Source organism: Polaribacter aquimarinus, from assembly GCF_003129485.1.
Taxonomy (GTDB): Bacteria; Bacteroidota; Bacteroidia; order Flavobacteriales; family Flavobacteriaceae; genus Polaribacter; species Polaribacter aquimarinus.
In genome coordinates this window covers 115,343-230,685 of record NZ_QFFG01000005.1, presented here as the reverse complement: position 1 = coordinate 230,685, position 115,343 = coordinate 115,343, and the positions used below count along the sequence as shown (strand labels likewise).

At 30.1% G+C, this 115,343-nt stretch carries 99 protein-coding genes, 1 tRNA gene and 1 riboswitch (2 of these 101 running past the window's edge); of the genes, 47 read left to right on the top strand and 53 right to left on the bottom strand.

The genetic code is table 11. The features are described 5' to 3' along the window. The 9 genes from DIS07_RS12130 to DIS07_RS12090 form a co-directional block, all read right to left on the bottom strand. Nucleotides 1-1,130: the 5' portion of a HEPN domain-containing protein gene (locus tag DIS07_RS12130; protein ID WP_109405583.1), read on the bottom strand. It extends 973 nt beyond the left edge of the window; 1,130 of the gene's 2,103 nt are visible here — the first part of the coding sequence; the start codon lies at nucleotides 1,128-1,130; its stop codon lies beyond the left edge, outside the window. 156 nt (nucleotides 1,131-1,286) lie between these two features. Beyond that, nucleotides 1,287-2,534 carry a sulfate adenylyltransferase subunit 1 gene (locus tag DIS07_RS12125; protein ID WP_109405582.1) on the bottom strand — a complete coding sequence of 416 codons (1,248 nt, stop codon included), beginning with the start codon at nucleotides 2,532-2,534 and terminating at the stop codon, nucleotides 1,287-1,289. Between the two features lie 25 nt (nucleotides 2,535-2,559). Continuing rightward, nucleotides 2,560-3,465, bottom strand: coding sequence for a sulfate adenylyltransferase subunit CysD (gene cysD / locus DIS07_RS12120; RefSeq protein WP_109405524.1), 906 nt, complete (start codon nucleotides 3,463-3,465; stop codon nucleotides 2,560-2,562). A 13-nt stretch (nucleotides 3,466-3,478) separates the two neighbouring features. Further along, nucleotides 3,479-4,093 (bottom strand): phosphoadenosine phosphosulfate reductase domain-containing protein, encoded by a 615-nt coding sequence (locus DIS07_RS12115; RefSeq protein WP_109405523.1) that lies wholly within the window; start codon nucleotides 4,091-4,093, stop codon nucleotides 3,479-3,481. After that, a complete protein-coding gene (locus DIS07_RS12110) occupies nucleotides 4,093-4,356 on the bottom strand; it encodes a DUF2061 domain-containing protein (protein ID WP_109405522.1) in 264 nt (87 codons plus the stop codon). Before DIS07_RS12110 ends, DIS07_RS12115 begins: the two co-directional genes overlap by 1 nt. Nucleotides 4,357-4,580: 224 nt before the next feature. Further along, nucleotides 4,581-4,994 (bottom strand): RrF2 family transcriptional regulator, encoded by a 414-nt coding sequence (locus tag DIS07_RS12105; protein WP_109405521.1) that lies wholly within the window; start codon nucleotides 4,992-4,994, stop codon nucleotides 4,581-4,583. Nucleotides 4,995-5,021: 27 nt separating this feature from the next. Then, nucleotides 5,022-6,197: an O-succinylhomoserine sulfhydrylase gene (locus DIS07_RS12100; protein WP_109405520.1), complete on the bottom strand. Its 1,176-nt coding sequence runs from the start codon at nucleotides 6,195-6,197 to the stop codon at nucleotides 5,022-5,024. A gap of 77 nt (nucleotides 6,198-6,274) precedes the next feature. After that, the gene (gene thrA / locus DIS07_RS12095; RefSeq protein WP_109405519.1) at nucleotides 6,275-9,676 is read right to left on the bottom strand and encodes a bifunctional aspartate kinase/homoserine dehydrogenase I; all 3,402 of its coding nucleotides are present in this window, start codon (nucleotides 9,674-9,676) and stop codon (nucleotides 6,275-6,277) included. Between the two features lie 101 nt (nucleotides 9,677-9,777). Further along, complete coding sequence (locus DIS07_RS12090; protein ID WP_109405518.1) at nucleotides 9,778-11,052, bottom strand: O-acetylhomoserine aminocarboxypropyltransferase/cysteine synthase family protein; 1,275 nt, start codon at nucleotides 11,050-11,052, stop codon at nucleotides 9,778-9,780. 122 nt (nucleotides 11,053-11,174) lie between these two features. After that, nucleotides 11,175-11,283: riboswitch (SAM riboswitch) on the bottom strand. Between the two features lie 374 nt (nucleotides 11,284-11,657). Here DIS07_RS12090 and metK point away from each other — a divergent pair. From metK to DIS07_RS15225, 3 genes are all read left to right on the top strand, one after another. Next, nucleotides 11,658-12,914 (top strand): methionine adenosyltransferase, encoded by a 1,257-nt coding sequence (gene metK / locus DIS07_RS12085; RefSeq protein ID WP_109405517.1) that lies wholly within the window; start codon nucleotides 11,658-11,660, stop codon nucleotides 12,912-12,914. Between the two features lie 157 nt (nucleotides 12,915-13,071). Beyond that, nucleotides 13,072-15,564: a zinc-dependent metalloprotease gene (locus tag DIS07_RS12080; protein ID WP_109405516.1), complete on the top strand. Its 2,493-nt coding sequence runs from the start codon at nucleotides 13,072-13,074 to the stop codon at nucleotides 15,562-15,564. Nucleotides 15,565-15,962: 398 nt separating this feature from the next. Next, nucleotides 15,963-16,088 carry a hypothetical protein gene (locus tag DIS07_RS15225; protein WP_262503148.1) on the top strand — a complete coding sequence of 42 codons (126 nt, stop codon included), beginning with the start codon at nucleotides 15,963-15,965 and terminating at the stop codon, nucleotides 16,086-16,088. Between the two features lie 22 nt (nucleotides 16,089-16,110). Here the strand turns inward: DIS07_RS15225 and DIS07_RS12075 are convergent, their stop codons facing one another. Continuing rightward, the gene (locus DIS07_RS12075) at nucleotides 16,111-17,751 is read right to left on the bottom strand and encodes a mechanosensitive ion channel family protein (RefSeq protein WP_109405515.1); all 1,641 of its coding nucleotides are present in this window, start codon (nucleotides 17,749-17,751) and stop codon (nucleotides 16,111-16,113) included. Between the two features lie 92 nt (nucleotides 17,752-17,843). On the opposite strand from DIS07_RS12075, the gene DIS07_RS12070 reads away from it, so the two are divergent. Together DIS07_RS12070 and DIS07_RS12065 are read left to right on the top strand one after the other, a co-directional pair. After that, complete coding sequence (locus tag DIS07_RS12070) at nucleotides 17,844-18,236, top strand: Spy/CpxP family protein refolding chaperone (RefSeq protein ID WP_109405514.1); 393 nt, start codon at nucleotides 17,844-17,846, stop codon at nucleotides 18,234-18,236. Nucleotides 18,237-18,402: 166 nt separating this feature from the next. Then, nucleotides 18,403-18,876, top strand: coding sequence for a hypothetical protein (locus tag DIS07_RS12065; protein WP_109405513.1), 474 nt, complete (start codon nucleotides 18,403-18,405; stop codon nucleotides 18,874-18,876). 63 nt (nucleotides 18,877-18,939) lie between these two features. Here DIS07_RS12065 and DIS07_RS12060 read toward each other — a convergent pair whose 3' ends face one another. From DIS07_RS12060 to DIS07_RS12040, 5 genes are read right to left on the bottom strand one after another with little or no spacing between them, the layout of a single operon-like run. Then, nucleotides 18,940-19,455: a gamma carbonic anhydrase family protein gene (locus tag DIS07_RS12060; protein ID WP_109405512.1), complete on the bottom strand. Its 516-nt coding sequence runs from the start codon at nucleotides 19,453-19,455 to the stop codon at nucleotides 18,940-18,942. A gap of 6 nt (nucleotides 19,456-19,461) precedes the next feature. Then, nucleotides 19,462-20,193 carry a LytR/AlgR family response regulator transcription factor gene (locus tag DIS07_RS12055; RefSeq protein WP_109405511.1) on the bottom strand — a complete coding sequence of 244 codons (732 nt, stop codon included), beginning with the start codon at nucleotides 20,191-20,193 and terminating at the stop codon, nucleotides 19,462-19,464. A 2-nt stretch (nucleotides 20,194-20,195) separates the two neighbouring features. After that, nucleotides 20,196-20,753 carry a hypothetical protein gene (locus DIS07_RS12050; RefSeq protein ID WP_109405510.1) on the bottom strand — a complete coding sequence of 186 codons (558 nt, stop codon included), beginning with the start codon at nucleotides 20,751-20,753 and terminating at the stop codon, nucleotides 20,196-20,198. Nucleotides 20,754-20,755: 2 nt separating this feature from the next. Further along, complete coding sequence (locus DIS07_RS12045; RefSeq protein ID WP_109405509.1) at nucleotides 20,756-22,945, bottom strand: tetratricopeptide repeat-containing sensor histidine kinase; 2,190 nt, start codon at nucleotides 22,943-22,945, stop codon at nucleotides 20,756-20,758. Beyond that, nucleotides 22,945-23,667: a carboxypeptidase-like regulatory domain-containing protein gene (locus DIS07_RS12040; protein ID WP_109405508.1), complete on the bottom strand. Its 723-nt coding sequence runs from the start codon at nucleotides 23,665-23,667 to the stop codon at nucleotides 22,945-22,947. Before DIS07_RS12040 ends, DIS07_RS12045 begins: the two co-directional genes overlap by 1 nt. 255 nt (nucleotides 23,668-23,922) lie before the next feature. On the opposite strand from DIS07_RS12040, the gene DIS07_RS12035 reads away from it, so the two are divergent. Then, nucleotides 23,923-25,044, top strand: a complete 1,122-nt coding sequence (locus tag DIS07_RS12035; RefSeq protein WP_109405507.1) for a vWA domain-containing protein — start codon at nucleotides 23,923-23,925, stop codon at nucleotides 25,042-25,044. A gap of 40 nt (nucleotides 25,045-25,084) precedes the next feature. Here the strand turns inward: DIS07_RS12035 and DIS07_RS12030 are convergent, their stop codons facing one another. Then, entirely contained in the window at nucleotides 25,085-25,924 is an 840-nt protein-coding gene (locus DIS07_RS12030) for a glucosaminidase domain-containing protein (protein ID WP_109405506.1), read from the bottom strand. Further along, on the bottom strand, nucleotides 25,921-26,877 hold the full coding sequence (locus DIS07_RS12025; protein ID WP_109405505.1) for a 1-aminocyclopropane-1-carboxylate deaminase/D-cysteine desulfhydrase: 957 nt from the start codon (nucleotides 26,875-26,877) through the stop codon (nucleotides 25,921-25,923). The genes DIS07_RS12030 and DIS07_RS12025 overlap by 4 nt, the downstream gene beginning before the upstream one ends. Nucleotides 26,878-26,991: 114 nt before the next feature. Here DIS07_RS12025 and DIS07_RS12020 point away from each other — a divergent pair, with 114 nt between their 5' ends. Continuing rightward, the gene (locus DIS07_RS12020) at nucleotides 26,992-27,486 is read left to right on the top strand and encodes a hypothetical protein (protein WP_181374593.1); all 495 of its coding nucleotides are present in this window, start codon (nucleotides 26,992-26,994) and stop codon (nucleotides 27,484-27,486) included. A gap of 130 nt (nucleotides 27,487-27,616) precedes the next feature. Here DIS07_RS12020 and DIS07_RS12015 read toward each other — a convergent pair whose 3' ends face one another. Next, nucleotides 27,617-29,533, bottom strand: a complete 1,917-nt coding sequence (locus tag DIS07_RS12015) for an ABC-F family ATP-binding cassette domain-containing protein (RefSeq protein ID WP_109405503.1) — start codon at nucleotides 29,531-29,533, stop codon at nucleotides 27,617-27,619. A 75-nt stretch (nucleotides 29,534-29,608) separates the two neighbouring features. Here DIS07_RS12015 and DIS07_RS12010 point away from each other — a divergent pair, with 75 nt between their 5' ends. Continuing rightward, the gene (locus DIS07_RS12010; protein ID WP_109405502.1) at nucleotides 29,609-30,001 is read left to right on the top strand and encodes a DUF983 domain-containing protein; all 393 of its coding nucleotides are present in this window, start codon (nucleotides 29,609-29,611) and stop codon (nucleotides 29,999-30,001) included. Here DIS07_RS12010 and DIS07_RS12005 read toward each other — a convergent pair. The 7 genes from DIS07_RS12005 to topA form a co-directional block, all read right to left on the bottom strand. Continuing rightward, nucleotides 29,985-31,025: an NAD(P)/FAD-dependent oxidoreductase gene (locus DIS07_RS12005; RefSeq protein WP_109405501.1), complete on the bottom strand. Its 1,041-nt coding sequence runs from the start codon at nucleotides 31,023-31,025 to the stop codon at nucleotides 29,985-29,987. The genes DIS07_RS12010 and DIS07_RS12005 overlap by 17 nt on opposite strands. Before the next feature lie 78 nt (nucleotides 31,026-31,103). Beyond that, nucleotides 31,104-31,958: a type IX secretion system ring subunit PorN/GldN gene (porN, locus tag DIS07_RS12000; protein WP_109405500.1), complete on the bottom strand. Its 855-nt coding sequence runs from the start codon at nucleotides 31,956-31,958 to the stop codon at nucleotides 31,104-31,106. A gap of 10 nt (nucleotides 31,959-31,968) precedes the next feature. Next, on the bottom strand, nucleotides 31,969-33,513 hold the full coding sequence (porM, locus tag DIS07_RS11995; protein ID WP_109405499.1) for a type IX secretion system motor protein PorM/GldM: 1,545 nt from the start codon (nucleotides 33,511-33,513) through the stop codon (nucleotides 31,969-31,971). 45 nt (nucleotides 33,514-33,558) lie between these two features. Then, entirely contained in the window at nucleotides 33,559-34,188 is a 630-nt protein-coding gene (porL, locus tag DIS07_RS11990; RefSeq protein ID WP_109405498.1) for a type IX secretion system motor protein PorL/GldL, read from the bottom strand. A 25-nt stretch (nucleotides 34,189-34,213) separates the two neighbouring features. Next, entirely contained in the window at nucleotides 34,214-35,587 is a 1,374-nt protein-coding gene (gene porK, locus DIS07_RS11985; RefSeq protein WP_109405497.1) for a T9SS ring complex lipoprotein PorK/GldK, read from the bottom strand. 103 nt (nucleotides 35,588-35,690) lie between these two features. Further along, nucleotides 35,691-36,854, bottom strand: coding sequence for a formimidoylglutamase (locus DIS07_RS11980; protein ID WP_109405496.1), 1,164 nt, complete (start codon nucleotides 36,852-36,854; stop codon nucleotides 35,691-35,693). Between the two features lie 37 nt (nucleotides 36,855-36,891). Next, a complete protein-coding gene (gene topA, locus DIS07_RS11975; protein WP_109405495.1) occupies nucleotides 36,892-39,390 on the bottom strand; it encodes a type I DNA topoisomerase in 2,499 nt (832 codons plus the stop codon). 201 nt (nucleotides 39,391-39,591) lie between these two features. Between topA and miaB the strand changes: the two genes are divergently transcribed. The 8 genes from miaB to groL all read left to right on the top strand — a co-directional run bounded on the left by miaB (nucleotide 39,592) and on the right by groL (nucleotide 46,515). Beyond that, entirely contained in the window at nucleotides 39,592-41,049 is a 1,458-nt protein-coding gene (gene miaB / locus DIS07_RS11970; RefSeq protein ID WP_109405494.1) for a tRNA (N6-isopentenyl adenosine(37)-C2)-methylthiotransferase MiaB, read from the top strand. A gap of 2 nt (nucleotides 41,050-41,051) precedes the next feature. Continuing rightward, nucleotides 41,052-41,393 carry a hypothetical protein gene (locus tag DIS07_RS11965; RefSeq protein WP_109405493.1) on the top strand — a complete coding sequence of 114 codons (342 nt, stop codon included), beginning with the start codon at nucleotides 41,052-41,054 and terminating at the stop codon, nucleotides 41,391-41,393. A 93-nt stretch (nucleotides 41,394-41,486) separates the two neighbouring features. Beyond that, on the top strand, nucleotides 41,487-42,710 hold the full coding sequence (locus DIS07_RS11960) for a sigma 54-interacting transcriptional regulator (protein ID WP_109405492.1): 1,224 nt from the start codon (nucleotides 41,487-41,489) through the stop codon (nucleotides 42,708-42,710). Between the two features lie 4 nt (nucleotides 42,711-42,714). After that, on the top strand, nucleotides 42,715-43,221 hold the full coding sequence (gene lptE, locus DIS07_RS11955) for an LptE family protein (RefSeq protein WP_109405491.1): 507 nt from the start codon (nucleotides 42,715-42,717) through the stop codon (nucleotides 43,219-43,221). 29 nt (nucleotides 43,222-43,250) lie between these two features. Continuing rightward, nucleotides 43,251-43,979, top strand: a complete 729-nt coding sequence (locus tag DIS07_RS11950; protein WP_109405490.1) for a hypothetical protein — start codon at nucleotides 43,251-43,253, stop codon at nucleotides 43,977-43,979. Continuing rightward, a complete protein-coding gene (gene secG / locus DIS07_RS11945; protein ID WP_109405489.1) occupies nucleotides 43,976-44,308 on the top strand; it encodes a preprotein translocase subunit SecG in 333 nt (110 codons plus the stop codon). The genes DIS07_RS11950 and secG overlap by 4 nt, the downstream gene beginning before the upstream one ends. Before the next feature lie 178 nt (nucleotides 44,309-44,486). Then, nucleotides 44,487-44,762 (top strand): co-chaperone GroES, encoded by a 276-nt coding sequence (locus DIS07_RS11940; protein ID WP_109405488.1) that lies wholly within the window; start codon nucleotides 44,487-44,489, stop codon nucleotides 44,760-44,762. 115 nt (nucleotides 44,763-44,877) lie between these two features. Further along, nucleotides 44,878-46,515: a chaperonin GroEL gene (gene groL / locus DIS07_RS11935; protein WP_109405487.1), complete on the top strand. Its 1,638-nt coding sequence runs from the start codon at nucleotides 44,878-44,880 to the stop codon at nucleotides 46,513-46,515. Nucleotides 46,516-46,650: 135 nt separating this feature from the next. On the opposite strand, the gene DIS07_RS11930 is transcribed toward groL, so the two are convergent. The 5 genes from DIS07_RS11930 to xrtF all read right to left on the bottom strand — a co-directional run bounded on the left by DIS07_RS11930 (nucleotide 46,651) and on the right by xrtF (nucleotide 50,873). Continuing rightward, a complete protein-coding gene (locus tag DIS07_RS11930; RefSeq protein WP_109405486.1) occupies nucleotides 46,651-47,061 on the bottom strand; it encodes a heavy-metal-associated domain-containing protein in 411 nt (136 codons plus the stop codon). 80 nt (nucleotides 47,062-47,141) lie between these two features. After that, nucleotides 47,142-49,385, bottom strand: coding sequence for a TonB-dependent receptor (locus DIS07_RS11925; RefSeq protein WP_109405485.1), 2,244 nt, complete (start codon nucleotides 49,383-49,385; stop codon nucleotides 47,142-47,144). A 73-nt stretch (nucleotides 49,386-49,458) separates the two neighbouring features. Next, nucleotides 49,459-49,863 carry an HYC_CC_PP family protein gene (locus tag DIS07_RS11920; RefSeq protein WP_109405484.1) on the bottom strand — a complete coding sequence of 135 codons (405 nt, stop codon included), beginning with the start codon at nucleotides 49,861-49,863 and terminating at the stop codon, nucleotides 49,459-49,461. 45 nt (nucleotides 49,864-49,908) lie between these two features. Then, complete coding sequence (locus DIS07_RS11915; protein WP_109405483.1) at nucleotides 49,909-50,340, bottom strand: exosortase F system-associated membrane protein; 432 nt, start codon at nucleotides 50,338-50,340, stop codon at nucleotides 49,909-49,911. Continuing rightward, nucleotides 50,337-50,873, bottom strand: a complete 537-nt coding sequence (gene xrtF / locus DIS07_RS11910) for an exosortase family protein XrtF (protein WP_109405482.1) — start codon at nucleotides 50,871-50,873, stop codon at nucleotides 50,337-50,339. The genes DIS07_RS11915 and xrtF overlap by 4 nt, the downstream gene beginning before the upstream one ends. A gap of 50 nt (nucleotides 50,874-50,923) precedes the next feature. Between xrtF and DIS07_RS11905 the strand changes: the two genes are divergently transcribed. The 8 genes from DIS07_RS11905 to rodA all read left to right on the top strand — a co-directional run bounded on the left by DIS07_RS11905 (nucleotide 50,924) and on the right by rodA (nucleotide 58,976). Further along, a complete protein-coding gene (locus DIS07_RS11905; RefSeq protein ID WP_109405481.1) occupies nucleotides 50,924-51,379 on the top strand; it encodes a GAF domain-containing protein in 456 nt (151 codons plus the stop codon). An 86-nt stretch (nucleotides 51,380-51,465) separates the two neighbouring features. Next, nucleotides 51,466-51,594 (top strand): hypothetical protein, encoded by a 129-nt coding sequence (locus DIS07_RS15220; protein WP_262503146.1) that lies wholly within the window; start codon nucleotides 51,466-51,468, stop codon nucleotides 51,592-51,594. Between the two features lie 256 nt (nucleotides 51,595-51,850). Further along, nucleotides 51,851-53,377, top strand: a complete 1,527-nt coding sequence (gene purH, locus DIS07_RS11900) for a bifunctional phosphoribosylaminoimidazolecarboxamide formyltransferase/IMP cyclohydrolase (protein ID WP_109405480.1) — start codon at nucleotides 51,851-51,853, stop codon at nucleotides 53,375-53,377. Between the two features lie 78 nt (nucleotides 53,378-53,455). Continuing rightward, the gene (locus DIS07_RS11895) at nucleotides 53,456-54,484 is read left to right on the top strand and encodes a rod shape-determining protein (protein ID WP_109405479.1); all 1,029 of its coding nucleotides are present in this window, start codon (nucleotides 53,456-53,458) and stop codon (nucleotides 54,482-54,484) included. A gap of 18 nt (nucleotides 54,485-54,502) precedes the next feature. Beyond that, nucleotides 54,503-55,333, top strand: coding sequence for a rod shape-determining protein MreC (gene mreC / locus DIS07_RS11890; protein ID WP_109405478.1), 831 nt, complete (start codon nucleotides 54,503-54,505; stop codon nucleotides 55,331-55,333). Then, nucleotides 55,326-55,829, top strand: a complete 504-nt coding sequence (locus DIS07_RS11885) for a hypothetical protein (RefSeq protein ID WP_109405477.1) — start codon at nucleotides 55,326-55,328, stop codon at nucleotides 55,827-55,829. Before mreC ends, DIS07_RS11885 begins: the two co-directional genes overlap by 8 nt. After that, the gene (mrdA, locus tag DIS07_RS11880; protein WP_109405476.1) at nucleotides 55,829-57,715 is read left to right on the top strand and encodes a penicillin-binding protein 2; all 1,887 of its coding nucleotides are present in this window, start codon (nucleotides 55,829-55,831) and stop codon (nucleotides 57,713-57,715) included. Before DIS07_RS11885 ends, mrdA begins: the two co-directional genes overlap by 1 nt. Next, complete coding sequence (gene rodA / locus DIS07_RS11875) at nucleotides 57,696-58,976, top strand: rod shape-determining protein RodA (RefSeq protein WP_109405475.1); 1,281 nt, start codon at nucleotides 57,696-57,698, stop codon at nucleotides 58,974-58,976. The genes mrdA and rodA overlap by 20 nt, the downstream gene beginning before the upstream one ends. Before the next feature lie 85 nt (nucleotides 58,977-59,061). Here the strand turns inward: rodA and rpsT are convergent, their stop codons facing one another. From rpsT to proS, 3 genes are all read right to left on the bottom strand, one after another. Continuing rightward, nucleotides 59,062-59,313 (bottom strand): 30S ribosomal protein S20, encoded by a 252-nt coding sequence (gene rpsT / locus DIS07_RS11870; protein WP_109405474.1) that lies wholly within the window; start codon nucleotides 59,311-59,313, stop codon nucleotides 59,062-59,064. 34 nt (nucleotides 59,314-59,347) lie between these two features. Continuing rightward, a tRNA-Glu gene (locus DIS07_RS11865) sits at nucleotides 59,348-59,419 on the bottom strand. 86 nt (nucleotides 59,420-59,505) lie between these two features. Further along, nucleotides 59,506-60,981 (bottom strand): proline--tRNA ligase, encoded by a 1,476-nt coding sequence (gene proS / locus DIS07_RS11860; RefSeq protein WP_109405473.1) that lies wholly within the window; start codon nucleotides 60,979-60,981, stop codon nucleotides 59,506-59,508. Between the two features lie 155 nt (nucleotides 60,982-61,136). On the opposite strand from proS, the gene DIS07_RS11855 reads away from it, so the two are divergent. From DIS07_RS11855 to porT, 5 genes are all read left to right on the top strand, one after another. Next, nucleotides 61,137-62,357: a hypothetical protein gene (locus DIS07_RS11855; protein WP_146190732.1), complete on the top strand. Its 1,221-nt coding sequence runs from the start codon at nucleotides 61,137-61,139 to the stop codon at nucleotides 62,355-62,357. Between the two features lie 26 nt (nucleotides 62,358-62,383). Continuing rightward, nucleotides 62,384-63,766, top strand: coding sequence for an OmpP1/FadL family transporter (locus tag DIS07_RS11850; protein WP_109405471.1), 1,383 nt, complete (start codon nucleotides 62,384-62,386; stop codon nucleotides 63,764-63,766). Nucleotides 63,767-63,893: 127 nt separating this feature from the next. Continuing rightward, entirely contained in the window at nucleotides 63,894-64,802 is a 909-nt protein-coding gene (locus DIS07_RS11845; RefSeq protein WP_109405470.1) for a NifU family protein, read from the top strand. 3 nt (nucleotides 64,803-64,805) lie between these two features. Next, on the top strand, nucleotides 64,806-65,537 hold the full coding sequence (gene ubiE / locus DIS07_RS11840) for a bifunctional demethylmenaquinone methyltransferase/2-methoxy-6-polyprenyl-1,4-benzoquinol methylase UbiE (RefSeq protein ID WP_109405469.1): 732 nt from the start codon (nucleotides 64,806-64,808) through the stop codon (nucleotides 65,535-65,537). Further along, nucleotides 65,537-66,247 carry a type IX secretion/gliding motility protein PorT/SprT gene (gene porT, locus DIS07_RS11835; RefSeq protein WP_109405468.1) on the top strand — a complete coding sequence of 237 codons (711 nt, stop codon included), beginning with the start codon at nucleotides 65,537-65,539 and terminating at the stop codon, nucleotides 66,245-66,247. Before ubiE ends, porT begins: the two co-directional genes overlap by 1 nt. 32 nt (nucleotides 66,248-66,279) lie before the next feature. On the opposite strand, the gene DIS07_RS11830 is transcribed toward porT, so the two are convergent. Then, the gene (locus tag DIS07_RS11830) at nucleotides 66,280-67,023 is read right to left on the bottom strand and encodes a TrmH family RNA methyltransferase (RefSeq protein ID WP_109405467.1); all 744 of its coding nucleotides are present in this window, start codon (nucleotides 67,021-67,023) and stop codon (nucleotides 66,280-66,282) included. Nucleotides 67,024-67,092: 69 nt separating this feature from the next. Here DIS07_RS11830 and tamL point away from each other — a divergent pair, with 69 nt between their 5' ends. From tamL to DIS07_RS11795, 7 genes are all read left to right on the top strand, one after another. Continuing rightward, nucleotides 67,093-69,600 carry a translocation and assembly module lipoprotein TamL gene (gene tamL / locus DIS07_RS11825; RefSeq protein ID WP_109405466.1) on the top strand — a complete coding sequence of 836 codons (2,508 nt, stop codon included), beginning with the start codon at nucleotides 67,093-67,095 and terminating at the stop codon, nucleotides 69,598-69,600. Between the two features lie 107 nt (nucleotides 69,601-69,707). After that, the gene (gene fbaA, locus DIS07_RS11820) at nucleotides 69,708-70,775 is read left to right on the top strand and encodes a class II fructose-bisphosphate aldolase (protein WP_109405465.1); all 1,068 of its coding nucleotides are present in this window, start codon (nucleotides 69,708-69,710) and stop codon (nucleotides 70,773-70,775) included. 162 nt (nucleotides 70,776-70,937) lie between these two features. After that, nucleotides 70,938-71,810: an acetyl-CoA carboxylase, carboxyltransferase subunit beta gene (gene accD / locus DIS07_RS11815; protein ID WP_109405464.1), complete on the top strand. Its 873-nt coding sequence runs from the start codon at nucleotides 70,938-70,940 to the stop codon at nucleotides 71,808-71,810. 151 nt (nucleotides 71,811-71,961) lie between these two features. Then, the gene (gene rpsO / locus DIS07_RS11810) at nucleotides 71,962-72,231 is read left to right on the top strand and encodes a 30S ribosomal protein S15 (RefSeq protein WP_109405463.1); all 270 of its coding nucleotides are present in this window, start codon (nucleotides 71,962-71,964) and stop codon (nucleotides 72,229-72,231) included. Between the two features lie 189 nt (nucleotides 72,232-72,420). Then, nucleotides 72,421-74,661, top strand: coding sequence for a polyribonucleotide nucleotidyltransferase (locus DIS07_RS11805; protein WP_109405462.1), 2,241 nt, complete (start codon nucleotides 72,421-72,423; stop codon nucleotides 74,659-74,661). Nucleotides 74,662-74,741: 80 nt separating this feature from the next. Next, nucleotides 74,742-75,896, top strand: a complete 1,155-nt coding sequence (gene folK, locus DIS07_RS11800) for a 2-amino-4-hydroxy-6-hydroxymethyldihydropteridine diphosphokinase (protein WP_109405461.1) — start codon at nucleotides 74,742-74,744, stop codon at nucleotides 75,894-75,896. Nucleotides 75,897-75,935: 39 nt separating this feature from the next. Next, the gene (locus tag DIS07_RS11795) at nucleotides 75,936-77,408 is read left to right on the top strand and encodes an OmpA family protein (protein WP_109405460.1); all 1,473 of its coding nucleotides are present in this window, start codon (nucleotides 75,936-75,938) and stop codon (nucleotides 77,406-77,408) included. A 143-nt stretch (nucleotides 77,409-77,551) separates the two neighbouring features. Here the strand turns inward: DIS07_RS11795 and gldC are convergent, their stop codons facing one another. Both gldC and gldB read right to left on the bottom strand, forming a co-directional pair. Next, a complete protein-coding gene (gene gldC, locus DIS07_RS11790; protein ID WP_109405459.1) occupies nucleotides 77,552-77,893 on the bottom strand; it encodes a gliding motility protein GldC in 342 nt (113 codons plus the stop codon). Then, nucleotides 77,893-78,852 (bottom strand): gliding motility lipoprotein GldB, encoded by a 960-nt coding sequence (gldB, locus tag DIS07_RS11785; protein ID WP_109405458.1) that lies wholly within the window; start codon nucleotides 78,850-78,852, stop codon nucleotides 77,893-77,895. The genes gldC and gldB overlap by 1 nt, the downstream gene beginning before the upstream one ends. 59 nt (nucleotides 78,853-78,911) lie before the next feature. Between gldB and nadE the strand changes: the two genes are divergently transcribed. Next, the gene (gene nadE / locus DIS07_RS11780) at nucleotides 78,912-79,700 is read left to right on the top strand and encodes an NAD(+) synthase (protein WP_109405457.1); all 789 of its coding nucleotides are present in this window, start codon (nucleotides 78,912-78,914) and stop codon (nucleotides 79,698-79,700) included. Nucleotides 79,701-79,933: 233 nt separating this feature from the next. Here nadE and dnaG read toward each other — a convergent pair whose 3' ends face one another. The 5 genes from dnaG to DIS07_RS11755 all read right to left on the bottom strand — a co-directional run bounded on the left by dnaG (nucleotide 79,934) and on the right by DIS07_RS11755 (nucleotide 85,968). Next, on the bottom strand, nucleotides 79,934-81,940 hold the full coding sequence (gene dnaG / locus DIS07_RS11775; protein WP_109405456.1) for a DNA primase: 2,007 nt from the start codon (nucleotides 81,938-81,940) through the stop codon (nucleotides 79,934-79,936). 110 nt (nucleotides 81,941-82,050) lie between these two features. Then, on the bottom strand, nucleotides 82,051-83,289 hold the full coding sequence (clpX, locus tag DIS07_RS11770; RefSeq protein ID WP_109405455.1) for an ATP-dependent Clp protease ATP-binding subunit ClpX: 1,239 nt from the start codon (nucleotides 83,287-83,289) through the stop codon (nucleotides 82,051-82,053). 78 nt (nucleotides 83,290-83,367) lie between these two features. Further along, nucleotides 83,368-84,027 carry an ATP-dependent Clp endopeptidase proteolytic subunit ClpP gene (clpP, locus tag DIS07_RS11765; protein WP_109405454.1) on the bottom strand — a complete coding sequence of 220 codons (660 nt, stop codon included), beginning with the start codon at nucleotides 84,025-84,027 and terminating at the stop codon, nucleotides 83,368-83,370. A gap of 174 nt (nucleotides 84,028-84,201) precedes the next feature. Next, nucleotides 84,202-85,524 (bottom strand): trigger factor, encoded by a 1,323-nt coding sequence (gene tig / locus DIS07_RS11760; RefSeq protein ID WP_109405453.1) that lies wholly within the window; start codon nucleotides 85,522-85,524, stop codon nucleotides 84,202-84,204. Between the two features lie 87 nt (nucleotides 85,525-85,611). Next, nucleotides 85,612-85,968: a phage holin family protein gene (locus DIS07_RS11755; protein WP_109405452.1), complete on the bottom strand. Its 357-nt coding sequence runs from the start codon at nucleotides 85,966-85,968 to the stop codon at nucleotides 85,612-85,614. 99 nt (nucleotides 85,969-86,067) lie between these two features. On the opposite strand from DIS07_RS11755, the gene DIS07_RS11750 reads away from it, so the two are divergent. Both DIS07_RS11750 and DIS07_RS11745 read left to right on the top strand, forming a co-directional pair. Next, nucleotides 86,068-86,526: a 2-dehydro-3-deoxyphosphooctonate aldolase gene (locus DIS07_RS11750; RefSeq protein WP_109405451.1), complete on the top strand. Its 459-nt coding sequence runs from the start codon at nucleotides 86,068-86,070 to the stop codon at nucleotides 86,524-86,526. Nucleotides 86,527-86,756: 230 nt separating this feature from the next. After that, nucleotides 86,757-87,425: a GDSL-type esterase/lipase family protein gene (locus DIS07_RS11745; RefSeq protein WP_181374592.1), complete on the top strand. Its 669-nt coding sequence runs from the start codon at nucleotides 86,757-86,759 to the stop codon at nucleotides 87,423-87,425. 14 nt (nucleotides 87,426-87,439) lie between these two features. Here the strand turns inward: DIS07_RS11745 and DIS07_RS11740 are convergent, their stop codons facing one another. The 3 genes from DIS07_RS11740 to DIS07_RS11730 are packed head-to-tail and all read right to left on the bottom strand — an operon-like array spanning nucleotide 87,440 to nucleotide 91,084. Then, the gene (locus DIS07_RS11740) at nucleotides 87,440-89,245 is read right to left on the bottom strand and encodes a GNAT family N-acyltransferase (protein WP_109405449.1); all 1,806 of its coding nucleotides are present in this window, start codon (nucleotides 89,243-89,245) and stop codon (nucleotides 87,440-87,442) included. Nucleotides 89,246-89,299: 54 nt separating this feature from the next. Beyond that, nucleotides 89,300-90,553 (bottom strand): aspartate kinase, encoded by a 1,254-nt coding sequence (locus DIS07_RS11735; protein WP_109405448.1) that lies wholly within the window; start codon nucleotides 90,551-90,553, stop codon nucleotides 89,300-89,302. A 51-nt stretch (nucleotides 90,554-90,604) separates the two neighbouring features. Then, complete coding sequence (locus DIS07_RS11730; RefSeq protein ID WP_109405581.1) at nucleotides 90,605-91,084, bottom strand: GNAT family N-acetyltransferase; 480 nt, start codon at nucleotides 91,082-91,084, stop codon at nucleotides 90,605-90,607. A 184-nt stretch (nucleotides 91,085-91,268) separates the two neighbouring features. Between DIS07_RS11730 and fbp the strand changes: the two genes are divergently transcribed. Next, entirely contained in the window at nucleotides 91,269-92,279 is a 1,011-nt protein-coding gene (gene fbp / locus DIS07_RS11725) for a class 1 fructose-bisphosphatase (protein ID WP_109405447.1), read from the top strand. A gap of 110 nt (nucleotides 92,280-92,389) precedes the next feature. Beyond that, nucleotides 92,390-92,998, top strand: a complete 609-nt coding sequence (locus tag DIS07_RS11720; protein WP_109405446.1) for a superoxide dismutase — start codon at nucleotides 92,390-92,392, stop codon at nucleotides 92,996-92,998. Nucleotides 92,999-93,233: 235 nt separating this feature from the next. Here DIS07_RS11720 and DIS07_RS11715 read toward each other — a convergent pair whose 3' ends face one another. The 8 genes from DIS07_RS11715 to DIS07_RS11680 form a co-directional block, all read right to left on the bottom strand. After that, nucleotides 93,234-96,194 carry a T9SS type A sorting domain-containing protein gene (locus tag DIS07_RS11715; protein WP_109405445.1) on the bottom strand — a complete coding sequence of 987 codons (2,961 nt, stop codon included), beginning with the start codon at nucleotides 96,192-96,194 and terminating at the stop codon, nucleotides 93,234-93,236. A gap of 198 nt (nucleotides 96,195-96,392) precedes the next feature. After that, nucleotides 96,393-98,171: a hypothetical protein gene (locus tag DIS07_RS11710; protein WP_109405444.1), complete on the bottom strand. Its 1,779-nt coding sequence runs from the start codon at nucleotides 98,169-98,171 to the stop codon at nucleotides 96,393-96,395. 76 nt (nucleotides 98,172-98,247) lie between these two features. Next, nucleotides 98,248-101,124, bottom strand: a complete 2,877-nt coding sequence (locus tag DIS07_RS11705; RefSeq protein ID WP_181374591.1) for an ELWxxDGT repeat protein — start codon at nucleotides 101,122-101,124, stop codon at nucleotides 98,248-98,250. A gap of 206 nt (nucleotides 101,125-101,330) precedes the next feature. Next, nucleotides 101,331-101,981: a response regulator gene (locus DIS07_RS11700; RefSeq protein ID WP_109405442.1), complete on the bottom strand. Its 651-nt coding sequence runs from the start codon at nucleotides 101,979-101,981 to the stop codon at nucleotides 101,331-101,333. Next, nucleotides 101,981-105,019 (bottom strand): sensor histidine kinase, encoded by a 3,039-nt coding sequence (locus DIS07_RS11695; protein WP_109405441.1) that lies wholly within the window; start codon nucleotides 105,017-105,019, stop codon nucleotides 101,981-101,983. Before DIS07_RS11695 ends, DIS07_RS11700 begins: the two co-directional genes overlap by 1 nt. A gap of 15 nt (nucleotides 105,020-105,034) precedes the next feature. Further along, nucleotides 105,035-106,894 (bottom strand): sensor histidine kinase, encoded by a 1,860-nt coding sequence (locus DIS07_RS11690; RefSeq protein ID WP_181374590.1) that lies wholly within the window; start codon nucleotides 106,892-106,894, stop codon nucleotides 105,035-105,037. Between the two features lie 38 nt (nucleotides 106,895-106,932). Beyond that, the gene (locus tag DIS07_RS11685; RefSeq protein WP_109405439.1) at nucleotides 106,933-108,831 is read right to left on the bottom strand and encodes an amidophosphoribosyltransferase; all 1,899 of its coding nucleotides are present in this window, start codon (nucleotides 108,829-108,831) and stop codon (nucleotides 106,933-106,935) included. Nucleotides 108,832-108,899: 68 nt separating this feature from the next. Continuing rightward, the gene (locus DIS07_RS11680) at nucleotides 108,900-109,826 is read right to left on the bottom strand and encodes a PfkB family carbohydrate kinase (protein WP_109405438.1); all 927 of its coding nucleotides are present in this window, start codon (nucleotides 109,824-109,826) and stop codon (nucleotides 108,900-108,902) included. A 74-nt stretch (nucleotides 109,827-109,900) separates the two neighbouring features. Between DIS07_RS11680 and DIS07_RS11675 the strand changes: the two genes are divergently transcribed. The 6 genes from DIS07_RS11675 to DIS07_RS11650 all read left to right on the top strand — a co-directional run bounded on the left by DIS07_RS11675 (nucleotide 109,901) and on the right by DIS07_RS11650 (nucleotide 114,313). Then, nucleotides 109,901-110,326 (top strand): SufE family protein, encoded by a 426-nt coding sequence (locus DIS07_RS11675; RefSeq protein WP_109405437.1) that lies wholly within the window; start codon nucleotides 109,901-109,903, stop codon nucleotides 110,324-110,326. Nucleotides 110,327-110,337: 11 nt separating this feature from the next. Continuing rightward, complete coding sequence (locus DIS07_RS11670; RefSeq protein WP_109405436.1) at nucleotides 110,338-110,658, top strand: DUF59 domain-containing protein; 321 nt, start codon at nucleotides 110,338-110,340, stop codon at nucleotides 110,656-110,658. Between the two features lie 85 nt (nucleotides 110,659-110,743). Beyond that, nucleotides 110,744-111,253: a DUF2480 family protein gene (locus tag DIS07_RS11665; RefSeq protein ID WP_109405435.1), complete on the top strand. Its 510-nt coding sequence runs from the start codon at nucleotides 110,744-110,746 to the stop codon at nucleotides 111,251-111,253. 31 nt (nucleotides 111,254-111,284) lie between these two features. Beyond that, on the top strand, nucleotides 111,285-112,148 hold the full coding sequence (locus DIS07_RS11660; protein WP_109405434.1) for a DUF3078 domain-containing protein: 864 nt from the start codon (nucleotides 111,285-111,287) through the stop codon (nucleotides 112,146-112,148). Between the two features lie 65 nt (nucleotides 112,149-112,213). After that, nucleotides 112,214-113,122 (top strand): DUF3078 domain-containing protein, encoded by a 909-nt coding sequence (locus DIS07_RS11655; protein ID WP_109405433.1) that lies wholly within the window; start codon nucleotides 112,214-112,216, stop codon nucleotides 113,120-113,122. 81 nt (nucleotides 113,123-113,203) lie between these two features. Continuing rightward, nucleotides 113,204-114,313 (top strand): CNNM domain-containing protein, encoded by a 1,110-nt coding sequence (locus tag DIS07_RS11650; protein ID WP_109405432.1) that lies wholly within the window; start codon nucleotides 113,204-113,206, stop codon nucleotides 114,311-114,313. Nucleotides 114,314-114,431: 118 nt separating this feature from the next. Here DIS07_RS11650 and hflX read toward each other — a convergent pair whose 3' ends face one another. Next, nucleotides 114,432-115,343: the 3' portion of a GTPase HflX gene (gene hflX, locus DIS07_RS11645; RefSeq protein ID WP_109405431.1), read on the bottom strand. The gene runs 297 nt beyond the window's last position; the window shows 912 of its 1,209 coding nt (coding positions 298-1,209); the start codon falls outside the window, past its right edge; the stop codon is at nucleotides 114,432-114,434.

The following is a 115,343-nucleotide window of genomic DNA, read 5'->3' as shown; positions in this document are numbered from 1 at the left end:
AAAGGCACTAATTCTTCCTTCACAAAAGGAATTACAATGTTTTGACGTAAAGTTAAACGCACTTCACCTGCTGCATAATTATCAACTAAATCTGCTAATAACCTTGCTTTGTCTGTATAAAAATCTCCTAATAAAACTTTAATTCCGATGGCAACATAACCTTCCTGTTTTTGAGGAATGATGTTTGTTGATTTCCACAAATTAAAAGCAGTTTGATCTTTAATTGCAACTTCAGGAGCTTCAACTGAAACTGGTTTTGAAGGCACATACCCATCGGCATCAATAACAACTGATTTAAACTCGATTGCTTTCTGTTCTTGTGCAATTAAATCTCTAAATGCATCTAAACCGATATCTTTTAATAAGAATTTCATTCTAGCTTTAGCTCTACTTTTACGCTCACCATATCTATCAAAAATTCTTAAAACACCTTCCATTACTGGAATTATTTTGTCTGATGGTAAAAAATCATATAACACATCTGCGTGTCTTGGTTGAGATCCTAATCCTCCTGCAACCATCACTTTAAAACCTCTTACACCATCTTGAATTTTAGCAATATATCCTAAATCGTGTAAATAAGACAATCCTGTATCTTCATCTGTAGAAGAAAAAGAAACTTTGAATTTACGCCCCATTTCTTGACAAATTGGATTACGTAAAAAGAACTTATACAATGCATCTGCATAAGGAGAAACATCAAAAGGCTCATTTACATCTATACCTGCAGTTTCTGATGCAGTTACGTTTCTAACCACATTACCACAAGCTTCACGTAACGTAACATCATCACGTTCTAATTCTGCCCACAATTCTGGAGTTCTGTTCAAATCAACATAGTGAATTTGAATATCTTGACGTGTTGTAATATGTAATCTTCCTCTTGAATATTCGTCAGAAACTTCAGAAATTCTACGTAATTGATTGCTCTTTAATTTACCATAAGGTATTTTGATACGAATCATTTGTACGCCTTCTTGTCGCTGACCATATACACCTCTTGCTAAACGTAAACTTCTAAATTTTTCTTCATCTATTTGTAGATTATTGAATGCAGCAATTTTATTTGCTAATTCAATAATATCTTTTTCTACAACCGGATTTTCTATTTCTGTTCTAAAACTTTGCATAATAAAGCCCATCCTAACCTTCCAAAAGAGAAGGGATTCTTACTTGGGTGTAAGAATATTGTTATTTATTTCTTTATATCCTATAGGGTTAATAGATTTTATAAATCATTATCTTTAAAAACTTTATCAAAATAGCCCTAATCATTTGATAAACTTTTACTTAATAAATCCTACACCAACCGTATTGTTTGTTTTTGGATTGATTAAAATAAATGAACCATTTGATTTGTTGTCTTTGTAGGCATCAAAAGATAAGGGTCTACTCAATTTTAATTGAATGTCTCCAATTTGGTTCAATTCTAATTCTGATGGACTTTCTTCAATTCCTGAAAAGTCCGTTTTTATAATACTATTTAACTGCGTAATTTTTGCTTGCGCATCATTTACACCGTGTTTGATGTAATATTTTTGTGATGCCTGTAATGGCTCTTTATCCATCCAACAAATTGTTGCGTCTAATTGTTTTGCTATAGTAGGTTGCTCATCAACTTTTACCAACATATCACCTCTACTTACATTTACATTATCTGCCAAAGTGATGGTTACTGAGCTTCCTCTTTTCGCTTTTTGATATTTTTTATCAAAAAAGTTGATACTTTTTATTTTTGATTTTGTTAAAGAAGGTAGTACTGTAACCTCATCACCTACTTCAAAATCTCCTCCATAAATCTTACCTGCATAACCTCTATAATCGTGATATTCTTCAGTTTTTGGTCTGATAACCGTTTGTACAGGAAAACGAGTTTGAGATTCATCATTAATATCATCTGCATCTAATCTTTCTAAATGATGCATTAACGTTTCCCCTTGATACCAATCCATATTATCAGACTTGTCTACTACGTTATCTCCTTTTAAAGCAGATAAAGGAATGAAAGTTAAATTCTGTTTTTTATACTCACTTTTACTCGCTAAATACTCAATTTCTCCTTTTATTTGATTGAATTTTTCTTCTGAAAAATCAACTAAATCCATTTTATTTACAGCGATTACAACGTCTTTAATTCTCAACAAATTATTGATAAAAAAGTGTCTGTATGTTTGTTCTACAACTCCATTTCTTGCATCAATTAACACAATAGAAGCTTGTGCTGTAGATGCTCCTGTAACCATATTTCTGGTATATTCTATATGACCAGGAGTATCTGCAATAATGAAACTCTTAGAAGGTGTAGAAAAATAAATATGCGCTACATCAATAGTAATTCCTTGTTCTCTTTCTGCTACTAAACCATCTGTTGCTAAAGAAAAGTCTAAATAATCAAATCCTCTTTGACGACTTTTTTCTTCTATGGCTTCTAATTTATCATCAGTTAATGATTTTGTATCGTATAAAATACGTCCAATTAAGGTACTTTTACCATCATCTACACTACCTGCTGTTGCTATTTTTAATACTTTCATTTTGTTTTCTCTTTTGGTAATTTGATTAAAAGTAACCTTGTTGTTTTCTTTTTTCCATTGCTGCTTCAGAACGTTTATCATCTATTCTTGCACCTCTTTCTGAAATGGAGGAATCTCTAATTTCTTCTACCACTTTTACAATGTCTACTGCATCAGACAACACTGCTGCTGTACAACTCATATCTCCTACTGTTCTAAAACGAACCATTCTTTCTACCACTTCTTCCTCTTCATCTCTATACACAACTTCATCATCTGCAGACCAAATCATTCCATCTCTAACAAATGTTTTTCTTTTGTGCGCAAAATAGATGGATGGTATTTCGATTTTCTCACTTTCTATATAAGACCAAACGTCTAATTCTGTCCAGTTAGAAATTGGAAAAACACGTACATTCTGACCTAAATCAATTCGACCATTTAACATATCAAATACTTCTGGGCGTTGGTTTTTTTCATCCCATTGTCCAAAATCATCTCTAACAGAAAAGATTCTTTCTTTAGCTCTTGCTTTTTCTTCATCTCTTCTTGCCCCACCAATACAAGCATCAAAACCAAACTCTTCAATAGCATCTAATAAAGTTTCAGTTTGCAACATATTTCTACTTGCATATCTACCTGTTTCTTCTTTAACTCTACCAGAATCGATATTATCTTGAACATCTCTTACAATTAATTCAACTCCTAATTCTTCAACCAATCTATCTCTAAATTCAATCGTTTCTGGAAAGTTATGACCTGTATCTATATGCATTAAAGGGAAAGGAATTTTAGCAGGATAAAACGCTTTTTGCGCCAAACGCACTAACGTAATACTGTCTTTTCCTCCAGAAAATAATAACACAGGCTTTTCAAACTGCGCTACTACTTCTCTAAAAATATAAATTGCTTCACTTTCTAAAGCATCTACTTGTATTGTTTCTTGACTCATAATATATTGTCTTTTAGATATGTAATCCACATTCGCGGTTACTCTCTACTTTTGTTGGATCGAAATATGTAAATTCGTTTGGCAAACCTTTTTCTTCTAAATAAGCATCTAATTGTTCATCTGACCAATTGTAAAAAGGACTTACTTTAATGATACCGTCTTTACTTTGAGAAACTACACCAATACTATCTCTAAAAGCAGTTTGTCCTTTTCTTAAATTGGTAAACCAAACATCTGGTTGATGCTCTTTCATTGCTCTTGCAAACGGCTCTAACTTTACTTGCTCAGTAAAAACAACGTGTTTTGGATCTTCTATAGATGGAACTCCTAACACAACATTTCTATGAGCCGCAGTTTGTTTTGGTGAATACAATTGGATATTTAAATCTAATTTTTCAATAATTTCTTCTGCGTGCTTATAGGTTTGTACAGTATTATAACCAGTATCACACCAAATTACTTTGATGTCTTTTTTTACCTCTGTAACTGCATTTAAAATTGCTACTTCATAAGGTCTGAAATTGGTTGTAATTACAGGGTTATTAGAAAAAGAAATTGCCCAAGCAATTATTTCTGCTGGACTTTTGTCTTTTAATTCGTTATTTATTTTATCTAAATCTAGGTTCATTATTTTCCCCATTTTATTTTATTCCAAATTCTTTCGTGAAAGAAATAGAGAACTAATTTTGTTAAAAAATCTACTGAAGCTATAGAAGTTGCTAATGCAATTTCTCCTGTTAAAAAGTAAGAAACCACTAATGTATCTATGGTTCCTACTACTCTCCAGCTTAATGCTTTTAGTACACTTCGTAAAGGTTTTTCGGAATTCTTATCTTCCTCAAAACCTTTACTGTGTGCTTTTTTGCTAAAAATGATTTGGTTTAAAATCATAAAAAAATCAATTCAAATAATTACCCTACTACTTTGATAGGGTATGCAAACATACATTATTTATAGCATAAAAATGAAATAAAAAACTTAAAAAACACTTAATTCCTACCGATTTAGTAGATTAATAAAAAAACGAGCTTATTTTTAAGAATATGAAATTACTACAAGGATGTAGTTGAAAGATTTTATTTAACTAAAGAATTAATTTAAAAAAAGCTGGTATTTTAACAATTACACAAATCTGCTAATGTTGTATTCCTAAAGATTTTTAAAGAGCTATCTCTTACCTGAATCATTAGTTTATTGACCGCACAAGTTTTTTCATCTGGGCAATCTTCACATTTCTCGTAGAAATTTAAACTTACACAGGGTACCATTGCAATTGGTCCTTCTAAAATCCTCATAATAGTAGTCATTTGAATCTCATTAGGATCTTTTAGAAGATAATAACCACCACCTTTTCCTTTTTTAGAAGCTAACAATCCATTCTTACGTAAAGTGAGTAAAATACTTTCTAAAAACTTTAAAGAAATGTTTTCGTTTTGAGATATAGTCGCAATTTGAACAGGTGTTTTATTTTCCTGTCTTGCTAGATAAGTTAGCGCTTTAATACCATATTTTGTTTTCTTAGAAAGCATAAAACAAAACTAAGGAAAATAAAATAATTATTTTAAAGTAAGAGCTTGAGCAATATCAGCAATAATATCTTCAATATTTTCTAATCCAACAGAAACACGAACTAAACCATCGGTAATTCCAACTTCTAATCGATCTTCTACTGATAATCTACCATGAGTCGTAGAAGATGGATGTGTCACAATAGTTCTTGTATCCCCTAAATTTGCTGATAATGAACACATTTTAATACTGTCTAAAAATTTTCTTCCGGCTTCAATTCCGCCTTTAATTTCAAAAGCTACAATATTTCCTCCTAATTTCATTTGCTTTTTAGCAACTTCATATTGTGGATGAGATTTTAAAAATGGATATTTAACCAACTCAACATTTTTATTTTCTTCTAGAAACTGCGCTAATTTTAAGGCATTTTCACAATGCTTTTCTACCCTTATAGATAGGGTCTCTAAACTTTTAGACAATACCCATGCATTAAATGGTGACATTGCTGGCCCTGTATTTCTTGCAAATAAATAGATTTCACGAATCAAATCAGCTTTACCAACTGAAACTCCACCTAAAACACGACCTTGTCCGTCAATCAATTTTGTTGCCGAATGAATTACCAAATCCGCACCAAATTTAATAGGTTGCTGAATGTATGGTGTTGCAAAACAATTATCAACAATAAAAATTAAATTATGTTTTTTGGCAATCTCACCAATCAATTCTAAATCTAAAATATCAACAGCAGGATTTGTAGGTGTTTCGATATAAAGAATTTTCGTATTTTCTTTGATTAAACTTTCTAAAACATCAACATCATCCACCTTAAAATATGATGTATCAATATTCCATTTTGGTAAGTATTTGGTAAACATACTGTGCGTTGAACCAAATACAGATCTACAAGAAACAATATGGTCTCCTGAGTTTAATAAAGCTGCAAATGATGAAAAAATCGCTGACATACCTGTTGCAAAAGCATAACCCGCTTCCGCCCCTTCCATTTCTACAATTTTATCTACAAATTCTGATGTATTTGGATTTGTAAACCTACTATATAAATTTCTTTCTTTTTCTTCTGCGAAAGATGATCGCATCTCTTCCGCATCTTCAAAAACAAAACTCGAAGTTAAATATAAAGGTGTAGAATGTTCTAAAAACTGTGTTCTTTCAGTTTGATTTCTTATGGCTTGGGTTTCAAATTTTTTTGATTGACTCATTTTTCTTTTAATAAGATTCTAATTATACCTTTTTGACTTTGAAAAAACAAAAATTTAGAATAATGTAAATAAATTTGCTAGTAGTTATGTTTTGCTAATCTTAAAATGTCTCCAAAGACTCCTCTTGCGGTCACACTTGCTCCTGCTCCTGCTCCTTGAATTACAATTGGTTGCTCACCATAAGACTCTGTATAAATCTCAAAAATAGCATCGGAACCTTGCAAAGAACCTAAAGGTGTATTTATTGGAGTTGATATTAATTTTACTTCTAGGTCTCCTTTATTTTGTGATAAATCACCACTCAACTCACCAATATAACGTAAAACATGATTTGGTTCTTGATTATTTTTTATCACCTGATATTCATCATCTAATAATTCTAAATTACTTAAAAAAGATGAAACTGTACCTTCTCTTAAATGTTTAGGAATTAAATTTGTAATATCTACCTCATCCAATTCATTCTCTAAATCGAGTTCTCTTGCTAAAATTAACAATTTTCTACCAACATCATTTCCCCCTAAATCTTCTCTTGGATCGGGTTCTGTAAATCCTTTGTCAATTGCTTCTTTTAAAACTTTTGAAAAAGGAACATCTTTTGCTGAAAAATTATTAAATAAATAACTGAGAGTTCCTGAAAAAACACCTCTAATTTTCGTGATATTCTCACCAGACTCGTGCAATAAACGAATAGTATCTATCAATGGTAAACCTGCACCAACATTAGTTTCATATAAATATTGTTTTTTATGCTCTTTTAATTTTGCTCTTACTTCTTGGTAAAAATCAAAAGACAAAGTATTGGCTATTTTATTACAAGAAACTAAGTCGAAACCAGTTTCAATTAAAGGAATATAATTACTTACAAAATCTACACTCGCTGTATTATCAACAGCAATTAAATTTTCAAAATGATTTGATTTAGCAAATTCAATAACATCTCTAACAGTTATATTTTCATTACCATTATTAAGCAAATCTTCTTTCCAATTTTTACCAACTCCAGATTTATTCAACAAAACTTTTTTAGAGTTAGCTACAGAAAAAACATTTAATTGAATCTTACGTCTTTCTAAAACAGATTGTGTATTCTCAATAATCTGATCGATTAAAGTTCCGCCCACTAAACCTTTACCAAAAATGGCTATATTCACTTTTTTAGTAACTCCAAAAACCTGACCATGAATTACATTAACAGCTTTATGCAGTTGTTCTTTTTTTACAACCAAACTAACATTCTTACCAGTAACTGTATTATTAAATAATACTGGAATGATTTGATTTTTAATTAAAGCGTTATATGGTAGATGAAACTCACTCAAATCTTGACCTATAATAGAAATTACAGATACATTATTAATTACAGAAATCTGATTTACATCTTGAGCGTAAAAATCTTTCTCAAACTCATTTTCTAGAGCAACAACAGCATCCTTAGCTTTATCTGCATCTATAATTAAACCAATTCCTCTTTCTGAAGAACCTTGAGAAATAATACTTACACTAATATTTTTATCACCTAAAGCTTTAAAAATTCTTGCATCTACACCAACTTTACCCAACAATCCTCTACCTTCAAAATTAATTAATGCCACATTATCTATGGTAGAAATAGATTTAATTCCTTTTGTAGATGATTCTGATGTAATTAATGTTCCTTTATCATTCTTATTAAAAGTATTTAAAATTCTAAGGTTAATGTTCTTTTCTAATAAAGGAATAATCGTTTTTGCGTGTAAAATTGATGCTCCAAAATTTGCCAATTCGTTTGCTTCAGAGTAAGAAAGTTGCTCAATCTTTTTTGCATCTGCAACCAAATCTGGATTCGCTGTATAAATCCCACTAACGTGAGTATAATTCTGCAATTCATCTGCATCTAAATAGTTTGCTAATAAAGCTGCTGAATAATTACTACCATTTCTTCCCAAAGTTGTAGTTTCTCCTTTTTTATTGGATGCAATAAAGCCAGTTACAATATTAATTTTGTGAGAATTCTTTTTAAAATATTCGTTTACTTTTTCTTTAGAAAGAGTGTTAATTGGCTGCGCATTCCCAAAGTTATCATCAGTAATAATTAAAGCTCTTGCATCCACAAAATCTGCAGGAATACCCTCAAGTTCTAACAAACGTGAAATTAACTTTACTGATAACAACTCTCCTTGTGCTAAAACTTCGTCTTTTATTTTCTGGCTGCAATCACCTAATAAAGAAACTCCCTCAAAGATTGTTTCTAATTTTGAAAACTCATTAGAAAAGTCAATCTCTAAATTTGGTTCATTTTGATAATTCTTAAAATTTTCAAAATCAGACTGATAAGATTTCTTTAGTAATGCTTTTTCTAAAATTGACTCTAAATCATTTGTTGAATTTCCTCTTGCAGAGGCTATCACGGTAATTTTTTCGCCATTTTTAAACTTATTAGAAATAATTTGAATAGCATTTTTTAAACCTTTTCCATTCGCTAAAGATTTTCCTCCAAATTTGATGATTTTCATTTTTTTCTCTCTGTAATCTTTATTAAAAATAGATTCAATAATTTTTTCTAATTGATCGTATTCTATTAAAAAAGCATCATGCCCATGCACTGAATTAATTTCGTTATATGTTACATTCTCTTTTGTGAGCGCAATTTGTTTATGTGTTTCTCTATTTTCTTCAGCAGTAAAAAACAAATCAGAATCCACACCAATTATATGAATATTGGCATCAATTTCATCTAAAATATCTATAGCTTTTTCTCCTCCAACAGTAACATCAATCGTTTTTAGCAATTGATTCATTAGTTTATAAGAAGATAACTGATAACGTTCTTGTAATTTTTTACCATGATGTAATAACCAACTCTCAACATTAAAAAAGTCTGAATCTTCTTTTTTCGAGCGTTGAAAACGTTCTTTAAAAGATTCTGGTGTTCTATAACATAGCATTGCATGCATTCTTGCATCATGCACCGGATTTTTAGAATTGATTAAAAATTGCTCTTGAATTTGGCAATTAGCAATTAACCAATCTGTAGATTTCCAATCTGTTGCAATCGGAATAAAATGTTGGGTTAAATTATTTTTTAAAACTACCATTTCCCAAGCAATTCCGCCACCTAATGAACCTCCAATTAATGCAAATAGCTGTTCTATTTTTAATTTTTGTAATCCTTCTAAAAAAATTCTAGCTACATCTCTAGCAATAAAATCTTTGTAATTATCAATCAAAAAGCCATCAAAACCATTTCCAGGAATATTAAAAGATAAGACTGAAAAAACATCAGTATTTATAACTTTCTCTTTACCTACAATATCTTTCCACCAGCCATTTTTTCCACCAACTTCACTATTTCCTGTCAAGGCATGATTGATTAAAACAACAGGTGCTGTACCTAGCTCTTTTCCAAAAACTTGATAACTTAAATTTAATTCAGAAACTTGAATTCCAGATTCTGTTTTAAAATCAATTATTTTGATATGTTGAAGTAAATTTTTCAAATTATTGACTAGAATGGTTTTTAAATAATTTGTTTTAAGTATGAGTTAAAACACCTACAAGATTTAAAATCTTGTAGGCATGAACTGTAATAATTGTAGTATTATATTTTTGCAAAAGCTGCTTTTAAATCTGCTTTTAAATCTTCAATATCTTCAATACCGACAGACAATCTAATTAAATCTTGAGAAACTCCTGCACTTGCTTGTTGGGCTTCATCTAATTGTTGATGTGTTGTACTTGAAGGATGAATGATTAACGATTTTGTATCACCAATATTTGCTAGTAAAGAGAAAATATTTGTTTCATTAGAAATGGTTTTGGCAGCTTCAAAACCTCCTTTGGCTCCAAAAGTTACAATTCCACTTTGTCCTTTAGGTAAGTATTTTTTTGCTAAAGCATTGTATTTACTACTCTCTAATCCTGGGTAATTTACCCAAGCAACTTCTTCCTGAGCTTCTAACCATTTTGCCAATTCTAACGCATTTTCTGAATGTTGTTTGATACGAACTGGTAAAGTCTCTAAACCTTGAATTATGTTAAACGCATTGGTTGGACTAATTGCTCCACCAAAATCACGTAATCCTTCTAAAATCAATTTAAAAGTATATGATGCTGCACCTAATGTTTCATAGTATTTTAATCCATGGTAACCCGCAGAAGGTTCAGTAAATTCTGGGAATTTACCATTACTCCAATCAAAAGTTCCACCATCAATAATGGCACCACCTAAAGAATTTCCTTGACCACCAATATACTTAGTTAACGAGTGAATTACAATATTCGCTCCGTGTTTTAATGGGTTTAACAATGCTGGAGTCGCCACCGTATTATCAACAATAAAAGGAACTCCTGCTGCTTTAGAATGTACAGCAATTGCCTCTAAATCTAACACATCTAATTTTGGGTTCCCTAATGATTCCACAAAAATTGCTCTTGTATTCTCTTGGACTGCAGCTGCAAAATTATCAGGGTTTGATGCGTCTACAAAGGTCGTTGTAATGCCTAATCTTGGTAAAGTTACATTTAATAAATTATAAGTTCCACCATACAAACTACTAGATGCTACAATATGATCTCCTGCTTTTAACAAGGTTAATAATCCTGTAGAAATTGCTGCTGTACCAGATGCAAAAACTACTGCGCCTATCCCACCTTCAACTGCAGCTAAACGCTCTTGCAAGATTTGATTTGTAGGATTGTTTAAACGTGTATAAATAAACCCTAATTCTGCTAAAGAAAATAAATTTGCTGCATGATCTGCATCATTGAAAACATAAGATGTAGTTTGATAAATAGGCACTGCCCTTGTACCTGAAGTCTGTGTTACATCATGTCCTGCGTGCAACGCATTTGTTGCTAATTTGTGTGTACTCATTTTTCTATTTTTTTGAGTTAATAAATCATTAAAACAAAAGTCAAATGCATCATTTTTTTTGATGTACTTAAAAGAAAAATGTTATTAAGAAAACAGTAATTTCTTTATTAAGAAATTCTTTTTTGTTATCTATCCAATTAAAAAACTGAGTAGAATTTAGCACCTTCTTTAAAGTTTAAAGGGTTGCTAAGGTTTCAACGGGTCTAATCCCTACACCTTTCTTGATAACATTTCAATAAGTTATTGAACTTTGTGAATGCAAATATTGCAACAGAAAAACTTAGTATCCAAATAAAATGAAGTTTATTTTTTATTTAATATTGAATTCGTAATTTTTTTTACAATGCTTTAACCATTATTCAAAATCATTAATTTAAAGCTTATAAAATTGTTTTATTAATGATAGTATCAAAAATAATTATGATAAAAAAATAGTGATATTTCATTTTATAGTGTAAATTTGCCACATAATTAAGAGGATAAATTTGAACTGATTGCAACCTCTTTTTCTGAAACATCAGAAGAAACAAAATGCTAAAGCAGTAATTTTATACTTCTTTTAGCATTTAGCAATCTTTTTTTTAACACTAAAAACCACATTAAGTATGTCATATTTATTTACATCAGAAAGTGTTTCTGAAGGGCATCCAGATAAAGTAGCAGATCAAATATCTGATGCATTAATTGATAATTTTTTAGCTTTTGATAAAAGCAGTAAAGTAGCTTGTGAAACTTTGGTTACAACTGGTCAGGTAGTTTTGGCCGGAGAAGTAAAGTCAAAAACATACCTTGACGTTCAAAAGATTGCAAGAGATGTGATTAATAAAATTGGATATACAAAAGGAGAGTATATGTTTGATGGAAATTCTTGTGGTGTTCTTTCTGCAATTCACGAGCAATCTCCGGATATTAATCAAGGAGTTGATAGAGCTAAACCAGAAGAACAAGGTGCAGGAGACCAAGGAATGATGTTTGGTTATGCTACCGACGAAACCGAAAACTATATGCCTTTGGCTTTAGAATTATCTCACAGATTGTTAAAAGAATTAGCAGCCTTAAGAAGAGAAAATAACGACATCACTTACTTAAGACCCGATGCTAAAAGTCAGGTTACTATTGAATATTCTGACGATAATGTTCCCCAAAGAATTGATGCGATTGTAATTTCTACACAACATGATGATTTTGATACTTCCGAAGAAGTAATGTTGGCAAAAATCAAAAAAGATATTGTTGAAATTTTAATACCAAGAGTTGTAGCAAATTTACCTGCTCATATTCAAAAATTATTCACTAATGATATCACCTATCATATCAATCCAACAGGAATTTTTGTAATCGGAGGTCCTCACGGAGATACAGGTTTAACAGGGCGTAAAATAATTGTAGATACTTATGGTGGAAAAGGTGCTCATGGTGGCGGTGCTTTTTCTGGGAAAGATCCATCTAAAGTTGATAGATCTGGAGCTTATGCAACTAGACATATTGCCAAAAACTTAGTTGCTGCTGGTTTATGTAAAGAAGTATTAGTACAAGTTTCTTATGCTATTGGTGTTGCAAAACCCACAAGTATAAATGTAGAAACTTATGGCACTGCAAAAGTTGATTTAACTGATGGAGAAATCAGTAAAAAAGTAGAAGAAATTTTTGACATGCGTCCTTATTTTATCGAAAAACGCTTAAAATTAAGAACACCTATTTACTCTGAAACTGCTGCTTACGGGCATATGGGAAGAACTCCAGAAATAAAAACTGTAACATTTACAAACCCAATGGGAGAAACCATCTCTGAAGAAGTTGAAACCTTTACATGGGAAAAATTAGACTATGTAGATAAAGTAAAACAAGCTTTTAAATTTTAATTTTTTTTCAAATATTATTAACCTCCAAAACTAATTGTTTTGGAGGTTTTTTTCTTCATAAAATTCTTAGAGTAAAGCCTGTCTCTTTAACATTAATTTAAGACCTCATCTTTCTTTGTTTGCTTAATTTCGAAGTCAATTCAAATGAAATATAATTATGACAAAAAAAATACTCTCGCAACTACTTCTAGTTGCCTTGGTTTTTGGATTTTCTACCGAAATTAACGCTCAATTCTGGAAAAAAAAGAAAAAAGAAGTAAAAAAAACATCCGTAAAACCTAAACCAAGACCAAAAAAAGGCGACATACAACCTTATAATAAAGTAGTTACCAAAGACCACAAGACAGATGAAGGTCTTTTTAAAGTTCATACAAAAGACAATTCTTATCTTTTCGAAATACCCGATTCTCTTTTTAAAAGAGAAATGTTAATGGTTACAAGAATCGCTAAAACTGCTTCTGGAATAGGATTTGGTGGAGGAAAAACCAACACTCAAGTTTTGCGCTGGGAAAAGAAAAACAAACAAATATTATTAAGAGTAGTCTCTCATAATGTTGTCGCTGACACAATATTGCCAGTTCATGAAGCAGTTGTAAATTCTAATTTAGAACCAATTTTATTTTCGTTTCCAATAAAAGCATTCAGTAAAGATTCAACAGCTACGGTAATTGATGCTACTTCTTTATTATCTTCAGATGTTAAACCACTTGGATTCCCTGGTTTTTATAGAAAATTTTATCAAGTATCTAGAATAGATAAAACTCGTTCTTATGTAGATAGAGTTAGCAGTTACCCTCAAAATATTGAAATTCGTCACGTTAAAACATATTTTGCAAATAAAGCACCATCCAATTCCGCTTTAGGATCTATTACTGTAGAAATGAGTAACTCTATGGTTTTACTACCAAAAGTACCAATGAAACGTCGTTATTTTGATGAAAGAGTTGGTTGGTTTGCTAGAAGTCAAACCGATTATGGATTAAAAGCTCAAAAAAGTAAATCTGTTACCTTTTTAGATCGATGGAGATTAGAAGTTAAAGATGAAGATTTAGAAAAATTTAAAAGAGGCGAATTAGTTGAACCTAAAAAACAGATTGTATATTATGTAGATAGAGCTACCCCAAAAGAATGGGTACCCTTTATAAAACAAGGAATCAACGATTGGCAAGTTGCTTTTGAAGCAGCAGGTTTTAAAAATGCAATTATTGCAAAAGATCCGCCAAGTAAAGAAGAAGACCCAGATTGGAGTCCAGAAGATGTGCGTTATTCTGTAGTACGTTATTTAGCTTCTCCAATACCAAATGCAAACGGACCTCACGTAAGTGACCCTAGATCTGGAGAGATTTTAGAATCTGATATCAACTGGTATCATAATGTAATGACTTTATTAAAAAATTGGTTTTTTATTCAAACTGCAGCTATTAACCCAGATGCAAGAAGTAAAGAATTTAAAACTGAAGTTATGGGACGTTTAATTCGTTTTGTTTCATCACATGAAGTTGGACACACCTTAGGTTTACCTCATAATATGGGTAGTTCTGTCGCTTACCCTGTAGATTCTTTACGTTCTGCAACTTTTACACAAAAATACGGAACGGCACCATCTATTATGGATTATGCTCGTTTTAATTACGTTGCACAACCAGAAGATAAAGGCGTAGCTCTAATGCCAAATATTGGTCCTTATGATAAATATGCAATTTCTTGGGGATATAGACCTATTTTAGAAAAAACTGCTAAAGAAGAAAAACCAATTCTTGATCAATGGATTTTAGCAAAAGCTGATAACCCAATGTACCGTTTTGGGCACCAACAAGCAGGTGGTGTTGTAGACCCAAGTTCTCAAACTGAAGATTTAGGTGATAATGCAATGAAAGCATCTATGTATGGCATTAAAAACTTAAAAAGAATTTTACCAAACTTAGAAAAATGGACTTCTGAAAAAGGGGAAAATTACGACGAGTTACAAACCATGTATGGACAGTTAATAAGTCAGTTTAATCGTTACATGGGACATGTAACAGCTAATGTTGGTGGTGTTTACGAATATTTTAAAACTTCTGACCAAGATGGGGCCGTTTACACTCATGTTAATAAATCAACTCAAAAAGAAGCTTTACAATTTGTAATTGATGAATTATTTAAAACACCTACTTGGATGTTAAATAAAAACATATTTAGTAAAACTGAATTTTCTGGTTCTATTGAAAGAGTTCGTAGTTTACAGTCAAGAACTTTAAATAACATTCTAAATCCAGGAAGAATGGCTCGTATGATAGAAAACGAAACATTAAACGGTGCATCTTCTTATACTTTAGTGAATATGATGAGTGATTTACGCAAAGGAGTTTGGACAGAAATGTATAACGGACGTACTATAGATACTTACAGAAGAAACTTGCAAAGAGCTTATTTAGATAGAATGAACTACCTTTTAAATGATGCAAAAGATCAAAGAGGTTTTAATAGTGGTTATTTTAAAAGAAGTGGAATCACTATCAATCAGTCTGATGTAAGATCTGTAATTCGAGGAGAATTAAAACGTTTACAACGTGATGCTAACAATGCTTCAAAATCTGGAAATACACTAAGACGATATCACTTACAAGATACTGTTGATAGAATTGATATGATTTTAGATCCTAAATAAAAACAATAATTTATTTTTAAAAACCTCATCAAATAAGATGAGGTTTTTTTTATATTTAAAAATGAATTATTTAACCATAGAAAAAACACCTCTAAACCCAGAATCTATTAGCTGTAAATATTTTATAGCTGAAAGAAAGAAACAAACACAAAATTGATATTCTAATCACTTCTTTTTCTGGAAAATACCCTTATGGTTCTCGAGGAAAAAATCATGCAAGATTTATTGCAAGAAAAACAATTTCTAGTTTAATTGAATTTAATCCTGAAGCTATTATTTTAGATTTTAGAGCATTAGAATACAATTGGGGTAATACTATTCTAAATGTTTTTGAATACATTTCTTTTCTCAAAGATTCTGATAACTTAGAGGAAGAACCTAGCTTCCCAGTTCTTATATTGGTTTCAGAAAAATCTAAAAATGGTATAACCTCTTTATTAACTCCAACGAATGCAAAAGGGTTTCCAAATTGGATTTTTGAAGATATTAATAAGGCTATTGAAAATGCTATTCAAAGAGGTTAATATTGGTTAGATAATTAATTCTTTAAGTATCACCTTCAAATTTCTCTCCTTTAAAATCTTCTAAAACTTTAGATATTGCTTTGTTAATTCGGTCTGTATTAGTATTGTACTTAGGCAATAAATCTTTCTTTTCTGGAAACTGCTCTATGGTAACTGTTGTTGATGGAAATGCAAAATCTACACCCAGTTCAGCTGCCAATTTTACAATGGCAATATGTAATCTATGTTTAGAAGATTGTTCTATACCCCAAGCTAAACTTTTAAAATAAACATTTACCATCACTAACAAAGCCGAGTCTCCAAAACCAGTAAACTCTACATTATAAGCTTCAGAACGAGTTTCTGGGTGTGCAATAATAATTTCTCTTACACCTTTTACAAATGCTTCAATTAGTTCTGGTGGTGTATCATAACGCAATCCTAAATTAGTATTATAACGTCTAAACAAGCGTAACCCCTTGTTATTAATTACAATTTCAGATAATTTACTATTGGGAATTTGATATACTGATGTATCAGCAGCACGAACTCTAGTAGATCGAAATCCAACTTTTTCTACAGTACCCACAACTTCTCCAGCCTCAATCCAATCTTCTATATGGAAAGGTTTATCTAGAAAAATCATAATAGTTCCTATCAAGTTTTTTACAGTATCTTGAGAAGCCAATGCAAAAGCTAATCCTCCAATTGTTGCACCTGCTAACATTGTGGTTGCATCAACACCAAAAAGAATTAATAATCTAAAAAGACCAACTACAATGACAACTCCTGTAAAAAAACTATGTAATATTGGCACTAACTGATCATCTAATCTACTATGAGTACGCTCAGTAAACTCAGAATAAATACGCATTACAACTTGAACTAACTTTAGAAAAACGTATATCCAAAAAACAGTTTTAGTTATATTTAAAGCTAGAAACACCCAAGTATTTACATCTAAACTAAACTGCAGTGAAGGAAAAACTTTATCAAAAAAAGCAACAACTACCAATAAACTAAGAGGATGCGCTAATTTTTTCAGCACTTTATCAACTTCAAAATTAGTATTTTTAGTTATTTGTTGTTGAATTTTTCTTAAAATATAAAAAGCGATTCGTTTTACAATTAAAAGTAAAAAATAAGCCAAAACTAAAACGATAAGCAATGCTACAAATTGCCACAACTCTACCCCCAAAATTTTTTTATGCCCAGAAACTGGGATTATATTCTGTATTTTTTGAACATACCAAGGAAAAACTTCCTTGTATAAAGCTTCAATTTTAGCAACAGTTTCGGAAGAATAATACCACTTTTCTCCTATTTTTTCTATATATATCTGCGGCATTCTTTGAGGAAATAAAACATATCTTTTATATGAAGAATACCCTATGGTGTCTTTATAATTAGGGTTTGTAGGTATTCTATTCAAGTCTACAAACAATCCTTTTCCGTCTAAGACTTTTTTAATTTTTATCGCTTTCCTAATAGATTCTTCCTCAGAATATCCTAAAATGGTTTGAGCCGCTTTTTGAGGTTGATAAGAATCTAATTGCAAAAAATACAAATGCGTATAAACAGTTGCATGAGGGTTACTCAAATCTACTTTTATACTATCCTGTTTATTTGTTTGTGCAAAACAAATAAATGGAATGATCAGCAATAATCTAAATATTTTTTTCATAACAAAAACGTTAAAACCTTGTTAATATATAGAACAAATTTAAACTATTTCTTTTTCTATGTGTCAAAGAAGAGAAATTAAAATTATAACTGATGAAAAAAATAATACCAATTCTACTTTTAGTATTTGCTTTTGCGTTTAACATACAAGCACAAAGAAAAGAAAGAAAAGTTTCTGTTGAACAGGTGCTAAAAAAAATGACAAAAGAATTAAATCTGACTAAAGCACAACAAAGTGAAATTAAACCACTATTAGTAGCTCAAATTGCAGATAGAAAAGCTATGAATAAAAAAAGAATAGCTATGAGAGAAGCTGGTGAAAGACCAACAAAAGAAATGCGAATACAGTTTCAAAAAGACAGAATTAAAAAAGAAACTGCAATGCATAAAAAAATGGCTGCCATTTTAAATAAAGAGCAATTCAAAAAATTTAAAACTATTGCTAAAGCAAAAAAAGAAAAAGGAAAAAAGAGAAAATTACAGTAAATTAGTTTTGGGTTGATTAGTTTATAAAAACTCGGTTTCATTATTGAAATCGAGTTTTATTTTTTAACTAAAAAATGTTAAACCACTGTTAAAGCAAAAAACAAATTAAACCTTTTTAAATTTTTATTGTCTTAAAACTGAAAATAATACTTAACAATTTATACTTATGAAAAATCTAGCAACAATTTTAGCTTTCGTATTTGCTTTTACATTTACTACTCAAGCACAAAAGAAAAGAAAAGAAAAGAAACCAAATTTTACTATTGAACAACGTGTGAATTTGGCAATTAAAAAAATGACTTTAGCTTTAGACTTATCTGATAAACAGCAAAAGCAATTAAAGCCAATTTTTATAGCACAGGCTACTCAGAGAAAAGCAGCAATGGAAAAAAGAAGAGAAGCTCGAAAAAACAAAAAGAGACCAACCGCAGAAGAGATTTATGCGATGAAAGATAAGCAATTAGACAATCGAATTATGATGAAAAACAAAATGAAAGACATTTTGAACAAAGAGCAATTCGAGAAGTTCAAAAAAATGCAGAAAAAAAGAAAATTGATGGCTATGAAAAAAATGAAGAAGAAGAAACAAATGATGGCTAAAAAGAGAAAAATGAAGAAACAAAAAAAAGACAGAAAATAAATTAATTTGGTTGATTGATTAATTTTAAAACCCGGCTTCTATACTGAAGTCGGGTTTTTATATCTATTCTTTAAACCAACTAGAATATTTTACATAGTTGTTGGCAATTCTGTCTATTTCACCAGAGATGAGTTCTTCAGAAATATCTTTTACTTTTTTTGCAGGAATACCTGCATAAATACTTCCACTTTCAACTCTTGTGTTTTTAGTAACAACTGCACCAGCTGCAATAATACTATTAGACTCTATCACGCAATCATCCATAATAATAGCCCCCATACCAACCAAAACATTATCATGAATTGTGCAACCATGTACAATTGCATTATGTCCAACAGAAACATTGTTACCAATATTTGTCGGCGATTTTTGATAGGTTGCATGAATTACAGCACCATCTTGAATGTTTACTTTATTTCCCATTTTAATGTAATGCACATCTCCACGAATTACAGCATTAAACCAAATAGAACATTCTTTTCCTAAGGAAACATCACCAACAACGGTAGCGTTTTCTGCAATATAACAATCTTCTGGTATTTTTGGGTGTTTTCCGTTTACGGGTTTTATTATTGGCATTTTCTTTTATTTAAAATAAGACAGCAAATTAGCTTTTTTAGAAGCAGAAACCAAAATTTCTTTTCCGTTAGAAACCAATACACTTCCGCCTTTTCCTTTCTTGTATTTGATAATTGCATTTACATTTACCAAATACGATTTATGAATTCTTGCAAAAGTATATTCGGTTAAAACCTCTTCGAAATACTTTAAGGTTTTACTGACTAATTTCTTAGAATTTGCCAAATGAATTTCGGTGTAATTATCATCCGCTTTACAAAAAATAATATCATTAATATCTAAGACTTCAAAACCATCTTGTTGCGGAATGGTTATTTTGCCTTTAGCCGAATTTCTTTTTGGCACTAATATTTGATGCTGTAATTGACTTTCTTTTTCTTTAATTTCTACAATAATATTTACAGCTTTAATCAACTCATCAATTGATATTGGTTTTAACAAATAGTAACTTGCGTCATTGTTTAACGCATCTATAGCATAATGGTCATAAGCTGTTACAAAAATTGTTTCAAAAGTTCTATCTTCTACTTTATCTAATAGATCAAACGCATTTCCAAAAGGCATTTCAACATCTAAAAAAACCAAATCTAATTCGTGTTTTTGAATGAGTAGATAGGCCTCTTCAATATTTTCTGCTTCACCCAACAAGGTAACGTTTGGACAATATTTACTAATGTAATTTCGTAGAATTTCTCTACTAATTTTCTCGTCTTCTACAATAATTGCTTTAAGTTTCATATTTAATAAATTCTTAATCCTCCAACTAATTTATACACTCTCTCATATTCATTTTTTGATTCGATAGCATCTAACTTTTTCACATTATAATTAAGTTTTAAAAGTTCTACATAAGAAGCATAAAATGCATTTTCATCTTTAATTACCTGACGTTTAATTTTTTTTATAACCTTTTCTTTATTCTTAAAATAGATACTATCATCAAAAATATAAAACCTTGAGTTTTTCTTTTCTGAGTTTGTAGGTTTAGGCAGTACTCCAGAAATTGTATGTTTTATTAAATAATCATTTTTAAAATAATAGGTATATTCAGCTGGATGCTTATTTAAAAAATAATAAAGTATTTTAATTTTAGAAATTTTCTTTTTCTTTTTATACCAAACTGTTTTTATTTTCAACGGGCTTAAAGTATCTAAATTTTTCATTTTTACTTTAGCTCTTTTTTCATAATTTTTAATTTCTTTCTCTAAATTTAAAACCCAAGAGTCCAATTCTTCTTGCTGAGCGACAATTTCACAAACTGAAGTTGTTATAAATAAAAACAACACGATTTTCTTCATCTTTATTTCTTTTTAAGTAACAATTCAACAACTGTTCCTTCTTGGTTTGCATTTACATCAGAAACTTTTACAACAATTCTTTCTTTGTACATATCATTTAAAATAGCAATTCTATTTTGTATTGTACTCATTCCTTTAGATTTCTGTTTTAATTGATTATTGGTTTTAATTTCTTGAGATTTTTTTCGCCCAATCCCATCATCTTTGATAGTAATTTTTACGGTTTCTTCATCTTTTTTTGTGATTGCAATTTCTAGGAAACCTTTCTCTTTTTTATACCTTAATCCATGCCAAATTGCATTTTCTATATAGGGTTGTAATAACATTGGCGGGATAGAAAACTGCTTTAAATTGATATTCTCATCAACAAAAATAGAATACTCAAACTTTTCTTTAAATCGGTTATGCTCTAATTTTGTATATAATTCTAAAAGTGATACTTCTTTTGATAATGAAATAAAATCTTCATCCGAATTTTCTAAAACTGAACGCATTAAAACGGAGAATTCAGATAAATATCTGTTTGCATTTCTTTCATCGTTAACTGCTATAAAACTATTTACAGAATTTAATGCATTAAAGATAAAGTGTGGATTCATTTGTGAACGCATCGATTTAAGTGCCAATAAATTATTGGCTAATTTTTGCTGTTTTATATTTCTAAACATAAAATACGCCAACAAACACATTAACAAAAAACCGCCAATTAGAGAATAAATAATTAAACGTTGCCTTTGATTACTTTCTTCTGACAAGCGTTGATCTATATAAGCTAAACTAATTTTACTTTGGGCTAATTCTTTATCTTTTTCTAAACTAGCTATCCGATTTTGGTTGTCTGAAATTTTCTTAGAAAAACGTTTTACCTGTTGAATTTCTTGTTCTTTTCTAATGTAAAGTTTATCCACCAAGTCTACATACTCTTGATAGCTTTTTAAGGCTTTATCATACTCTCCAACAGAAGCGTATACTTCAGATAATCTTCTTGTTGCATCCTTTTGAATTATAATATCTTTTTTAACGTCTGCATCTTTTATACTTTTCTTTAAGAAAGGAATTGCTTCTTTATAGGCTTCTTTTTGAATATAAGCTTTACCAATTTTATAATTTATTTTCTGAGATGTAATAGAATCTGGGTCGTTTTTAATATTTTTTTTGGGGTTTAAGCTTAACTCCGTTTTTTTAAGACTTTCTTTTCTAAGTTTTATTTCTTCGTCGAAACGACTATTAGAATTGAAAAAATCCGCTACTTTTTCTTCTTCTTTTAAGGCTCTTTTTACATTTTCTTTTTGGGCAAGATTTAAAGAGTTTTTATATCGCTCCGTTGCTTTAACCACCTTACCTTGTGCTGCATAAACTTCTGCTATCTTAGAATTTAAGTCAGTAATTTTGGGGGTAACAACATTCTCTTTTGCTATAGTAAGTGCATTGTTATAATTTAAAATAGCTTTATTATAACTTTTATTTTTAAAGTAAATATCTGCTAAACCTTCAAAGACAATAATTTTATCATAGTAGTTTAATCTTTCTTTTTCAAGTGCTTTAAAAACAGTTTCTGCTGCTGCTAAATCACCTTTTAAAAACAAAGTTTTAGCCAAAGAAAATTTAATAATTTTTTCTTTCTTTATTTGAATGGATAATTTGTAATTATTAACCGCTAAATCGTATTGTTTCCAATACAAATAAATATCACCTAGAAGCTTATAGGTTGATGCATTTCTTTCTCTAGGTTGTTTACCTTTTAAGGCTTTTTCGATAAAAGACAAACTCTTTTCAATATTCTTTTCTTTGTAAAACTTAGCCGAATCTATATGTAGCATATAGAAATCTGTTACTTTGGAAATTATTTTTCTTTTTGATGAATATTTTGCATTTTCAATATAACCTTCGACTAAAATTTTTATTTCCTCATCCGATTTTATTGTGTAGTAAACTGTTTCAAAATCTGGGTGAGATACCCGTAATTCGTCTCCAACTTTTGCTTTTATTATGTAGTGCCCGTATATTTGAGAATATCTAAAAAAATTTCCACCCACATAAACGTCTGCATTGTTAATTCTTTGTCCATTTTCTTTTCCTTCTACAATAAGTTTAATCGAAAATTCAACTCCTTTTTGGGTGTTATACGTTTGCGACAAACAGATATTTGCAACGAATAGTAAAAGTATAAATAAGTGTTTTTTTAAATTCATTACTGTTTTTTATTCTCTTTTTTTCTAAATATATTTCCAATTCTTTTAAAAATATTAGGCTTTTTCTCTACAGCAACCATTCCAGCAATAATAGATATATCTCCTAAAACAGTATCATCTTCTTCCATTTTAACCACCAAAGGTTTTTTAATAGATAAAATATCTACTTCTTGGTTTTTGTAACCTAAATAAGAAAAAACTAAGATATGAGAGTTTCTTTTCTTATTAGGGATTTTTATAGAGAAATTACCATCAAAATCAGTTTGAGCACCTATTTTAGAGCCTTTTAAAAGAATAGAAGCCCCTAGCAAAACACCCGACAAATCTTTAACTTTCCCTTTTATGGTAATAAACTTATCTAAAGAATCCTTTTTAATTAATACTTTCCCTTTTGTAAGATGTACCTCTTGTAAAGTATCTTTTTTAGATTGAGAAAAAATAGGTCCTGAAGCTGAAATGGCAGAAATTAAAGCTAAACTTGCTGCAATTTTAGATAAATTATTTTTTTGATTTGTTTCTATTTCTTTATCCAGTTGTGCAGCGTTAAATCGTCCGCAAAGATTAGGCGCATTTAAAACTTTCTTAGAAATTTCTCCATTTGTTAATTTGGTAAAATCAATAACTTCTTTATTACAACTCGCACAGAATTTTCCTTGCTGAGTTGGTGTCATTTCACTCCACTTTTCGTGACAAGGTTCAGCTATTTTAATTTTATACTTCATCTTATTTCTTTATTAATTCTGAGTAAATCTAATCACAAAAAACCATCAAAAAAAATCAAAAAAATCAATAACAGCATAGAAAAACCACTAAAAATCAGTGTTAAATAATTCTACAAACTCATTCACTCAATCATAAAGCCTTTTCACTCATTCTCATTTTTTTAAGAATTAAGTTGGCTGTATTATTGAAACATCAAACACAAACCAAACTTTTAAACATCTGTAAACCTAAAAAACAATCTTAAATTAAAAATTATGAAAACATTTGTATTAAAAGCCATTGCATTGCTATTCTTTAGTCTCTCTTTTAATAGTTATGCATCAAATCAACCTAAACCCAAAAAGCAAACTATTAAAGTTGCTTTGTTATTAGACACAAGCAATAGTATGGACGGTTTAATTAATCAAGCTAAAGCCCAACTTTGGGAAATTGTTAATGAATTATCGTATGCCAAATACGGAATTCAAAAGCCGAATTTAGAAATTGCACTATACGAGTATGGAAATTCTTCTTTACCAAGTAAAGAAGGTTTTATTAGACAGGTTTTACAATTTAGTAGCGACTTAGATGAAATTTCTGAAAAACTATTTTCTTTAAAAACAAATGGTGGTAATGAATTCTGTGGTCAGGTGATTAAAACATCGTTAAATGAACTTTCTTGGGGGAAAAATAAAAATGATTTACGTTTAATTTTTATTGCAGGTAATGAACCTTTTACACAAGGAAAAATCAATTATAAAGAAGCAATCACAGACGCAAAAGAAAAAGATATTATCATTAACACTATTTTTTGCGGAAACTATAATAACGGAATTTCTGGAATGTGGAAAGATGGAGCTGATTTAGGCGGTGGAGATTATATGACCATTAATCAGGATAAAAAAATTGTACATATTGTAACTCCTTATGATAATGAAATTATCATTCTAAATAAAAAATTAAACAAAACTTATATTTATTACGGCAACAAAGGGTATTCAAAATTTTCTTCTCAAAAACAACAAGATGTAAACGCAGAATCTTTAGATGAAGTTGTTATTGTTAAAAGAGCGGTTAGTAAAAGTTCTCGTTTGTATGAGAACTCTACTTGGGATTTAGTTGATGCTGAAAAAAAACAAAAAGTAGATTATAAAAAAATTCAGAAATCTAAATTGCCAAAGATATTGCAAAACAAATCGGAAGCAGAAATAAAGGCTTACGTTAAATTAAAAGCCAAAGAAAGAGCAAAGATTCAGGGAAAAATTAAAGAATTAGACAAAAAAAGAAGAAGTTATATTGCCAAGAAGCAAAAAAATGAAAATAAAAAAGATGTTTTAGATAATGTGATGATTAAAGCAATAAAGAGACAAGCAAAAACGAAGAATTATTCTTGGTAAAATATTGGTTAGTTGATTTTAAAGGCCTATTTAACTTAGTTTAATAGGCTTTTTTTACCAACAGCTCTTGCCCAATAGAAATAGTATTATCTTTTAATCCGTTGATTTCTTTTAATTTATTAACTGAAATTCCAAATTTTCTAGAAATCGAATAAAGCGTATCCCCTTTTTTTACTTTGTAATATTTTTCTTTACCCTTTTTCTGATTTTTATTTTTAGTTGAATTTTTAGAAAACTTAAAATCTCTTTTATTTACTTTATCAAACTCATACAATTTGTACCTTTCTATAATACCAATTAATTTATTTGGGTATTTTTTATCTGTTGCATAACCCGCTTTTTTTAAGCCTTTTGCCCATCGCTTATAATCTCTTAATTTATAATTGAATAAAAAAGCATAACGTCTTCTTTTGGTTAAAAATTCTGAATGGTCGTTGTAAGAAGTTTCGACATATTGGTATTTTCTAAAGCATTCTTGATCTTCATCATCATCGTGATACACACGTTCTCCTTTCCATTGCGTATGGCATTTTATCCCAAAATGATTGTTAGATTTTTTTGCTAATTGACCATTTCCACTACCAGATTCTAAAATTCCTTGTGCTAACGTGATACTTGCTGGTATTTTATGAATGTGCATTTCTTTGACAGCAATTGCTGCATATTTTTCTATATACTTTAATGTTGTTTTATTAAGCTTCTTATTCGTTTTATGAAGCTTTTTAATATGTTTACCCTCTTTTACCGATGGCAATTTTACTGGTTTTGGTTCTATTAAAACAACACCAGGGTTTTTCTTTTTTTCAACAATGTTTTTCTTTCCAAAACAACTTGTTAAAATCAAAACACATAAACAATATAATAGAACTCTTAACTTCATAAAACTTTTATAACCTGTTGATTTTTCTTTCTCAATTTTTGATTGAATCCTTCTATTCCTTGAATTCCACCCGTATGAATCGCTAAAATTTTACTTCCTTTAGAAAACTTGTCTTTTTTTATTAAATCTAAAATACCAAATATCATTTTTCCGGTATAAATTGGATCTAATAATACTCCAGTAGATTCTCGAAAACTATTAATAAAACGAATCAAATCTTCGTTATATTTTGCATAACCTCCAAAATGATACTCAGTTTGTAAACTCCAATTCTTTTTATTTACAAATTGCCTAATTTCATGATTTAAAAAATCCCCTTTTAAAGCAGGAAAACCAAAAACTTTTTGGTTCCTTTTCGATGCATTTATCAATCCAGAAATTGTTCCACCAGTACCAACAGCACAACAAATATAATCGAATTTAGCGTCTTCGATATTTAAAATTTCTTCACAGCCTTTTATAGCCAATGCATTGGTTCCTCCTTCTGGAATTAGATAAAAACCACCAAACTTATCTTGTAGTTGATTTATAAAATTTTGCTTGGATTTACTTCTGTAGTTTTCTCTAGAGATAAACTCGAAAGTCATTCCATTTTTATGTGCTTCTCTTAATGTAGAATTAATCTCTAGAGTTCTTGCTAGCTTATTTCCAAGTTCATCTCCTCTTATAATTCCAACAGATTTAAACCCGCTTAGATTTGCAGCAACTGCTGTTGCTAAAATATGATTAGAAAATGCTCCTCCATAGGTAATAACAATCTCTTTTTGTTGATTTTTTGCTTCCTGAATATTGTATTTAAGTTTTCGAAACTTATTTCCAGAGACAAAGGGATGAATTATATCTTCTCTTTTGATAAACAATTCAATTTTTTTTTCTTTCAAAATTGGAAGAAAAACTTGTTGGTTTTTACAAACAAAACCTTGATCAAAAAAAGAATTTGGTACATTATCCATAAAAAACAAAAATAGTAGATATAATTTTGAAACCAAACAACATGTTTGGCTTTATCAACATAAATTGCCATTTTTGCATACAATATAAAAGTAGATATGAGAAAAATTATACTAATGTTTTTAATTTTGATTTCATTCAATTGCGAATCAACAAAAAAAAACATATCCGAAACTCAAAATTGGATAAATTCTCAAAACTTTACTGTTATTAAACCTCAAAATTGGAGAGCTATTAAACATCACGGATATGTTGGCTATACACCATTTAAAAAAGGAGATAATTTCTTTAATAACTTGGTTTCAATTTTTCAATTTAAATTAAAAGAAAAACCAAAATTTGAAGAGTTTGTTGAGGATCAAATTAAACTCTTTGAAAAAACACTGAATATTTCTTCGCAAGAGATTCTAACTGAAAAAAATGATTTTGGAAACATTTACATTTTAAATAGCGAAACCACATGGAACGGAAAGGAATATAAACAAAAGACTATATATATAGAGCATAAAGGAGAGTATTATTATTACAATTACTCGTCACTAAAAGAATATTACACAAAATATTATGATGATGCTATTTCTATATTTCAAAGTATAAAATTCAAATTATAAAATACTTAGCACATGTGTTACACAACTCATATTCTTAGACAAGTTTCTTTAAATCAAACACTTCAGAGTTAAATTTAATTTTATAAACTAACACAAAAAAATAGGTATAAGAGTACTTATCGCTAATTTGTTAAAAATTTGTGACTTGCTCTTCAATCTTTTCCCATTCTTCCATCAACTGATCAACTTTTGCTTTTTTGGCTTTGTACTTTTCAAAGAAGTTAGGTCTTGCAGAAACTTCATCGTAGTTATTTGCTAACTCTAAGTCTATCTTTTCTATTTCAGACTCTAAATCTGCAATCTCAGTTTCTATTTTTGACAACTTATTATTGAGTTTCTTCAACTCTTTTTCTTGCTCTTTAGATAGTTGGTATGCTTCTTTTTTAGAACTGTCTTTTTCAGCTTTAACAACCGTTTTCTTTTCTGCATCACGCAAACTTTCCATTTTGTGCTGCTCTAAGAAATAATCTATATCACCCAAATACTCTTTAATTTCTTTATCTTTAAAACCATAAACAGTTGTGGTTAAACCTTGTAAAAATTCTCTATCGTGAGAAACTACAATTAAAGTACCATTAAAATTATTTAAAGCTTCTTTTAAAACTGTTTTTGAGGCAATGTCTAAATGGTTTGTTGGCTCATCCATTATCAACACATTAAAAGGCTGTAAAAGCAACTTACATAAGGCTAACCTGTTTCTTTCTCCTCCAGAAAGTACTTTTGCTTTTTTATCTACTGCATCTCCACCAAAAAGAAAAGAACCCAACATATCTCTAACACGCATTCTGTTAGAGTCTGTAGCAGCATCTTCCATAATTTCTAAAACCGTTTTTTCTGGTGGTAAATATTCAGATTGATTTTGAGCAAAATACCCAACCTCAACATTATGACCTAGTTTTAAATGACCTTCAAACGGAATTTCACCCACCATCATTTTTGCCAACGTAGATTTTCCTTGTCCGTTTTGACCTACAAAAGCAATTTTACTATTTCTTTCAATTAATAAATCTACACCTTCTAAAACATGTTTATCACCATAACTTTTAGATAAATTTTCTGCCTCTACAATAATTTTTCCTGGTTCTTTAGAAATTGCAAAACGCACATTCATTGCTTGATTATCATCTTGATCTACTTCAATCAACTCAACTTTATCTAGTTGCTTCATTAAAGATTGTGCCATAGACGCTTTACTTGCTTTGGCTTTAAACTTATCTATTAATTGTTGCTTTTGCTTAATTTCTTTTTCTTGATTCTTTTGAGCTTGTAATTGTTTTTCTTTAATTTCTCCTCTCAATAATAAAAATTGAGAGTAAGGTTTTTTATAATCGTAAATCTGACCTAGAGAAATTTCTATAGTTCTGTTTGTTACGTTATCTAAAAACATTTTATCGTGAGAAACTAATACAATGGCTCCCGCATAAGATTTTAAAAAGTTTTCTAACCATATAATAGATTCGATATCCAAGTGGTTTGTTGGCTCATCCAATAATAAAATATCGTTATTCTGAAGAAGGAGCTTTGCGAGTTCAATACGCATTCTCCATCCACCAGAAAAAGTATCTGTTAATTTATCAAAATCTTCTCTTTGAAAACCTAAACCTTGTAAAATTTTCTCTGTATCTCCTTGGTAATTATAACCTCCTAAAAGTTCATATCGTTCTGTAAAATCAGTTAAATCATGTATTAACTGCGTATATGCTTCACTTTCGTAATCAGTTCTTGTTGCTAATTGATTGTTAATTTCATCAAGTTTTAACTCAATTTCTTTAATTTCTTCAAATGCTTGGTAAGCTTCTTCTAAAATGGTTCTTCCTTGTACAAAATCTATATCCTGACGTAAAAATCCAATCTTTATATCTTTATCAAACGCCATAGTTCCTCCACTACTTTCTATGTCTTTAGAAAGTACTTTTAAGAGTGTTGATTTTCCAGCACCATTTTTTCCTATTAAACCAATTCTATCGCCTTTGTTTAGTTTAAAAGTAATTCCAGAAAACAAGTCAGTTCCCATAAAAGAAACTGTTAAATTATGTACGTTTAACATGTATTGTAATAATTGTTACAGATTTAGAGCAGTAAAAAATTTACCTTTGCAAAAATATATAAATTTAGTATTGAAATGCTTAAAAAAGGAACAAAGCTATACAGTATCTCTAAAGCAAAATGCCCAAGGTGTCATGAAGGTGATTTTTTTAAGTATGGAGTTACTCTTAATCCTAATAAAATTATACAATTGCATGACAATTGCCCAAAATGTAATTTAAAATATATGATGGAACCTTCCTTTTTTTATGGAGCTATGTATGTAAATTACGGGATTATTGTTGCCCTTTTTGTGGCAGTGTTTATTATTTGCAAGTTAATTTTAGATTTAACTATTATTCAGAGTTTTGCAGCAATCATCATAACCTCTTTAATTCTTGCTCCTTTTAACTTAAGGTTATCTAGAATTATTTGGATAAATATGTTTGTAAAATATGATGAAAAAGCAACCTCTAATCAAAGCGCTTAATATCTGTTTCTGAATCTAATTCCACATCATGTTCTAAATGATTAAACAGCTGTTTTGCTACGGTTGGAGCAATCATTACGCCACGAGTACCCAAACCATTTAGAATACATAGTTGCGAATATTTTGAATGAATACCTATTAAAGGTCTTCTATCTTTAACTGTGGGTCTAATTCCTGCTGTTTGATCAACTATTTTATAGGGAACATTTATCACTTTTTTAAGTTTGGTTATCAATTCTTCTTTTCCCTCTTCAGAAGGATTAGAGGTTTTGTCTTTCCAATTAAAAGTGGCACCCACTTTATAAAGATTATTACCTAAAGGAAGTACAAACAATGTAGATTTTAATAAAAAATTAATGTTCAATTCAGGAGCGTGAATGGTAATTAATTCACCTTTAGCTTCATTTAATGGTAAATGATTAAAAAAAGGGTTTTGTTTAATTCCAAAACCTTCACAAAAAACAATTTTTGAAGTTTTAAAATCTTTATAATTTATGAATTTACCTTCAAAAGATATTTTCTTATGCTCAAACTTTTCGAAATAAATAATACTCTTTTCTTTTAAAAAACTTCTGTAAGAATCCACTAACTTTTTGGTATCAATTCTGCCTGTTTCTTTTACGTTTCCAAAATTAAAATCAGCTAAAACTCCACTATATTCAGACTTGTCTAATTCTTCATCTAAATATTGAGTCAGTTTTGGTTTATCTAAGGCTGCAAACCAATTGTTTTGGTCTTCTATAGACTTAAAAACCTTTTTTGTGATGAATTTTTCATCAATTTTAATAGATAATTTTTTTTCCAATTTTTTATAAAATGGAAGTGCTTTTTCTAGTTGTTTTGCAGCATTCCAAACAGGTGTGAACCTTTTTAAAATAACAGGATTATATACTCCGCCTGCAACTAAAGATGATGTTTGCGAATCATCTTCGTACACCATAAATGTTTTATTTGCAGATAATAATTCTTCACAAAAAGCCAATCCTGCTAAACCTAAACCAACAATTATATAATCTACTTTCACTCTTTAAAAATAAGTTATTTCAACAAAAAAGCATTCCTTAATCGGAATGCTTTTTTTATGTTATTTATATTTAGACTTTTAATAGTTCCACATGTCCATTTCTCTATTTCTAATTCCTTCTTTTATTTTATTAGCTTCTAATAATTGGAACAAAGAATTTCCCCTAACATAGTCTTCTATGGCTCTATTTCCATAAATATTCTCTTCTCTTACAATAACAGAATTAAACCTTCTTGCATTTAACATATGGTCAAAAGATATTGGATGAGATGCATTTTTAGGGTTAAATACTTTAGCATGGTGTAATACATCTCTTGCAGAAGGGAAGAAAATCCAAAATAGTTCGTAGAGGTTTTCATCTTCTATTTCAGCAACTCCGAGTGTTTGTACATCTTTACCCATTGGAGCTAAAGCCAACAATCTATATTTTAATTCACCTTGACGCTTATCAAAATACCACATTCCTTTAATCATATACCCTTCTACATCTTGTGTTTGAATTCTAAATGTATCTTGGTAACCATTTTCGTCTCGAATATTTACCAAACGAGAATCTATTTCTGCTTTTGTAATTTTAGAGGTAAAAAAGGAATCTGAATAGGCTTCTTTAATTTTTCCCTGCTTAATCCCTTTTAGCAAAGTGTCAAATAAAGATCTTCTATCATTAGATATATTTGCTGTATCTATTGGAAAATAATAAGGTAAATTAATTTTTTGATTTAAATCAATAAATTCCCAAACCACTTTAGACCACATCACATCTCTATCATCTATATAACCGTAAGGAATCGGCCCATCATTATCAGCTGCAATTTGCTGTGTACTTTTTTTCCCTATTTGACCTACAGTTTTCGCATTCAATAAATTAGCTTGTGCATTTATTGAACTACTAACTATCAAGGAGAAAAATATTATTAAACAATTTTTAAACATATTCTATTTTCTAATTTGTAATTTGAATACTTACAGGTAAAACTTTTTTTAATTTGTAAGAAGAATTACCAACAATAGATGCATTTACATCAAAAATAGTAACCACATCGCCTCTCTTTGCTTTAGATAACGCTTTTTTAGCTCTCGCATTAAAAACTGTTCCGTTAACTAAAACAGTAACTTGTCCAGGTACTTTGACTTTAAAACTATTTACTTTTAATTTTAAATCAAAGACAAAATCTGGTAAACCAGCACCAATAGGTGTTCTTCCTAAACTCGTCTTTGGCATTGGAACAATACCATACTGTCCTCTAGCGCTTGCCATAGCAGCTGGAATATCTTTGATTCTAAATGTTTTAGGGGTTTTTATTGGAGTACCATCTTGTAATTTTCCTGAAACATTAATTGTAACTTCATTACCTCCTTTGGGGCTTATGGTATAACTACTACCTTTTACTTGTCTTAAACCAGGTGCTGAAGCTTTTACCAAATTAGCTGGCACACCAGGAATTGAGATAGTTAAAGGGTTTTGAACACCTCTGTATACAACATTCATTTTATCAGCAGAAACAACAGCAGAATTTGGTTTAGAAATCACAGAATATGAAGTACTGAAAGGTACAGGAACTTCTTCACCATTTTCCATAAAATAAATAGTTCCTTTTATCTGTTTATCACCAACATTACCAGCTCTTAAATTAAGATTAACAGCTCCTTCTTTAAAATTATCATAAGGCTTTCCATCTAAAACAACTCTACTTGGTTTTAAACTTGGATCTTCTCTTCCCAAAACAACTGTCCCAACAACTTCATCACCAGGGTAAAAAGCATTTTTCTCTAGTTTAACAATACCATTATAATTGGTCATAGAAACTTCACTTTCCAATTGTCCTCCTAACAAATCTGTAACAATATCACTTTCGGTATTTTTGATATCTGCTTGCATTTGAGTAAGATTTGTTAATGACGCAACAAGAGGAAAACCTTTATAACGATAGTCTAACCAAGGTCTTGGTTTTTTAGAACCATCTTTCTTTTTAGGTACAACAGGGTCCGTACTAAAACGTTTGTTTATAACGTTTGCAAACTTACTATCGTTTCCTAAAATAGTAATTAAATTATTTCTATAACCATTAATTCTATCTATAAAATCTTGACCTTCTTTAGTATACTTATCTCCTTTAAAGAAGTATTCATCTAAAAAAGCTGTCTTATCCATAGATTCGTAATCAGTCTTATCTTCAATATCAGCGGTCATTTTGATTTTTAAATCTTCTAAATATGTATAAAAATCAGATGAAGCTTTTTTAATTTTGTCCGCTTGAATTTTCAATGGTCCAAACTTTGCAGCTTGTTCTGAAGCCTTAGTTGCTAAATTTGTATAAGCATCATTATTTTTAACTGTAGTTGAAATATTATTTTCAGTCAACTTTTCGTTCATAAATCCAAAAGCAGATAAAACCTCTTTACTCATATTCATTGCTAACATTGCAATAAACACAAGATACATTAGGTTTATCATTTTCTGTCTTGCGGACATTTTTCCTCCTGCCATTCTAATTAGTTTTTAATGTTAATATTATATTAGTTTAACTAATTATTATTTTGACATTGCAGAAAGCATTCCACCATACACCCCATTTAGAGAAGATAAGTTTTGTGCTAAAGACTCCATTTGTTCTTTTAGTTTTTCTGTATTTTCTACCACTGCAGTATTCAATTCTGTTTGTTTATCTGCATTTTCAACTTGAACCTTGTATAGGTTATTCAATGTTTCCATTTGAGCAGCTGCCATAGATACTTGTTCATTGTACTTATTTGTAGAAGAAATAGATTCTGATGCCGCAGACAAACCTTCAGCAGCTCCTTGAAAATTCTTCATACTATTACCTAAGCTTTCCATTAAACCTGCATCAATATTTGCTTCTTGCAATAAGTTATCTAATTTTTGAGATAACAAACCTTGAGTACTTTCAGTTTGAGATTCTAATCCATCTTCACCTAATTCGGGATAAACTTTAGACCAATCAAAATCATCTTCTGGTGTATCAAAAGCAGAAATTGCAAAAACAATTGCCTCTGTAACTAACCCTATTGTTAACATTAGCCCTCCTGTTAATGGACCAATTGAAAAGTGTTGAATTTTAAATAAAGCTCCAATAATAACAACTGCTGCTCCCATTCCGTAAACGAAATTCATTGTTTTTTTGTAAGATCTTGATTGTGCCATAATATTTTTCCTAATTTTATTTTTTTTATTTATTTGATGTACCTATGTAATTTTGAACAGTTCTAAAGCCAATGTAACTTCTTGCTGTATCAGCATATTCATAATCTCTAGAACCAACTTCTAGAAAATAAGCTACATCTTTCCATGAACCACCTCTAATTATTTTTCTTTTATTTTTTCTATCTTCTACATTCGGATTCATTGTAGAAGCCATTTGGTATGAAGATAAATTATAGGCTGTATTTGTCCATTCAGAAACATTACCTGCCATATTGTACAAACCATAATCATTTGCATTAAACGACTTAGCTTCCATTGTATATAACGCTCCGTCAACAGCATAATTACCTCTTACTGGTTTAAAATTTGCCAAGAAACAACCTCTATCACTCGTCGTACCTCCAGAACCCCATGGGTATGTTGCAAACTCTAAGCCTCCACGGGCAGCATATTCCCATTCTGCTTCGGTTGGTAATCTAAAATCAGGAACAGATGTTGCATTCTTCCTTCCTCTTAAGTAGTCATTTTTCTTTTTTGTTCTCCAATTACAAAAAGCATTTGCTTGTCCCCAAGTAACTCCTACTACAGGGTAGTCACCATAAGATTGGTGATAAAAATAATCTTGATGCATTGGATCATTGTAGGAATAATTAAAATCCTTTACCCAAACAGTAGTATCTGGATAAATATTTAAAACCTCTGTTTTAACAAAATCCTTTCTATTTCCACCTTTTCTTGCAGCATTATCTCTGTCAAACCAAGAATACCTGTACTTTAAAAATTTAGTATTAAAAGTTCTTACTCCATCTATAGCTTCTTCTCTACTTATGTATAGAGAATCCATAACTTCTACATAATCTAAATCCGGAAAATCTTCTTTTTCCCAAATTATCTCAGGCCCCCAATTTAAAGGTTTTATAGAGTCAATACCATCCCCTAAGCTCCAATAATTCTCGTACATGTACTTTTGATAAGCACTAGCATCAGTTGTATCTGCAACTGCAAACTTAAATTCATGAATTCCTCCAGATGGTGCTGTACCATTTGGATCTGGGTTAACAGACATTTCTGCAAATTCTTGTTGGTAGGCTAACCTAGTTCTAACTATAGAATCTCTAACCCAATATACAAATTCTTTATATTCGTTATTTGTAATTTCAGTTTCATCCATATAATAAGGTCTTACCGTAACTGTTTTTGGCGGAGTATTCATCCCTCCCAAAACATCTTGATCTTGCTTACCCATTGTAAAAGAACCCCCAGGAATTAGTGCCATACCAAATGGTTTTTCAGAGAACCACTTCTTTTTGGCTTTAACACCTACTAATTCACCTCTATCATTGGAACCACAACTGTAAATAACAACTATTAAAAGTGCAAATATTGCTGCTTTCTTCATATTCTAATATATCTTTACTAAAAAGTTCGTAAACCTATTATTTTTTTCGTTAAAAAACAATCTTCAAATTGAATTTAACTTACTATTTTAAATATTTAATTAATTACACCAATTTCTTCATCGCTTTATACCACTTTTCTGGTATAATTTGATTGGTTGTGGCGTCAGTGTAATCTTTATATGTACATGGTATTAACGCATGTCTTTTGTATTTATTATCTGATAAAATATTTATCTCCATCCACCATCTCCCAGATTTATTACTTTTATAAAATATTAGCGGATCATCATTTTCTAGTAAAACTGTAAATCTCTGATAATTTTCTTTACCTGAAAAAGGGTAATCCTTAACTCTAAAATTTACACCTTCTATAAAATACCAAATCATTTGTGCAATCAAATTGGCAGTTTGGTGATTATTGTCTAATTTAGAATTGTATTCATAAATTCCAAAAGAAGACACTTTATCACTTAAACCAGCATATCTTGAAATGGCGCAAATTTCTTCACCATAAAAACCATTTGGAGATGCGTTGTTATTAGCAGGAGCTTCACTTTGTCTAACAGAGCCTAAATCGATGGAAACAATATCTGCATTTCTAAAAGCCGGCTCAATATTTTCTAATTCTTTTGCGTTTCCTAATCTATACGCATCAAAAAATAAATTATCTAATAATTTTATCTCGTCTTGCGCATTAAAATATGTTTGGAAACCGACATTACAATAATTAAATAAATTGTTTGGCTCTTGCATTATAATTTTGCTCAAATAAGATTGAGAGGTTAGTTCATCATCCAAATTACCTAAATCAAAACGACTATCTACTGCTGTGATATTAACAGATTGTTCTAACGTATCGTAAGCCCTATAATTAACATAAGTTATGTCTTGACCTCCGCCTATAATTATGGGAATAATATTTTTTTTGAGTAACTCTGTAATAATTTCTGATACAGCAAAGTAGGTATCTGTTACCGAATTCCCCTTTAGTACATTTCCTATATCTGCAATTTCAGTATGCCAGTCTCCAGGAAATAAAGCATACAATTTTCTTCTGATAAAATGCAGATTTTCTCCACAACCAAAATTATTTTCTGAATTTCTATCTTCTTGAACACCGAAAATAGCAATTTTCACATTTTCTAAATCTGGAAAACCATCTTGTGAAGAGTAAAACCTAATTTTTTCACCAAAGCATAAAGAAGACTGCAACACTAAATGTGCTACAACCGAATCTTTTATAGGGGTTAAAAAATCTTGGTTCATCAATTTTTTTTAAAAACGAATGCAATATAAGAAATACTTATCTCTTTTTGGTAGTTTTTTTACTGGTAGTTTTTCTTTTAGTTGCTTTTTTCTTAGGCGTTTTTGCTTCAATCATCTTGACTGCTTCTTCCTTAGAAAGTTTTTCTATTTTGGTTGTCTTAGGTAGTTCAATCTTAATTTTTCCTTTTAAAATATTAAATCTTCCCCATCTTGCTTTTTCTACCCTAATACCAACGTCTTCCCAATTATGGATTACTTTATCAATTTCTTTCTGTTTCTTTTCTTCAATTAAAGTAACAATATCATTATCTGAAAGATTATCAAAATCGTATTTTTTGTTTACGTTAATAAACATTCCATTCCATTTTAAGAAAGAGCCAAAACGCCCAACTCCTTTTTGTACAGGCAATTCTTCATAATGATAAATAGGAGCATCTGCTTTTTGTTTTGCTACAATTAGTTCTTGCGCTCTTTCTAAATCAACCTCCATTGGATTTTCTCCTCTATCTAAAGAGACAAACATTTTTCCAAAGCGAATATAAGGTCCAAAACGTCCATTAGCTACAACAACCTCTTCGCCTTCATAAGTGCCTAAGGTTTTTGGCAACAGAAATAACTTTAAAGCATCTTCAAGCGAAATTGTTCCTAAATGCTGATCTTTATTTAAGCTCGCAAACTGCTTTTCTTGGTCTTCTGGTGCACCAATTTGAGCAATAGGACCAAATTTACCTAGACGTACTAAAACTGTTTTACCAGAAACTGGATGTTTTCCTAAAATTCTTTCTCCACTCTCTCTTTCTGCATTTTCTTTTACATCCTCAACATTGTCGTGAAACTTTGTATAGAAATCTTTTATCATTTCTATCCAATTTTCATCACCTTCAGAAATATCATCAAAAGAATTTTCTACTTTGGCAGTAAAACCAAAATCCAAAATATTAGAAAAATTAGCAACCAGAAAATCATTTACAATATTCCCAATATCAGTAGGAACTAACTTATTTTTATTCGAACCCGTTTTTTCTGTTAAAGACTCACTTTTTATAGCTCCATCAGTTAAAATTAACTGCTCGTAATTTCTTTCTTTACCCTCATCTTGCCCTTTTTCTATATATCCCCTTCTTTGAACTGTAGAAATTGTTGGTGCGTATGTAGACGGCCTACCAATACCTAATTCTTCTAATTGTTTTACCAAAGAAGCTTCTGTAAAGCGGTAAGGTGGACTTGTAAAACGTTGTGTTGCATTTATAAAACTGTAAGATAATTCATCCGCAATCTTTAAGTTAGGCAACATACCTGCTTGCTCTTCATCTTCGTTATCTGTTCCTTCTAAATATACTTTTAAGAACCCGTCAAACTTTATCATTTCTCCATTCGCAGTAAAGATTTTATCATTTTTAGAGTTTTCAATCTTTACGTTAGTTCTTTCTAATTGCGCATCACTCATTTGCGATGCTAAGGTTCTTTTCCAAATTAAATCGTACAATCTATTTTTATCATATTCTGTATCAATAGAATGCATTTTCATATTTGTAGGACGAATAGCTTCATGCGCTTCTTGAGCTCCTTTTGCTTTCGACTTAAAAACACGTTGTTTACTATATTCAGCACCATAATAATTTACAATTTCTTCTTCTGCTTCATTTCTAGCATCCACAGATAAATTTACACTATCTGTTCTCATATAGGTAATCAAACCCGCTTCATATAAACGTTGAGCAACTTGCATTGTTTTACCCACTGGATAACCCAATTTACGAGATGCTTCTTGTTGTAAAGTTGATGTTGTAAATGGTGCTGCTGGTGATTTTTTTGCTGGTTTTTTTGTTAAATCTGCAATAGAAAAATCAGCATTTGCACAAGATTTTAAAAAATCTTCTGCTGCTGTTTTAGAATCGAAATTCTTTGGAATTGTAGCTTTAAATTTCTTTCCTTCATTGTTCAGAAATTCTGCAACTACTTTATAATGTGTTTCTGTTTTAAATTCTTGAATACTTCTTTCTCTTTCAACAATTAATCTTACAGCCACAGATTGAACCCTTCCTGCAGATAAACCTCCTTTAACTTTACGCCATAAAACAGGTGAAAGCTCATAACCTACTAATCTATCTAAAACTCTACGAGCTTGTTGTGCATTTACCATATTATAGTCGATATCTCTAGGATTTTCAACTGCTTTCAATATAGCTTTCTTAGTAATTTCGTGAAAAACAATACGTTTTGTGTTTTCGTCTTTTAAATCTAACTGCTCTTTTAAATGCCACGCAATAGCTTCTCCTTCACGATCCTCATCACTTGCTAACCAAACCGTTTCTGCTTTCTTAGCTAAGGTTTTTAATTTTTTAACGACGGGTTTTTTATCATCAGAAATAATGTATTTTGGACTAAAATCTCCATCTACATCTATTCCTAATTCTTTGGATGGTAAGTCTGCAATATGTCCATAACTCGATTCTACTTGAAAATCTTTTCCAAGAAATTTTTCGATAGTTTTTGCTTTTGCAGGTGACTCAACTATTACTAAATTCTTTGCCATTTATCTTTCTTTTGTCGCTAAAACGCTTTAAAAATGCACTATTTTGGTTTGCAAAAGTAGTCAGTTTTTTGTGAAAAAAAATTTTTTCTTGAATTTTCAATGAATAATTAACAGAATTACAACATTATATTTTCTGCCAATTTGTCATAAAAATTCAAATTTGGTTGTATCTTTGCTCACCTTCAAATGATAAATTGAAAGATGGAACACGTAGAAAAAATTATCGACGAAAAAATACAAGGAAAGGCGCTTGTAACCGAAAATAAAAAAGAAAACTCAAAGAAATTATTCATTGAAAGCTATGGCTGTCAAATGAATATGAATGATAGTGAAATTGTTGCTGCAATTTTAGATAAACAAGGTTACAATACAACTCAAGTTTTAGAAGAAGCTGATTTGGTTTTGGTAAATACTTGTTCTATTCGTGAAAAAGCAGAAACAACCGTTCGTAAAAGATTGCAAAAATACAATCGTGTAAAACGAGAGTCTAACAAGAAAATGAAGGTTGGCGTTTTAGGATGTATGGCAGAACGATTGAAGGAAAAGTTTTTAGAAGAAGAAAAAATTGTTGATTTAGTTGTTGGACCTGATGCCTATAAAGATTTACCAAATTTATTAGAAGAAGTAAACGAAGGTAGAGATGCTGTAAACGTCATTTTATCTAAAGAAGAAACGTATGGAGACATTGCTCCTGTTCGTTTAAATTCTAACGGAGTCTCTGCATTTGTATCGATTACTAGAGGTTGTGATAATATGTGTACGTTTTGCGTGGTTCCTTTTACACGTGGACGAGAAAGAAGTCGTGATCCAAAAAGTATTTTAGCCGAAATTCAATCAATGGTTGATCAAAACTTCAAAGAAATTACACTACTTGGACAAAATGTAGATAGTTTTTTATGGTATGGAGGAGGCTTGAAAAAGGATTTCAACAAAGCTTCAGAAATGGCGCAAGCTACAGCAGTTGATTTTGCACAATTGTTAGATATGTGTGCAACTCAATTCCCAAAAACACGTTTTCGCTTTTCAACTTCTAATCCTCAAGATATGAGTTTAGACGTGATTCATACCATGGCAAAACATAAAAACATTTGCAAATACATTCACTTACCTGTGCAAAGTGGAAGTAATGCCATGTTAAAAGCAATGAATAGACAACATACACGTGAAGAGTATATGGAGTTAGTAGATAATATCTACAAGATAATTCCGGAAATGGCTTTATCACAAGATATGATTGTTGGTTTTTGTGGAGAAACTGAGCGAGATCATCAAGATACTTTAGATTTGATGGAATACGTTAAATATGATTTTGGTTTTATGTTTGCTTATTCTGAAAGACCTGGAACTTTAGCAGGAAAAAAAATGGATGATGATGTTCCAAATGATGTAAAAAAACGTCGTTTAACAGAAGTGATCGATTTACAACAAAAACACGCTTTATATAGAACTAAACAACATTTAGGAAATACCGAGGAAGTTTTGATTGAAGGAACTTCTAAGAAAGACCCAAATCAGTGGAAAGGAAGAAATACACAAAACACTGTAATAGTTTTTCCTAAAGAACATTATCAATTAGGTGATTTTGTGAATGTTAAGATTGAAGATTGTACATCTGCTACCTTAATTGGTAAAGCTGTTGGGTATTCTGATAATAATTAAAAATGAGTGCATTTAATTTTCATAATAAGACTTTTTATTTAGTAGAAAATTCTGAAAGTGGAAAAGTAAACGCTGACACCGTTTTTAAATATCAACAAAAAGAAAACGTAGTGACTGCTGATTATTCTGGAGGAACTATAAAATACGGAAAAATAATTGCAACACTTGATAATGACATTTTACATATGCTGTATCAATGTGTTACATCAGAAAACGAATTAAAAGCTGGAACAGCAATTGCAAAAATCAGTTACACAAAAGAAAATAAAATGCTTTTAAAATTGAATTGGCAATGGCTAAATGGAAACAAAGAAAAAGGCGTTTCTGAATATATAGAGAAATAAGCAACGAAGTTGCAAAGGGTCAAAGCCTCAATGATAAGTATGGGTACTTAATTTGAAACTTTGAATCTTTGTGACTATGAAACTAAAAGAAAAATGGAAAATTTACAAGCTTTAAAACAACGTTTTGGAATTATCGGTAACGATATTCACCTAAATCGTGCTTTAGAAAAAGCAGTAAGAGTTGCTCCTACTGATATTTCTGTTTTGGTTACTGGAGAAAGTGGTGTTGGTAAAGAAAATATTCCAAAAATTATACATTCTTTATCTCACAGAAAACATGCAAAATATATTGCAGTAAACTGTGGTGCGATTCCTGAAGGGACTATTGACAGTGAATTGTTTGGTCACGAAAAAGGAGCTTTTACAGGCGCAACACAAGACAGAAAAGGATATTTTGAAGTAGCTGATGGTGGAACCATTTTTTTAGATGAAGTTGGAGAATTACCACTAACCACTCAAGTGCGTTTACTACGTGTTTTAGAAAATGGTGAATTCATAAAAGTAGGTTCATCAAAAGTATTAAAAACAAATGTTAGAATTGTTGCTGCCACTAACGTGAATATGCAATCTGCGATTGAAAAAGAAAAATTCAGAGAAGATTTGTATTACAGATTAAGCACCGTAGAAATTCATTTACCTGCATTAAGAGAACGTAATGAAGACATACATTTGTTGTTTAGAAAATTTGCATCAGATTTTGCTCAGAAATACAGAATGCCTTCTATTCGATTGGATGAAAATGCAGTAAATGTATTACTAAATTATCGCTTCCCAGGAAACATTCGTCAGTTAAAAAACTTGGCTGAACAAATTTCTGTAATTGAAGAAAACCGAACAGTTTCTGCTTCAAAATTACAACAATACCTTCCAAATAATAATGGAAATCTACCAGCAATAGTTGGTGGTAAAAAAGAAAATGATTTTTCTACAGAACGTGATATCATGTACAAGATTCTGTTTGATATGCGTAATGACATCAACGATTTAAAGAAACTAACTTTAGATTTAATGAAGACTGGTAATGTAGAAGAAGTGCAAGAAGAACATCACCAATTGATTGAGAAAATCTACAGAAATCAAGAAACTCAGAATACAAATGTTGAAGTTTTAAATATACCTCAAGAAACCTCAGCAGAAAAAGATTATGATTTTATTGAGACTATAGAGGAAGATGAATCTTTATCTTTACAAGACAAAGAAATAGAAATGATTAAAAAGTCTTTAGAAAAAAACAACAATAAACGTAAGTTAGCCGCTAAAGAGTTAGGAATTTCTGAGAGAACTTTGTATAGAAAAATTAAACAATACGATTTGTAAATTGATGAAAAAAATAACTTTTATAATTTTATTTTCTATTAGCACATTATTCTTAGTTGGTTGCGGAGCCTACTCTTTTACCGGAGGAAATACAGGTGCCGCAAAAACCATTCAAATTGATTTTTTTCCAAATCAAGCACCTCTAGTAGAACCCACTTTAAGTCAAACTTTTACACAAAATCTACAAGATTTATTTACACGTCAAACCAATTTAACTTTAGTAAACTCTAATGGTGATTTGTATTTTAGCGGCGAAATAACCGATTATAGAATAAACCCAATGAGTGCTTCTGCTAATCAAACTGCAGCCCAGAATAGATTAACAGTTACAGTAAATGTTCGTTTTGTAAATAAGTTAAATGAAAAAGACGATTTTGAAAAACAATTCTCTTTTTATTCTGATGTCGATGCTACAGCACAACTAACAGGAGGTGTTTTAGAAACGGCTTTAGAAGAAATTTTAGAAAGAATTACACAAGATATTTTTAATGCTTCAGTAGCAAAATGGTAAATTGGTTAGAAGTTAGAAGTTAGAAGAAATTGAAAGAAAACACATTCATAGAAATATTAGAAAAGAAAAAAAACATTCAGCAGTTAGAAACTGTTGAATTAAAATCTATTGTCGAGAAACACCCCTATTTCCAAGCAGCAAGAGCTTTGTATTTAAAAGGTTTAAAAAACCAAGATAGTTTTAAATACAATAACGAATTAAAAACAACAGCAGCCTATACAACAGACAGAACCGTTTTATTTAATTTTATAACTTCAAATAATTTTAATCTTCAAAAAGAAGATATTCATCAACAAATTAACGATAAAATATCAGAAGAAAAAACAACATCTTTTAAAGAAACAATCACTGAAATTAAGGAAGAATTAAATATTGGAAGACCAATTTCTTTTACTTCTACAGAAAGTCATTCTTTTGGTGAATGGTTACAATTATCTAGAAAAAAACCTATTCTTAGAGAAAAAAGAAAACCAACTGATTTACTTCCAAAGAAAGAAGAATTAATTGATAAATTCATTGAAAAAAATCCTAAGATAGAACCTTTACCTAAAGATAAAAATATTGTTGTACCAGTTTCAAAAAACAAGCAAGATGAAGCTTTAATGACAGAAACTTTAGCTAAAGTTTATCTAGAGCAAAAAAAGTATGAAAACGCAATACAAGCTTATCGAATTTTAAGTTTGAAATATCCAGAAAAAAGTGGTTTCTTTGCAGACCAAATTAAAAGAGTACAAATTTTACAAAAAAATAAATTATGAGTTATACAGCATTTTTAATCCTAATTTTGATTGTTGCAATCGCATTAATCTTAATTGTTATGGTTCAAAATCCTAAAGGTGGGGGTTTATCTTCTTCTTTTGGTGGTGGTGGAGCTCAATCTTTAGGTGGCGTGCAAAACACAAATAACTTTTTAGATAGAACCACTTGGACTTTAGCGATTGCAATGTTTGCATTAATTTTGTTAGCAAACTTTGCTATCCCTAGAGAAGGAGACAGCAACTTTAAATTAGACAATACGTTAGATGGAGTTGAAACTACAACTCCAATAGAAAATACAACTCCTTCAAATACGAAAGACAGTATCTAAATTTAGCATCTAAAAACATAAAAAATGCCAACGAAAATGACACGTTGGCATTTTTTTATTCGCAAAATTTAAAGATAAAATCATTCCAAGAAAAATTGTCAGTTTTTAAGCAATGGCATAATTTCTGACAAATTGTACACGTAAAAATTAATTTATTAAATCAAAAATTTATATAAAAATGAGTGTAAACATTAAACCTTTAGCAGACAGAGTTCTTGTAGAACCTGCTCCAGCAGAAACTAAAACAGCTTCTGGAATAATAATTCCAGACAACGCAAAAGAAAAACCACAAAAAGGAACTGTTGTAGCCGTTGGAAATGGTAAAAAAGATGAACCTTTAACCGTTAAAGTTGGTGATACAGTTTTATATAGTAAATACGGTGGAACTGATTTAAAACTAGAAGGAACTGATTATTTAATGATGCGCGAAAGCGACATTTTAGCAATTATATAAGTATAAGCTATTTGCTTTTGGCTATTTGCCTTCAGCAAAAAATATTAAAAAATTTAAATCAAACTATTTTAGCGAAAAGCCAAGTGCTAATAGCTAAAAGTTAAAAATAAAAACAATGGCAAAAGATATAAAATTTGATATAGAAGCTAGAGATGGCTTAAAACGTGGAGTCGATGCATTAGCAAACGCTGTAAAGGTAACTTTAGGTCCAAAAGGAAGAAACGTAATTATTTCTAAATCTTTTGGAGCACCAACTGTTACAAAAGATGGTGTTTCTGTTGCAAAAGAAGTAGAATTAGAAAACGAGCTCGAAAACATGGGAGCTCAAATGGTAAAAGAAGTTGCTTCTAAAACCAATGATTTAGCTGGTGATGGAACTACAACTGCTACTGTTTTAGCACAAGCAATTGTAAAAGAAGGATTGAAAAATGTTGCTGCTGGTGCAAATCCAATGGATTTAAAGCGTGGAATTGACAAGGCAGTTGCTGCTATCACAGAAGACTTAGAAAAACAAACTCAAAAAGTTGGTAATTCTTCTGATAAAATTCAACAAGTAGCATCAATTTCAGCAAATAACGATGCTGTTATTGGTGATTTAATTGCAACTGCTTTTGGAAAAGTTGGTAAAGAAGGTGTAATTACCGTAGAAGAAGCAAAAGGAACAGATACTTATGTAGATGTTGTGGAAGGCATGCAATTTGACAGAGGTTATTTATCTCCTTACTTTGTTACTGATGCTGATAAAATGATTGCTGATTTAGAAAATCCATACATTTTATTATTTGATAAAAAGATTTCTAACTTACAAGAAATTCTTCCAATTTTAGAACCAGTTGCACAATCTAGCAGACCTTTATTAATTATTGCTGAAGATGTGGATGGACAAGCATTGGCAACATTAGTAGTTAACAAATTAAGAGGAGGATTAAAAATTGCTGCTGTAAAAGCTCCAGGTTTTGGAGACAGAAGAAAAGCAATGTTAGAAGACATCGCAATTTTAACTGGTGGTACAGTAATTTCTGAAGAAAGAGGATTCTCTCTAGAAAATGCAACATTAGATTTATTAGGAACTGCAGAAACTGTAACTATTGATAAAGACAATACTACAATTGTAAATGGTTCTGGTGATGCTGAAGCTATAAAAGCAAGAGTAAATCAAATTAAAGCACAGATAGAAACTACTACTTCTGATTACGATAAAGAAAAATTACAAGAGCGTTTGGCTAAATTAGCTGGTGGTGTTGCAGTTTTATATGTTGGTGCTGCTTCTGAAGTAGAAATGAAAGAAAAGAAAGATAGAGTTGATGATGCTTTACATGCTACGAGAGCTGCAGTTGAAGAGGGTATTGTTGCTGGTGGTGGTGTTGCTTTAGTGCGTGCTAAAAAAGTTTTAGAGAAATTAACTACTGATAATTTAGACGAAACTACAGGTGTACAGATTGTAAACAAAGCAATTGAATCTCCTTTAAGAACTATTGTAGAAAATGCTGGTGGTGAAGGTTCTGTAGTCATCAATAAAGTATTAGAAGGTAAAAAAGATTTTGGTTATGATGCTAAGTCTGATCAATATGTAGATATGCTTGAAGCTGGAATTATCGATCCTAAAAAAGTAACTAGAGTTGCTTTAGAAAATGCTGCTTCTGTTGCTGGTATGATTTTAACTACTGAGTGTGCTTTAGTTGATATTAAAGAAGATGCTCCTGCTGGTGGAGGAATGCCTCCAATGGGTGGTGGAATGCCAGGAATGATGTAGTAGCGAATCGCTACAGATGAAGTATTTTTCTCACATACTTGTCATTTCGATTTTATGGAGAAATCTTAATAAAAAAATCCGATAGAAATTTCTATCGGATTTTTTATTATTGACAATTGATACTTACTTTCTAAATTAATTTTTTTTCTTTTGTTTTTTCAACCCACCAGTGTGGTCTAAAACAATTTCTTCATCTCTATATTTACAACAAGGATGTACAGAGTTATAAGCTTCCGTTTTTGCTTCTAATTTTTTATTTTCATCTAAAATCACATCATGTCCAACTTTTAGAATATTTTTTTGAACTGTTGAAACATCTGTTTTACGTTCATCCATAATTAGGTTTAATTGATGTGTCTTTGTACTCCAAAGTGCAAACTTTACTCCCTTAGTTTTAAGAGCTGCAGTTTCTATACGCTTTTTACACATTCCGCAAATACCATCAACTTCAAAAGTAACTTTTGCGTTTTTTTTCTTTTTTATTTCTTGTGATTGTGTTGAAAAACCAATCAAGAACAAACTGAATATAAATACTATTTTTTTCATTTTTTATTGTTTTTTTTAAGTTCCTATCTTTATAGGAATGATAAAATAATTTTATTTTATAGAAAACTCCACTATGTGGATTATTTAATTTTAAATCTTAATCCTGTATAAATTGCGCGTCCAAAAATAGGCGCATATACAATTGTGGTATCAAAATTTGAACCAAAAGGGTTATCACTTGCTAAAATAGGATTTTTCTGTTGCACATTTGTTAAATTTTCCGCACCTAAATATATTTCAAATTTATTTGAAAACACCTTTGTGATTTGAGAATTCAACAACTGAAAAGAGTTAGAATACTCAGGCAATTGATATTGAACAGGGTTTGAACTCGTAATAGGCAAACGCTGTTTTCCTATGCTATTAAAAGTAACATCAAACTTCCATTTGGCAGCATTTTCCTTTTCTGATGTTTCATAAGAAAGGTTTGCAAAAAATCTGTTTTGAGGCTGAATCGGTTTCTGCAAGTTGCCATTTTTATAATCTACAGAAATATCAAAATATTTATAAGCCGTTCTTAAATTAAAAAAAGGTGCAATGTTATAATTTAATTCTACTTGAAAACTATTGGCAATACTTTTACCATTCAAATCATAAAAAGAAACTTCTTGAGGATTTTCCCAATCAACCACAACTTGATTCTGGAAATCCGTTTGATAAAAATCGAATGTAACATCTCCTTTTTTATCAAATAAATTAAATTTCTGCATAAAAGAAACTCCGTAATTCCAAGCTATTTCTGGGTTTAATCCGTAAATATTTCCACCTAAATTATCTATATTAATTTGCCTTGAACTTGCAAACAATTGTTGATTTTCGGCAAAAATATTCGCACTTCTTTTCCCTCTACCAACAGAAGCTCTAAAAACACCGTTTTCCCAAGGAACATATCTTAAGTGTAAACGCGGAGTTAAAAATGTTCCTAATAAATTATGAGTATCAATTCTAATTCCAGCAGTAAAACTAAAGTTCTCTAAATTGTCAAATCCATATTCAAAAAAAGCACCCAATGAGTTTTCTATTCTATCAAAATTATTTGCATTGACAAGCTCATCATATTTATCATAGGTAAAACTTAAACCCGTTTTAAACTTATTTCTAGTATCTCCAATAATTGAGTTAAAAATTAGATTAGAATACACACTTTGATGATTGATATCATAACCATTTAAACCAAAATAAGAATCTTGTTGATGATTGCTATACGCCATTTGAAAACCAATACTTTGAAATGGCAACTCAGGAAAAACGTACCCAAGTTTTGCAGAAGTATCAAATCGTTTTGTTTCTATCTCACTTCCCCAGGCATTTGTGGTTCCTTTATCTATAGCTGGATTAAAATTAAGTTCACCTGTTTGTTTTTCATCATTTAAAAAACGAACATTTATAAAACTTACCCAACCTTTTTCTGCATCTGTAAATTGCCAACGATTCATCACATTAATTTGATTAGATAAGGGCATATCTAAAAAATTATCCTTGTTTCTATCAAATTTTTGACCTCTGTAATTTCCGTGAATGTATAAACCTGTTTGCCATTTTTCTGATACTCTTTGATTAAAATGTGTATTTAATTCCAATCTACCGTTTAAAGAAGAGTAAGCATTTAAAAAGAATTTATCATCGGAAAAAGGTTTTACCAATTCTGCATTTATCTGACCAGAAATACTTTCGAAACCGTTGACAACAGAACCTGCTCCTTTTGTAATCTGAATGCTCTCTACCCAAGTTCCTGGAGTAAATGTGAGTCCGAAAACTTGAGAAGCGCCTCTAACTGAAGGAATGTTTTCTTGTGTGATTAACAAATACGGACTTGTTAAGCCCAACATTTGTATCTGTTTTGTTCCTGTTAACGCATCCGAGAAACTAATATCTATAGAAGGATTTGTTTCAAAGCTTTCTGCCAAATTACAGCAAGCCGCTTTTAGTAATTCCTCAGAATTTACAGTAAACATATTAGTAGTAGTTAATGTAGATCTAAAAGTGGCTTTCTTTTGAGTTCTTATTGTAACCTCATCCAACTCGCTTTGTGGAGTTAAAAAATGATGAATTGGCTTTAAACTAGTTACAGTAATTGTATCTGTTCTAAAACCTAAATAACTCACTATTAACTTCTTGTAATCTTTTTTATATGGGATTGTAAACCATCCTTTTTTGTTAGTTATTGCACTAACATTTGTATTGAGCCAATGTACACTGGCACCTTCAACTCCTAAATTATCTTTTGGATTATTTTTATCCATAATCATTCCTTTAAACGTTGTTTGCGAGAATATTATGAGCGGAATAAATAGCAAAAAACTACTTATAATTATTTTTTTCATTGTTTTGATTATTATTATTCAACATGACTGTTTTCCACCTAAAAAGATGAATATGAGGTGTTAAAAAATAAAATCAAATTAAAAAAGATTGGTATAAAACCTGATAATCTTTGGGTATATCAGGAGGAGAAAAGTCTTTATAATACGTTTTTTTAGATTCATTTTTAAGAAATAAATCTTGATAAGAAATAACAAATGCAGCAACAAACTGCTGTTTATCTAAATCGAAATCATCGAAAGAAAATTGTTGCAATTCATCTTGACCTTCTATTTTATGAATTTCATCTTTACAACAACTTTTCTTTTTTGCTAATGCTTTTGCTTCCATTTTCATTCCGCAATCATCTGCATCACCAGTAAAAGAAACGTCCATTAAAAACTCACCACAATAATGTTTTTCTACAGTGAAAGAAAAAGTAGAAAACAACACTAAAAGCGCCAATAAAAAAGAAGATATTTTAGATAGGTTCTGTTTCATTTCTGATGCAAATTTACAATAAGAAAATCTAAAATGGTGTTAAAATTACCTGTTGCTTAATTTTTGATAATAAAATGCAGGTAAAAGTAATAATAAGAATATTGGATGAATAATAAATCGTCTTACATAAAAAGGTAATAAATATCCCGACTCGAATTTATCTTTAAGTAAAAAAACGAATAAGATTATCAATATCATAAAAGCCAACATTAAAAAAAAACCTGTAAATTTTAAGTAATCTTTTCTTTCAAATAAAACCCAGATAATACCTAATGAAACTAAAGAATTTAAAACATATCTAAACAGCATATCTACAATTAAATGCCAAACATTTATTTGAGGCATTTGAGTATACAAATAATCATTTTGAAAATAAATAATTAGTGGGTCGTAAAATAATTCATCAGAAAAACCTCTAATTAGAAAAAGTAATAGAAAAAGACAAATCAAGAAAAAAATCTTTAAATACTTGTTCATTTTTTATAATTTGAAAACTTATTCACCCAAATTACCCAAAGTAAAAAAACACACCCATAAATTATAGCTGGAAAAACTAAATTATGTAAAAACTCTTGTCTTTCTGGGTATTTATAAATTAAAACTGTTAGAAAAGCAATTCTAACAACATTTATTGTGTAAATAAATAATGCCCCAAAAAGAGAAAAAAGAACTGTAGCTTTAATTGAACCAGAAAATGCAACAATAAAAGCTATGAATAAAATAATAACACTTATAGAGTTACATCCTTCTATAACTCTTGCCGTATATTGATTTTCTATTAAAAGTTTTACAGACAATTCTTTTTTGTGCTGTAAAGCATCTACATGATACCCAAAAAACTCTAATAAACTTTCTGTTTGATGCGCAACTAACGTTGTAATTGAAGCTGTTTTAAACCCTCCTTCTTTTTGTTGAGAATTTTGTAAGTAAAAATTATAAATGGTTACTAATATAAAATACGTAGCAAAAAACTTAATCAAAAAAACGACAATATTTTTATGTTTTTTCACAATGAATTTTAATTTAATTTAGCAACCTATTTATATAACGAATATACAAAATGAATATAGAAACTCTAAAAGTACAAATAGATAAAATAATAAACAGTAATTCTTCTATAGATAATAAGCTTCAAGCTATTTGTGATTATTTAGAAAATGAAATCTCTTATTATGATTGGGTAGGTTTTTATTTTAAAAACGGTGATAAAAAAGAATTAAAATTGGCACAATATACAGGAGAAGAAACCGAACACACTATTATCCCTTTTGGAAAAGGTATTTGCGGACAAGTTGCAATTTCTAATCAAAATTTTGTTGTACAAGATGTTAGTGAGCAAGACAACTATATTTCGTGTGGTTGGAAAGTAAAATCAGAAATCGTAGTCCCAATTTTTGTTGATGGAGAAAATATAGGTCAGATAGATATAGACTCTCATATTGCTAACACTTTTACGATTAAAGATGAAGAAATTTTAGAATATGTTTGTGAAAAAGTTTCAAGTATTTTAAACTAAAATTGCATATTATTAGTTTTTTTTTTATGTTTGTTGTAATATTTTAACGAATTTAATTAATTCTATTAATCATTAACCCCTAAGTAATGAATAAAGAACATACTACATCGTTAGTTGCATCGAGCAACTTCAGTCAAAGATACAGCATTAAAAATCAATTATTTCTCCATCAATTTGTCAATTGGTTTAGAGATTTTATTGAAAATGCTGAATAGTTTTTTTTTTAGTTTTTAATTTTTAAACCCCCTAATTATGAGAAAACAATCCAATAGCATTTTATTAAAAATGCTTCCTTTCTTAAACAAAAAACAAGATAGGAGAACTCCCAGAAACTACACCACTCTGGTAGAGAATTTTAAAACTAGAATTCAGGTGGAATAGTTGTTAATTTTTTATCGTTTTTGTTATTATCTTTTATTGTCTTACAAGATTGCTTTTACTAAATTTGTAATCTTAACAAGACAACACTAAATGAGCACTTCAAAAACAATCAAATCCGCATTAATTTCGGTATTTCACAAAGACGGTTTAGAACCGTTGGTAAAAAAATTAAACGACTTAAATGTAACTATCTACTCTACAGGAGGGACAGAAAATTTCATAAAAGAGCTTGGAATTGACGTTATTCCTGTAGAAGAAGTTACTTCTTATCCTTCTATTTTAGGAGGACGAGTTAAAACGTTACATCCAAAAGTTTTTGGAGGAATTTTAAATAGACAAGATCATAAAGGTGATGTTGCAGAAATGACTGAATATAATATTCCGCAAATAGATTTAGTTATTGTTGATTTATATCCTTTTGAAAAAACTGTTGCTTCTGGTGCACCAGAGCAAGATATTGTAGAAAAAATTGATATAGGCGGAATCTCTCTAATAAGAGCTGCTGCTAAAAATTTTAAAGATACAATTATTGTTTCTTCAATGGATCAATATGAAGATTTCTTATCTCTTATTTCTAAAAACAATGGGGAAACTTCTATTTCTGACAGAAAGAAATTTGCTGCAAAAGCATTTAATATTTCTTCTCATTACGATACGGCAATTTTCAATTATTTTAATGAAGATGAAGTAGTTTACAAAGCAAGCGAACAAACTTCAAAAACTCTTAGATATGGAGAAAACCCTCATCAAAAAGGATATTTCTTTGGAGATTTAGAAGCAATGTTCGACAAATTACACGGAAAAGAATTAAGCTACAACAATCTTTTAGATGTAGATGCCGCTGTAAATTTAATTGAAGAGTTTAAAGGAGAAGCACCCACTTTTGCTATTTTAAAACACAACAATGCTTGTGGTTTCGCACAAAGAGAGACTATTAAACAGGCTTATGTTGATGCTTTAGCTGGAGATCCAGTTTCTGCTTTTGGTGGTATTTTAATTGCAAACACAGAGATTGATGCATCAACTGCAAATGAAATTCATTCTTTATTTTGTGAAGTTGTTATAGCTCCTTCTTTTTCTGATCAAGCTTTAACCATTTTAAAAGGAAAGAAAAATAGAATTATTCTAGTTCAAAAAGACGTTGAATTACCAACTACAACCGTAAGAACTTGTTTAAATGGTACTTTAGTTCAAGATAAAGATAATATTACAGATCAATTAGAAGGTTTAAAATATGTAACTAACAATAAACCAACTAAAAAAGAGTTAGATGATTTATTGTTTGCCTCTAAATTGTGTAAAAACACAAAATCTAACACTATTATTTTAGTAAAAAACAAACAATTATTAGCAGGTGGTACTGGGCAAACTAGTAGAGTTGATGCCTTAAATCAAGCTATAGAAAAAGCAAATTCTTTTAACTTTGATTTAAACGGTGCTGTAATGGCAAGTGATGCATTTTTTCCATTTCCAGATTGTGTGGAAATTGCAGATAAAGCTGGAATCAAAAGTGTTATCCAACCAGGAGGCTCTATTAAAGATCAATTGAGTATAGATTATTGCAATGACAATGATTTATCAATGGTAATGACAGGCACGAGACATTTTAAACATTAATAAATTATATGTAATTCGCAAACAGAAATTTAGTAAGTTTGTAAGAATACATCAAAAATAAAACAACAAAGATATTTTATGGGTTTTTTCGATTTTATGACGGAGGATATTGCGATTGATTTAGGAACCGCAAATACATTGATAATTCACAACGGAAAAGTGGTTATTGATAGTCCTTCTATTGTTGCAAGAAATAGAATTTCTGGTAACATTATTGCTATTGGTAAAGAAGCCAATTTAATGCAAGGAAAAACCCATGAAAATATTAAAACTATACGTCCTTTAAAAGATGGAGTAATTGCAGATTTTGAAGCTTCTGAACAGATGATTAAAGAATTTGTAAAACAAATTCCATCCATAAAAAAGAAATTATTTCCACCAGCATTACGAATGGTAATATGTATTCCTTCTGGAATTACTGAAGTAGAAAAGCGAGCTGTACGTGACTCTGCAAAACACATGAATGCTAAAGAAATCTATTTAATTTACGAACCTATGGCAGCAGCAATTGGTGTTGGAATAGACATTATGGAGCCAAAAGGTAATATGATCATTGATATAGGTGGAGGAACAACAGAAATTGCAGTAATAGCTCTTGGAGGTATTGTTTGCGACCAATCTGTAAAAGTTGCTGGAGATTTATTTACCAGTGATATTATGTATTATATGCGTACCCAACACAATTTACATGTTGGGGAAACTACTGCTGAGAAAATCAAAATTCAAATTGGTGCCGCAACAGAAGATTTAGAAACTCCTCCAGATGAAATGCTAGTCCAAGGTAGAGATTTGTTAAGTGGAAAACCAAAACAAGTTCAAGTTTCCTTTAGAGAAATTGCTAAAGCACTAGATAAATCAATTTTAAGAATTGAAGATGCTGTAATGGAAACTTTATCTAAAACTCCACCAGAATTAGCTGCTGATATATACAATACCGGAATCTATCTTGCAGGAGGAGGCTCTATGCTAAGAGGTTTAGACAAACGTTTGTCTAGAAAAACAGATTTACCCGTATATGTCGCTGAAGACCCTTTAAGAGCTGTTGTTCGTGGAACTGGTATTGCTTTAAAAGAATTAAACAAATACAAAAATGTATTAATGAAATAGCGGTTATATCTTAGAGTAATGCAACAGATTATCTATTTTTTTCAGAAGTTTAAGTATTTTCTGTTTTTTTTATTCTTAGAAATAATAGCTCTTACATTTACCTTTAACAATTTAAATTTTCATAAAAGTAAATTTGTTAATTCCGCAAATTTAGTAACAGGCGGAATTTATTCTTCTATTTCGAATACATCAGAATATTTTAGTTTAAAAGAAAAAAATGCCCTTTTGGTAGAAGAAAATAATTACTTAAAAAACTTATTAGAAAAACAAAAATCAGTAATTATAAATATAGATTCTACTGTTAATGATACAATAAAATACAATCAAAAATTTACCTACGCCACCGCTAAAATTCATAAAAATGAATATTCAAAAGCATTTAATTTTCTTTTGATAAACAAAGGTTCTAATCATGGAATTAAAAGAGAAATGGCTGTAATTAATAGTAAAGGTATTATTGGAATTACAGAAAACACTTCTTCAGAATACGCTAGAGTGCAATCTATTTTAAATAAAAACAGTAAAATTAATGCTCGGCTAAAAGGGAAAACCTTTTATTTTGGATCTTTAGAGTGGAACGGATTAGATTACAACACTGTTCAACTATATGATATCCCAAGACAAGCTTCAGTAAAAATTGGAGACACTATAGAAACAGGAGGTAAATCAACTATTTTCCCAGAAGGCATTCCTATCGGAACAATATCGAAAATTAACGAAGGTAATACTGCCGATAATAAAATTGATATTACTCTTTTTAATGATATGAGTAATTTAAAGCATGTTTATGTAATAAAAAGTTTAGATAAAATTCAAGTCAATAATTTAGAAACCTTACAAGATGAATAAGACTCTAAATAACGGATTGCTATTTTTACTATTGTTGTTACTACAAGTATTACTATTAAATAACATTAATTTTTTAGGGTTTATAAATCCATATTTATACATAGCTTTTGTATTTCTTTACCCTTTAAAAGAAAATCGATTTACATTCCTTTTTTTAAGCTTCTTGTTAGGATTATCTATAGATTTCTTTTCAGATTCAGGTGGAATTCATGCTTCTTCAATTTTATTAATTGCTTATTTAAGATTATTTTTTGTAAAAATTTATTTCAGAAAATTACCAGCAGATTATCCTTTTTTTAATCTTAGAAGCGAATCTTTTGGTAAAGTTTTTAACTATACAATAACTTTAACAGTTATACACCACCTTATCTATTTTACTTTTATTAATTTTAGTTTTCAAAATATCTCGATGGTATTATTAAATACATTATACTCTAGTTTTTTTACATTGATTTTATTTTTTTTAGGAACCTATATTTTTACTAAAAGTCAATAATGCAAAGAAGTTTTTTACTTTATATATTAATTACTCTTATCGGAATTATTTTTATTGGAAGGTTGTTTCAATTGCAAATCATTAGAGGTGCTAATTACGATCCAATACACAATTCTGCTGTAAAAATTGAATATGATTACCCAGAAAGAGGTTATGTATATGATAGAAATGGAAAGCTTTTAGTAGCTAACGAACTTTCTTATGATGTTATGGTGCAACCCAATCAGGTAAAACCAATAGATACCTTAGAGTTTTGCAAACTCCTAAAAATAAGTAAAGATGACTTTCACAAAAGATTTAAAAAGGCTAAAAATTATGCCCCCTATTTACCTTCTGTTTTTTTAAAACAATTGGCTAAAGAAGATTTTGCCTTTCTACAAGAAAAACTACATAAGTTTCAAGGTTTTTTTATTCAAAAGAGGATCATTAGAGAATACCCCATAAATGCAGCCGCAAATGTATTAGGTTATATCGGAGAAGTAAATGAAGCTTTGGCAAAAAAAAATGATTATTACCAACCAGGAGAACTAATTGGTAAAGATGGTATTGAAAGACAATATGAAAATTACTTAAGAGGTAAAAAGGGAAAAAAATACTTACAAAGAAACAACCTTAATAAAGTTACTGGATCTTATTTAGAAGGTAAATACGATACATTGCCCGAAAACGGTAAAGACCTAACCTTAACATTAGATATTGATTTGCAAGTGTATGCTCAAAGCCTAATGAAAGGTAAAAGAGGTGGAATTGTTGCTATAGAACCTTCTTCTGGAGAAATTTTAGCATTAGTTACTGCACCTACCTATAATCCAAATATGTTAGTTGGTAGAAAACGTTCTAAAAATTCCGTTTTATTATTTAATGACACTATTAGTAGACCCAGTTTTGATAGAGGCTTAAAAGCCACTTATGCTCCAGGTTCTCCATTTAAAATGATGAATGCATTAATTGGCTTGCAAGAAAATGTTATTAATGAAGAAACTCATTTTTACTGCTATAATGGATATAAATATGGTAGATCAAAAGATGCTTTTATGGGATGTCATTGTGGTATTTATGCAAAACCTATTAAGTTAAGAACAGCCATAGCAAAATCTTGTAACAGTTATTTTTCTAACACCTATAAAAGAATAGTAGAGAAAAACAAAAAGCCTTCAGAAGGATTAGATAATTGGAAAAAACACATTTCTAGTTTCGGTTTAGGCAATTACTTAGGATATGATTTACCAGCTGGTAGCCCAGGCTTAATTCCTGATGGAAAATATTATGATAATCGCTATAAGTATTCTTGGAATGCTTCAACCAATATTTCCAATGCTATTGGTCAGGGCGAAGTTTTAACTACTCCAATTCAACTAGCTAATTTTACAGCTGCAATTGCTAATAGAGGTTTTTTTTATACACCACATATTTTAAAACAAGTCAATAAAGAACCGATTAAAAACTCGAAGTATACTATACCAAAAAAAACCACAATAAATCAAAAACACTTTATACCTGTAGTTGATGCTATGCACGAAGTTTTTAAAACAGGGACAGGAAAGTGGAGTCAAGTAAAAGGAATTGAAATTTGCGGAAAAACTGGAACTGCAGAAAATTTTGCAATAATTGAGAATCAGAAAATACAATTACCAGATCACTCTATCTTAGTGGCTTTTGCCCCTAAAGAAAATCCAAAAATTGCTTTAGCAATTTTTGTAGAAAATGGCGGTTATGGATCAACAATTGCAGCCCCTATTACCAGTTTATTAATTGAGAAATATTTAAACAAAGAAATATCAAAAGCCAATAAATATAGAGAACAAAATATGTTAAACTTAAGTTTACAGGATATTTATAATAAACTAAATCTAAAACCTCAAGAAATTGCGTCAGGAACGAAATAACATTTTTGCTGGTATCGATTGGATTTTAGTTATCCTATTTCTAATTCTTGTGGGTTTTGGTTGGATGAATATTTTTGCAGCTTCAAAGGGTGATGAAGATTTTCAACTATTAAGTTTTACCTCCAAATATGGGAAACAATTTATATTTATAAGTTTAACAATACCATTAATTGTCCTTATTCTGTTTTTTAACTCAAAATTTTACGAACAATTCGCCAGTATTTTCTACATCATCTCTCTTATTTCACTTTTAGGTTTATTTGTTTTTGGTAAAGAAATAAATGGTGCAAAATCTTGGTATAATTTTGGAGTTTTAGGTTTACAACCTTCCGAATTTGTAAAAGCTTTTACCGCTTTGGCAGTTGCCAAATTATTAAGTGACAGACAATACAATTTTAAATTGATAAAAAACCAAATTAAGGCGTTTATCATTATTTTTACCCCTGCAGTACTAATCACTCTTCAACCAGACGCTGGTTCAGCAATAATTTATTTAGCATTCTTTTTTGTATTGAACAGAGAGGGTTTAACACTTAATTATACCATTATAGGATCTCTAGCTATTCTTATTTTTATTCTTTCAATTTTTTTTGGAACAACTTGGGTTATATCAATTTTACTAACTTTAATTACAATTGGTTTTTTTTATGTAATATACAAAGGAGGTAAAAGATTTATCCGGTTTAATTGGCATAAAGTACTTGGGCTTTATTTAATTGTTGGATTATTTATTTTTGGAACTGACTTTGCCTATAAGAATATTTTCAAGCAACATCATAGAGATCGTTTCGAAATTTTATTAGGACTTAAGACTGATACAAAAAATATAGGTTATAACTCTCATCAATCAGAATTAACCATAAGTTCTGGAGGGTTTTCTGGCAAAGGGTTTTTGCAAGGAGATATTACAAAAGGAGACTTTGTACCCGAACAACATACAGATTATATTTTTTGTACTGTAGGTGAAGAATGGGGTTTTTTAGGAAGCTCCTTAGTGATTGTACTATTTATGTCAATGTTATTTAGAATTATATATCTGGCAGATACTCATACCAATAAGTTTGGGCGAATATATGGCTACGGTGTAGCTTCTATACTATTCTTTCATCTAATTGTTAATATAGGGATGGTTATTGGCTTGTTACCAACTGTTGGTATTCCACTCCCATTTTTTAGTTATGGAGGTTCTTCTCTTTGGGGTTTTACAATTCTACTTTTTATATTTATTAGATTAGATGCGCATAAAAATTACGATTGGTAAAAAACTTACTCAAAAAAAATGTTACATAAAAAAAAGCTCTGAATCATTATAATTCAGAGCTTTTATATTCTATAAAAATAAAATCTTACAATGCAGCAACGTGCTTTGTTAATTTTGATTTTAAATTTGCAGCTTTGTTCTTGTGAATAATATTATTTTTAGCTAACTTATCTAACATAGAAATAACTTTACCTAATTTGCTCTCTGCATCTTTTTTATCTTCAATTGTACGTAAATCTCTTACAGCATTACGAGTAGTTTTGTGCTGATATTTATTACGTAACCTTTTAGCCTCGTTACTTCTAATTCTTTTTAATGCTGACTTATGATTTGCCATAATTTCTTTACTTCTTGTTTTTATTAAAACTTTGTAGTCCGTACGGGAATCGAACCCGTGTTACCAGGATGAAAACCTGGCGTCCTAACCCCTAGACGAACGGACCATAACAATTAAATATCTCTCAATTGCGGATGCAAATATACAACGTTTTTAAAACTCTGCAATATTTTTTTAAAAAATTTTAAAAATTTAATACGCCTTTGCAAAAAGCACTCTTTTTGATGAGGGTTTACCTGTTAAAACACAAACACCAACCTCTTCTTTTGCATCGTTAGGAATGCATCTAATAGTGGCTTTAGTATATTCTTTTATTCTATCTTCAGTTTCTTCTGTTCCGTCCCAATGTGCAGAAACAAAACCTCCTTTTTTTATTGCTTTTTTAAACTCTTTAAAATCGCTTACAACTGTGGTATATTCTTTTCTATAATCAATTGCTTTTTGAAATAAATTCTTTTGGATATCTTCTAAAAGATTTTCTACATAAGAAATTACATCTTCTTGATTAATGGTTTGCTTTTCAAAAGTATCTCTTCTTGCTATTTCTAGTGTACCGTTTTCTAAATCTCGATTCCCGATTGCAATTCTAACAGGCACTCCTTTAAGTTCATATTCTGCAAACTTTGCTCCAGGCCTAAAGGTATCTCTGTTATCAAACTTTACAGAGATTCCTTTTTTACGTAAATCTTTTACAAGAACATTTACTTTTTCAGAAATTGCTTCTAGCTGCTCTTCTCCTTTATATATCGGTACAATTACAACTTGAATTGGGGCTAATTTAGGAGGCAAAACTAATCCGTTGTCATCTGAATGTGTCATAATAAGACCTCCTATCAAACGTGTAGAAACTCCCCAAGATGTGGCCCAAACGTATTCTTGTTTTCCTTCTTTAGAGGTAAATTTAACATCAAATGCTTCTGCAAAATTTTGACCCAAAAAATGACTTGTTCCAGCTTGTAAGGCTTTCCCATCCTGCATTAAAGCTTCAATAGTATAAGTGTCTTCTGCTCCTGCAAAACGTTCACTATCAGATTTCACACCTTTAACAACTGGCATTGCCATAAAACTTTCTGCAAATTCAGCGTAAACATCTTGCATTTGTTTTGCTTCTGTTATAGCTTCAGATTTTGTTGCATGTGCGGTATGCCCTTCTTGCCACAAAAACTCTGCTGTTCTTAAAAATAAACGTGTTCGCATTTCCCAACGCACTACATTTGCCCATTGGTTTATTAATAATGGCAAGTCCCTATAAGATTGTATCCAACCTTTGTAAGTATTCCAAATAATAGCTTCCGATGTTGGCCTAACCACCAACTCTTCTTCTAATTTTGCTTCTGGATCTACTCTCAATTTCCCTTCTTTTTCTGGATCATTTTGTAAACGATAATGTGTAACTACTGCACATTCTTTTGCAAAACCTTCTGCATTTTTCTCTTCTGCTTCAAATAAACTTTTAGGAACAAAAAGAGGAAAATAAGCATTCTGATGCCCTGTTTCTTTAAACATTCTATCCAGTTCTGCTTGCATCTTTTCCCAAATTGCAAAGCCATATGGTTTTATTACCATACAACCTCTAACTGCTGAATTTTCAGCCAAATCAGCTTTTACCACTAATTCATTATACCATTTAGAATAATCGACTGCTCTTTTTGTTAAATGTTTACTCATAATCAAAAGTTTGGCACAAATATTGTATATTTCTTAGTGAAATTTCTGTTAAAACCAATATTTGCATTTACAAAAACGGTACAAAATTAGTATATTTAAAAGAGTTTTTAGCAAGAATTATCAATTAAATAAGTATTCATCTAAATAAATTCATCATGAAGTTAACTAATATAAACATCAAACTAAATCATCTTGTTTTTTTACTTGCAGTCAACTTCGTATTGGTTTCATGTGGATCTTACCAAAGTGTATATAACGATGATGGAATTTACGGAGACGAAATAAAGAAAAAAACTGAGAAAAAAGTAATTGTAGTTGACCAAAAAGAATACGAAGAATATGAAGAAAACTACTTTACAAAACGACTTCAGAGTATAGAAAATAATAATGAAAATCATATTTTTACAGATATCGATAATTACAACACTGTTGATACTATTTATGTTGATGATGAGATTATTGATGAAACATTAAATTATAATGCAAATCAACCCTGGGGTTATGGAGACAATAATGATGTTGTTGTAAATATAGACTTAATGACAAGCCCTTATTGGAATAATTCTTTTTTATGGAATGATTTCTACTGGAACCGAGGATTTGCATTTAATAATGGATGGGGATTTAACAGATGGGGATATAGAAATTTTGGTTTTTGGGGTGGTTCATTAAACCCTTATTGGCATCCTTATCACAATTTTTACGCTTGGAACATTGGTTTTATTACCCCTTATTACTATCAACCATATTACCGATTTAATAACTTTAGAAACAATAATCGTTTCAACAGGAATTACGGAAGGAGAACCGCTTCTAATACCACTTACAGAAGAAGTAACTCTTCATACAGAAACAGAAACTATACAAGCAGAAGAAATTCTACCACAAATAGACAATCATCTACTTCAAGAAGAAATAATAATTCAAGTTATTCCAGAAGGAGTAGTACAATAAATAGAAATTCTTCATCAAGAAGAAGTGTTAGAAATAGTTCCACCTCAAGAAGAAGTAGTTCAAGAGGAAGTTCCTCTTCAAGAAGAAGTTCAAGTTCAAGAAGAAACAATAGTGCAAGTATTAACGGTAGAAATAGCAACAATAATAGACAGGTTGTTGTGGTAAGACGTTCTTCAAACAACAATAGAAGTACTAATTCCTCAACTAGAAGATATCGTTCAAGTTCTAGGAACACAACGTCTAGAACAAATTCAAGAGCTACAAGAAATTCGAGTACAAATAGAAGGAGCACTTATAAACCTTCTACTAGAAGCTCATCCACAAGATCTTCTTCTCGAAGTTCATCTACCAGGAGCACTCCAAGTAGAAGCAGCTCTAGGAGTTCTTCTTCAAGAAGGTCATCATCTAGAAAAAGAGGATAGAATAACACTTTACAAAAACCATTACAATGAAGAAAATTTTAATCATAGCGATAGTATTCGCAGCAACATTTACGTCTTATTCTCAATCTTTAGGCTATCAAGATTTAGCGATTTTATTCTCTCAAGATGACAGAAATGGTTCAGCACGTTTTACTGGAATGAGTGGAGCTTTTGGAGCTCTTGGAGGGGATGTTTCTGTAATGAATATAAATCCTGCAGGTATAGCTGTTTTTAATAATAGCGCATTTTCGGGAACTCTAAACTCTAGAAATTCTGAGATTATTTCTAATTATTACGGAAATTCACAAACAACTCAAGATCAGTTTTTTAATTTATCTCATGCCGGTGCAGTTTTAGTTTTTGACACTGCTTATAACTCAGAATGGAATAAATTTTCTATTGGATTTAATTACAGAATAACTAAAGATTTTTCTGATAGTTTTAGAGTTAGAGGTAATAGCGGAGTTGCAACTTTTACAGAATTTCCATTAGACAACAACACCCCAACACTAAATTATAATATTGCTGATGGACAAAGATTTAACACACTTTATAACGGAGAAATAAGTGAGTTAAATATGGCTTTTTCTACGGTACATCAAAATAAAATATACTTAGGTTTTGGTTTAAATTTCTATGATTTAAACTTCTCACAGCAATCTACATTAACTGAATTTAATAGTGATGTTAATGGAAATGAGTTAGACGCTAATTTATATCAAGAAAATTTTACTATCGGAACAGGTGTTTCTGCGAACTTAGGATTTATATACAAGGCTCATAAAAACTTTAGGTTTGGTGCATCTTACCAAACTCCAACAATTTTTTATGACATTACTGAAGAAACAAATATCGTAAATAATGATGGCTATGATGGAGATACCGAAATTTCAGTTAGTAACGATAATGTAATTTACGACAATACTGCTGGAGGCAACTTCCCTACTCAGAATCTTTTATACAGACTAAAAACACCAGGAAAATTAACAGCGAGTGCTGCTTTTATTTTTGGCAAAAGTGGTCTTTTAAGTTTTGATTACACCAATAAATTTTTTACCAATACAAGATTTAATACTTCTGGATTTGATACTGAAAATCAATTCTTTCAAAACGAATTAAGAAATACACATTCTTACAACATAGGAACTGAATGGAGACTAGATAGATTTAGTGTACGTGGTGGATATCATTTTGAACAAAATCCAGATACATTAGCTATAAATTCTGATAATCTCGAAGGGTATTCTTTTGGAGCAGGTTACAATTTTGGGAGTTTTAAATTAGATTTTTCATATTCTAACAACAACCGGACTGCTCCTTACAATTTTTATTCAGGTTTTAACGTAAACTCTGCAGAATTGCAATTAGACAATAGAACTTTTGCAGCTACAATAACTTTAAATCTGTAACCCAAAAAACAATTCAATATTTCCTTTAGAAATTATATTCTTAATTTCTAAAGGATATTTTATTTAACGTATTATAACAATACTGTTCCTCTTTTTTCCTTAATTTTGCAACTTAATTTTTAGAAAGATGCAGGAAGTAAAAATTACGGTTCAAGAAACCACTAACAATACTATTATAAAATTTAATACGAATACCATTTTAATTAATGGTGGTAGCTATGAATATAGCAATATTGATGATGCTAAAAATTCGCCCTTAGCACAACAACTATTTTATCTTCCGTTTGTAAAAAAGGTATTTATTACAGCAAATTTTATTGCCGTTCAACGTTTTGATATTGTAGAGTGGAGTGATGTACAAGATGAGGTAGCTTCTCAATTAGAAAGTTATTTAAATGATGATGGTGTGGTGGTAAATGAAGAAACACGAACTTCAAAAAAAGAAGCTATTGAGGTTTATGCAGAAGTAACTCCCAATCCATCAGTAATGAAGTTTGGTACTAACAAATCTTTAACGCAAAGAGATGTAGAATATAAAAATATTGACGAAGCTAGTAAATCATCACCTTTAGCACAAGCAATTTTTAATTTTCCATTTGTTAAAGAGGTTTTTATATCAGATAATTACGTATCTATAACAAAATACGACATGGTAGAATGGAATGAAGTTTTTGCTGAAGTAAGAACTTTTATTCGTGAATATTTAGTCTCGGGAAAAACCATCATTCAAGAATTACCTAATCAAGAGAAAGAAGATTCATCAAACAAAGTAGAGCAACCAAGTATTAAGCTAGAAGGTATTTCTGCACAAATTGTAGACATTTTAGACGAATACATTAAACCTGCTGTAGCTGGTGATGGAGGTAACATTGCTTTTCGTTCTTATGATGAAACAAACAAAGTAGTTAGTGTAATTTTACAAGGCGCTTGTAGCGGATGCCCATCTTCTACAGCAACACTAAAAAACGGAATAGAAAACTTACTAAAAGAAATGTTACCCAATCAAATTAATGAAGTTGTAGCTATTAATGGATAAAAAATGTCAGCAGAAAAAATAAATCCTTATAAAGATTCCGAGCTTGGTAAAAAAGAACAAGTTGCTCAGATGTTTGATAATATTTCTGAGAATTACGATGGTTTAAACAGAGTTATTTCTTTAGGGATCGACGTAAAATGGCGTAAAAAAGTTGTGAAAATTGTTGGTAAAAACAATCCAAAACAAATTTTAGACATTGCAACAGGTACTGGTGATTTAGCTTTAATGATGGCTTCGTTAAAACCTGAAAAAATTGTTGGTTTAGACATTTCTGCCGGAATGTTAGAAGTTGGTAAACAAAAAATTGCTAAAGCAAACTTATCTGACAAAATAGAAATGATAGTTGGCGACTCTGAAGAAATGCCTTTTAAAGATAATACTTTTGATGCGATTACTGTTTCTTTTGGTGTTCGTAATTTTGCACACTTAGATAAAGGATTAACTGAAATTGCAAGAGTTTTAAAACCAACTGGGGTTTTAGTTATTTTAGAAACTTCTAATCCTACGAAATTCCCTTTTAAACAAGGTTATAAATTTTATACTAATTTTATTTTACCCGTAATCGGAAAATTATTCTCTAAAGATAAAGTTGCGTATTCTTATCTTTCTGAATCTGCAAATTCTTTTCCATTTGGAGATGCTTTCAACAATATTTTAAAAAAAAATGGGTTTACACATACAAAAGACACACCTGTAACTTTTGGAGTTGCAACAATTTATACTGCATATAAATAATGATTTGTAAAAGGTTTTTAATTATCAGTTTTTTTCTTTTGAACTCTCTTGCACTTTTTGCTCAAAGAGAAAAGGTAGAATATCTTCCTACTTTTGACAATAAGAAATTTCACTATGGATTTTATTTAGGCTTAAATCAAAATGATTTTAAGGTTAGCTTAAAAAATGTTAACACCCTTCCTAATTCCAATATTTCTGTAGAATCTACTCCAGGTTTTAATGTAGGTCTAATTGCAGATTTACGTCTTCATAAAAATCTAAATTTACGTCTTGAACCTGGTTTAATGACCAATTCTAAAAAAATATTTTTTAACCATATAGCAACAGCACAAGATAGTGTTCGAGATGTAAGCTCTACATACTTGCATGTTCCTCTATTGTTTAAGTTTAGTACAGATAGATATAAAAACATCCGTCCATACTTGTTAGCAGGTGTTTCTTTGGATTATAATTTTTCGAGTAACGAAAAAAATCCTGATGATAATTTTTCTGGACAATTTAGAATGAATTCTACTAATTTCATGTACGAAGTTGGAATAGGTATCGACATTTATTTATATTTCTTTAAATTCTCACCTTCAATTCGTGGAGTTTTTGCAATTAACAACGAGATAAAATATGACAACCCTTCTAATGGAACTAGCCAATGGACTGCGCCAATAAACTTTATGGGAACTAGAGGTGTATTTTTAAACTTTGCTTTTGAGTAAGGTTTTGCGACAAAGGTTCAAAGTAATAAAATTTACTTAAAACTGATTACTGACCTTTTAAACTCACTCAATAAAACAGCAGTAGCTGTTGCCACATTTAAACTTTCTGTTTCTTTAGTTTCTCCAAATCTAGGGATGGAAATTATATTAGAAACTAGCTTTTTTATTTCTTCAGAAACGCCATTTGCTTCATTCCCCATAATTAAAACTGCTTCTTTGGGTAGTTCCGTTTTATAAATATTCTCTCCATCCATATCTGCAATAAATTTTGGTAACTTTACTTTTTTTAAATAGATCTCTAAATCTACATAATGAATTGCTACTCTTTTTAAAGACCCCATACTTGATTGCACAACCTTTTGATTAAAACAATCTACAGTATCTTTAGAACACATTAATTCTTCTATTCCGAACCAATCACACAAACGAATAATTGTTCCTAAATTTCCTGGATCATTTATTGCATCTAAAGCTAGAATTAACCCTTTCTCATTATAAACCTCATTAGTGGGTATTTTAAATAACCCTAGCACTTTATTAGGTGTTTTTAAATTACTTACCTTTTTTAATTCACTCTCTGTAATTTTAATTACTTTTTCTTGAGGTATATTATCAAAAATATCTTTGGTGCAAAAAAGCAAATCTAGTTCGAAAGAAGAATTTAATAATTCTTGAACCACCTTTATGCCTTCTGCAACAAATAATTTATGTTTTTGTCTATACTTTTTTTGAGATAAACTTGTTATGATTTTAAATTGATTTTTTGATATACTCATTAATTGATTGTAAATAGAAATAAACCGTCGAAAAATACTATTTTTGAAATTGATAGCGTCTGTAAAGTTATGAAAAAACTCATTTCGTTTTTATTTTTGATTATTACACTCTTTTCTTGCAACTCAACAAAACATGTTGCCAAGGATGCTCATATGTTAACTCAAAACTATATTTATGTAGATAGCGTTAGAGATAAAAGTACCGAATTACAAAAATACATTTTACAAAAACCAAATCCACGATTTTTAGATTTACCTTTTGCATTATACTTTCATAACATTGGAAATCACAACAAACCTAAAACGCCAACTGAATGGGCAAAAAAAAACCCACGATCTTATAACTTGATAAAAAAGATTTTTTCAGAAAAACAAAGTATTGCTTATGCAAAATCTTTTATATCTATTAATAATTGGTTTTTAAGTTACGAAGGTCCTGAAATAATAAACGACAGAAAAGTTAACAATACTAAAAACAATCTCTGGTCTTATTATAAAACAAAGGGGTATTTCAAATCTAAAGTCACCTCCAAAATAAATAGGTATAATGATAAAAAAGCTACAGTAGAATATTATATTTCTAGAGGAAAACCAACTGTACTAGATACAATAACACTAAAAATTGAATCGCCTGTTTTAGATTCAATATATTATTCCAATAACTTCAAATCATTACTTAAAAGTGGAGACCAATACAATGATAATAATTTTAGAAATGAAGCCAGTAAAGTAATAAAACTGTATAAGAACAATGGAATTTATAATTTTAAAGAATCTTCTCTAGGTTTTTATGTAGACTCTACTAGAGTAGACAACAAGACAAATGTTGACTTTATTATTTCGGGAAATAGGTTAGAAGATGAGAACGGCACTTATGTAAATAAACCCTATAAGGTCCATAAGGTTAAAGAAATTAATGTATATACAGATTATTCTTTTAGTAAAAAAAACGAGGTTATAAAAGATTCTATCACATACAATGGGATGAACTTTTTAGCATTTGATAAAAACAGATTTAATCCAAAATATTTATCTGAATCTATTTTTATAAAAAAAAATGGCATCTATAAAGACACCCTAAGAAACTTAACAAGAAACCATTTAAAATCTCTTAAAAACTTTAAATCTACTAATATAAAATTTACAGAAATTCTTGGTTCTGATACTGATTTAAAAATGGATATTTTACTATCTCCAATAGAAAAATACACATTAGGTTTAGAAACAGAACTAACACATTCTAATATAAGAAACATTGGTACTTCAGCTAAATTTTCTATCGCAAACAGAAATACATTTAGAGGAGCAGAGTTACTAAAACTTTCTTTTTTAGGATCTTATTTTAACTCCATAAACGGACCAGGTTGGGAAATCGGATCAGATGCTTCTATAGAAATTCCAAGATTTGTAGCTCCTTTTGGTTTAAGAAGATTAGTTCCCAAAAGAATGTCGCCCCGAACATTGTTTTCCGTTGGTGCAAGTTTTCAAAAAAACATAGGTTTAGATAGGAAAACATTTACTGTTTTAGCAGATTATAAATGGAATTATAACACAAAGAAAACAATACAAATAGAAGCGATTAACTTGCAATACATTCAAAACTTAAATGTAAATCGTTATTTTGACATTTATAGTTCAGAATTTAAAACATTAGATGATATTGCCAAAACTTACGACGATACCGTTAACCCATCGACTCCAAATCACCCTCTATCAGATAATTTAGATAATCAAGCTTCAGAGGCAATAAAATTTATGGAAAAAGTGTCTAGCAACAACAGTTTTAGAGCCTCCAATCCGCAAGACTATAATACAACTGTTAATATTCTAGATCGTTATAAAATAATTACATCAGATTTTTTAATACCCACACTAGCTTATACATTCAACTATAATAGTCAGACCGATTTTAAAGACAATAATTTCTCGTTTTTTAGATTAAGAATAGCAAATTCTGGAAATATACTTGGCCTAATATCTAACAAAACAAATTCAAATAATAAAAAAACTTTCTTAGATATACCTTTAGCTCAATATTTTAAAACTGACTTTGAGTTTAAACAATTTTGGGATGTTGGATTTAGCTCAGTATTTGGATTTAGGACCTTTTTAGGTGCTATTATTCCTTACAACAATTCAGACATTCCCTTTATTAAAAGTTATTTTGCTGGTGGATCTAATGATATAAGAGCGTGGCAAACTTATGAATTAGGACCTGGTAGTAGAAATACTGGTCTAGAATTTAATGTTGGTAGTTTAAAATTTCTAACAAGTGTAGAATACAGGTTTCCAGTATTTAGTAAATTAAAAGGAGCCCTTTTTATAGATGCTGGTAATATTTGGGATATTACAAACTCAGAATTTGTTGATGACGACGCAAAGTTTAATGGCTTAAAATCTTTAAAAAATATTGCTATTGGATCTGGTATTGGAGCTCGGTTAGATTTTAGCTTTTTAATTCTTCGATTTGATGTAGGTTTTAAAACCTTTGAACCTTATTTATCTGGACAAAAATGGTTTAAAAACTATAATTTTAAAAGTGCTGTTTACAATATTGGTATTAATTACCCATTCTAAAAGAACAAAAACCTATAACGTTTTCGTTATTTTAAAGATCCTAAAGGACAGTAAAACAGGTATTTTTCATTACTTTTGACACCTATCAACTTTTTTAAACACATAATATGAGTCATAACATAAAACCAGGTGTAGCAACAGGGAAAGAAGTACAAGCAATTTTTAACCTTGCTAAAGAAAAAGGATTTGCACTACCAGCAGTAAATGTAGTAGGTTCAAATACTATTAATGGAGTTTTAGAAACTGCTAGAGATTTAAATTCTCCAGTAATTATCCAGTTTTCTAACAGTGGTGCACAATTTAATGCCGGAAAAGGTTTATCTAATGAAGGCCAAAAATCTGCAATTGCAGGAGGTATTGCAGGTGCTAAACATGTCCATGAATTAGCAGTAGCTTATGGTGTTCCAGTAATTTTACACACAGACCACTGTGCTAAAAAATTATTGCCTTGGATCGATGGTTTATTAGATGCATCAGAAAAACATTATGCAGAAACTGGCAAACCTTTGTATAGCTCTCATATGATTGATTTATCAGAAGAACCTATAGAAGAAAATATTGCTATCTGTAAAGATTATCTTGCAAGAATGAGCAAAATGGGTATGACATTAGAAATTGAATTAGGTATCACTGGAGGAGAAGAAGATGGTGTTGATAATACTGATGTTGATGTTTCAAAGTTATACACTCAACCAGAAGAAGTTGCTTATGCTTATGAAGAGTTATTAAAAGTATCACCTCAATTTACAATTGCTGCTGCTTTTGGAAATGTTCACGGAGTTTACAAACCTGGTAATGTAAAATTAACCCCAAAAATCTTAAAAAATTCTCAAGAATACATTTCTAAAAAATACAATGTTCCTCATAATACAATCGATTTTGTTTTTCATGGTGGATCAGGTTCTACATTAGAAGAAATTAGAGAAGCAATTGGTTATGGCGTTATTAAAATGAATATAGATACTGATTTACAATTTGCTTTTACTGAAGGTATTAGAGATTATATGCAAGAAAAAGCTGATTATTTGGCTACCCAAATTGGTAATCCAGAAGGTGCAGATCAACCTAACAAAAAACATTACGACCCAAGAAAATGGTTGCGTTTAGGTGAAGAAACATTTAAAGAACGTTTAAAACAAGCATTCTCAGATTTAAACAATGTAGATACTTTATAGTTTCTTAATTATATAAAACATTAAAAGCATTTTGATTTTTCAAAGTGCTTTTTTTATGATAATACTTTATTCAAAAGAACAGTTTAAAGAAAAATCTTTTACATTTGTATTTCTATTTCTTTTTAAAAAAAAGAATACAACCTAAAAAACATAACGACAACTATGGCTTGGTTTAAAAGAACAGACAAAGGTATTCAAACCTCAACAGAAAATAAAAAAGACACACCTAAAGGATTATGGTACAAAACTCCTAGTGGTAAAATTATAGACACTGAAGAACTAAAAAGAAACTTATATGTTAGTCCTGAAGACGGATATCATGTTAGAATTGGTAGTAAGCATTATTTCGAATTATTTTTTGACAACAATAAATTCAAAGAATTAGATAAAAACCTTACATCTAAAGATCCTCTAAAATTTGTTGACACCAAAAAATATACAGATAGAGTAAAAGCAGCTCAAGAGAAATCAAAATTAAAAGATGCTGTTAGAACTGCTGTAGGTAAATCTTTAGGAAAAGATTTAGTTATTGCAGCTATGGATTTTGCATTTATTGGAGGTTCTATGGGATCTGTTGTTGGAGAAAAAATAGCGCGAGCTATTAACTATGCGATAGAACACAAATTACCATTTCTAATGATTTCTAAATCGGGTGGAGCAAGAATGATGGAAGCATCACTGTCTTTAATGCAATTGGTAAAAACATCTGCAAAATTAGCGCAACTAGCAGACGCTAAATTACCATACATTTCATTATGTACAGACCCAACAACTGGTGGTACAACTGCATCTTATGCAATGTTAGGAGACATTAATATTGCAGAACCAAACGCTTTAATTGCATTTGCTGGACCAAGAGTAGTTAAAGATACTACTGGTAAAGATTTACCAGAAGGTTTTCAAAAATCTGAATTTGTTTTAGAACATGGTTTTTTAGATGCTATTTATGAACGTAAAAACTTAAAAAAGCAAGTCAATTTATATATCGACTTAATACAAAATCTTCCTATTCGAAAAGAAGAATCAGTATCATAAACAAAAAAGTCAGCGAGTGCTGACTTTTTTGTTTCTACAAGCTTATAAAAAGAAACACATAACGCATCTATATTATCAAAAATAGTTTTATATTTGCAGCTTCGATGAAATCATCATTGATACACATAAAAATTATTTAAATAATATTGGCATGTACTTAACAAGAGAAATTAAAGAAGGAATCTTCGAAAAACACGGTAAAGGAAAAAATGATACTGGTTCTTCAGAAGGTCAAATTGCATTATTTACGCACAGAATTAACCATTTAACTGAGCACTTAAAACAAAATCGTAAAGATTTTAACACAGAGCGTTCTTTAGTAAGAATGGTTGGTAAACGTAGAAGTTTATTAGACTATTTAAAGAAAACTGACATTGCAAGATATCGTGCAATCATTAAAGAATTAGGAATTAGAAAATAATTCTTAAATAAAAAAGAGGCTCTATAAACGTGCCTCTTTTTTATTTTAACACGTATTTCATTCTGCCTAACAAACAGAATCTTAATAAAAAAATCAAAAGAACTAACAATCCTTTTGAATTTCCATTGGAAAATCCACAACAACAGCAACACAACAACAAACAAATTAAAAATTTAGAATTAAAATTTTATGATTCCAAAAGTATTTAAAGAGGTGATAGACCTTGGAGATGGAAGAACCATCTCGTTAGAAACCGGTAAATTAGCGAAACAAGCTCACGGTTCAGTTGTTGTTCAATCAGGAAAATGTATGTTATTATGTACTGTTGTATCAAATTATCATCAAGCAGATGTAGATTTTTTACCTTTAACAGTAGATTATAGAGAGAAATTTGCTGCTGCAGGGCGTTACCCTGGAGGTTTCTTTAAAAGAGAAGCAAGACCAAGTGATGGAGAAGTATTAACAATGCGTTTAGTAGACCGTGTTTTACGTCCATTATTCCCAAAAGATTATCACGCAGAAACTCAGGTTATGATTCAGATGATGTCTCATGATGATGATGTAATGCCAGATGCAATGGCTGGGTTAGCTGCTTCTGCGGCTATTCAGTTATCAGATATCCCATTTGAAACTCCAATTTCTGAAGTTAGAGTTGCAAGAGTAAATGGTGAATTTGTAATCAACCCAACAAGAGCGCAATTAGATGTCGCTGATATAGATATGATGGTTGGAGCTTCTGCAGATTCTGTAATGATGGTAGAAGGTGAAATGGATGAATGTTCTGAAGAAGAAATGGCGGATGCAATTAAATTTGCACATGAAGCAATTAAAGTACAGTGCGCTGCACAAGTTGCTTTAGCTGAAGCTTTTGGTAAAAAAGAAACTCGTGAATATGAGCCAGAAGTAGAAGATGAGGATTTGGCTGCAAAAATTAAAGAATTAGTATACGATAAAACATATGCTATTGCTAAAGCAGGTTCTGCTAAGCATGAAAGAAGTGCCGCTTTTAGCGAAATTAAAGAAGAAGTTTTCAATACTTTTTCTGAAGAAGAGCAAGCTGAATTAGGAAAATTAATTCATAAATATGTTGCAAAAGCACAAAAAACTGCAATTCGTGATTTAACTTTAAACGAAGGTTTACGCTTAGACGGACGTAAAACTGATGAAATTAGACCAATTTGGTGTGAGGTAGATTATCTACCATCAACTCATGGTTCATCAATATTTACAAGAGGAGAAACACAAGCTTTAGCCACTGTAACTTTAGGAACTTCTAGAGAAGCAAACCAAATAGATATGCCATCTTTTGAAGGTGAAGAAACATTCTATTTACACTATAACTTCCCTCCTTTTTCTACAGGAGAAGCACGTCCTTTAAGAGGAACTTCACGTAGAGAAGTTGGCCATGGTAACTTAGCACAAAGAGCCTTAAAAGGAATGATCCCTACTGATTGCCCTTATACAGTAAGAGTGGTGTCAGAAGTATTAGAATCTAATGGTTCTTCTTCTATGGCAACTGTTTGCTCTGGTACAATGGCATTAATGGATGCTGGTGTTCAATTAAAGAAACCTGTTTCTGGTATTGCTATGGGATTAATTTCTGATGGTGATAAATATGCAGTTTTATCTGATATTTTAGGTGATGAAGATCACTTAGGAGATATGGACTTTAAAGTAACGGGAACTGCTGATGGTATTACAGCTTGTCAAATGGATATTAAAATCAAAGGACTTTCTTACGAGATTTTGGTAAACGCTTTAAAACAAGCAAGAGATGGTCGTTTACATATTTTATCTAAATTAACAGATACAATAGAAACACCAAATGCTGATGTTAAAGCACACGCTCCAAAAATGATTACCAGAAGAATCCCTAACGATTTAATTGGTGCATTTATTGGTCCAGGTGGTAAACATATTCAAGAATTACAAAAAGAAACAGAAACTACAATTGTAATTACAGAAGATCCAGTAACTGAAGAAGGTATCATTGAAATTTTAGGTACTAAACCAGCAGGAATGGATGCAGTAATCGCTAAGATTGAGTCAATGTTATTCAAACCTGAAAAAGGTTCTGTTTACGAAGTGAAAGTAATTAAAATGTTAGATTTTGGTGCTGTTGTAGAATATACAGAAGCTCCAGGAAACGAAGTTTTATTACACGTAAGCGAACTAGCTTGGGAACGCACAGACAACGTCTCTGACGTAGTTAAATTAGGTGATACTTTAGATGTAAAATACTTTGGTATAGACCCTAAAACTCGTAAAGAAAAAGTTTCTAGAAAAGCTTTATTAGAAAAACCTGAAGGTTGGACTCCAAGGCCTCCAAGAGATAATAATCGAGGTAGAGACAATAGAGGTAGAGATAATCGCGGAAGAGATAACAGACGTGATGATAGAAGACCAAGACAAGAGAAAAAAGAAGACTAAATTCTTTTTCAATTAATATCAAAAATCGCCATTTAATTATGGCGATTTTTTTATGCTTTTTTGTTTCTTTGTTATTCTTAATGAAAATTCAATCAATTACATATCTATCATTAGGCACCAATCAAGGAAACAAGATTGAAAACCTACAGAACGCCATCAATTTAATTGATGAAAAAATAGGTGAAATTTTAAAAATATCTTCAGTTTATGCCACTCCTGCATGGGGTTTTAAGGGTGATGACTTTTATAATATTTGTGTAAAAGTATTATCATATCTTCAACCTGAAGCCTTAATAGATTCTTTGTTAGCTATAGAAAATGATTTAGGCAGAGAACGTTCCTCAGAAGAAGGTTATCAAAACAGAAGGATAGATATTGATATTCTACTTTATGATGATGAAATAATATTTTCTAAAGAACTTACTATTCCTCATCCTAAAATGCTAGAGCGTAAGTTTGTCATGGTACCTTTAAACGAGATTGCCCCAACTTTTGTACATCCTCTAAACAAGCAAGAGATTTCAATTTGTTTACTAAATTGTGATGATTCTTCAAAAATTACAATTGTAAATAAAAAATTAAAAATACCAATTTCTATTACAGAAAAATACAATTACATTGCTATTGAAGGAAATATTGGTGCAGGAAAAACAACTTTAGCAAAAATGCTTTCCGATGACTTTAATGCAAAAAAAGTATTAGAGCGTTTTGCAGATAATCCTTTTTTACCAAAATTTTACAAAGATCAAGAAAGATTTGCTTTTCCATTGGAGATGAGTTTTTTAGCAGATAGATACCAGCAGTTAACCGATGATTTAGCGCAATTCGACTTATTTAAGAACTTTATTGTATCTGATTATTATATTTTTAAATCATTAATATTCGCACAGGTAACTCTTCAAAAAGAAGAATACTTCTTATATAGAAAAATATTTGATATTATGTATAAAGAAATCACAAAACCTGATTTGTATGTTTATTTGTATCAAAATACTGAACGATTATTAGAAAATATTAAAAAAAGAGGAAGAGATTATGAACAAAGTATAACATCTTCTTATCTAAAAAATATTCAAGATGGATACAAAAACTTTATCAATACAGAAAAAAACTTAAAAATACTTTTAATTGATGTATCAAAAATAGATTTTGTAAATAAAAGAACAGATTATAGTTACATTGTAAACAAAATAAAGAATTTTAAAAAAAAAAATGATACTTTTGCGGGGAAATGATTCCCCCAATTATTTAAAACAGAAAATTACACTAAAAAGATGAGGAGAATTTTTTTATTGATTTTTTTCAGCACATTTATTGTAGCTGAATCTTTCGGTCAATTTACTACAGATGAAATTACTTACGGAAATAGAATTGATTTAGAAAATAGTAATAGTTGGGCTATTGGAGCAGGTTTTAATAACTTTATTATGCATGGTGACATGCGTTCTTTAGGAACTAGCGATGATACAAATTACTGGAATTTTGGATTTTACGGATATGTAAATAAGATGTTTAACCCTTTATTAGGACTTGAACTAAAAGCTTCTTATTCAAAAATTTCAGGTGGTGCTCAATATTTCTCAACTGTATATGAACTTTTATATGTAAACAATGCAGTTATTCGAGATGACATGAAATTTGAAGGTAGAGCTTATGGAGCCGAATTAAATTTAATTTTTAGTTTTACAAACTTATATCAAACAACTGCAAGTAAATGGCATGCTGCTGGATACTTTGGAGTTGGGTATCATTTATACAATTCAGCCTTATTTGAAAAGCTACCAAATGGATCATTTCAAAAAATACCTGCTGCTGATTTCGGAAAAAATCCAGCTAGAAATAGTGTCAATCAAGCAAGTTCTATATATCTATCTGCTCAATTTGGATTAAAGAGAAGAATCAATAAGAGAGTTGATTTAGAATTTAGAACAGGTATGTACTTTAATTATGAAGATCATTTAGATGCTGCTATTTCTAACAAACAAGATTGGGAAACATTTTTTGTGTCTAGTGTAGGTTTAGCTGTTAAACTAGGAAAAAAGAAAATCTTTACAATATGGGGTGATGAGAATGGTGGAGCTGACCAATTTAAAATTGTTGATACAGATAATGATGGGGTAATGGATCAATTAGATATTGAACCAAATACTCCTGCGGGGGTAATGGTTTATGGTAATGGTAAAGCTGTTGATTCTGATAAAGATGGTTTACCTGATTATAAAGATAAGTGTCCTTTAAAATATGGCCCCATCTCTAATCAAGGTTGCCCTTTAAATACTGATACTGATGGAGATGGAATTATGGATGGAGAAGATTTATGTCCTAATACTCCTGGTGTTATTGAAAATAGAGGTTGTCCTTTACAAGATAACGCATCTCCAACAAATGTAACGCAACAAATTGGATTGCTTGCTGCAAGTATTTACTTTGACACAAATAGTGATAGAATTAAAAGCATCTCATTTGCAACTATTGACAAAATTATTAACTTGATGAAGAAGATACCAGATGTTAAGTTTGTTATTGAAGGACATACAGATAATAGAAATAGCGATAGATATAACCTTTATTTATCTCAAAGAAGAGCTGCTAGTGTGAGAAAATACATGATTAAACAAGGTATACCTAATGAAAGGTTAGAGTCTAAAGGTTATGGTGAATCTAGACCAAAGTTCTCTAATGATAATGCAGGTGGAAGACAGTTAAACAGAAGGGTAGAAATTAAACCAGTTGGTTCATTAGACTAAGAGATATTAAATATTAATACAAAAGAAAAAGCTACCAATTAATTTGGTAGCTTTTTTTATAGAGAATCTGTATGGGTTAATAAACCAAATAAAAATAGAATTGCCTTCTAAAATTAGAAGGCAATTCTATTAAAAACACATACTTAATTAGTCTTTTTTAAGTCTAATTTTTCAGCAAAATAATCACAGAAATCGCGCATGGTAGCGCTCATTTTTTGATCATCTGTAGCTCTTTCGAAAGTATCCGCCATAGACACTAATGTTTGATGATAAAACTGTTTCATTTCATCAACAGGCATGTCTTTGGTCCATAAGTCCATACGAAGAGTATCTTTCTTTTTATGATCCCAAACAGAAATCATAATAGATTTAGAGGTTTCATTATCTATACCACCATCTTTTGCTGTCCAAGAAATTTCTTCTGGAACTTTATTTTCATCTAATCCGATTTTAAAAGTAATTTCTGAATTATGTTTTACTGACATTATTTTTTTGGTTTATATTTTGATTTTCTAAATAAATCTTCAGATTCTATCTTAATTAATTCCTGCAAAGATACATCATTATGTTTCATATAAGATTTTACAATTTGCCAACCTAACCAAACTCCAATTCTACCTGGAGATAAGCTATCTTCAGATAGATAAAATTTAGAAAAAGGCCCATTATCTATAAATCTTTTATTCAATTTAGTATCTGTACTAAATAAGAGTTTTTTATCAATAAAATACTTCCAAATTTGCTCTTCATTTATTATCGCCCAATCAAGCTTTGTCTGTTCATATCCTATTTTTATATGATCAGAAACTAAAGGAAGAAAAAGATCTAACAAATATAACTTCTTACCTTCATTTATTATTTTTCCAATAAAACTTCTGTCTTTATTAATTAACACCTGTTGATCTATTATTGTATTTGCAACATCGACAATTATATTAGCTTTTGAATTGTTTTCTTTAATATATTTTGGGTAATCAGCATAAAACACATGTTTTTTACCTAAATATACATCCAAAGAAATTAAAAGTAAACTATCTGCATAAATCACTCTATTTTCATAATCAATATTAGTTAACATTGTAACTACATTGGGTGCTTTAAAATCAGATTTATAATATTTTATGTGCTTAAATAGTGATGTTAACTTATTTTTTAAATCAGATATATTTTCAAATACTTTTTGAGTTTCAGCAAAAAGTTCTTGTTCATCTTTGCTATTAATTTTAGCAATAGCCAAACTATCAGGAAATGAATCAGGAAATAAATATGGGTATTTCTTTTTTACATTTGGCAGTGTTTCTTTTGATGAATTATAAAAATCTACATCGTATCTTTTAATTGAAAATTCTACATTAATATTAGAAACATCAATTTTAGTTTTATTTTTATCAGAACATGAAAAAAACAAGCATAAAACCATTAAAACTGTAAAATAAAATCTCATATTCTTTGTATCTTAGTCTTTCAATTTAAGAACGATAAAAATACTAAAATAGTTTATTTATGAACACCGAAAAAGTAGCAAAACATATTATAAACTGGTTAAAAGAATATGCAGAAAATGCTAGAGTAAATGGATTTGTTGTAGGCGTATCTGGCGGAATAGATTCTGCGTTAACTTCTACTCTTTGTGCTAAAACTGGTTTCCCTACCCTTTGTGTTGAAATGCCAATTCATCAAGCAAAAAGTCAAGTTTCAAGAGCTCAAGAACATATTGCTCAATTAAAAAATCGTTTTGATAATGTTTCTGATACGCGTGTTGATTTAACTTCTACTTTTGAAACTTTTAAAAATGAAGTTCCTATTGTAGATAACCAAGCAAAAGTAGATTTATCTTTAGCTAATACAAGAGCAAGACTTAGAATGACTAACTTATATTATTTGGCAGGAATATATGGTTATTTGGTTGCTGGAACAGGGAATAAAGTTGAAGATTTTGGTGTTGGTTTTTATACTAAATATGGTGATGGAGGTGTAGATTTAAGTCCGATTGCAGATTTAATGAAATCTGAAGTATACGAACTAGCAGCATTTTTAGGAGTTCCTAATTCTATTCAAAAAGCACAACCAACTGACGGTTTATTTGGAGACAGTAGAACAGATGAAGACCAACTTGGAGCTTCTTATGATGAACTCGAATGGGCTATGAAAATGCAAGATAAAGGTAAAACAGAAAGTAATTTCTCTGGAAGAGAGTTAGAAGTTTTTATAATTTATTCAAGATTAAATAGAAATAATCAACATAAAATGACGCCAATACCTGTTTGTCAAATACCAAAAGATATTAAATAATTTGAGCTAAAATAAATTATAAAGAAATCATTAATTTTTTTATTTTTTTATGTGCTCTTCTTTTTGAACCTTTAGATATTTCAAATGGCAAAAAAAGAGATAATTGGACAATTTTTAATAAAATTAGTATTTTCTTCATCTTTTTGTAATAAACGCTTTTATTATAGATGAAGAAACTGTTAAAAGGTTGCGTAAAAAGTAAAGTTTTATTTTTTGTTAGTTATTAGAGCAATTTAAACTACCCTTTTAAGTTTTTCTGAAAGCTTAATTCTCAGAGAATTATAACTCATTATTTGTTCTTTTTCATCATTTGTATATTCTTTCCCTTTCTCCATAAACTTACTAACTATTTTATCTATTAGAATTCTACGCAGATTAAAAACAACATCAGATACAGCTTTTGGCATTACTTCAATTGCCGATTTTACTTCAATATTTTTGCTTTCCCAATTACTTAACTGATGTTTTTCTTCATCCATTAAAATAGAAGTAACTATAGAAGATATTTCAGAGTTTTTATGATTTATTAGGCTATCTACATCTAATTTTTCAGACTGGTTTAATTGATGAATTATTTCTATATAAATCTCTTGAAAAAGAGAGTTCGTAAACTCTATTTCATCCTCTTGTAAATGCAAATAAATTTCTGAAGAAACTGTATTTTGATATTTTCGATTAGAAATAGTTTCTTTACCATCTTCATCCATATTAATCACTTCTTCAGAAAATTCTATTTCTTCATTTCCATATAACAATAAAATCCTGATAATTTCTTTTTCTAAAATAGATAATTGATCTACTTTTTGAGAAGCTTTTTGACCACCTTTAACCAAACCCATTTGAGCTTGCTCTTGAGCCATAAAATATTCTGGTGGTGGTTGGTTAGGATCTTGTTGAGAAGCATTTTGCTTTTTGGAAACTTTATTTTTTTCTTGAAGTCCTTTTTTTAACAACTGCGCTAACTCGCTAAACAAAACACGTTCAGAAATGTCCATTATTCTTGCACACTCTTGTACATAAACTTCTCGTTGAATTCCATCTGGAATTTTAGAAATACTTGTCACAATATCTCTAATTACTCCTGCTTTTTTTATAGGATCGTTATTAGAGTCTTTTAATAAAAGTGATACTTTAAAGTTGATAAAATCTTGGGCTGAATTTTCTAAATATTCTTTTAACTCTGCATCAGAATGTGCTTTCGCAAAACTATCTGGGTCTTCTCCATCTGGAAACTGAACTACTTTTACGTTCATTCCTTGCTCCAGAATTAAATCTATTCCACGAATAGAAGCTCTTATTCCTGCTGCATCTCCATCAAAAAGAACAGTAATGTTTTTGGTTAGTCTATTTACCAACCGAATTTGATCAGAAGTTAACGCTGTACCTGAAGAAGCCACCACATTCTCAACTCCAGATTGATGGAAAGAAATTACATCTGTATACCCTTCTACTAAAAAACAATTGTCTTGTTTAGCTATTTCCTTTTTAGCCTGATAAATTCCGTAAAGAATTTTACTCTTATGATAAATATCGCTTTCTGGAGAATTTAAGTATTTAGCTGCTTTTTTATCCGCAGTTAAAATACGTCCACCAAAGCCTAAAATACGTCCAGACATTGAGTGAATAGGAAACATAACACGACCTTTAAAACGATCGAATTGTTTATTTTCTTTTACAATTGTTAAACCTGTAGCTGCTAAGTATTTTAAATCGTAACCTTTTGCTAAGGCTGCTTTTGTAAAATTATCCCACTCATCTATACAATATCCTAAATCGAACTTTTTAATGGTTTCTTCTCTAAAACCACGTTCTTTAAAATAACTTAACCCAATTGCTTTCCCTTTGTTGGAATTCAACATTACATCGTGAAAATAATCTTTGGCAAAACTAGACACCAAAAACATACTTTCTCTTTCGTTCATCTGAGCTTTTTCTTCTGTTGTTTGCTCAGTTTCTTCTATTTCTATGTTGTATTTTTTTGCCAACCATCTTAAGGCTTCTGGGTACGAATAATGTTCGTGTTCCATTAAAAAAGAAACAGCATTCCCACCTTTTCCTGTAGAAAAATCTTTCCAGATTTGTTTTACTGGTGACACCATAAAAGAAGGCGACTTTTCATCTGTAAACGGACTTAGTCCTTTAAAGTTACTTCCCGCTTTTTTAAGTTGTACAAATTCACCAATAACCTCCTCTACTCTTGCAGATTCGAAAACTCGGTCTATGGTACTTCTTGATATCATTAAATAAAATTATTGGAAAGTGAAAACAAATATAACAATTAGATTTTTTTAAAAAACAAAAAACCTCACTAACATTATAGTGAGGTTTCTATTAATCATATTTTAAATCATTAAGATGCTGCTCTTAATTTCTTTAAGGTAGTGTTTGTTAATTTTGCTTCTGCATATTCTCTAGTTACATTAAATTCTTTTTGATCAGAACTTGGTAAATCGAACATTGCATCTGTAAAAATAGCTTCACATAAAGAGCGTAAACCTCTTGCACCTAACTTGTACTCTACTGCTTTTTCTACGATATAATTTAACGCATCTTCATCAATTGTAAAATTGACTTCATCCATACCAAACAATTTTGCATATTGTTTGATAATTGAATTTTTAGGTTCTGTTAAAATAGCTCGTAACGTTTTAGCATCTAAAGGATTCATATAACTTAAAACTGGTAAACGCCCAATAATTTCAGGAATTAAACCAAAAGATTTTAAATCTAAAGGAGTAATGTACTGCAATAAGTTTTCTTGATCTACTTTATCTTCATCTAAAGAAGCTCCAAAACCTACAGCCTGCATATTTAAACGCTTGCTAATAATTTTATCAATACCAGAAAATGCTCCTCCAGCAATAAATAAAATATCTTTGGTATTTACCTCAATAAATTTTTGCTCAGGATGTTTTCTTCCGCCTTTTGGCGCAACATTAACTACTGCTCCTTCTAATAATTTTAACAATGCTTGCTGAACTCCTTCTCCAGAAACGTCTCTTGTAATAGAGGGATTATCACCTTTTCTGGCAATTTTATCAATTTCATCAATAAAAACAATTCCTCTTTCTGCTTTTTCTACATCATAATCTGCAGCTTGTAACAATCTGCTTAAAATACTCTCTACATCTTCACCAACATAACCTGCTTGTGTTAAAACAGTAGCATCTACAATAGAAAATGGCACGTTTAACATTTTAGCAATGGTTCTTGCTACTAATGTTTTTCCTGTACCTGTTTCTCCAACCAAAACAATGTTAGATTTTTCTATTTCTACTTCATCCTCGTCATTTTTATCTTGCAATAAACGTTTGTAATGATTGTAAACAGCTACAGCCATTGCTCGTTTTGTTTCATTTTGACCAATGATGTATTGATCTAAAAACTCCTTAATTTCTAACGGTTTTTTTAGTGTTAAATCTTTAGACAAACTACTTGATTTTGCATCAGAAATTTCTTCTTCTACAATTCCGTGAGCTTGCTCTATACATTTATCACATATATGGGCGTCCATACCTGCAATTAACAAGTCTGTTTCCGCTTTTTTTCGTCCGCAAAACGAACATTCTAAGTTTTCTTCTTTCGACATTTTCCTTGGTTTTTGGTTGGTAGTTTGCAGTTATTGGCAAAAAGTAACCAACAACAAAAAACCAACAACTAACAACTACTACTTTCTTGCTAAAACTTCATCAATCATTCCGTAGGCTTTTGCCTCCTCTGCTTTCATCCAGTAATCTCTATCAGAATCATTGTGTACTTTCTCAATTGTTTGACCTGAGTGATTTGCAATAATTGCATACAATTCATCTTTTAACTTTAAGATTTCTCTTGCAGTAATTTCAATATCTGAAGCTTGTCCTTGTGCTCCACCTAATGGTTGGTGAATCATTATTCTTGAATGTGGCAATGCAGAACGTTTTCCTTTTTCTCCAGCACACATTAAAACAGCTCCCATAGATGCTGCCATACCTGTACAAATTGTAGCTACATCTGGTTTTATAAACTGCATAGTATCGTAAATACCCAAACCTGCATACACACCTCCACCTGGAGAATTGATATAAATTGAAATATCTTTATTTGCATCTACACTTTCTAAAAATAACAATTGTGCTTGTATAATATTTGCTACCTGGTCGTTAATCCCTGTTCCTAAAAAGATAATTCTATCCATCATTAAACGAGAAAAAACGTCCATTTGAGTTATATTCATCTGACGCTCTTCCATAATATATGGCGTTAAACTACTTGTTATTTTTGTATAAGAAGTACTGCTTATTCCGTGATGTTTTGTTGCGTATTTTTCGAACTCTTTTCCGTAATCCATTCTTGTAATTCTATTTTGTGTTTAATATTGTAAAGATAAGAACTATTTTCTTACCTTTTTACTGGTGTTTGTCGCTAAAAAAACCTGAATTTTACAATTCAGGTTTTTAAGATTTCTCACTTTGTTCGAAATGACATCATCATTTTTAGAACAATAGCAACATGTCTGTGACTGTTATTTGTAAACTTCTTTAATGAAATCTTCGTAAGAAACTTCTTTTGTTTTAAATTTCATATTCTCTTTAAAGAAAGTCAATAATTTTTGACTAATTAATTGAGATTGTAATTTCTGAGCTTCTTCTTGGTTTTGTAAGATTCTACCAGCAATATCATCCAATTCTTTTTCTTCTGGATTCATATTACCAAATTGAGCCATTTGCGTTCTGATAAATCCTTTTGCGTAATCTACCAATTCTTGATACTCTAATTTGATATCGTTATCTTTCATAATCTTACCTTCGATTAATTGATAACGCAATCCTTTTTCTGATTTTTCATACTCAGCAGCAGCTTCATCTGCAGTTAATTCTTTTTCTCCTGCAGTTGCTAACCATTTTTGTAAAAATTCTGCTGGTAAATCAAACTTTGTATTTTCAATTAAATGCTCTGTAATTGCATTTAATAATTGTTGATCACCTTGTTGTTGGAATTGCTTTTCTGCATCTTCCTTAATTTTTTCTCTTAATTCAGTAACTGTAGAAACACTTCCGTCAGCAAATAGTTTATCAAATAATTCTTTATCTAAATCAGCTGGTTCTGTTTTTGTAATCTCTTCTACAGTTAAGGTAACTGTAATGTCTAAATCGTGAATTACATCGTGAGAAACACCTAAAATGTGTTGTAATTTATGGTCGTCTTCAAATAATTTTTTAGTATCTAACTCAATTACATCACCTACTTTAGCACCAATTACTTTTTTCTCGTTTTTCTTTCCTTTTAAGTCGTTTACTAAGAAAGTAGATTTCTTATTGATGTCGTTTTCTTCATTTACAAAAGTACCTGTAACATTAGAGTGCTCAGTAGCTACTTCTAAAGAAGACATTTTACCATAACGCGTTTGGATATTTTTTACTTCTTCATCAATCAATTTTTCAGTAGCAACAATATTGTATTGTTTTACTTTGTTTTTTGCGTTTAAATCAACCTCAAATTCTGGTACTAAACCTAATTCGAATTCAAAAGAAAACGTTTCTGCATCCCAATTGAATTCATCTTGAACTCTAGGAATAGGATTTCCTAAAATATCTAATTTTTCTTCAGTGATAAATTTATTTAAAGAATCTTGTAAAAGCTTGTTTACCTCATCTATCATTACAGATTTACCATATTGCTTTTTTACCATTCCCATTGGCACATGCCCTTTTCTAAAACCAGGAATGTCAGCTTTTTTACGATAATCTGTTAATACTTCTGTTACTTTTGCTTGATAATCATCTGCAACAATATCAACTTTTACAACTGCGTTTAACGCATCTATGTTTTCTTTTGTAATATTCATTTCTTTGTTCTGTTGTTCTTAAAAAAATCGAGTGCAAAATTAATCATTTAAATTGATTGCACAAATGTTTAAATACTTCTATTTCAGTTATTTTAATGATTTCTTATCTTCTTTTAATAAAGAAAATAATGCTGACCTAAAAATTGACAGTAAAATGCTGAAAAACAATGCTGACCAAAAGCCAGAAACCGCAAAACCATCTACTAATTTATCTGCCAACAAAATAATACAAGCATTAATTACAAATAAGAACAAACCTAAAGTTACAATGGTTGCTGGTAAGGTAAAAAAGATTAAAAGCGGACGTACAAACATATTTAACAGCGATATTACTACAGCTACTATAATTGCAGATACGTAACCTGCTACTGAAATTCCGGGTAAAATATTGGCTAAGACAATTACTGCTAAAGCCGTTAATAAGATTTTTAAAAATGTTTTCATATATATTAATTTAACATCTTTAAAGCTAAAAGTGTACCAAATTCAAAAACTGAATTTTTGGCAGATTTAAGGATTTTTTATTAAGTTTGATAAAAAAATATGAAACCAGTAAAAAAAATCTTTTTTATCCTTTTATCAATATCACTTCTTATTGCTTGTGCAACTAAAAAAAACAGTATTACAAATAATAAAAAATTATTGGTTAAACCTCAAATACTAAATAATGCCTTTGCTATTACAGAAAAAAGCACTGATAAATCTTATGGATATACTCAGAAAAACCCTATAAAAGTTGGTGGTGTTAAAGAATCTGAAGGTCCAATAAACGAAAGAAGATTTTTGAATGCTTTAGCTGGTCCAAATGGAGAACTAATTAATTATTTTAGAGCTGGAAGTTGTTGTCATTTTAAAACAGAAAATGGTATTTTAGGAACTGGTTTGTTAGATCATTACAGAATTTTTTGGAAAGGATCTAAAGACACACTTTCTCTATATATAAATATGTATGACTTTGAAAAGTTAAAAATTCCTGTTGGTTTTACATCAAAAATAAAGTAACCATTTAACACTTTATTCTTTTCTCATTTTTAATATTAATTTCTATTTTCTGAATTTAAATTAGTTATAAAAAATATAGTTTAACAAATCTTATCGTTAGATACGTATAGAGCATATAATAAACTTACTTAAGTCATAGCTTATTTTAACTATTTTTGTTTCAGACTTCAGATAAATTAATCATGCAAAAAAAGAATTTAAAAATGTTGAATATTTTATTAATTATAATAATGATTTCAATATTCATTTATGAAAAATACCCCTACAAAATTTACAACAAAATAAAACCAACAAAATTTTCAGAATCCTCGCACCTAAAAAACGAAAATTTCAAACAGCAATTAGGTTTATACGAACATTATCGTAAAAAAGGAAAAATTGTTATGTTAGGAAATTCTATAACATACAGAGTTAATTGGAATGAGTTATTAGATAGAGGTGACATTATTAATAGAGGCGTAGAAAGTGATATCACAAATGGCTTTTTAGATAGAATGGAATTTATATTTAATGTATATCCTAAACTATGCTTTATTATGGGAGGTGTAAATGACTTGAGAAAAGGTATAGATATCGAAACTACAACTAATAACCTACTTAAAATTTCTAAACTACTTCAAGAAAGAAAGATTATACCAATTATATTTTCAGTTTTATATGTTGACAAAGCATATCCAAATTACAAAGATTTTAATATGTCGGTAACATTTTTAAACCAAAAGTTAAAGGACATGTGTGCAATTAATGGAATTGATTTCATTAATCTAAATAAAAAGCTATCAAAAAACGGAATATTAAAGAAGGAATATTCACTTGATGGAACTCATTTAACGGGTTTAGGATATAAAGCATGGGGTGAAATCATGTCACCTATTATTAAAGAAAAACTATCACATTAATTAGAAAAATTCTTTTATTTTTCTAATTCTTCAGCTGCTTTTCGCTCTAACTCTGCTTGAAATTCTTCCATCACAGGCTTTACTGTACTATCAGGAATATCTGCAACTTTAATATACATTAATCCGTCTACAGCATTGTTAAATTTTGGATCTACATTAAACGCTACTAAACGCGCATTTTGTTTCACATACTTCTTAATTAAAACTGGAATTCTCAATGCACCTGGTTCAATTTCATCAATAAACTTATCGAACTTTTGCATATCAGATTTTGTAGCATCAAAGACAAAATCTTTATCGCCATCTTTTAATTTCACCTTGTATTCTTTCTTCGGATAAATGTATTGCGCAATATATGGATCGTAATAATGAGACTTCATAAACTCTATCATCAATGATTTCGAGAAATCTGAAAACTGATTACTAATCGAAACTCCCCCCATTAAATATTTGTGATCTGGATAACGTAAAGTAACATGTACAATCCCTTTCCATAATAAAAATAAAGGCATTGGTTTTTGTTGATATTCACCAATAATAAAAGCTCTTCCCATTTCAATGGTATTTTCCATCATTTGATGTAGTTCAGGTTCTATTCTAAACAAAGTCTGAACATAAAAGCCATTAATACCGTATTTTTTGTAAATCTCACTACCTAATCCCATTCTGTAAGCTCCAGCCAAACAATTGGTTTCACTATCCCAAAGAAACATATGGTAATAATATTTGTCGTATTTATCTAAATCAATAGCTTTGTTAGTTCCTTCACCAACATCTCTAAAAGTAATTTCTCTAAGCCTTCCTATTTCATGTAATAAGTTCGGAATCTGTTTTGCACTAGCAAAAAACACTTCATAGTTTTTACTTTTTAAAAGTCTAGCATTTTCATTTCTTAAAGTCTCTACTTCTTTTACAAATAAATCTGCGCTTCTTTGCGGGGTAATTTTCTTTGCTGGCTTCTTTATTTTTATTTTCTCAGTAGAAATCAATTTATTAGCCTTCTCAAAAGGATTAGCCAACATATACGTTTTCTTTCTAATAAACTCATAAAAAGCTGAAATTTCTTTATACTCATCTTGGTCTTTTGGAGAAATAGGTTTTCCGATTCTAACCTTTATTACTTTGCCTCCCTGTGACACTAATTCTGATGGTAATTTTGCAGTCCTTAAGGTATCACTTACTTTAGAAAGTAAATAAAACAATCTACTATTTTTGGCATGAAAATAAATAGGAATTATAGGTACATTAGCCTTTTTAATTAAACGAACAGCACCTTCTTCCCAAGGTTTATCTACATTTAATTTTCCGTCTTTATAAGTTGATACTTCACCTGCAGGAAATATACCAAGGGGCATTCCTTCTTTTAAATGTATTAATGCATTCTTAATCCCAGCTACACTCGATTTTGCATCCTTTCTGTTTTCGAAAGGATTTACTGGCATAACATAAGGTTTTAAAGGCTCAATTCTATGTAATAAAAAGTTAGCAATTATCTTATAATCAGTTCTTTTTTCTAATAAAAGTTTTAACAGCAGAATACCATCAACACCTCCTAAAGGATGATTAGAAATTGTAATAAAAGGACCCTCTTTTGGGATTCTTTTTAAATCTTCTTCAGGTATTTCAAATTTGATTTCACAATCATCTAAAACGCCGTTTAAAAAATCTAAATCAGATTTATTTTTGTTTTTTTCGTAAATTCTGTTTAAAGCAGAAATACGCAAAACTCTAATAAGCAACCATCCAATAAAAGTTCCTAGAAATCCAAATTTCTGTAAACCTATAACTTGAGCAATTTCTTTAGATGTTACTAATGCCATAAAATATTATTAGAGCGAACAGCAAACATACAAAAAAATAAAATTCTATTTTTTTTAATTCGGATTTATAACAATCTGAGAAGTTTCTTTATTTACTTGAGTCAAAAGCGATTCTCCTCTATTTTCTATACTCAAAATTGCTTCGTCGTCAAAATGTCTAACTGTGTATAAATCAACTTCTTTCTGAACATCAATTTTAAATTGTGTTTTTAGTTCATCATAAAAAGCATCAAATTTTTTAAATTTATTATCAATACAAACTGAAAAACTGATGGCTGAATTCTGAATTAAATTTACTTTTAACTGATAGTCGTGTAGCTTTTGAAAGATATAACTAATATTATTTTCTACCATAAAAGAAAAGTCGAGAGCAGAAATAGACACTAAAATCTGATTTTTCTTCACAATAAAACAAGGTATATAAGGTACTAATCTAACCCCTTTTGTAACTTTAGTTCCTGTTTCTTTGGGATTTACAAAAGAACGAACCAATAAAGGAATTTCTTTTCTTTCTAGGGGTTGTAAGGTTTTAGGATGAATTACAGAAGCTCCATAAAAAGCCATTTCAATAGCTTCTTCATAAGAAATTTGTTCTAGTAAAGTGGTATCTGTAAAAACTCTTGGATCCGCATTTAAAACTCCAGGAACATCTTTCCAAATGGTAACACTTTCTGCATCTAAACAGTAAGCAAAAATTCCAGCTGTATAATCAGAACCTTCTCTACCTAAAGTAGTAGTGTTTTCTGTATCATTAGCAGCAATAAAACCTTGTGTTATATTTAATTTAGAAGTGTCTACTTTTTCTGAAATTAATTCTTGAGTTAACTCCCAATCTACTTTTGCATCTCTATAATTACTATCTGTTTTTATGTAATTGCGTACATCAAACCAATTGTTATCAACTCCTATTTTTGTTAAATATGCACTTACAATTTTAGTTGATAAGAGCTCTCCAAAACAAATAATTTGATCATAAACATAATTATATCTTTTAGAAGTGTTTCTTGCTAAAAACCAGCTAAGTTCTCCTAAAAGGATATCTATTTCTTTATATATAGTATCGTTTTTATCAAACAATTCATTCATTAAATTTTTATGAAAATCTTCTACAACACCAAGTTTATCAGATAACTCATCTGTTTTATTATAATAGGCATCAATAACTTCTTCAAAAGCATTGGTAATTTTGCCCATTGCAGAAATTACTACCACCGTATTTCCTGAACCTTCACTCTGTAAAATTTGAGTAACATTTTTTACACTGGATGCATCTTTTACAGATGCTCCTCCAAATTTAAAAATTTTCATTTCTGTATAATTTAACCTTAGACCTTTCGACTTTGCTCAAGGTGACAACTTTTAACTATTTTGAATAAATTTTGCTAAATTCTCTTTGTTCATTTGCACAACAGACCAATCATTTAAGTATGTTGCTCCAGTACTTTTATAAAAATTAATTGCGTTGGTATTCCAATCAATAACTTCCCAAGCAACTCTATTAAAATTATTATCATGAGCGTATTTAAGAACAGCAGTATATAATGCTTTTCCAGCTCCTATTTTTTGTTTTTTTTTAGTAACAATTAAATCTTCTAAATGAATAGTTCTTCCTTTCCATGTAGAAAATCTTTCGTAAAACAAAGCAATTCCAATTATTGCATTTTCTTGTTCTGCAACAAAAACTTTAAATTTCGGATTCTCAGAAAAGCCATCTTGAATTAAGTCATCTACAGTTATTTCAACCGCATCTGGTTCTTTTTCAAAAACCGCCAATTCTGTAATTAAATCTAATACAGATTGCATATCTTTTTGCTCTCCTAATCTAATTGAAAAATCCATATTATTTAAAATTTTGGTCAAAGATAGTTCTTTTGGTAGCGTCCAAAAATATTTAAATATTTTACACATTTATTTTCTATTTGTTTAAAAATTTTAATCAAAAAGATTGTAAAACAGACAGAAAAGGATAGCTAGTTCTTAAAAAAAGTTGATATTTGTAAAAACCAACAACATTTTAACTAAAATGACAGAAAAAAAACAAACTTTAGGTGAATTTATTATAGAACATCAACATGCTTTTAAATATAGTTCAGGAGAACTTTCTAGCCTTCTAAACTCTATTAGATTAGCTGCAAAAGTAGTAAATCACGAAGTTAATAAAGCAGGTTTAGTTGACATTATTGGTGCTCATGGAGATACCAATATACAAGGGGAAGACCAACAAAAGTTGGATGTTTACGCAAATGATAAATTTATTCAGACTTTAACAAGAAGGAATATTGTTTGCGGAATTGCTAGTGAAGAAGAAGATAGCTTTATAACTATTAATAGTATTGATGAAAACCATCAGAACAAATACGTAGTTTTAATTGATCCTTTAGATGGTTCTTCTAATATTGACGTAAATGTTTCAGTAGGAACAATTTTTTCTATCTACAGAAGAGTTACTCCAACTGGAACTCCAGTTCAACTAGAAGATTTTTTACAAAAAGGAAGCGAGCAAGTTGCTGCAGGTTATGTGGTTTATGGAACCTCTACAATGCTAGTATACACCACTGGAGATGGTGTTAACGGGTTTACGTTAAACCCTGCAATAGGTTCTTTTTATTTATCACATCCAAATATGCAGTTCCCCGAAGATGGAACAATTTATTCTGTAAACGAAGGTAATTACCAAGATTTCCCTCTAGGAGTTAAAAAATATATCAAATACTGTCAACAAGAAGAAGGCAATAGACCTTACACCAGTAGATATATTGGTTCTTTAGTTTCAGATTTTCATAGAAATATGATAAAAGGTGGAATTTATATGTATCCCAAAGGATCTAGAAACCCTAATGGAAAATTACGTTTACTTTACGAATGTAACCCAATGGCATTTCTAGCAGAACAAGCTAATGGAAAATCTTCAGATGGTTACACAAGAACTATGGATGTTCAACCAACTGAATTACACCAGAGAGTTCCTTTTATTTGTGGAAGTAAAAATATGGTTGATGAATTGGAAAAATTCATGCAGAAGTTCGGAGAATAAATCTTACTTATAGTAGTATAAGTTAACAAAACCTAAATATTTTGTTTAACAATTCTATATTATTTAATTTTACAACAACAAAATTATACTAACATTTAAAAGACAAAAAAATGGCTTTTCAATTACCAGAATTAGGATACGCTTACGATGCATTAGAACCACATATAGATGCAAGAACTATGGAAATACACCATAGTAAACACCATAATGGGTATACAACAAAGTTAAATGGAGCAGTTGCTGGAACTGAATTAGAAGGAAAATCTATCGAAGACATATTATCAAATTTAGATATGAGTAATGGTGCTGTAAGAAATAATGGAGGAGGATTTTACAATCACTCTTTATTTTGGACAGTAATGAACCCAGAAGATAGAGGTTATTTATCAGGAGAATTAAAAGATGCTATTGAAGCAGAATTTGGTTCTAAAGAAGCTTTTATCGATACTTTTTCTAATGCTGCTGCAACTCAATTTGGTTCTGGATGGGCTTGGTTGTGTGTTCTTCCAGGAGGAAAAGTAGAAGTTTGCTCTACTCCTAACCAAGACAACCCACTAATGCCAGGTGTTACTTGTGGCGGAACTCCAATTTTAGGATTAGATGTATGGGAACATGCTTACTACTTAAACTACCAAAACAGAAGACCAGATTATATTGACGCTTTCTTTAAAGTTATCAATTGGAATGAAGTTGAAAGAAGGTATGCTGCTGCTAAATAAGCAACATAGTTTAACTTTACAATTTTATAATTATTACAAAACTCAAAAAAAGCATTCTTAATTTAGGATGCTTTTTGAGTATTAAAACTTGTAAAACTCTTTTTAACCTCTTCATTATTGGCCTCTATAAGAGTAAAATAGAACTAGATAAATCCTAAATATTAATTAAGATTTCTTTTCTATTAACTTTTAATTGATCAATAATTTCAACATTTTTACAACTTTAAAAAAGTTTCTAAATCCCTATTTTTTGTGTAATAACACCTTTATCTGATTCTATTTTTACAAAATAAACACCTGCAGAAAATTCTTTTAGTAACTTAAACTCTATTTTATTACTAGAACTAGAGTTATGCATTTTAAAAACCTCACTTCCATTAATATTATAAATGCTTAATTCTTTAATTTCTATTGGTTTTGATTTTCTTAAAATAATGCTATTTTCTTTTTTAGAATGATACATTTTCACAAAGTCAAAACCATCATCTTCTAAAAACTCATATTTAAAGGAAACGAAAAAACGATTTGGATAGTTGCCTTGAATAACATTAATTTTGATATCACTTTTCCTTAAATCGTATTTTTCACCTGTTAATTTATCATTCAAATAAATTGTTACGTCATCAAAATTCTCTAGCAAATCAATTTTAAAGGTGACTTCCCTATTTTTATCGACTTCTAGTATTAGTGGTATTTTAATATTTTCATCAAACTCTTGCATTGTAGAAATTACAAAAGGCTTTTCTTCTCCTTCTACTTTAAATGCAAAATCACTTGGTTTTTTATCAAACATTTTACCATCATAACCGTTTTCATATCCCGAGGTTTTCCCTTTTCTAAAAGCAGCTGCAATTTGTCTATTGTAGTTATAATTATCATCAGTCTTGATATTGAATCCTAAACGCAATATCGGAAAACCTTTATGATTAGTAACAAACTTGGATTTTATTCCTTTCTTTTTAATAGCGATTTTCGCTACTATTGGCGCAGTATCTGAAAGTGTAAAAATTGATCTTTGAGAATTTTGAAAAGTAATAGTACCAGATCCAGCTGCAGTTCTTGTAACAAAAAACGCTTGACCAATTGGCAAATACCTTCCTCCACCAATAGTTACACCTGAAACTATTGTAGAATAAGTACCTGTATACGCATTTCTTATATGTGTATTATCGCTTGAACTATTGTATAAATACAAAGTTCCTGTTATTGCACTTGTATTATCTGAAATAAAAGTTTCTGAATCTAAAGCCGAGGGATATGGGTTACCAACCAAACTAAAATTATCTTGACTAATAGGTATGGTATAAGTACCATCATTTGGTCTTCCTTTAAAAGTAAAAGTTGCTCCCATACTTTTCATATTCCAACCTTCACCTATATTAAGCGAAGCTCCAGAACCTATTAGACGAGTCCAATCTGATGCATCTACCAATTTTGCTAACCATCTTGTACTTATTTCAATGGGAGAAGCAGATGCATCTCCATCAAAACCTGAGATAAAATTAATATTTACAGCTTCTCCAACTGTAGATGTTGCCGCTGTTGGAACCGTACCATCTTTTAAAACACCACTTATTGTAAACACCCCACTTCCTTCATTTACTGGTGATGTCCAATAACCAGAATGGTAAACTGATGATGTGCTTGCTGTTTGATCTACAAATAAATTTCCTGTTCCTGTATTTAAATCTGTCCCTGTATGAGTTTGGACTAATTGAGACGAACCTACCAATCGTATTTCGCCTGAATTGTTTATTCCGTTGATAACTTTTAAACGATAGCCACTATCTACTGCTAATATAGCTCCAGACTCTATTTCAACCTCCCTAACATCAGCATCTTCTGATAACGTTAAAGTATTACTTTTTACGAATAATTTATAACAATCATCTGAGGTATTGGGTTTATTAGCAGTACCAGAACCATTATAAGCTGTAGAGCCGTCTAAAACAATAACATCTGTATATTGCAAGGTAAAGTAATCGTTATTGGTAAAATTAACCCCTGTTGCAGTATAAACCCCACTTCCTAAAGTAAAAGTGTAGGTTGATGTTGGAGATGAAAAATCGCTATTGTTATCTACAACTAATTGCAATTGATTACATCCATCAGTATCATTAAAATTGATATCAGAAGCATTAACACTTACTGTTACTGTACCTACATTATTTCTTTCGCTGACCCTCCACTTTGTGTCAATTCTAGATATATAATTATTAGATGCCGACTCAGAAAAAGTATAGTCAGCATCCTCTACATCTTCTCCCCAAAATAAAAAATCATTATTCCCTAAACTTGATGGATTGTTAATTCTAATAATACCAGTACCTTGAGAATCTGAATGAATATTTGATGCATTTGTTCTACCAATTCCTGCTACTTTGTAATCAAAATTACCATTTGCTGCATTGTCTTCATTATAATAGTTTTGAGAAATAGAAATATTGCCATATTTAGCACTTAAATAATTCTGAATAATAATTCTTTGTGCATTGTTAACTCTACTATTAAAGAGAATTACTTCAAAAAAATCTCCTGTTGCATCATCAGTTCCAGCTGTATTTCTTCCAATGGCGTCATAAGGAATACCTGCTGTTGTAGAGCCTATATTTACATTATTATTTCCATTATTTCTTCTAACATTTAAGGTTGATGAACCAGAAGATTTATGGAATTGTATGATCGAATTTGACCCAAAAGGTGTTGATAAACTAGATGAATAATCTGCCACTCCGTATCTTGTAAAACCTACTCTATTGGTATTGTTCCATTGCTCCATTCTTAAAGATGTAGAAGAACCATTAAACAATGTGTGCGAATTACTTACATTAACAGGATTAGAAACAAAAAAAGCACTAGAATTACTGTAAGAACCGGTACTTGTTGCATTCATATATTGCACAGTAGCTGCACTTGCATCAAAATTTACAGCTTTAAAAGTACCTATAGAATAAGTAGGTCTATTTGCGCCAGATTGGGTAAAGTTATTTCCATTTCCACTATAATCAGACCATGTAGATACTGATGTTCCATCTGCAGGATTATCTGTAATATCATTATCTGCATCTAAATCGTCTGCTCTCAGCCAAATTTTTAAGGACGATGTTCCGTCTATAGTACCCACTCCTCCTGGTCCTGTTTGCCCATAGATTGCTACAATAAAAAACAATGACAATATAGTAAAGCTAAATTTCATTTTGCTAGTTTATATTTTTCTTCTTAAATGTACTAAAAATTGAATTCATTTTTTCTTTTTAAATAGCATTGTAGTATAAATCTTGTATAAATAGCTTAAAAAAATGTACAAATGACAATTATGGTTATACTTTTAAAACAGAAAAACATCCAAACTTGGATGCTTTTCTTGGGGGAATACTTTTTCTTTTTACTAATTCTACATTCTATCTTTCCATATTTTATGATATGCTGAGTTTTCTTTTTCTCCTTTTTTTAATACTTCTATTGCTAACTGAAATGCATTAAGGAATTCCTCTCCTTTTATAATTTTAAAAATTGCTTGTTCTGGACCTCCTACTGAACTATTATATTTACCTGCTTCTTTTAAGGATTTTGCTTTTGTCGAAAAATTCATTTCGAAATATTTACCAGGCATTCTATAAGTAACATTTGGAGAAAATGCTGTAATTTTTACAACAGGATTTAATCCTTCGCTTTCTAAATCGAAATCTAAATCAATCGTTACCGCAATTAAACCATCTAAATTTAATTCTTGAATTATTTTTTCGTTAGTTCTATCTGCTGGAAAAGTAGTTTTTATATCTTTTAAATAATCTATAGTTCCAGTTTTTATCAATCTTTTTGTACCATAAGCTCCTTTTTCTATAAACGTTGCTGTAACTGTATCTGTAATAGGTTTCATACCTGCATATGCCTTTGTTTTTAACACATCATCCACAGAAACAACATTCACTCCCATTCCAATTAATTTATTTTTAAACTGATCATATAAATTATTAACAAAGGCTTGCCAATTATCATCTGTTAACTTCGGAAACCATTTTTTTATGGTAGTTTTGGTTGTGGTTATTGTTTTGGTTTGAAATCCATAGGTTGTTTTCGTAGAAGTTGTTGTTTTACCTTTGTATAAATTTCCTCTTACCACGAAAGATGAAACACCAACATTTTTCATTTTATCCATTGGAGGATGTGTGTAAGGATTACCTTTGTTTATATTAACATTATATTCACCTTCTACAGTTTTAAATTTCCCAGAAGCTTTTGTGTTTTTATCCTTACTAAATGAATTACCAATTAAACTTCCTCCTGCAATATCTCCCTTCGCTAAAAAAGGAACAAAGTCAGAAAAAGTTGCTGTTTTTTGAATAACACCAGCTGCTGTATTGTATAGCATCTCGTTTTTTACCCTAGTTACAGATAATGTATTTTTCTTAATTATTGGTAAAGGAGAGTTCTCAAAGTTCTTAAAAGATTCTTTTGGTATTACTATTCTATTCACAGCTTTAGAAGGATACAAATGTGTCTGAACTTTTAAACTCATTGCACTAATAATCATCTCTACAAATAATTCTGAATCTGGGTCTGCATCACCTCCTTTTAATTCAATTACAACATCTTTAGTTCCATCAATAATAATATCTCCTCCTTTTTCAACACCATTTACCGATATTATTTCTAAAGGTTTTGCTGGTTCAATATTTACCAAAACTTTATCTCCATTAGAACTTGTAACTTCTATTATTTGAGTTCCTCTTTTATCAGCTGAAAAACCTTGAAAATAAGTTCCCATTCCTGCTTTTTCAAGTTTAGCCCCATTAAGTTTTACTTCTCCGTCTGTATCTGTTAAACCAATACCTGTTTTATTTAAAAAATATACCGAAACTCCATCTCCGCAAGTTTCCCAACCTGGAGTTTTAGTAGCAAAATCTAACTGACTTTTTGGTATTAAACTAGAAGCGTAACCAACTGCCAAGGCAACATCATTTAAATCTGATTTTGGTTTCGCTTTTATTAAACCTCCAGTAACTTTAGAGATTAACTTCATTGGTTTTAGCTTATTAAAAAAGCTCTCTTTATGAACATAACCGCATTCATATGCTTTCTTCTCTTTTTTCTTTAAAAAAGATTGAGCACTAGTAGGCAAAAATGCAAATAACATTAATGCTAGAATAATTCTGTTTGTTTTGAAATCCATTTTGGTTGTTTTTTAGGTGATATTTGTTTTTACAAAAATAGATGCTATTACTATTTCTGGATATAGGGCATATGCCTTATTTTTTAATGATTTTTTTAGTAAAGAAACCAACTTCTGTTTTTAGTTTCAATAAATAAACCCCTGAAGACAAGTTAGAAATATCTACCTTTTCAACTCCTGTATTGTCAGAAATATGCATTACTTCTTTGCCAAATAAAGAATATACTTTTACAGATTCTATTTGTTGATTTTCAACCTGAATATTTAAAATATCTGATGTAGGGTTTGGGTAAATAGATAATTCAGCCAATTGACTTCTTGTTTCATTTTTTACAGATAAAGCGGTTTGTTCTAATTTCCATAATTCGTAACCAGATGTACCATTTGTTGCCGAAAAATAGAGCACGTTATTATGAGTAAAATAAGAACTTGGATTACTTCCTCCAGAATATTGTACTGTAGAGGGATTTATGTCTTGAAACAATTTAGTTCCTACATCAGTTCCATCAGATATCCAAAGTTCATAATTATAATTAGGAGCATTCACAGGATCTTCTGGCGCATTGAAAAACACTAAATCTCCCAAGCTTCCCATACTTGTAATTTGCACACTTCCAGAGCCAGAATTAATATCCTTTACCATTTCTGCAAAAGAATTATTAGTAACCTTCCATAATTCGTATCCATTTGCACCATTATTAGCTCTAAAGTATAATTTACCATTCACATTTGTTAGTACTGAAGGATAACTACTATCACTTCCTGAATTTACATCAAAGACTTGCTGAATAGTTCCAGAATATGTAGCTACCCACAACTCAGTTCCTCTGTTTAGACTTGGAGAATCACCTGTAAAAAACAATTCTGTATTATAAATAGTGGTAGTCCCATTTCTATCGCCTATATCTCTAGTACCACTTAATGTAAAATTGGATGGATTTTTAATATTTTGTTTTTTAGTATTTGCAGTAGTTCCATCACTTTCCCATAAATAAGTTCCGCTACCATCATATGCAGAAAAATAAAATTTATTGGTGTGAGGATGCACAGTTAAATTACTAGCAAAACTTCCACTACTTGTATTGATGTCTTTGAGTAAAACAGTTCCTGAATCAGTTCCATCAGACTTCCATAATTCGACATTAGTTACTCCATCATTTGCAGCAAAAAACAACTCATTATTCATTGTAATTAATGCAGAATTATTAATACTACTTACATCAGTACCATTAATATTTGAAACTAGTTTTGTATTAGCTGCTGTCCCATCAGACTCAAAAAGTTCCATTCCTGTTGTTCCATCATTTGCAAAGAAATATAATTTATTATTTAGGACAGCAAAATTACTATTTGCCAATCCATCTTTGGCGTCTGGATTGATGTCTTTTACCAATTCAGTTCCTGCTGCTGTTCCATCTGTTTTCCATAATTCTTTACCATTCGTTTGTGTTGTTGCTGAGAAATAAACGACACCATTCAATTCTATAAAATTCGAAGGATTACTATATCCAGGTCCAACATTAATATCTTTTAATAATGAAGGATTTCCATTTTCTAAAACCCACAATTCTCTACCATTTTCACCATTGTCTGCCGAAAACAAAACTTTATTACCAAAAGCAAAATAGTTTTGAGGTGATGATGAGTTTGTACCTTGTTCATTAATATCTTTTAAAAGCATTGTTCCTGCTTCAGTTCCATCAGAAATCCAAAGTTCTTTACCATACCAATTTTTATCCGAAGCCGTAAAAATGGCTTTTCCATTTAAATCGACAATATTTTCAATATTATTATCATCAAATTCTGGATGAATGTCTTTTAGAAGTTTTGTTCCATTTGCGGTTCCATCTGTTACCCAAATTTCATAACCATATTCATTATTTGCTTGAAAAAATAATTTATTACCAACAATTGCATATTCTCCATTATGCCAGAATTCATTAACTGGAACCTCAACTTTTGTGGTTCCTGCTGTTGTTCCATCAGAAACCCAAAAACTCTTATTTTGATTAAAAATGTATAGTTTAGCATTAAAAACTAAAACTTTCTTCACATAACTTTCTACATCTTTTACCTCTACTGTACCTGCATCTGTACCATCAGATTTCCAAAGCTTATTATTACTTGTAAAAAATATTTCATTATTAAAAACTACAATGGGAGTATTAGTAGAAAAGGTACTTCCTGAACCAGCAACAATGTCTTTTACCATTACTGTTCCCTCTTCTGTACCATCTGTTTTCCATAATTCAAAACCATTGGTGCCATTGGTTGCAGAAAAATAAACGACACCGTTTAAAGCTGCAAAATTATTTGGATAAGAATCTTTATTTGAATTAGGATAGATATTTTTTACCAAAGAAACTGTTGTTCCGTCTGTTTTGTACAATTCTTGTCCTATAGCATTAGAAGCTTCTCCAGAAAAATAAATTTCATTTCCGGATTTCACAAACCTTGTTCTTCCAAAAATTGTAAAATTGTTAATTTTTATCGTTCCTGCTTCTGTACCATCTGTTTTCCATAATTGATTTTCTGCTGTAAAAATTAATTCGTTGTTTATGGTATCGTGAAAAGTTTGAAGGGTTGAAAATTGTTTTACTTTTTCAGTTCCTGCTAGAGTCCCATCTGTTTTCCAAAGAAAATAATTACCTCCATCTGCAGCGAAAAAGTACATTTTACCATTGCTCACAATAGGAGTAATTGCTGTCATACCGCTTTCTGAACCTGTAATAAATTCTTTAAAAATTACGGTACCTGATTCTGTACCATCTGTTCTCCATAATTCGGCACCATTTAAACCATCATCTGCAGTAAAATATGTATAACCATTAAAAGTTACTTTATTTGAAGGGTTGCTAGAAAAGGTACCTAAATTAATATCTTGAACCAAAGTTGCTTGTCCAAAGCTTATTAAAGTTGCTAACAATAAATTGAATAGTAGTAGTTTTTTCATCATATTATGTTTTTTGGTTATTAAAAAACAACAGTATCCAATCATCAATTGTTAATTCATCCTAAAAAAAGAATGTGAGTGGATACTGTTTACACAATATTTTTGAGTTTTTTAGAATATACTGAATTAACACTTCAAAAGTAATTTCTTACGATGAATTTTGAAATAGAGTAATTTACGTAATTAACTACGTTGTTTCCCTTAGTTTATGAAGTTAAACCGTTTTGAAAAGCAAAACGTATTAAAGAAGCGACATTATGCACATCAATTTTTCGCATAATATTAGTTCTATGTGTATCTACTGTTCTTGGGCTAATAAATAGTTTTTCACCAATTTGAATATTAGTAAGGCCTTGAGAAATATATTTAATAATCTCTTTTTCTCTAGAAGTTAATTCTTCTACTATTGGTGATGTTTTCTTGTATTTGTGAAATGTAGAAGAGTCATCAGATAATAATGCTTTAGTTACATCAGCATTAAAATATTCTTTGCCTTTATAAATATTTTTAATCGCAAGGAGTAGTTCATCGCTTGGTATGGTTTTTAGCATGTATCCTTTTACTCCAATATCTATTAAACTCTTGATAATAGAAGACTCTTGATACATAGATAACATAGCAACTTTTACATCTTTAAAATCAGAAGTAATTTTTTTAGCACATTCAATACCGTCCATAATTGGCATATTAATATCTAAAAGAGCTATATCTACTAAATGTTGCTCTATAAAATCAATTGCTTCCTTACCATTATTCACTACAGCTACTACTTGATAATCTTCTTGATTATCAAAAGTATTTTTTATTCCTTCAGCGATTAAAGGATGATCATCTGCAATTAGAATTTTTATTGGCATTACTCTAAAGGAATTTTAATAGTGACTAAAGTACCACTTTTAGGGCTTGGTTCAAAATTTACATCACCATTTACCATATCTAATCTACTTGATATGTTCAAAAGTCCGATTCCTTTTTTACTTTTCCCTTTAGCAAAACCAACTCCATTGTCTTCTACTATTAATATAATTGTATTGTTAGCATTAAATATTTGCACACTTACTTCTGTTGCTTTACTATGTTTTATGATATTATTAATAAGTTCTTGAACAATTCTATAAATTGTTATTTCTATTTTTTGAGGGAGTCTTTCTTTAATATTAAAGTGTTCTAAACTGTAGGCAACATTTGTATAGACCAAACTATTTTCTAGAAGATCATTTAATGCTGATAGAATTCCTAATTCTTTTAAGGCTCTTGGCATCATTTGATGTGAAATAGTTCTTAAGTCTTGATTGGAATTTTCTAAGCTTTTTAATAACTCTTGAGATTCTTTAGTCTGTAGCAAATTCATTTTAGCAAGTATGTTTCTGGACTTTAAAATAACACTTCCTATTTGTTGCACAACTCCATCATGTAACTCTCTTGCTATTCTACTTCTTTCAGATTCTTGAGCATCTATTAAAGCTTTTAAACCTCGCTCTTTTTCTTTAACTATTGCCTCATTTTTTTCTTTTTCGAATTTTTGAGCAAGTTCCAATTCATGAACTTTTTTTACAAATTTTCTTTTTGAAAAATAATTAATAATATAAATTAAAAATGTTAAGACTAAAATTAAAACAAGAATTTTAAAAAAGGTTGTTTGGTACCAAAAAGGACTAATAAGAAAACTGTATTTATCCGTTTTAGAAATGTTATCTAAATAGTTTTTAGACTTCACTTTAAATGTATACTCGCCATAATTTAAGTTTGTATAGATTTTAAAAGATTCTTTGGTCCAATCTGACCAATTTTTATCATATCCTTCTAATTTATATTGATATTTAATCTCTTCTAGGTTAGTATAATCTGTAGCCCCAACTTCAAAACGAAAATCTCTTTGGTTAGGCTTTAGCATCGTTTTTATATTTCTATTAAATTGATGCCCACGAATTAAAATACTATCATTAACACCAATAACTTTTGTTATCAACGCATTAAAATCAATTATTTTTTCTTTTCTAATTTTACTATAATCAAAACGGGCAAGACCATCTGAACCGCCGTACCAAACTACTTTCTTTTCTGGTTCGCTTAAAATTTCGTAAGCCTGCATCTGTCCAATGTCTTTCAAAGGTTTTTCATACAAAGTGTACTTTCCTAGAGAATCTTTCATTGCCACAATAGACACTTTTTTTCTAAAAGAATGCATCCAAGAATTTTCGTTTTTATCAAAATTAAAAGCATAAATAAACTCGTCTTTTCCTCCTGCATACTTATCTCCAAAACGAGTTTCAGGAATAAATTTTTGAGAATTTTTATCAAATTTAAACAACCCTTTATGAGTGGTAAAAAGAACATCATTATTATTAATGTTATACACTAGATTATCTCTTAAAGATGGTAAACCGTCTTTTAACCCGAACTTTTTTAATTTTGGTTTACCTAATGAATCTTTAAACACAACTTTAAGTACACCATCCGATACAGTGGTTAACCATAAATTTTTATCTATATCTTCTGCAATTCCTCGTATTTCAGGAAGATTTGTAATATTTTCTATTTTTTGAATTTCATCTTTTTCATTTAAGATAAGAATTTCGCACCCAAAAGCATGCCCCATAAAGACAATATTTTTGTAGTGAATGGATTTATAAAATTTACGCGCACTAAAAGGGCTAAATGACGAAGTTTTATTATTTCTATATTCTTGAGTACCATTTAATCCGCTAAATAAAAGCTTACTTTTTAACGAGAAATTTGCGAAATTATCAACCATATCATTTGGCAAATGAGAGAATTCTGCAAAATAATTATCCGTAAGTAAATCTTTTTTTGATATTGTTTTTAATTTAAAAGTACCTAAGCTTGCACCGAGATATATCTCTTTCTTGTGAGAAGTAATTTCTTCTATAGTACCTATTTTAGATTTGTTTTTATGATAAAAAGTTGTTGTAATTGGGTAATTCATCTTTGTAATTCCTTTATCACTTCCAATCCATAAATTACCTTGGTAATCTTGTTTTATTTTTTTGGCACTATTATTAGACAAACCCGATTTTTCAGAAATTCTAAATTTTGGACTTAAGTTTTTGTCAGTTAATAAAACTCCTCCTCTTATTGTAGAAAAATATACTGTTTGGTCATCTAAAATTCCTGCTGTATATAACATTTTCTCTTTTATAAAAGTAGAAATATCACATTGAAGAGGTTTTATTATATTATCATTTAATATGTAAAGACCATTTTTTAAGGTAACAATAATTAACTTAGTATTCAGTTCAAATATATTTCTTACATTAAATTTGGCTAATATTTCTGAAGAAGCAATAAAGACAAACTTTTTATTTTCTAGTTTATATAAACCTCTACCGGTATTACAATAAATAGTTTTATTGAAAGTAAATAAATTTTGAATTGGTTCTGGAGCAATAAGTACTTCTATCTTTGAGTTTTCATACTTAATAATATTATTATCATTCCTGAAATATATTCTATCATCAATACTGTATATATCCCAAACAATTCCTATAGCAAAATCATTTGGTAGTTTATCTTTTAAACTAACAAAATATGTTTCTCCAGAATTATTTTTCTCTAAAAAACCTATAAAACCAGTACCTCCTGTAAAAATTCTCCCTTTAGTATCTTTTAAAAAACTAACCGGGACACCGTCATTATCTGGTTTGAAATTTCGCCAACTTGTACCATTAAACTCTAAAAAACCAACAGTATTAGCTATATAAAGTACTCCTTTATCATCTTGAATAAAATCAAAATTTTGAGCTTCACCTCCATAATCATTAGGCAAAAAAATTGTCGTTTTAGGTATACCTGACTCTATTCTTGAAGAAGAGTCTTGTGCAACTAAACTTGTGGAAATAAATAAAAAGAATATTACCCTTAAAAAGAATTTCATCAACTTAAAATTGAATTATGAATTAATTAAGGGGATTTTAATAGTAACTAAAGTACCACTTTTAGGGCTTGGTTCAAAATTTACATCACCATTTACCATGTCTAATCTACTAGATATATTCAACAAACCAATTCCATTTATACTTATTTTTTTATCGAAACCTACCCCATTATCTTCTACGATTAATATAATTGTATTATTAGTATTAAAAATTTGAATACTTACTTCTGATGCTTTGCTATGCTTTATAATATTATTGATGAGTTCTTGAACAATTCTATAAATTGTTATTTCTATTTTTTTGGGGAGCCTTTCTTTAATATTAAAGTGTTCTAAACTGTAGTTTATTTTTGAATATCCTAAGCTATTCTCTAATAAATCATTTAAAGCAGATACAATTCCCAATTCTTTTAAAGCTCTTGGCATCATCTGATGCGAAATAGTTCTTAAATCTTGATTGGAATTTTCTAACATTTCTAACATTTCTCGAGATTCTTTGGTATCTAACAGATTCATTTTAGCAAGTATGCTCCTCGATTTTAAAATAACACTTCCTATTTGTTGCACAACACCATCGTGTAACTCTCTTGCAATTCTACTTCTTTCTTTTTCTTGGGCTTCAATCATGGCCTGTATTCCTCTTTCTTGTTCTTTAATGATAGCTTTTTGATAATCAGAGTTCTGTTTCATCATTAAATAATACCTATGTGCCATGGCAATTGTTAATACAATAATTTCTATAAAAATAACAACTTCCCATTCTAAAGGATTATAAGAATTTGTAAGTTTCATTGCTGTCAGAATAAAATGCCCCATAAACAACATTAATGGTGCATACGCAATTAAGAAATAATAACCCATTAACTTTTTTTTACGAGCTAATTTGTACGCAAAAAAGTATAATGTTACACTTATAATAAGTAGAAATAGTTTTGAAAAAACATAAGAAAAGGAATAAAACCATTCATATTTTCTTAAGAATAATGCTAAAAAAAATATTAGTAATGAAAAATTAGCTCCATATTTTGTAGCCTTAGAAACTTTTGGATAATACTCTTTTAAATTCAAAAAATTATCAGTGTAATGCATTACAAAAAAAATAACCAAAAAGCCTAACATTTCTTCGAAATTGTTACCAAAAAACAATGTATTCTCAATAAGAATAGGGGAAATAAAATATCTAACTCCAGTTATTTGCAAAAAAACAACAAAAAGAAATCCTATGTAATAAAAATATAATTTTTGCTTTGTAAAAAAGAGCATTGCTAAAGAAAGTAAGATGATTAAAAAAACGATACCCAAGAAAACGACTAAGTATGTAGATCGTATTTTTATTTCTCTTTCTCTATTTTTATAATTGTCTTTGCTCCATAAAACGTTCATCGTTTTAAAAGAATCATCAAATACATTTGCCTTTACATATAAAACAATAGAGTCTTGTTTTGGAATATTTATATCGTATACATAAGCATATCTATTTTGTAAAAAGGCAGGTGTATTATTCTTATGGAAATAAAGCCCTTTTTCTTTAAATTGCCTTATAACTTTCTTTTTTTTAACCAAATATAAACTTAACGAATCTATGTTAGTTTGGTTAAATTCGTACACAAAATTTGTAATATCAGAATTGTTGTAAAGTGGTATTTTAAGCCAATGACGTTTATTATAAATTCCTAAATTTACAAATGGTTTAAAAAACGGTTTAAAGACAGAATCATTTTTTAAAACAAAATTAATGTCTGCTGAAAATGTTTTCTCACTAAAAACATATTGCTTATCAATTGTAGATTTATCATTAACAATTTTAAAATAATCAATTTTAGAATTTTGAGCGTAAAATTGTATTCCAATTAGAAAAAAGAATAAAATTCGCAAACAAAATCTCATTTGCTAAAGATAAAAAAAAGAGCTTATTAATAAGCTCTTTTGTCATTTCCTTCATAAAAGTTGATAAATGCCTGATTTACAACCCTACGTCCTCCAGGGGTAGGATAGTTTCCAGTAAAATACCAATCTCCTAAGTTATTGGGACATGCTTTATGTAATCCTTCTATAGACTGATAAATTACTTCAACTTCTGCATCAATATCATCTGTTTTAAGCATTTGGGCAATTTTATCCGAAATTTGTTCAGCAGAAAACGGACTATAAATACCTTTTACATAATTTACAATCTCAATATCTTCTTTAGATTGTTGTTCTTTACATTGTTTGTATACTTCTTCTACAAGATGATATTGATTGGTCTCTTTTAATAACTCAATTGCTGCCTTAAAAGCAATAAAAGCATCAATTCTTGCCATATCAATTCCGTAACAATCTGGATAACGAATTTGAGGCGCAGAAGAAACAACAACTATTTTTTTAGGATTTAATCGATTTAAAATTCTAATGATACTTTTCTTTAGCGTCGTTCCACGAACAATACTATCATCAATAATTACTAAGTTATCAGTAGGTTTCACAACACCATAAGTTATATCGTAAACGTGTTCTACCAAATCATCTCTACTGTTATCATCAGCAATAAAAGTTCTTAGTTTTGCGTCTTTAATTGCTATTTTTTCAAAACGAGGTCTTTCGGATAATATTTCTGTAACTCTTTGAGCTGATAATGATTTTCCTCCTGATAAAATTTGAGCTGTTTTTTGTTCATTTAAAACATCTTCAGCAGCTTCTGTCATTCCATAAAACGAAGTTTCAGCAGTATTTGGGATGTAAGAAAACACTGTGTTAGAAATATCAGAATTTATCGATTTTAAAATTTGAGGAAACACATATTTTCCTAAATTTTTACGTTCTTCATAAATCCCTGCATCACTACCTCTTGAGAAATAAATTCGCTCAAAAGAACAGGATAATTTTTCTTGAGGTTCGTTTACTAATTTAATAGATGTTTTTCCACTTTTCTTAATAATTAAAGCGTGCCCTCTTTCTAACTCTTTAACTTCTTCGATAGAAACATTAAAAACTGTTTGAATCACAGGTCTTTCAGATGCAACAACAACAACTTCTTCATCTTCATAAAAAAATGTTGGTCGAATTCCGTTAGGATCTCTTAAAACAAACGCATCTCCATGACCTACTAAACCTGCCATAGCATAACCTCCATCCCAATTTTTAGAAGATCTTTTTAAGACCTTTTTTAAACTAAGATTTTCTTCTATATAAGGCGATGCATCTCTTTTATTAAATCCTTTTTTCTTTGCTTTTTGATATAGTTTAGCTACTTCATCTTCTAAAAAGTGTCCGATTTTTTCCATTACAGTTACAGTGTCTGTAAACTCTTTCGGATGCTGACCTAACTCAACCAATTCTTGTAACATTTGATTGGAATTGGTCATATTAAAATTACCTGCAACTATTAAATTTTGATGTTTCCAATTACTTTGACGTAAAAAAGGATGTACACTCTCTATACTGTTTTTTCCAAAAGTACCATAACGTACATGACCTAAAAACAAGTTTCCTATGTATGGCATGTTTTCTTCTTGCCATTTTACATCATTTTTTTTATCTGGATTTAATTCAAAAACACCATTTAAACGTTCATTAATTTGCGCAAAAATATCTTGAATGGGTTGCGATTTATTAGAACGAATTCTACTAACATATCTTGTTCCGGGTTCAACATTAAATTTTACACTTGCAAAACCAGCTCCATCTTGACCACGATTGTGCTGTTTTTCCATCAATAAATACATTTTATTGATTCCATAAAAAGCAGATCCGTATTTATCTTTATAGAATTGTAAAGGTTTTTTTAATCGAACAAGTGCAATTCCACATTCATGTTTAATAGCGTCACTCATTAGTATTTAGTCGTTTTTGTTGTGTTGTTGTAATAAAAAAATCCGCAGCAAAAAACCGCGGATTAAAATTAAGACATTTTTATGTCAAATTGTGTTAATTCTTTAAAAGCTTGTAAACGTGCTTCAACTTCGTCTGCTGTAAGCTCTTGCATTCGCTCTGTACCAAATTTCTCTACGCAAAATGAAGCTAAATTAGATCCATAAATAATAGCATTTTTCATATTCTCAAAAGAGATATCTTCTGTTTTTGCCAGGTAACCACAGAAACCTCCTGCAAAGGTATCTCCTGCTCCTGTTGGGTCAAAAACTTCTGCTAATGGTAATGCTGGTGCATAAAACATATTCCCTTCATGAAACAATAATGCTCCATGTTCTCCTTTTTTAATCACCACATATTTAGGTCCCATTTCATGAATTTTCTTTGCTGCATTCACCAAAGAATACTCACCAGATAATTGGCGCGCTTCTTCATCATTAATGGTAATAACATCTACTCTTTTTAAAACAGCATGTAAATCTGCTAAAGCAATATCCATCCAAAAATTCATCGTATCTAAAACTACTAATTTGGGCCTTTCATTCATTTGATCTAAAACAGATGCTTGAGTTAACGGGTGTAAATTACCCAACATTACAATTCCTGCATTTTTGAAACTCTCTGGAACAACAGGAGTAAAAGTCTCCAATACATTTAATTCTGTAACTAAAGTATCACGAGAGTTCATATCGTTATGATATTTTCCACTCCAGAAAAATGTTTTTCCGTTTTTATCTACTTCTATTCCATCAGTATTTATTCCTTTAGAGTTCATCATTTTTAAATACGAATCCGGAAAATCTCCTCCAACAACAGAAACAATACCTGTTTCTACACCAAATTGAGAAGCCGCCAAACCTACAAAAGTTCCAGACCCCCCTAATATTTTATCCGTTTTTCCAAAAGGTGTTTCAATGGCATCAAATGCTACTGTACCAACTGCTAATAATTTGCTCATTTCTTAAATTTAATCCCTAATTTTGCATAATAATTGCAAAAAGCTATTATAAAGCGCAAAAATAAGTTTTAAAAATGACTATCAAAGAAATACAAGAAGAAATTATTGATGAGTTTTCGATGTTTGATGACTGGATGGAACGCTATGAGTATATTATAGAATTAGGAAAATCTTTACCAATAATTGACAACAAAAACAAATTGGATGAAAATTTAATAAAAGGCTGTCAATCAAAAGTTTGGTTATATTCAGAATTAGAAGGAGAAACAATAAAGTATTCTGCAGATAGCGATGCAATTTTAACTAAAGGAATTGTGGCATTGTTATTGCGTGTGTATTCGAATCAAAAACCAGCAGATATTTTAACTGCAAATAATGATTTTATAGATAAAATTGGTTTAAAAGAACATTTATCTCCAACCAGGGCAAATGGACTAGTTTCTATGATTAAACATATTAAAATGTACGCAATTGCACAACAAACTAAATTACCTAACTAAGATTTTTAAAGATGACAGATAAAGAATTAGAAGAGATTGGAGATAAAATTGTACGCGTTTTAAAAACAATTTTTGACCCAGAAATTCCAGTAGATATTTATGAATTAGGTTTAATTTATGATGTTTTTGTATCTGATGAAAACAATGCAAAAATATTAATGACATTAACATCACCTAATTGCCCTGTAGCAGAGACATTACCAGTTGAAGTCGAAGACAAAGTAAAAACTTTAAAAGAGATAAATGAGTGCGAAGTAGAAATTACTTTCGACCCAACTTGGACACAAGAAATGATGAGTGAAGAAGCTAAACTAGAATTAGGAATGCTTTAAATTTGTTATTGCGAGCAATAACAACGAAATAATCTATATCTAGAGATTATTTCACTTTGACCACAATGACTTAATAGCTTAATAAATGGCAGAAGAAATTATAAATAGAGTTGCAAATAGCAAACTAAAAACTTTTGATTTAGAAGAAATCTATCCAGAAGGAAAAAGAGTTTTGTTTGATATAAAAGATTGGTTGTTTCAAGAAATCATTTTAAAAGAAACTGATTTTAGAACATCTGTAAAAAATCACAATTGGTCTCAATACAAAAACTCTTTTGTTGCTGTTACTTGTTCTGTTGATGCAATTATTCCTTCTTGGGCGTTTATGCTAATTGCATCAGAATTAACTCCCTACGTAAAAAAAGTAGTCATTGGAGATTTAGAAATTTTAGAAACAGTTATCTACCAAGAATTAATCAGTTTTTTAGATTTTAAAGATTTTGCAAATTTGCCGGTAATCATAAAAGGTTGTGCAGACAAAGCAATTCCAAATTCGGCATATGCATTTTTAATAGAAAAACTACAACCAATTGTAAAATCTATTATGTTTGGAGAAGCTTGCTCAACGGTGCCACTATATAAATCAAAAAAATAAAAGTTTTAATTTAGAATCGTAGGTTTTCAAAATGAAAAAATGGGTAATTCTTTTATTAATTGCACTTTCTCTTACTTCTTACTCACAAAGTAAAAAGAAAAAAAATGCACCCAAACCTAAATGGAAGATTCACGGAAGATTTGCATTTCTTTTTAACCAATCATCGTTCTCTAATTGGGCTTCTGGTGGTGAAAATACTATTGCTGGAAACATAAACGTTAATTATGATTTTAATTACAAAAAAGACAACATAAACTGGGATAGCAGAATTATTACAGGTTATGGTATAAGTCATATTAGCGAGAAGGGGTATCGAAAAACAGATGATAGATTTGAATTCAACACTTTATTTGGTTTAAAAACCGGTAAATATTGGTTTTTATCTTTTATTGGAAATTTTAGGACGCAATACACCAAAGGTTATGATTACAAAAAAGATCCTAAACTGTTAGTTTCTGAATTTTTATCTCCTGCATATTTAACTTTTGGACCAGGAATGTTATGGAAAAAATCTGATAAATTAAATTTTAATATTGCACCAGCTACTGCCAGATTTACTTTTGTGAATGATTTCTTTTCTGGAAAATTTGGTGTTGAGAAAGGAAAAAATTCTGTTCTTGCTTTAGGTTTTAACCTTTCTGGATATTACAAATTTGTTATTATGGAGAATGTTGAAATGGAAAATATTATTACCATGTATACCGATTATTTAGCCAAAGTAGGTAATATTGATATCGACTATCAGACTAACATACGTTTTAAGGTAAATAAGCATATCAAAATGCAAATGACTTTTCATACTATTATGGATGATGATGCCTCAAGTAGAATTCAATTTAGACAACTTTTTGGATTGGGGGTAAATTATAGTTTCCATGAAAAAGTGACTTATTAACTATTTTTAGGTCTAAAGAAGAAAAGTGTACTTTTGCACGTTTAAATCAAAAAATAAAATAAAAAATGAAAAAACTATCAATCTTAATTTTATTGGTATGTATCAGTTTTTCAGCTACTGCACAAACTGCTGATGAATTAAAAAAGGAAATTGCTCCTAAAAAAGCTCAAATAGCTAAATTACAAGGAGAAGTTAATGCTTTACAAGCAAAAATAAATGCTCTTCCGGGTTGGAGAAAAGGTGCTTTTGGTACAATTGGAGCTAGTTTATCTGGTTTTAATAATTGGTATGCAAGAACTTCACCAGATGTTAGTGCTGGTAATATTGGTATTACTGTAAATGCATTTGCAAATTTAATAGAAGAAAAATTCTTTTGGAGAAACTCTGGAAGTATAAATTTAGGTTGGGTAAAATTAGACGATAAAAATCCAGCTGTTACTGGAGACGAAAATTTTGAAACTGCAACAGATGTTTTTACGCTAACGTCTTTATATGGTAAAAGATTAAACAAAAAATGGGCACTTTCTGCTTTAGCTGAATACAGAACTACATTAATAGATAACTTTAATAATCCAGGTTTTTTAGACTTTGGTGTAGGTTTTACATGGACACCAACAAGTAGACTAGTTGTAGTGATACATCCAGCCAATTACAATACCATTTTTAGTAAAGGAAATTCTATATTTACTTCTTCTCCTGGAGGAAAACTAGTTGCTGATTATACCGCTAAACATAATAATATTAGTGTAAAATCTAATTTTTCGATGTTTAAAAGTTATAAAGATGGAGATTTATCTAACTGGACTTGGACCAACTCTTTTGGATACAAATTATGGAAAGGAATTGGTTTAGGTTTCGAGTTTGGATTAAGAGATAATCAACAAGAAGCTGCCAATTCTCAAGGAGTTGCTTTAGCTGCCGCTGACAACAAATTACAATCTTTTTGGTTGTTTGGTTTAAGCTACGGCTTTTAAAAACATTTTTTTTAATGATTAACCTCAAGAAGAGATTCTTGGGGTTTTTTATTTTACTATTTTTGCCATAAAACCTTTTAGATGTCGTTACTAATCATTTACGCAATCATTTCTATTTTCTTTTCTTTTTTGTGCTCTATTTTAGAAGCTGTTTTACTAAGTATTACGCCAACCTTTATCAATTTAAAAAAGAGTGAAGGGCTTGAATATGCTTCTGAATTAGAAACTTTAAAAAAAGATGTAGATAAGCCCTTAATTGCCATTTTAACCATAAATACTATTGCACATACGGTAGGTGCAATTTTAGTGGGTGTACAAGCAAAAGTAGCTTATGCAGAAATTTATGGAACAACAACTAGAAATATTTTGGGGGTAAAATTTACAGAGGATATTATGGTTGGTCTGGTATCTACTATCATGACAATATTAATTTTAGTAGCCTCAGAAATTATACCAAAAACTATTGGTGCTACATATTGGAAACAGTTAGCTAACTTTACTTCTAAAGCCTTAAAATTAATGATTTTTCCATTGAAATATTCAGGTGTTTTATGGGTACTACAGTTAACAACCAAATTAATTGGAGGAAAAGGTCATGGAAGTGTTTTGAGCAGAGAAAGCTTTTTAGTAATGGCAGATATGGCAGAAAAAGAAGGTGTTTTTAAAGAAAACGAAAGTAAAGTTATTCGAAATTTAATAGGTTTTAAAGAGATACAAGTTAATGACATTATGACTCCAAGGTCTGTTTTAAAACTATCTGACGAAAACGAAACAATACAGTCTTTTTACGATGCTCATAAAACATTACGCTTTTCTAGAATTCCGGTTTTTGCAGAAAATCCAGATGAAATTACTGGCTATTTTTTAAAAGACGATTTGTACAAAGCGCTCATAGATGGAAAAGGAGAAAGTAAACTAGAAAGTATTAAAAGAACCATTTTAGTAACAAAAAAAGATTTATCTATTCCGGATTTGTTTGACAAATTAATTAAAGAAAGAGAACATATAGCTTTAGTGGTAGATGAATATGGTTCTGTAAGTGGACTCGTTTCTCAAGAAGATGTTATAGAAACTTTATTAGGTTTAGAAATTATGGACGAATCTGATAACATTGCGGATTTACAATCTTACGCTAGAAAATCTTGGGAAAATCGCGCCAAAAAAATGGGAATTATTGAGGATGGGAAATAAGAGTAAAACTAATCTTGTTATTCTCTATAAAACCTTCATAAAAACCTCTTGAAATTAATTTATTCAAGGTTTTTAAATTTTTTTCATTTTTAACGATAGTTGGTTTCATTATTATTTATTACTCCTCCTTATACTCATAATACAAAAAGTCGTTATAAGGAAAACGTTGAATATGAATTTTCTTTACCTCTTCGTAAGTTTTCTCTTTAAAATCTTCTAAGTTCTCTTTGTTTAAGGCAGAAATAAAGATAGATTCCACATCGTAATCATTCATCCACGTTTTTTTCCAGTCTTGTAAAGTATAATGCTCTTTTCCTCTTTCTGTTACTAAATCATCTTCATCAATCGTTTCATGAGAATACGCATCAATCTTATTAAACACCATTAAAGTAGGTTTGTCAGCACATTTTATATCATCTAAAATGGTATTCACAGATGCAATATGATCTTCAAAATTTGGGTGGGAAATATCAACTACATGCAGTAATAAATCTGCTTCACGAACTTCATCTAAAGTAGATTTAAACGATTCTACTAATTGCGTAGGTAGTTTTCTAATAAAACCAACAGTATCTGTCATTAAAAAAGGAATGTTCTTAATCACCACTTTACGAACTGTGGTATCTAAAGTTGCAAATAGTTTATTCTCTGCAAAAACATCGCTTTTACTAATCACATTCATTAAGGTAGATTTCCCAACATTTGTATAACCAACCAACGCAACTCGAACCATTTTTCCCCGATTTTTACGTTGAACTGCCATTTGCTTGTCGATAGTTTTCAAACGTTTTTTTAAGATCGCAATTTTATCACGAATAATACGTCTATCGGTTTCTATTTCTGTTTCTCCAGGTCCACGCATTCCAATCCCCCCTTTTTGTTTGTCAAGGTGCGTCCAAAGTCGTGTTAAACGAGGTAGTAAATATTCGCTTTGGGCTAATTCTACTTGTGTTTTCGCAGAACTTGTTTGTGCTCTTTGCGCAAAAATATCTAGAATTAAATTAGTTCTATCTAAAATTTTACAATCTAA

What these genes read in the sequence shown, in the direction of transcription:
- rpsO (WP_109405463.1), top strand. Translation starts at nt 71,962, where the DNA reads ATGTACTTAACAAGAGAAATTAAAGAAGGAATCTTCGAAAAACACGGT.
- DIS07_RS11705 (WP_181374591.1), bottom strand. Translation starts at nt 101,124, where the DNA reads ATGAAAAAACTACTACTATTCAATTTATTGTTAGCAACTTTAATAAGC.
- mreC (WP_109405478.1), top strand. Translation starts at nt 54,503, where the DNA reads ATGCAACAGATTATCTATTTTTTTCAGAAGTTTAAGTATTTTCTGTTT.
- porN (WP_109405500.1), bottom strand. Translation starts at nt 31,958, where the DNA reads ATGTTTAAAAATTGTTTAATAATATTTTTCTCCTTGATAGTTAGTAGT.
- DIS07_RS11920 (WP_109405484.1), bottom strand. Translation starts at nt 49,863, where the DNA reads ATGAAACAGAACCTATCTAAAATATCTTCTTTTTTATTGGCGCTTTTA.
- DIS07_RS12060 (WP_109405512.1), bottom strand. Translation starts at nt 19,455, where the DNA reads ATGCCAATAATAAAACCCGTAAACGGAAAACACCCAAAAATACCAGAA.
- DIS07_RS12020 (WP_181374593.1), top strand. Translation starts at nt 26,992, where the DNA reads ATGTTTTTAATTTTGATTTCATTCAATTGCGAATCAACAAAAAAAAAC.
- DIS07_RS12110 (WP_109405522.1), bottom strand. Translation starts at nt 4,356, where the DNA reads ATGATTTTAAACCAAATCATTTTTAGCAAAAAAGCACACAGTAAAGGT.
- clpP (WP_109405454.1), bottom strand. Translation starts at nt 84,027, where the DNA reads ATGGATTACGGAAAAGAGTTCGAAAAATACGCAACAAAACATCACGGA.
- metK (WP_109405517.1), top strand. Translation starts at nt 11,658, where the DNA reads ATGTCATATTTATTTACATCAGAAAGTGTTTCTGAAGGGCATCCAGAT.
- DIS07_RS11845 (WP_109405470.1), top strand. Translation starts at nt 63,894, where the DNA reads ATGCAGGAAGTAAAAATTACGGTTCAAGAAACCACTAACAATACTATT.
- gldC (WP_109405459.1), bottom strand. Translation starts at nt 77,893, where the DNA reads ATGTCAGTAAAACATAATTCAGAAATTACTTTTAAAATCGGATTAGAT.
- DIS07_RS11755 (WP_109405452.1), bottom strand. Translation starts at nt 85,968, where the DNA reads ATGAAAACATTTTTAAAAATCTTATTAACGGCTTTAGCAGTAATTGTC.
- porT (WP_109405468.1), top strand. Translation starts at nt 65,537, where the DNA reads ATGATTTGTAAAAGGTTTTTAATTATCAGTTTTTTTCTTTTGAACTCT.
- DIS07_RS11960 (WP_109405492.1), top strand. Translation starts at nt 41,487, where the DNA reads ATGGAAAATTTACAAGCTTTAAAACAACGTTTTGGAATTATCGGTAAC.
- DIS07_RS11830 (WP_109405467.1), bottom strand. Translation starts at nt 67,023, where the DNA reads ATGAGTATATCAAAAAATCAATTTAAAATCATAACAAGTTTATCTCAA.
- porK (WP_109405497.1), bottom strand. Translation starts at nt 35,587, where the DNA reads ATGAAGAAAGCAGCAATATTTGCACTTTTAATAGTTGTTATTTACAGT.
- porL (WP_109405498.1), bottom strand. Translation starts at nt 34,188, where the DNA reads ATGGCACAATCAAGATCTTACAAAAAAACAATGAATTTCGTTTACGGA.
- DIS07_RS11735 (WP_109405448.1), bottom strand. Translation starts at nt 90,553, where the DNA reads ATGAAAATTTTTAAATTTGGAGGAGCATCTGTAAAAGATGCATCCAGT.
- DIS07_RS11915 (WP_109405483.1), bottom strand. Translation starts at nt 50,340, where the DNA reads ATGAACAAGTATTTAAAGATTTTTTTCTTGATTTGTCTTTTTCTATTA.
- DIS07_RS12125 (WP_109405582.1), bottom strand. Translation starts at nt 2,534, where the DNA reads ATGAAAGTATTAAAAATAGCAACAGCAGGTAGTGTAGATGATGGTAAA.
- rpsT (WP_109405474.1), bottom strand. Translation starts at nt 59,313, where the DNA reads ATGGCAAATCATAAGTCAGCATTAAAAAGAATTAGAAGTAACGAGGCT.
- DIS07_RS11715 (WP_109405445.1), bottom strand. Translation starts at nt 96,194, where the DNA reads ATGAAATTTAGCTTTACTATATTGTCATTGTTTTTTATTGTAGCAATC.
- DIS07_RS11720 (WP_109405446.1), top strand. Translation starts at nt 92,390, where the DNA reads ATGGCTTTTCAATTACCAGAATTAGGATACGCTTACGATGCATTAGAA.
- DIS07_RS12080 (WP_109405516.1), top strand. Translation starts at nt 13,072, where the DNA reads ATGACAAAAAAAATACTCTCGCAACTACTTCTAGTTGCCTTGGTTTTT.
- DIS07_RS11805 (WP_109405462.1), top strand. Translation starts at nt 72,421, where the DNA reads ATGATTCCAAAAGTATTTAAAGAGGTGATAGACCTTGGAGATGGAAGA.
- DIS07_RS11680 (WP_109405438.1), bottom strand. Translation starts at nt 109,826, where the DNA reads ATGAGCAAATTATTAGCAGTTGGTACAGTAGCATTTGATGCCATTGAA.
- DIS07_RS11740 (WP_109405449.1), bottom strand. Translation starts at nt 89,245, where the DNA reads ATGGCATTAGTAACATCTAAAGAAATTGCTCAAGTTATAGGTTTACAG.
- tamL (WP_109405466.1), top strand. Translation starts at nt 67,093, where the DNA reads ATGAAAAAACTCATTTCGTTTTTATTTTTGATTATTACACTCTTTTCT.
- porM (WP_109405499.1), bottom strand. Translation starts at nt 33,513, where the DNA reads ATGGCAGGAGGAAAAATGTCCGCAAGACAGAAAATGATAAACCTAATG.
- DIS07_RS11930 (WP_109405486.1), bottom strand. Translation starts at nt 47,061, where the DNA reads ATGAAAAAAATAGTATTTATATTCAGTTTGTTCTTGATTGGTTTTTCA.
- DIS07_RS12030 (WP_109405506.1), bottom strand. Translation starts at nt 25,924, where the DNA reads ATGAAGTTAAGAGTTCTATTATATTGTTTATGTGTTTTGATTTTAACA.
- DIS07_RS11925 (WP_109405485.1), bottom strand. Translation starts at nt 49,385, where the DNA reads ATGAAAAAAATAATTATAAGTAGTTTTTTGCTATTTATTCCGCTCATA.
- DIS07_RS12035 (WP_109405507.1), top strand. Translation starts at nt 23,923, where the DNA reads ATGAAAACATTTGTATTAAAAGCCATTGCATTGCTATTCTTTAGTCTC.
- proS (WP_109405473.1), bottom strand. Translation starts at nt 60,981, where the DNA reads ATGAGTAAACATTTAACAAAAAGAGCAGTCGATTATTCTAAATGGTAT.
- DIS07_RS11695 (WP_109405441.1), bottom strand. Translation starts at nt 105,019, where the DNA reads ATGAAATTCTTTTTAAGGGTAATATTCTTTTTATTTATTTCCACAAGT.
- fbaA (WP_109405465.1), top strand. Translation starts at nt 69,708, where the DNA reads ATGAGTCATAACATAAAACCAGGTGTAGCAACAGGGAAAGAAGTACAA.
- DIS07_RS11745 (WP_181374592.1), top strand. Translation starts at nt 86,757, where the DNA reads ATGATTTCAATATTCATTTATGAAAAATACCCCTACAAAATTTACAAC.
- DIS07_RS12065 (WP_109405513.1), top strand. Translation starts at nt 18,403, where the DNA reads ATGAAAAATCTAGCAACAATTTTAGCTTTCGTATTTGCTTTTACATTT.
- secG (WP_109405489.1), top strand. Translation starts at nt 43,976, where the DNA reads ATGAGTTATACAGCATTTTTAATCCTAATTTTGATTGTTGCAATCGCA.
- DIS07_RS11795 (WP_109405460.1), top strand. Translation starts at nt 75,936, where the DNA reads ATGAGGAGAATTTTTTTATTGATTTTTTTCAGCACATTTATTGTAGCT.
- folK (WP_109405461.1), top strand. Translation starts at nt 74,742, where the DNA reads ATGAAAATTCAATCAATTACATATCTATCATTAGGCACCAATCAAGGA.
- miaB (WP_109405494.1), top strand. Translation starts at nt 39,592, where the DNA reads ATGGAACACGTAGAAAAAATTATCGACGAAAAAATACAAGGAAAGGCG.
- DIS07_RS12070 (WP_109405514.1), top strand. Translation starts at nt 17,844, where the DNA reads ATGAAAAAAATAATACCAATTCTACTTTTAGTATTTGCTTTTGCGTTT.
- gldB (WP_109405458.1), bottom strand. Translation starts at nt 78,852, where the DNA reads ATGAGATTTTATTTTACAGTTTTAATGGTTTTATGCTTGTTTTTTTCA.
- DIS07_RS11650 (WP_109405432.1), top strand. Translation starts at nt 113,204, where the DNA reads ATGTCGTTACTAATCATTTACGCAATCATTTCTATTTTCTTTTCTTTT.
- tig (WP_109405453.1), bottom strand. Translation starts at nt 85,524, where the DNA reads ATGAATATTACAAAAGAAAACATAGATGCGTTAAACGCAGTTGTAAAA.
- DIS07_RS11895 (WP_109405479.1), top strand. Translation starts at nt 53,456, where the DNA reads ATGGGTTTTTTCGATTTTATGACGGAGGATATTGCGATTGATTTAGGA.
- fbp (WP_109405447.1), top strand. Translation starts at nt 91,269, where the DNA reads ATGACAGAAAAAAAACAAACTTTAGGTGAATTTATTATAGAACATCAA.
- DIS07_RS11850 (WP_109405471.1), top strand. Translation starts at nt 62,384, where the DNA reads ATGAAGAAAATTTTAATCATAGCGATAGTATTCGCAGCAACATTTACG.
- DIS07_RS12040 (WP_109405508.1), bottom strand. Translation starts at nt 23,667, where the DNA reads ATGAAGTATAAAATTAAAATAGCTGAACCTTGTCACGAAAAGTGGAGT.
- DIS07_RS11655 (WP_109405433.1), top strand. Translation starts at nt 112,214, where the DNA reads ATGAAAAAACTATCAATCTTAATTTTATTGGTATGTATCAGTTTTTCA.
- DIS07_RS11730 (WP_109405581.1), bottom strand. Translation starts at nt 91,084, where the DNA reads ATGGATTTTTCAATTAGATTAGGAGAGCAAAAAGATATGCAATCTGTA.
- DIS07_RS12105 (WP_109405521.1), bottom strand. Translation starts at nt 4,994, where the DNA reads ATGCTTTCTAAGAAAACAAAATATGGTATTAAAGCGCTAACTTATCTA.
- dnaG (WP_109405456.1), bottom strand. Translation starts at nt 81,940, where the DNA reads ATGATATCAAGAAGTACCATAGACCGAGTTTTCGAATCTGCAAGAGTA.
- DIS07_RS11980 (WP_109405496.1), bottom strand. Translation starts at nt 36,854, where the DNA reads ATGAACCAAGATTTTTTAACCCCTATAAAAGATTCGGTTGTAGCACAT.
- DIS07_RS12050 (WP_109405510.1), bottom strand. Translation starts at nt 20,753, where the DNA reads ATGAAGAAAATCGTGTTGTTTTTATTTATAACAACTTCAGTTTGTGAA.
- DIS07_RS12010 (WP_109405502.1), top strand. Translation starts at nt 29,609, where the DNA reads ATGCTTAAAAAAGGAACAAAGCTATACAGTATCTCTAAAGCAAAATGC.
- DIS07_RS11685 (WP_109405439.1), bottom strand. Translation starts at nt 108,831, where the DNA reads ATGAGTGACGCTATTAAACATGAATGTGGAATTGCACTTGTTCGATTA.
- clpX (WP_109405455.1), bottom strand. Translation starts at nt 83,289, where the DNA reads ATGTCGAAAGAAGAAAACTTAGAATGTTCGTTTTGCGGACGAAAAAAA.
- DIS07_RS12100 (WP_109405520.1), bottom strand. Translation starts at nt 6,197, where the DNA reads ATGAGTCAATCAAAAAAATTTGAAACCCAAGCCATAAGAAATCAAACT.
- DIS07_RS11660 (WP_109405434.1), top strand. Translation starts at nt 111,285, where the DNA reads ATGAAAAAATGGGTAATTCTTTTATTAATTGCACTTTCTCTTACTTCT.
- lptE (WP_109405491.1), top strand. Translation starts at nt 42,715, where the DNA reads ATGAAAAAAATAACTTTTATAATTTTATTTTCTATTAGCACATTATTC.
- DIS07_RS11675 (WP_109405437.1), top strand. Translation starts at nt 109,901, where the DNA reads ATGACTATCAAAGAAATACAAGAAGAAATTATTGATGAGTTTTCGATG.
- purH (WP_109405480.1), top strand. Translation starts at nt 51,851, where the DNA reads ATGAGCACTTCAAAAACAATCAAATCCGCATTAATTTCGGTATTTCAC.
- DIS07_RS11665 (WP_109405435.1), top strand. Translation starts at nt 110,744, where the DNA reads ATGGCAGAAGAAATTATAAATAGAGTTGCAAATAGCAAACTAAAAACT.
- DIS07_RS12090 (WP_109405518.1), bottom strand. Translation starts at nt 11,052, where the DNA reads ATGAGTACACACAAATTAGCAACAAATGCGTTGCACGCAGGACATGAT.
- DIS07_RS12045 (WP_109405509.1), bottom strand. Translation starts at nt 22,945, where the DNA reads ATGAATTTAAAAAAACACTTATTTATACTTTTACTATTCGTTGCAAAT.
- DIS07_RS11885 (WP_109405477.1), top strand. Translation starts at nt 55,326, where the DNA reads ATGAATAAGACTCTAAATAACGGATTGCTATTTTTACTATTGTTGTTA.
- DIS07_RS11710 (WP_109405444.1), bottom strand. Translation starts at nt 98,171, where the DNA reads ATGGATTTCAAAACAAACAGAATTATTCTAGCATTAATGTTATTTGCA.
- accD (WP_109405464.1), top strand. Translation starts at nt 70,938, where the DNA reads ATGGCTTGGTTTAAAAGAACAGACAAAGGTATTCAAACCTCAACAGAA.
- DIS07_RS12115 (WP_109405523.1), bottom strand. Translation starts at nt 4,093, where the DNA reads ATGAACCTAGATTTAGATAAAATAAATAACGAATTAAAAGACAAAAGT.
- DIS07_RS11965 (WP_109405493.1), top strand. Translation starts at nt 41,052, where the DNA reads ATGAGTGCATTTAATTTTCATAATAAGACTTTTTATTTAGTAGAAAAT.
- DIS07_RS12025 (WP_109405505.1), bottom strand. Translation starts at nt 26,877, where the DNA reads ATGGATAATGTACCAAATTCTTTTTTTGATCAAGGTTTTGTTTGTAAA.
- DIS07_RS11750 (WP_109405451.1), top strand. Translation starts at nt 86,068, where the DNA reads ATGAAACCAGTAAAAAAAATCTTTTTTATCCTTTTATCAATATCACTT.
- DIS07_RS11855 (WP_146190732.1), top strand. Translation starts at nt 61,137, where the DNA reads ATGAAGTTAACTAATATAAACATCAAACTAAATCATCTTGTTTTTTTA.
- mrdA (WP_109405476.1), top strand. Translation starts at nt 55,829, where the DNA reads ATGCAAAGAAGTTTTTTACTTTATATATTAATTACTCTTATCGGAATT.
- DIS07_RS15220 (WP_262503146.1), top strand. Translation starts at nt 51,466, where the DNA reads ATGAATAAAGAACATACTACATCGTTAGTTGCATCGAGCAACTTCAGT.
- DIS07_RS11700 (WP_109405442.1), bottom strand. Translation starts at nt 101,981, where the DNA reads ATGCCAATAAAAATTCTAATTGCAGATGATCATCCTTTAATCGCTGAA.
- ubiE (WP_109405469.1), top strand. Translation starts at nt 64,806, where the DNA reads ATGTCAGCAGAAAAAATAAATCCTTATAAAGATTCCGAGCTTGGTAAA.
- groL (WP_109405487.1), top strand. Translation starts at nt 44,878, where the DNA reads ATGGCAAAAGATATAAAATTTGATATAGAAGCTAGAGATGGCTTAAAA.
- DIS07_RS12055 (WP_109405511.1), bottom strand. Translation starts at nt 20,193, where the DNA reads ATGAAACTTAAAGCAATTATTGTAGAAGACGAGAAAATTAGTAGAGAA.
- DIS07_RS12075 (WP_109405515.1), bottom strand. Translation starts at nt 17,751, where the DNA reads ATGAAAAAAATATTTAGATTATTGCTGATCATTCCATTTATTTGTTTT.
- DIS07_RS12015 (WP_109405503.1), bottom strand. Translation starts at nt 29,533, where the DNA reads ATGTTAAACGTACATAATTTAACAGTTTCTTTTATGGGAACTGACTTG.
- DIS07_RS11670 (WP_109405436.1), top strand. Translation starts at nt 110,338, where the DNA reads ATGACAGATAAAGAATTAGAAGAGATTGGAGATAAAATTGTACGCGTT.
- nadE (WP_109405457.1), top strand. Translation starts at nt 78,912, where the DNA reads ATGAACACCGAAAAAGTAGCAAAACATATTATAAACTGGTTAAAAGAA.
- DIS07_RS11940 (WP_109405488.1), top strand. Translation starts at nt 44,487, where the DNA reads ATGAGTGTAAACATTAAACCTTTAGCAGACAGAGTTCTTGTAGAACCT.
- cysD (WP_109405524.1), bottom strand. Translation starts at nt 3,465, where the DNA reads ATGAGTCAAGAAACAATACAAGTAGATGCTTTAGAAAGTGAAGCAATT.
- DIS07_RS11905 (WP_109405481.1), top strand. Translation starts at nt 50,924, where the DNA reads ATGAATATAGAAACTCTAAAAGTACAAATAGATAAAATAATAAACAGT.
- topA (WP_109405495.1), bottom strand. Translation starts at nt 39,390, where the DNA reads ATGGCAAAGAATTTAGTAATAGTTGAGTCACCTGCAAAAGCAAAAACT.